This window comes from Bordetella genomosp. 13, assembly GCF_002119665.1.
In the GTDB taxonomy this organism is placed as follows: Bacteria; Pseudomonadota; Gammaproteobacteria; order Burkholderiales; family Burkholderiaceae_B; genus Bordetella.
This window is the reverse complement of sequence record NZ_CP021111.1, coordinates 1,187,829-1,300,551: the sequence shown is the minus strand read 5'-3', so window position 1 is coordinate 1,300,551 and position 112,723 is coordinate 1,187,829. Positions and strand designations below refer to the sequence as shown.

The following is a 112,723-nucleotide window of genomic DNA, read 5'->3' as shown; positions in this document are numbered from 1 at the left end:
CCAGGAAGCACTGCTGGCCATCGATGTCGAAGACCGGCATCAGGTCTTGCGGCATGCGCAGGTCCGGGAAGCGGTCGAGCAGGCGCAGCGGAACCACGACGCGGGTATTCAACGGCGCCAGGTGCTCACTTTGCACGTCGAGCAGGAAAGGCGTGGTGGCGGCATGCGCGCCCGGATTGCGGTAGACGTCGAAGCGCGCCATGGCGGTCAGAAGCTGCGCCACTGGTCGAGAGGCAGGCCCTCGCTTTCGGACAAGCGGTTGTAAGCGTCGATGAACTCGGCGTTTTCCTGGGCCCAGCGTTGCGCCTTCTGTTTGCGAATCAACTCGCGCAGCAACTGATCGCAGGTCTGCGATAAATTGATGCCGAGCGCCTTCGCATCCTCGTATACATCCACGGACAGCGAAATATTGGTGGCACGCTTGGGGGCGGCCTTGGCCGGGGCGTCGATCATGTGGCGGCTGCGTCCGTAGGGTGGTTTGTGGCGTGGCATGCGCATTCAGCATGCGCAGTCATTATACGCAGCATGGTCCCACCCCCCGGCGTCGGCGATGCCGCGCGCCGGCGGGGCAACCTCGCTACAATAGCCGGCTTGCCCTGTTCAATGGCTCGCGCGGGAACAGGGCGCCAAAAATGTGGAACGGACCCCGGGGAAACTTCCGGGACCGGCCGGTAGATCAATCGACCATAGCCGCAGATCCATCACCACGCCATTCAAAACAAACTGATTTTGCAGGAGTACACCATGTCCGCAATCGACACCGCCGGCCTCGTCCTGGCCCAGGCCGCCGCTCCGGAAGGCAACGCGCTGATGGGTATGCTGCCCATCGTGCTGATGTTCGTGATCCTCTATTTCCTGATGATCCGTCCGCAGATGAAGCGCCAGAAGGAACATCGCAACATGGTGGCCGCGCTGGCCAAGGGCGACGAAGTCGTCACCGCCGGCGGCATGCTGGGCAGGGTGTCCAAGGTGACCGACAGCTACGTCACCGTCGAAGTCGGCGAACTGGCCGACAAGCCCGTCGAAGTCATCATGCAGAAGACCTCGGTGACGACCGTGCTGCCCAAGGGAACCATCAAGGCCCTCTAAGCATCACATCAGGCCCCGCATGCGGGGCCTTTCGTCTTCATCACGCTCGAATCGCCGGCAATGAACCGCTATCCCCTCTGGAAATACATCACGGTCCTGGTTGCGGTCGTGATCGGCCTGCTCTATACGCTGCCCAACTTCTACGGCGAGTCTCCCGCCGTGCAGGTATCCAGCGCCAAGGCGACCGTCAAGGTCGAACCGGCCATGCTGGAACAGATCAACCAGATCCTGGCCGATGCCAAGATCGAGTCCACCAGCGTCTATTACGAACTGAACGGCACGCTGGGCACCATCCGCGCGCGTTTTCCGTCGACCGACGTGCAGCTGCACGCCCGCGACGTGCTGGATCGCGCGCTGAACACCGACCCCGCCGATCCGCGCTACACCGTCGCGCTGAACCTGCTGCCCGCCTCGCCCACCTGGATGCGCGCGCTGGGCTGGTTCGAGCCGCGGCCCATGTACCTGGGCCTGGACCTGCGCGGCGGCGTGCACTTCCTGCTGCAGGTCGACATGCAGGGCGCCCTGACGGCCCGCTACGACTCACTGGCGACCGAAGTGCGCAGCGTGCTGCGCGACCAGAAGGTCAACGTCGCGGGCGTCGAACGATCGGGCATGTCGGTGGTGGCCAACTTCGCCAATGAAGACGATCGCGGCCGCGCGCTGGATGCGCTGCGCGGCCGCCTCACCGAACTGACCCTTGCCAACGCCGACGAGGGCGGGCGTCCGCAGCTGGTGGGGCAGCTCAGCCCCGCCGCCATCACCCGCGTGCAGGACAACGCGCTCAAGCAGAACATCAACACCCTGCACAACCGCATCAACGAACTCGGCGTGGCCGAACCGGTCATCCAGCAGCAGGGCGCCGACCGCATCATCGTGCAGCTGCCCGGCGTGCAGGACGTGGCCAAGGCCAAGGAACTGCTGGGCCGCACCGCCACGCTCGAGATCCGCATGGTCGACGACTCGCCCGCCGCGATGAGCGCGCTCGCGGGCGGCACCGTGCCCTTCGGCCTGGAACGCTACACCGACCGCGACGGCTCGCCCGTGCTGGTGCGCCGCCAGGTCGTGCTGACCGGCGAGAACCTGCAGGACGCCCAGCCGGGCCGCGACCAGCAGACCCAGCAGGCCGCCGTGCACCTCACGCTGGACAGCAAGGGCGCGCGCATCTTCCGCGACGTCACGCGCGACAACATCGGCAAGCGCATGGCCATCCTGCTGTTCGAGAACGGCAAGGGGGAAGTGGTCACCGCGCCCGTCATCCGCAGCGAAATCGGCGGCGGCCAGGTGCAGATCTCGGGCAGCATGACCGCCGAGGAAGCCGCCGACACCGCGCTGCTGCTGCGCGCCGGCTCGCTGGCCGCGCCCATGTCGATCATCGAGGAACGCACCATCGGCCCCAGCCTGGGCGCCGACAACATCGCCAAGGGCTTCGACTCCACGCTGTACGGCTTCCTGGCCATCGCGGTGTTCATCATCGTCTACTACCACCTGTTCGGGGTGTTCTCGGCCATCGGCCTGACGATGAACGTGTTGTTCCTGCTGGCGCTGCTGTCCATGCTGCAGGCCACGCTGACGCTGCCCGGCATCGCGGCCATCGCGCTCACCCTGGGCATGGCCATCGACTCGAACGTGCTGATCAACGAGCGCATCCGCGAGGAACTGCGCAGCGGGGCCACTCCGCAACAGGCCATCCACCACGGCTTCGAACGCGCCTGGGGCACGATTCTCGACTCGAACCTCACCACGCTCATCGTCGGCCTGGCGCTGCTGGCCTTCGGGTCGGGCCCGATCCGCGGCTTCGCGGTAGTGCACTGCCTGGGCATTCTCACCTCGATGTTCTCGTCGGTGGTGGGCGTGCGCGCCCTGGCCAACCTCTGGTATGGCCGCAAGCGCAAGCTGACCAGCATCTCGATCGGCACCGTATGGCGGCCGAATACGGAAAAAACCGCTGGAAACGGCTCGGGCAAGGGTGCAGTCAAGAAAGACGCCGGCGGCAACGCGCCGGCCGTCAAGTGAGGTAGGACCTAGACATGGAATTCTTCCGGATTCACCGCACCATCCCGTTCATGCGCAACGCGCTGGTGCTGAACATCATCAGCCTGGTCACGTTCCTGGCGGCGGTGTTCTTCATCGTCACGCGCGGCTTTCACCTGTCCATCGAGTTCACCGGCGGCACGGTCATGGAAGTCACGTATGCGCAGACCGTGCAGCTGGACAGCGTGCGCACCGCCGTTTCCAAGCTGGGCTACAGCGACTTCCAGGTGGCCAACTTCGGCACCTCGCGCGACGTCATGATCCGCCTGCCGCTGACCGAGGGCCAGACCTCGGCCACGCAAAGCGAGACCGTGATGCAGGGGCTGAAGGCGGCCGATCCGTCGGTCGAGCTGCGCCGCGTCGAGTTCGTGGGACCGCAGGTCGGCCAGGAACTGCTGCACAACGGGCTGATGGCGCTGCTGGTGGTGGTGCTGGGCATCGTGGTGTACCTGGGACTGCGCTTCGAATGGAAGTTCGCCCTGGCCGGCGTGGTCGCCAACCTGCACGACGTGGTCATCATCCTGGGCTTCTTCGCCTTCTTCCAGTGGGAGTTCTCGCTGGCCGTGCTGGCGGGCGTGCTGGCGGTGCTGGGCTACTCGGTGAACGAGTCCGTGGTCATCATGGACCGGATCCGCGAGAACTTCCGCAAGTACCGCAAGGCGAGCGTGGTCGAAGTCATCGACAGCGCCATCACGCAGACCATCTCGCGCACCATCATCACCCACGGCTCCACGCAGATCATGGTGCTGGCCATGCTGTTCTTCGGCGGCCCGTCTCTGCACTACTTCGCCCTGGCGCTCACCATCGGCATCTGGTTCGGCATCTACTCGTCGGTGTTCGTGGCCGCCGCGCTGGCCATGTGGATGGGCGTCAAGCGCGAAGACCTGGTCAAGCCGGTCAAGAAGGAAGGCGAAGCCGAGATCGTCTGATCCGGCGGCAGGCGGGAAGCGGCAGGCCTGGCCGTACAGGCTAAAATGCCCGTTTCCCCTCCAGCCTGGACGCCCCCGGGATCTACACCCGTCACGGCGAACTTCGATGCAAGAAACCACGCTCAAGCGCGCGGCGGCCCAAGCCGACGCGCCCGCCGCCGCCGCGGCCCCGCAAGCATCCCTGCAGGACGGCGCCCCCCGCAAGCTGTACATCCGCACCTTCGGCTGCCAGATGAACGAGTACGACTCGGACAAGATGGCCGACGTGCTGCGCGCCGACCAGGGCCTCGAACTCACCGACACGCCCGAAGACGCGGACGTCATCCTGTTCAATACCTGTTCGGTGCGCGAGAAGGCGCAGGAAAAGGTGTTCTCCGACCTGGGCCGCGTGCAGCACCTCAAGAAGCTCAACCCGCGCCTGGTCATCGGCGTGGGCGGCTGCGTGGCCAGCCAGGAAGGCGAGGCCATCGTCAAGCGCGCGCCCTACGTCGACGTGGTGTTCGGCCCGCAGACCCTGCACCGCCTGCCCGACCTCATTCGCCAGCGCCGCGCGCAGGGCCGCTCGCAGGTGGACATCAGCTTTCCCGAGATCGAGAAGTTCGACGCCATGCCGCCGCCGCGCGTCGATGGCGCCACGGCTTTCGTCTCCATCATGGAAGGCTGCAGCAAATACTGCAGCTTCTGCGTGGTGCCCTATACGCGCGGCGAAGAGGTTTCGCGCCCGTTCGACGACGTGCTGGTCGAGGTGGCCGACCTGGCCGACCAGGGCGTGAAGGAAGTCACGCTGCTGGGCCAGAACGTCAATGCCTATCGCGGCGCCATGGGAGACAGCGGCGAGATCGCCGACTTCGCCACGCTACTGGAGTACGTGCACGAGATCCCGGGCATCGAGCGCATCCGCTACACCACCTCGCACCCCAAGGAGATGACCCAGCGCATGGTCGACGCCTACGCGCGCCTGCCCAAGCTGGTGTCCTTCCTGCACCTGCCTGTGCAGTCCGGCAGCGACCGCGTGCTGGCCGCCATGAAGCGCGGCTACACCGCGCTCGAATTCAAGTCGGTGGTGCGCAAGCTGCGCGCCGCCCGGCCCGGCCTCACGCTGTCGTCCGACTTCATCGTGGGCTTCCCCGGCGAAACCGAGGAAGACTTCGGCAAGACCATGAAGCTCATCGAAGACGTGGGCTTCGACACGTCGTTCTCGTTCGTCTATTCGCGCCGCCCCGGCACGCCGGCGGCCGACCTGTCCGACGACACGCCGCAGGACGTGAAGCTCAAGCGCCTGCAGCGGCTGCAGGCGCTGATCAACCAGCAGGCCGCCGCCATCGCGCAGGGCATGGTGGGCACTCGCCAGCGCGTGCTGGTCGAGGGCGAGTCGCGCCGCGACGCGGCCGAGCTGATGGCCCGCACCGAGAACAACCGCATCGTCAACTTCGCCGCGCCGCCGCGGCTGATCGGCCACATGATCGACGTGGAAATCACGCACGCTCACACCAACTCGCTGCGCGGCCGGGTCGCCACCGCCGGCGGAGCCGCCGAATGACCGCGCCCGTCCGGCCCGGCATCGAGTCCCGCGCGACCGCGCACCGTACCCAGGAGGCTCGATGAGTCCTGCCCCGCGCACCCGCGCCAAGCGCCACATGCCCGTCATCGTCAACCTGGAGGGCGACAACACCCACCTGGCCAACCTGTGCGGCCCGCTGGACGAGAACCTGCGCCAGCTGGCCGACGGCATGGGCGTGCGCCTGTCGCGCCGCGGCGCCCGCATCACCATCGAGGGCGAACAGGCCGAACTGGCCGGCCGCGCGCTGCGCCGCTTCCATGAGCAGGCCACCCACCGCGCGCTGTCGGTCGACGACATACAGCTCGGCCTGGTCGAGATCGGGGTCGGCCGTTCCGCCGACACGCAGAGCGATCCGCGCGTGCTCGACACCCCCGCCCTACCCTCGGTGGACGAGGACGGCGGACCGCTGCTGCGCACGCGCCGCACCGATCTGCGCCCCCGCACCCCGCGCCAGCGCGACTATCTCGACAACATCCTCAAGCACGACATCACCTTCGGCATCGGCCCGGCCGGCACCGGCAAGACCTGGCTGGCGGTGGCCTGCGCCATCGACGCGATGGAGCGCGAAACCGTGCAGCGCCTGGTGCTGACCCGCCCCGCGGTCGAGGCCGGCGAGCGCCTGGGCTTCCTGCCCGGCGACCTGGCGCAGAAGGTCGACCCCTATCTGCGCCCGCTGTACGACGCGCTGTACGACCTGATGGGCTTCGAGCGCGTGCAGCGCCTGTTCGAGAAGCAGACCATCGAGATCGCGCCGCTGGCCTACATGCGCGGGCGCACGCTGAATCACGCCTTCGTCATCCTGGACGAGGCGCAGAACACCACGCCCGAGCAGATGAAGATGTTCCTGACCCGCATCGGCTTCGGCAGCAAGGCCGTCATCACGGGCGATCCCTCGCAGGTCGACCTGCCGCGCGGCCAGCAAAGCGGCCTGTCGCATGCGGTGGGCGTGCTCGAAGAAGTACAGGGCATCGCCACCACCCGCTTCACCAGCCGCGACGTGGTGCGCCATCCGCTGGTGGCGCGCATCGTGGACGCCTACGATCGCGCCGCCGCCGATGAATAGTCCCGGCCTCGCCCTGGCCGTGCAGTACGGCGTGGCCGAGCCGCGCCTGCCGCGCTGGCGGCTGCGCCGCTGGGCGCAGTACGCCCTGTCGGCCGCGGCCGCGGACGGCCTGGCCGACTTCAGCGCGGCCGAACTGAGTCTGAGACTGGTCGGGCAGGCCGAGGGACGGCGCCTGAACCGCGAGTTCCGCGGCCGCGACTATGCCACCAATGTGCTGACCTTCGAGTACGGCGTCGACCCCGCGGGCGTGGCGCGCGGCGACATCATCGTCTGCGTGCCCGTGCTGGTGCGCGAGGCGCGCGAGCAGCGCAAGACGCTGCAGCACCATGCCGCCCACCTGACGGTGCACGGCGTGCTGCACGCGCTGGGCTACGACCACCTCCGCGCGCGCGATGCGCGCCGCATGGAGACCCTGGAAACCGCCGTGCTCGCGCGCATGGGCATCGCCGACCCGTACATCGAGCCGGCCTGACCCGAGACGTAACAAACCTGCAGCCGGGATTCGGTTATGCTGGGTCTTCCTCAACTTGTCCGCTAGGACGATGTCCGACCCAAACCCTACCACCGACGCGTCCGCGCGTCCCGCCAAATCCTCCAAGTCCCTGCTCGATCGCGTCATGGGCCTCGTACGCCGTGAGCCCGAAGACCGCGAAGGCATCAAGGCCGTTCTCGAAGCCGCGCACGACCGCGAGCTGATCGACGCCGAATCCTATTCCATGATCAAGGGCGCGCTGGCCGTGTCCGAGCGCACCGTGGCCGACATCATGGTGCCGCGCGCGCGCATGGACCTGCTGGACATCGCCCAGCCGCTGCCTCAGCTGCTGGCCATCGTGATCGAGACGGCGCACTCGCGCTTCCCGGTCTACGAAGACGACCGCGACAACATCATCGGCATCCTGCTGGCCAAGGATCTGCTGCGCTGCATGCTCGAGCCGGGCATCGAAATCCGCTCGCTGGTGCGGCCGGCCGTATTCATCCCCGAGGCCAAGCGCCTGAACGTGCTGCTGCGCGACTTCCGCGCCAGCCGCAATCACCAGGCCATCGTCATCGACGAGCATGGCGGCATCTCGGGCCTGGTCACCATGGAAGATGTGCTGGAAGAGATCGTCGGCGACATCGAGGACGAATACGACGAGGACGACGAAGTCTCCATCGTCCCCGAAGGCGAGAACCAGTGGCGCCTGATGGCATCCACCGACATCAGCCACTTCAACGACACCTTCCAGACCGACCTGTCCGACGAGGAGTACGACAGCGTGGGCGGCTGGCTGGGCGGAGAGCTGGGCCGCATTCCCAAGCGCGGCGACAGCGCCGTGCACGGCGACCTGCGCCTCGAGGTGATCCGCGCGGACGCGCGCCGCGCGCTGTGGCTGCGCGCGCGCCGCCTGCCGCAGCGTCCGCTGGCCGGATCCGCTACCGACGCGCAGGAATGAAGGCAACATCGGGCGTACCCGCGTGGCTGCGCGGCGCGGGGCTGCTGGCGCTGGCCGGCGCAGTCCACGCGCTGACCTTCGCGCCCGGCCCCTTGCCCCCCTGGTCGCTGGCCATCGTGCAGGTGCTCGCGCTGGCCGTGCTGGCGCGCGCCACCCGCGACGCCGCACGAGCCTGGCATGCGTTCGCGCGCGGCTGCTGGTTCGGGCTGTTCAGCTTCAGCATCGGGCTATATTGGCTGTACATCAGCATGAACCACTACGGCGGCCTGGCGGCTCCGTTGGCCGTGGCCGGCGTGGTGGCACTGTCCGCCTTTCTCGCGCTGTTCGGCGGCCTGGCGGGCGCGCTCTCCGTATGGCTGCGGCCCGTCGGCCGCGACGCCTCGCCACTGGCCCAGGCGCTGACCTGGGCCGCGGCCTGGGCGGGCGCCGAATGGCTGCGCAGCGTCCTGTTCACGGGCTTCCCGTGGCTGAACATCGGCTACGCCCACGTCGACAGCCCGCTTGCCGGATGGGCCCCTTTGCTGGGCGTGCACGGTATGGCGCTGTTCGCGGCCCTGGCCGCGGCCGCGCTGGCCGGCGTGCCCCTGTTTTCCGGGACGCGGCTGCGGCCTGCCGCCGCCACGCTGGCCACCGCCGCGGTGCTGGCACTGGCGGGCTGGCCCCTGGCCCGCATCGCGTGGTCGTCGGCCGACGGCTCCCCGCTGAACGTGCGGCTGGTGCAAGGCAACATCGGACAGTCGCAGAAGTTCGATCCCGCCCTGCTCGAGCACGGCATCGTCACCCACCTGCGCCTGGCGGCACAGCCGCCGGCGCCCGGCGAGCCCGCTCCGGATCTCATCGTGCTGCCCGAGACGGTGCTGCCGCTGTTCCAGGACCAGCTCGACCTGCGCGTCTGGGAGACCTGGCGCGCCGTGGCCGAACGCCAGGGCAGCGCCATCGCCATGGGCGCCCCCCTGCATACCGTCGAACCCGACGGCCGCGAGCGCTATACCAACAGCGCCATCGGCTTCGATGCCAATACGCCTGCCGAACAGATCGCCGCCGGCACCATGGCGCAGCGCTACGACAAGCGCCATCTGGTGCCATGGGGCGAGTACGTGCCGTTCGGCTTCGGCTGGTTCGTGCAGATGCTGAACATCCCGCTGGGCGAGTTCGATCGCGGCCCGGTGCGCCAGGATCCGTTCCTGGTGAAGGGGCAGCACCTGGCGTTCAACATCTGCTATGAAGACCTGTTCGGCCCCGAGCTGCTACCCGCGATACTGCCGGGCCCCAACGGCGAGCCCGGCGCGACCATCCTGGTGAACCTGAGCAACCTGGGATGGTTCGGCGACAGCTGGGCGCTGCGCCAGCATCTGCAGATCGGCCGCCTGCGCAGCATCGAGACGGCGCGTCCCATGCTGACGGTCACCAACACCGGCATCACGGCCTCCATCGATCCGCACGGCCGCGTGGTCGCCGAGATGGCGCCGCACCAGGCGGGCGTCCTGCCCGTCACGGTGCAGGGCATGACCGGCCTGACGCCGTATGCCCGCTACGGCGATGCGCCGCTGCTGGTGCTGGCCGGCGCGCTGTTGATCGCCGCCGCCGCGCGGCGCGGGCGCCGGAACGCCTGACCGCCGTAACAGACGGAACCGCGGAAGACGCGGTTCCGCACTCTGTGGTGCTGGCCTTCAGCGCCGCAGATGGTCCGTCAGCGCCACGTCCTCTTCCAGCGGCCAGGCCGGTCCCGTTCCCACGCCCAATCGATCGATCGCGCGGGCGATCTCGCGCAGGTCTTCGGCGTCCAGTTCCAGCGTGGCGGCCGCCAGCCAGCCATCGACCTGCGCGGCACTGCGCGCGCCCACGATCGCCCCCGTGACCGCCGGCCAGGCGAGGGTCCAGGCGATGGCCACGGCGCCCACGGTGGTGCCATGGCTTTCGGCGATGGGCTTGAAGGCATCGGCCAGCGCCAGGTTGCGCGCCAATTGCGGCGGGGCGAACTCGGCATCGCGCGAGCGCCAGTCGTCCGCGGGCAGCGCGGCGGCGCGCTCCTCGGAGAAGCCGCCCGACAACAGGCCCGATTGCATGGGGCTGTAGATGATCACGCCCACGTCGTGGTCGGCGCACCAGGGCAGCAGATCTGACGCGGCGTCTCGCCGGATGGCCGAGAACGGCGGCTGCAGCGTGTCGACGCGAGCCGCGTTGTGGGCGGCCTGCAACTGCGCAAGGTTGTGGTTGGACAGCCCGATCGCGCGCAGCTTGCCGGCCTTCCTCAGGTCCTGCAAGGTGCCCCAGTACTCGTCCAGCGGCGTGCCGTCTCCGGCCGGCCAATGCATCTGATACAGGTCGATGCGTTCGACGCCCAGCCTGCGCAGCGAGGCATCCACCTCGCGCCGCAGGCTATCGGGCGCGCCGGTGCGCCGCGGCATTGCGCGCGGGTCTTCCTTCGACCACGTCAACCCGCCCTTGGTGAACACGTAGGGCCGCTGCGAAGGCGGTATGGGCGCCAGCGCCCGCCGCACGATCTCTTCCGAATGCCCCAGTCCATATACGGCCGCGGTGTCGATCCAGTTGATGCCGCGGTCCACCGCGTGGCGCACGGCCGCGATCGAATCCGCATCGTCCTGCGCGCCCCAGCCCACGGCCCAGTCGCCGCCGCCGACGGCCCAGGCGCCGAAGCCCACGCGTGTGATGTGCATGTCGGTGAGGCCCAACCGACGTGTCGGAAAGGAAGTCATGACCATGGTGTCTCGTTGTCTCCTGCGTGCGCGACATGGCAAGTCGCTGGTCGTCAACAATGCTCCGAAACCGACCGGCACGCAAGTCATTGATTTGACTGGAAGTGGCGTTGGATCAAGTTCAGGGCCGCCATGCCGGGGCGCCCCCGCCACCAAAAAAAATGCGGATTTTTTTGCCGTGGACTTGCACACACCCAAAAAAGTATGCATAATCTCGTTTCTTCGCCAACGGCACGAAGCAAACAGCAAAAAGCAAGACGCTGATTGAGTCGTAAAGCAGTACACCGGGGGTATAGCTCAGCTGGGAGAGCGCTTGCATGGCATGCAAGAGGTCAGCGGTTCGATCCCGCTTACCTCCACCAGTCGAAAGCGAAGAAATGTGCAGTCCAAGTCCCCTTCGTCTAGAGGCCTAGGACATCACCCTTTCACGGTGAGTACAGGGGTTCGAATCCCCTAGGGGACGCCAGCTTGCTGGCTCTGCACAAGCAGTACAGTGACGCAATACCGCTGCGGAGCGGTAGTTCAGTTGGTTAGAATACCGGCCTGTCACGCCGGGGGTCGCGGGTTCGAGCCCCGTCCGCTCCGCCAAAAGATTCAAGCGAAAGGGTTAGCGCGATTACGCCGCTAGCCCTTTTTGCTTTGTGGCGCGAATTCGTCGTTGCCGTCTCTCCTCACGCACGCTTCGTGCAGCCAGCATCATCCTCGATCCTGTCGACGGGCTCGGTGTCGCGCCCCCTCCCGGCAGCCATTGCCGCATGACGCCACCATGACACCGCGGCACTGCCATTGCGCTGTGCCACCGAAGCGACACTTTCAGCGGTTCGTCAGCCCGTCACGCTGACGTCATTCGCCCCTCAGAACATTGCGGCTCATTTGTACTGAGGAGAAAGCGACATGAATCTCGAACCGTCCATCGGGAAGCACGTCAGCGCCGGTTCCGCCGCCCGCTGGCCGCATCGCCTGAAAGTCATCGCCGCGTCCCTGATGGCCGCCGGCCTGGTTGCCGCGTGCGGCGGCAGCGACGACGACGACGATGACCGCGACACCACTCCGCCGGCCGAACCGCCGGTCGCCTCGCAGCCGATGGACCTCACCATCCTGCACACCAACGACCATCACTCGAACCTGGACAGCCGTTCGCGCAAGATCAAGCTGTTGAGCGCCGCGGGCACCCGCGTCGAAGTCAACGTCGAGGTCGGCGGCTTCCCGCGCATGACCACGGCTTTCCGCGAACTGGCGGAGAACGAACCCAACGTACTGAAGCTGCATGCCGGCGATGCCCTGACCGGCACGCTGTATTTCAATCGCGCGGGCGCGATCGGCGAAGCCGACGCCGCGCTGATGAACACCGTCTGCTTCGACGCCTTCACGCTGGGCAACCACGAGTTCGACAAGGGCGACACCGAACTCAAGGGCTTCATCGACAAGCTGCATGCCGGCGAATGCAAGACGCCGGTCATCAGCGCCAACGTCCACTTCGGCGAGAGCTCCGCGCTACATCCCTCGCGCGCGCCCGGCTACGTCAATCCCTGGACCATCGTGGAGCGCAGCGGCCAGAAGATCGGCCTGGTGGGCCTGACGATCGCCGGCAAGACCAAGGAATCGTCCAGCCCCGACGCCAGCACCACCTTCGAAGACGAGGTGGTCGCGGCGCAGCGCGCCATCGACGAGCTGAAGGCGCAAGGCATCAACAAGATCGTCGTCATGAGCCACATCGGCTACAGCTACGACAAGCAGGTGCTGGCTCAACTGAGCGGCGTCGATGTCGTGGTGGGCGGCGACTCGCACACCCTGCTCGGTCCCGACTCGATGGGCGCATCCGCGTACAACCTCGGCACGCCCGCGGGAGAGTACGCAGAGACGCTGGCCGACAAGGACGGCAGCCCCGTGTGCATCGCGACGGCCTGGGAGTACTCGCAAGTGGTTGGCAAGCTGAAGGTGTCGTTCGACGCCGACGGCAAGGTCACTCAGTGCAGCGGCCAGCCGAACGTGCTTGTCAGTGACGAGGGCCTGACCACGGGCACCTCCACGCCGGTCACCGCCGACGACTTGAGCGCCATGCGCGCCGACATGGCCGCCTCCGGCTTCCTGCGCGTCACGCAGCCCGATGCCGAGGCAGTCGCCGTGCTGGCCCCGTACAAGGCGTTCGTGGACGACTTCCGCGCCACCGAGGTGGCTCGCGTGGGCGCCCAGGAAATGTGCCGCCGCCGCGTGCCCGGCGTGCCGGGATCGCCCCAGGCCGACGCCTCCAACTCCTCGGCCGACTGCAATCTCGAGTCGCCGGGCGTGTCCACCCGCGGCGGAGACATCCAGCAGTACGTCGCCCAGGCGTTCCTCGAGATCGGCCACAGCACCTATGGCGGCGCCGACATGTCGCTGCAGAGCGGCGGCGGCGTGCGCGTGGCGCTGCCCGCCAACACCACCGTGACGGCCGCAGACATCATCAGCGTGCTGCCCTTCGGCAACATGCTGTGGCGCCTGGACCTGACGGCCGATGAGGTCAAGGGCATGGTCGAGGATGGTCTGCACGCGGTCTTCCGTACGGGCGGCTCCACCGGCCCCTACCCGTACACCGGCGGCCTGCGTTTCGACGTGAACTATGCCCAGGCCCGCGGCAGCCGCGCAAGCAACCTGGAGTTCTTCGACCGCGCCACGAACGCCTGGCAACCCCTGGATCCGAACCGGACCTACCGCCTGTTCGTGCTGAGCTTCAACGCCACCGGTGGCGACGGCTATGACACGCTGCGCGACGTCCCGGCGGAACGCCGCCGCGACATCGGCGTGCTGGATGCCGACGTGTTCCAGGCCTACATCGACTCGCAGGACGTCGATCCGGTGACGGGATATCCGCTGATCGAGCGCCTGCCCGCAGACCTGTACAGCACGAAGTCCTTCGCTCCGTGATCGGCATGCCGGCCTGAGAGCCGGCGTCAGCATGCCGCATAGCGCCCAGCCCGTCCGTCGGCCAGACATGGCCGACGGACGGGCGGGCGACGTCTTATCGGTCGGCAGCAAACTTCGTCCCATTCCCGTGATGGGCTGTGGCGGCTTCATCGCCGAAAGCCACTGCCCCGTTTACCTTTAGAAACAAGAATTAAGCCCTCTTCGTGCCCGGCATAATGCCAGCACGTTTAAGACACAGCGCCGGCGTTCGCATCCGATCGTCTGGGAACGTACGCTAATTTCACGGCAACCAGCACCGTCTATCTGGCATTGCGTCCAGCGGCCTCGCCTTCTTACGATCGGTTCCCGTCGCGGCTTACGCCCGTGCCCTGAAAGGAATCCGCATGCCATCCATGCCTCTCGCAAAGTCCAGCGACGCGGCGCCGGACGCTCCGGCCACCGAGTCCGTCTGGCAGACGGACCATCTGCTGGCGCTCTACGAGCTGCCGCTGCCCGAGCTGCTATACCGCGCCCAGTCGGTCCATCGCCAGCACTTCCCGCCGGATACGGTGCAACTGTCCACGTTGCTGTCCATCAAGACCGGCGGCTGCCCCGAGGACTGCGGCTACTGTCCGCAATCGGCCCGCCACGACACGGGCCTGCCGGCACAGGCGCTGCTGCCGCTTGACGAGGTGCTGCGGGCTGCCCAGGCCGCGCGCGACAGCGGCGCAACGCGGTTCTGCATGGGCGCCGCGTGGCGCAGCCCCAAGCCTCATCAGGTCGAGGCGGTGGCCGAGATGGTGAAACAGGTGAAGGCCCTCGGCCTGGAAACCTGCGTCACGCTGGGCATGCTGCGCGACGGGCAAGCCGAGCAACTGAAAGAGGCAGGCCTGGACTACTACAACCACAATCTCGATACGTCGCCCGAGTTCTACGGCAGCATCGTCTCCACGCGCACGTATCGGGACCGGCTGGATACCCTGCAGCGCGTGCGCGAGGCCGGCATATCGGTATGCTGCGGAGGAATCGTGGGCATGGGAGAATCGCGCCGCGTACGCGCCGCCCTGATCGCCCAGCTGGCCGGCCTGCGGCCCTACCCCGAGTCGGTGCCGATCAACGGCCTGGTGGCCATACCCGGCACGCCGCTGGCACAGGCCGAACCGCTGGACCCGTTCGAGCTGGTGCGCACCGTGGCGGTGGCCCGCATCGCCATGCCGCGCGCCATGGTCCGCCTGTCTGCCGGGCGCGAGGCCCTGGCAGACGCCGGGCAGGCGCTGTGCTTCCTGGCGGGCGCCAATTCCATTTTCTATGGCGACGTGCTGCTGACCGCCGCCAACCCGCAGGCCGAATCCGATCGCCGCCTGCTAGCCAGGCTGGGGATGCGCGCCGGCGATACCCAGCCTTCCACGGAGGCCGTATGCCGTTGACCCCCGGTCTGCTTTACCTGATGGCCAGCGTGACGTGCAGCGTCACTGTGGCCGTGCTGCTGAAACTGGCGCGACGCCATGGCGTGGACGTGCGCCAGGCCTTCGCGGCCAACTATGCCATCGCCTCCCTGCTGGCGTGGCTGACGCTGGTGCCCCAGCCCGTCCAGGCGTTGGGCGCCATCACCGCGTGGCCCCTGCTGATGGCGCTGGCCGTGCTGTTGCCCACCGTCTTCATGGCCATGGCGCAGTCCGTGCGCCATGCGGGCATCGTGCGCAGCGACGCGGCGCAGCGCCTGTCGCTGTTCATCCCGCTGCTGGCCGCCTTTGCCTTGTTCGGCGAGGAACTGACCGGCCGCAAGCTGGGCGCGATCGCGCTCGCCTTCGCTGCGCTGGCCCTGGTGCTGCGCCGCCCGCGCGCGGACGCCACCGATCCCGACGCGACGCGCGGCGCCTGGCTGTGGCCATTGGGCGTGTGGCTGGGCTATGGCGTGATCGACGTGCTGTTCAAACAGCTGGCGCGCACGGGCACGGCCTTCGCGGGCGCGCTGCTGGCCGTGTTCATCATGGCGGGCGTGCTCACCGCCCTTTATCTGGTGGCGCGCCGCGTCCAATGGCAGGGGCGCAGCCTGGCCGCCGGCCTGCTGCTGGGGCTGTTCAACTTCGGCAACATCCTTACCTACATCAAGGCGCACCAGAGCCTGCCGGGCAATCCGGCGCTGGTGTTCGCGTCGATGAACATGGGCGTGATCGCGCTGGGCACCGTGGTCGGGGCGCTGATCTTCAAGGAAAGGTTGAGCGCGCTGAACCTGTTCGGACTGCTGCTCGCGTTCGGCGCGATCTTCGCGATGATGCCCTAGGCCCTGCGGAAAGGCCGCCGGCCCGTGCGCAGGCCGGCTAGGCGACCGCCTGCCCCGACAGCCGGAAATACTTCTCCATCACCAGCAGCGCCACCAGCAGTTCGCGCCTCGGATTGCGAAACCGCTCGACGTGGCGCTGGGCGTTGCGGATGATCGCCTCGGCTTGCGCGGGCCGGGCGGCGTAGTGATGCATCTTCTCTTCCATGTCGCTGCAGTCGTCCTCCAGCGGCACGTAGTGCACATAGGGCTCGAGGGTGCCTTCCATGAACCACGTCTCGTAGCGCGGCTGCGGCATGAAGCACAGCGAGTTCGACGAGAAGATCCACTTGAGATTGGTGGCGACGTCGTTGCCTTCCAGGCTCAGGACGAACTTGTATCGCAGCTGGTCGGCGATGGACATGAAAGGCCGATAGCCCGGCCAATCCAGGCGCTTCGCATCGGTATGGCCGATGTCGAAATGAGGATTGTCCAGCAGCCCGCTCAAAGCGTTGCGGCGCCGCTCCTTGTAGCACTTGCCACGCCACACCACGCCGGTGATTTTTTCCGAGAACGGCGTCGGGTCGTTCACGAAGCGGAAGTGCCGCACCTGGTTCAGCTTGAGCAGCACGCTGTTGGCATTGTCGGCGGGCGCATCGCGGCTGATGGGGCGACTCTTGATGATGGTGGGCGTATCCGGAACGACCCGGAAATCGCCGAAGCGGAAGGAGAACCGCAGATCCGGGTCGAAGTGACGCACGATCCGCCTGGCGTCCAGGAAATAGGCGCTCTGCCCCGCATAGCGCATGTCCCGGATGCGCACCGCGGACGGGTCCAATTCGAACGGATCCACCAGCCGGTTGCAGTAGCTCGCACGCGCGACGATCTCGTCGATTTCGTCCGGCGCCATGTCCTCCATCGTGGCCAGCAACTGCTTGCGACGGCGGCGATAGAACGCCGCGGGCAACACCTGGCTGGCGATGCCGCCGGCGTAGTAGCGGAACTTCTGCGCTTTGGGAAGAACGCCCATGGGAAAGATGCAAGGATGGCTTGATGCGGGACACGCCCGGGGTACAGGAACCGGCAGGGGCGGCAGCTAGGGTCGGGCGAAGGCGCTCAACGGCGACGCCGGCATGAGCGCGGGCGATGTTAGTCCAGTTCCCTCTGCGCGACAAGGCGGCGTCGCCACCTGGAAAGGGGCTTTGCTAGGTGCCCGTGCGGCGGCCCTCCGGGTTGCCTTCCGGCTCGAGCGGCGCGCCGGCGACGGGCTCGGCCGGCGGGACGGGCAGGGGTTCCGCGGCATGCTCGGCCGCCGACGCGGGCGGCGTCACCACGTCGGGCTGCGGTTCGGCCATTTCCATGGTGACGTCCACGTCGGGATCGACCCGCGGGTCCAGCGCCGCGGCGGCCGGGGAACTCTGCAGCGAGTCCGGCATGGGCACGAAGTGCACGGGCGCTTCGTCGACCTGATGCGCGCCCGTGACGCGCGCCGGCTGCACGCGCCACACCAGGATCAGCGCGCACGCCGAAATGAACACGTAGTACATGGCCGGTCCGGCCACCGACATCAGGGCCCCGGCCACCAGCGGCCCCAGGCAGGCCCCTACCCCGTACGTCATCAGCAGGATCGCGCTGAGACTCACGCGGCGCTGCGGCTCGACGTGGTCATTGGCGAATGCCGCGCCCAGCGGATACAGGGTGAACTGCAGCACGCCGAACACGCAGGACAGCGCGATCAGCGCCCAATACGGCAGCGTGATCCAGCCCCACATCGCCACCGGCAGCAGCACCAGCAGCGCGGCGTTGAAGCGGATCAGGCCGGCGCGGTTGATGCGGTCGGACAGCCAGCCCATGGGCCATTGCGACAGCAGGCCGCACGTGACGGCGGCCGCCACGAACACGGCCACCTGCGACGTGGTCAGGCCGTACTTCACTGCGTACACGGGCGCCAGCCCATAGAAGGCGCCGGAAAGATTGCCCGCCACGAACAGCACGGTCAGCGACAGCGGCACGCGCTGCACGTAGAAGCGCAGGTCGAGCGGCGCGGGCAACGGAGTGGGCGGGTGCGAGCGCGCCGACACTGCGATGGGCACCAGGCATAGCACCATGCACATGGCCACCAGCGTCAGCGGGCCTTCGTCCATGGTGGTGTAGAAAGTCAGCGCCAGCTGACCCAGCACGGTGCCCAGGCCCGACACCGCCATGTATACCGAGAACACGCGCCCGCGCTGGTGATTCTCGGTCTGCTCGTTCAGCCAGCTCTCGATGACCATCAGCTCGGTCACCATCACCACGCCGGCGATGATGCGCAGCACCAGCCAGACCGCCATGTGATCGATGACGATCTGCCCCAGGATCATGCTGGTGGCCACGGCCGCACAGGCCGAGAAGGCGCGTATGTGGCCGACCCGGATGATCATCAGGTGGCCCAGCCGGGCGCCGCACACCAGGCCGAAGTAATAGGCGGCCATCAGCAGGCCGATCCACAGCTCGCTGACGGCCTCCTGCGACAGCCTCAGGCCCATGTAGGTGTTGAACAGGCCCGTGCCGATCAGCATCAGCAGCGTGGCGGTATACAGGGGGGAGAACGACGACAGGGTGGAAAGCATCACTACACGACCGGCTGCGGCGAAAGCCCGCCGGCACGGCGGCCAGCGGGCGGTACGACCAATGGATCAAGCCTGCGACAGCAGCGTATCGGCGTCGCTGACTTCGAATTTGCCGGGAGCCTCGACGTTCAGCGTCTTCACCACGCCATCGTCGATGATGGCGGAATAACGCTGCGAGCGAACGCCCATGCCGCGCTGCGTCAGGTCGAGCTCGAGGCCGAGGGCGCGCGTCCAGGCGGCCGCTCCGTCGGCCAGCATGCGCACCTTGCTGCCGGTCTGCTGTTCGCGCCCCCAGGCGCCCATCACGAAGGCGTCGTTGACCGACACGCACCAGACCTCGTCGATGCCCTTGGCGCGCAGCGCGTCGGCCTTGGCGACGAAACCGGGCAGGTGCTTGGCCGAGCAGGTCGGCGTGAAGGCGCCGGGCACCGCGAACAGCGCGATCTTCTTGCCCTTGACCAGGTCGGCGACCTGGAACGCGTTGGGACCGAGCTGGCAGCCCTCGGTCTCGGTTTCGATGAATTCGGTCAGGGTGCCGTCGGGCACGCGATCGCCGACTTTGATGGTCATGGACCTCTCCGTGATTGGGGAATGGGGCCGCGGCAGCGCGCCGCGCCCGCACCCTCAATCATAGATCGACTCGCCGGCCCGGCGAGCGGGCCGCTGCAACCGCAGGCAACCGGCCACTACCGGAACCCTCCGTGCCGCCGGTCCGTGCGATCCGGCTACGCCATCAGGCGCCCAGGCCGTGCCCGGCGAACCAGTCCATCATGCGCTTCCAGGCCTGCTCCGCCTCGGTCTTGCGGTAGCTGGGCCGGTAGTCGGCGTGGAAGGCGTGAGGCGCCTCGGGATACACATCGATGCGCGAGGCGCGCGCGGCCGGGGGGCCTTCGGCCAGGGCGGCCCGCATCTTGTCCACGTCTTCCATGGGGATGCCGGCGTCCTTGCCGCCGTACGCGCCCAGCACGGGCGCCCGCAGCTTGTCGACCAGGCCGAGCGCCGAGGCTGGCTTGAGCTGGCTGGGCTGTCCGCCCAATTGCCCATACCAGGCCGCGCCGGCCTTCAGCCCGGGATTGTGCGCGGCGTACAGCCACACGACGCGGCCGCCCCAGCAGAAACCCATGATGCCCAGCTTGTCGGCCGCGCCGCCCTGCGTGGCGGCCCACTTGGCGGCGGCATCGAGGTCGGCCATCACTTGCGCGTCGCCCGCCTTGTCCACCACCTCGGCGCGCAGCGTGGGGATGTCGGTGTACTTGGACGGGTCGCCATGGCGCGCGAAGAGTTCGGGCGCAATGGCCAGGTAGCCCGCATGCGCCAGGCGGCGGCAGGTGTCCTGGATGTACTCGTGCACCCCGAAGATCTCGGACACCACCAGGATGGTGGGCAGGTTCTTCCTGCCCGCGGGCGCGGCCCGATAGCCCGGCATGTTGCCGTCGGTGGTGGGAATCTGCACGCTGCCGGCCGTGAGGCCGGCGGCATCGGTGCGGATGGCCGTCTGCGCGACGGCCTGGCCGGCCGCCACCGAGAAGCCCGCCGCCACGCCGGTGGCGATGAAGCCGCGGCGCGACAGGCGCAGCGGGGGAAGCAAGCTGTCGAATTCTGGATCCTGGACTTCCATCTGCGAGACCTCCGGTGGTTGTGGGAGACGGCCGCTGCGACCGGCAGGGATTATCGCGTCCCCTTTCCGGCTCGTCTATCATAGGCGCCAAGGCGCACGCCGTTCGCGACCGCGCCGCAGACCCACGAACCATACCGATACGTTTCTCCATATGTCGTCGCTTCCCACGCTCAGCCACCTGGACGATGCCGGCCAGGTACGCATGGTCGACGTAGGCGCCAAGGCCGACAGCGATCGCGTGGCCATCGCCTACGGGCGCGTGCGCATGAACGCGCATGCCTACGGCCTGCTGACCGCCCCCGGCCAGGGCAAGGGCGAAGTGCTCAACACCGCTCGCGTCGCGGCCGTTCTGGCCGCCAAGCGCTGCGCCGAGCTCATTCCCCTGTGCCACAGCCTGCCCCTGTCCTTCGTCGGCATCGACTTCGGCCTGCTGGACGACAGCCACACCGTCGAGGTGCGCGCCACCTGCCGCACGCAGTACAAGACCGGCGTCGAGATGGAAGCCATGACCGCGTGCAGCGTCGCCGCGCTCACCATCTACGACATGTGCAAGGCCGCCGACAAGGGCATCGTCATCGAACAGATACGCCTCGAGTACAAGGCGGGAGGAAAAAGCGGTGAATGGCGCAACAATTAACCTGCTCTACTTCGCCCGCGTCGCCGAGCTGGTAGGCAAGCGCTCCGAGACCTGGCCTCTGGCCGACGAAACCACCGGGGCCCAGCTGCTGGCCTCGCTGCAGCAGCGCTATCCGCAGCTGGGGCACGCCGCGCGGCTGAGGCTGGCGGTCAACCACGAACATGCCAAGGGCACCGCGCCGGTGCGCCCGGGCGACGAAGTGGCCATCTTCGAGCCGGTCACCGGAGGCTGACGCCATGGTCATCGTGCAGGAAGCCGATTTCGACAGCGCCGCGTTGACGGCGGAACTGCGCGCGCGGGTGGCCGGACAGGCCGGCGCCGTGGTCACGTTCACCGGCTACGTGCGCGACTTCGCGCCCGACCGGCCCACGGAAACGCTGTTTCTCGAACACTATCCCGGCATGTGCGAGCGCGAGCTCGAGGACATCGCGGCCGCCGCGAGGCAGCGCTGGAACCTGGCGGGCACCGTGATCGCGCACCGCGTCGGCGCCCTGCATCGCGAAGAGCAGATCGTGTTCGTCGCCGCGGCCAGCGCGCACCGCGGCGATGCGTTCCGCGGCTGCGAATTCATCATCGACGCGCTCAAGACGTGCGCGCCGTTCTGGAAGCGCGAGACCCTCGCCTCGGGCGAACAGTTCTGGGTCGAGCAGCGCCAGGCCGACCACGATCGCACCCAGGCCTGGGATGCCGGCACTCCCTCGAAGGAACAACCATGACCGATCCCATCTCGCTGGGCTGCGCCATTCTCACCGTCAGCGACACCCGCACGGCGGGCGACGATACCTCGGGCAACCTGCTGGCGGAAAGTGTCGCGCACGCGGGCCACGTGTGCCTGAAGCGCGACATCGTTCCCTGCAATCTCTATCAGATCCGCCGCGTGATGAGCGACTGGATCGCCGACCCGGACGTGCACGTCATCCTGACCACCGGCGCCACGGGTTTTGCGCCCGAGGACTGCATGCCCGAAGCCGTCGCTCCGCTGTTCGACAAAGAGATCGCGGGCTTCGGCGAGCTGTTCCGGCATCTGTCGCATGGCGAGATCGGCACCTCCACCCTGCAGTCGCGGGCCGTAGCGGGCTATGCCAACGACACGGCCATCTTCTGCATGCCCGGCTCGACGCATGCCTGCCGCACCGCCTGGACGCAAATCATCCGCGACCAGCTCGACAGCGAGTGCAAGCCCTGCAATTTCGCCACCCTTCTGCATCGCCGCCCGACCGCGGCCTAGTCTTCATGCTCGAATTCGACCAGGCGCAGGCCCAGTTGGCCGACGCCGCGCCCGCCCCCTCTTCCTCCCGAACCGAAACCGTCGCGCTGGCCGAGCTGCCCGGCCGCGTGCTGGCCGTCGACCTGCAAGCTACGCTCGACCTTCCTCCCGCAGACAACAGCGCCATGGACGGCTATGCCATCCGCCATGCCGACTTCCGTCCCGGCGTGCGGCTGCCGATCCAGCAACGGGTCTATGCCGGCGACATGCCGCAGCCACTGGCGCCGGGCCAGGCCACTCGCCTGTTCACCGGCAGCCTGGTTCCCGACGGCGCCGACACCATCGTCATTCAGGAGGACACGCGCGAAGCCGACGGACACGTCGAGATCCTGCGCGAGCCGACCCGGGGCGAGTTCGTGCGCAAGCGCGGCGAGGACACACATGCCGGCCGGCCGCTGCTGCCCGCCGGCACACTGCTGCAGGCGGCCCACGTGGCGCTGCTGGCCTCGCAAGGGCTGGCGCAGGCGCCGGTCTATCCGCGGCTGAAGATCGGCGTGCTGACCACCGGCGACGAGCTGGTGCCGCCCGGCGCCGAACGCCAGCCCCAGCAGATCTACAACTCGAACGCCGGCATGCTGGGCGCGCTGGTGCAGGGCATGGGCGCCGAACTGCGGCACGCCCTGCACGCGCGCGACAACGAGGCCGACCTGATCGATGCCTTGCGCACGCTGGCCACCGACTGCGACCTGGTGATAAGCGTGGGCGGCGTGTCGGTGGGCGAACGCGATCTCGTCAAGCCGGCCATCGCGGCGCTGGGCGGCGACCTGGCGCTGTGGAAGGTGCGGATGAAGCCGGGCAAGCCGGTGGCGCTGGCCAACATCCTGGGCAAACCGCTGGTGTGCCTGCCCGGCAATCCGGTGTCCTCGTATGCGGTGTTCCTGCTGCTGGTCACGCCGATGCTGCGCCGCATGCAGGGCCGGAGCGAGATCTATCCCCCCGTGGGCCGCGCCATCCTGCGCACCGACCGGCCGCTGCAGGACAGCCGCGAGGAATTCGTGCGCGTGCAGGCCCGCCCGCTGCCCGACGGCGGCGCCGAGCTGGTGCCCTACGGCAACCAGGGATCGCACGTGGTGAGTTCGCTGCCGTGGGCCACCGGACTGGCGCGGCTGCCGGCCGGCGTGCCCGTGCATGACGGCGCCGTGGTGCCGTATTACGACCTGCGCCACTGGCTGGCGTAGGCGTTTTCGGAGCGGCATCAAGGCGGCATCAGCCGCCGATGTAGCTCATTTCGATCTTGCGCGCCGTATTGCCGGCCGGTCCCGAGCCCGGGGGCGCGGCGGCGCGCCTTTCCGAATAATTGTCGGCGCGGCCGCCCCAGATGGCCGCCAGGCGCGCGGCCAGTTGATCGTCGGAGGCGCCGCCGCGCAGCGGTTCGCGCAGGTCATGGCCCTCGGCCGCGAACAGGCACAGGAACAGCCTGCCCTCGGGCGACAGACGCGCGCGCGTACAGCCCTCGCAGAAGGCATGCGAGACGCTGGAGATGACGCCGATCTCGCCACCGCCATCCAGGTAGCGCCAGCGCTCGGCCACGCGGCCCATGGGATCGGATTCGAGCGGCGCCAGCGGCCACACCTCGCCGATGCGGGCCAGCACGTCGGCGCTGGGCAGCACTTCTTCCATGTTCCAGCCGTTGGTGTTGCCCACGTCCATGTATTCGATGAAGCGCAGGACGTGGCCGCTGCCGCGGAAGCGCCGCGCCATGGGCACGATCTGGTCGTCGTTGACGCCGCGCCGCACCACCATGTTGATCTTCACCGGCGCCAGGCCCGCCTCGGCCGCGGTATCGATGCTGCGCATCACGTCGTCCGGCGTGAACTGGCTGTCGCTCATGCGCGCGAACAGCGCGGGATCCAGCGCGTCCAGGCTGACCGTCACGCGGTTCAGCCCGGCCTCTCTCAGCGCGCGCGCCTTGCGCCCCAGCAGGACGCCGTTGGTGGTCAGCGTAAGGTCGAGCGGCCGGCCCTGCGGCGTGCGCAATTCACTCAACATCGCGATGAGGGCCTCGATGTTCTTGCGCAGCAGCGGCTCGCCGCCGGTCAGCCGGATTTTCTCGACGCCCTGCCGGACGAACACGCCGGCCAGCCGCGTGATCTCTTCGAACGACAGCAACGCGGAATGCGGCATGAACGCATAGTTGCCGTCGAACACCTCCCGCGGCATGCAGTACGTACATCGAAAATTGCAGCGGTCGGTGACCGAGATCCGCAGATCGCGCAACGGCCGCGCACGGCGATCGAGCAAGTCCTGCCCCGGCGCGGGCACGGGGGCGACGAACGAGTCCGAGGGACCGGCGGGAAGGCGGCGATCGGCCAGGAAGATCACTTTGGTCATGGAATGATCATATCGCGGGAGCGGAATGGTCGCCGGGGCGACCCTACCCATGGGCGGGGAATGCCGGCCGGGAGGCGTTGGCGGGGGAGATGTCTGAATGGTTCTTCGATCCAGGCGTCTGGGGGTATGGAAATGTGGTGCCCGGGTTGTTTGGGATTGAGGCGTCTGGGTCCTTGAGCGCCTGGGCCATGACTGCGGATTCTCGTCCTCGCGCTCCGCGCTGCGGGCGCGAACCCTCCGCCATGTCCCAGGCTCAAGGCGTCTCGATGCCTGCAGGTCCCTTCCATGCCTGGTCCGTCGATCCCATCATTCCGGGTCGCAGTCGTTTCCCGTCCATACCGGGTCGCAGTCTTCCAGTCCATACCGGGTCGCAGCCGTTCCGGGCATGCGAAGTCGGGAGTCGTTTCCGTGCATGCGAAGCGGCTTTGGGTGCCCGTTGCACTGCATTGTCCTGAGCCGCGGCTGTGCCGGAGAAGTCGCGCCCGCAGCGCTTCAGCGCGAGGACGAGACTTCGCAGGTGCTGCCGCGGCGCCAGAAGAACGCAATCAACGCCCCAAAGCCCATCTCAACGACAGAAAAACAGAAGAACAGAAGAACGCGAACCGCCCAACACACTTCACCCCTTTGCCTGCGCCTTGGCCGCCCGATCGTCAGGAAACGCTTCCTTCAAGGTCTGCAGGCTTCCGGTCTGCGTCGCGTCGTACCCGACGAGCTGTCCTACGTAGTTCACGTATTCGGGGCTGCGCATGATGGCCAGCAGGTCTCGCATGGCTGGGGATTCCAGCGACGATCTGCGTATGGCGAAGAAGTAGCGTTCGCGCACCAGCGGGATGAAGTCCAGTCCGAAGCGCCGCGCCGCGGTTTCCACGCCCACGCCCGTGTCCGCCATGCCGCTGGCGATGTGCGCGGCGATGGCCATGTGAGTGAACTCGTTGGTTTCGTAGCCCTGCACCCAGCTGATCGACACGCCGGCGCGCTCGAGCATCACGCTGATCAGGTGGCGCGTGCTGGAGCCGATCTGGCGGTTGACGAAGCGCACGTCGGGCCGCGCCAGATCTGCCATGCCGTCGATCCGCTTCGGATTGCCCGGCTGCACGAAGAGGCCGGTGTTGCGCACCGCCAGGTGAATCAGCAGGTATTCGTCGGGATGCAGCCAGGCGGCGTAGCGCGCCATGATGGGCGCTTCGAACTCGCCGCTGGGCACCTGGAACCCGGCCAGGTCGCATTCGCGCCGCTCCAGCGACGCCAGCGCCTCGATGGCGGTGCGATAGCGCAGTTCCATGCCCGAACCGCGGTCGCTCATGTGCTGCATCAGCGCTTCGACGGCGAAGCCGTGGCTGGCGTGCAGTCGCAGGTGCGGGGCGCTTTGCGGCAGCAGGCGTTCGAGTTCTTCCTGCAGTTCGGACGCCATGCTGTCCAGCGTAGGCATCAGGCGCGCCTCGATGCGGCGGTTGGCCCACAGCAGGCGCTGCGCGAACTCGGACAACTGCGTGCCCTGGCGCCGCCGCGTGATCAGCAGGGACGTGCCGAAGATGCCTTCGAAGCGGCGCAGGATGCCCCAGGCATGCCGATACGACAGCTTGCAGGCGCGACACGCGCCGGCGATGTTGCCGGTGGCGTCGATGGCGGCCAGCAGCGCCAATACGTCCTGCAGCGGCAGGTCGCCGGTGTCGGGCGTGCCCGACAGGAGCCATTGCGGCCGCAGGCCGAGCTGGAATTTATATGTCATTTATTTCTTATTGAGACGCCGGAAAAGCGGGATTAAAGTTGTCGCCAGCAAAGCATTCGCTACATATATATGCTTTTTCAAGCATATTAAAGGCAGCCTGGGCTGCCCGGCAACCAACAACGAACCCGCTACAGCGGGACCTACAGGAGACGAGCCCATGCGTCCGCGCGAGGCCAAATCCGACCTGTCGTCCAACGGCGGCGCCCGTGGCGGCCCGCAGGCCCTGGCGGATGCCCGATCCTCGGCATCCGCTTCCATCGCGGCGGCCGCGCGCGTCGTGGCGCGCCTGAAAGACCAGCCCGGCGCCCTGCTGCCCATCCTGCATGCCGTGCAGGACGAACTGGGCTGTATCCCGCCCGAGGTCGTGCCCCTCATCGCCGAGGGCCTGAACCTGTCGCGGGCAGAGGTGCACGGCGTCATCACGTTCTATCCGCATTTCCGCGGCGAGCCCGCCGGCCGGCACACGCTGGAAGTGTGCCGCGCCGAGTCCTGTCAGGCGCTGGGCGCCGAGCGCTTGGCCGAGCATGCGCGCCAGCGCCTGGGCTGCGACTTCCATGCCACCAGCGAGGACGGCGCCTTCACGCTCGAGCCGGTCTATTGCCTGGGCCTGTGCGCCCAGTCGCCGGCCGTCATGCTGGACGGCAAGCCGCATGCGCGCGTCACACCCGCCAGGCTCGACCGCCTGCTGGCCGTCGCGCGGGACGCCGAGGTGGTCGAATGAACGACGCCGTCACGCTCTACATACCTCGCGATGCCGCCGCGCTCGCCATGGACGCCGATGCCGTCGCGCACGCCATCGAGCACGAGGCAAAGCGCCGCGGCCTGTCCGTCAAACTGGTGCGCAATGGCTCGCGCGGACTGCTGTGGCTCGAACCGCTGGTCGAGGTCGCCACCTCCGATGGCCGCATCGCGTACGGCCCCGTCCAGCCGGAAGACGTGCCGGGGCTGTTCGAGGCCGGCTGGCTGCAGGGCGGCGCCCATGCCCTGTGTCATGGCCCCACCGAAGACATCCCCTACCTGAAGCGCCAGGAACGCCTGACCTTCGCGCGGGTCGGCATCACCGATCCCCTGTGCACGCACGACTACGCCGCGCACGGCGGACTCGAAGGCGTGCGCCGCGCCGCGCGGCTCAGCCCGCAGCAGATCGTCGATGAAGTCACGGCCTCGGGCCTGCGCGGCCGCGGCGGCGCGGCGTTTCCCACGGGCATCAAGTGGAAGACGGTGCTGACGTCGCCGGCCGACCAGAAGTACATCGTCTGCAATGCCGACGAAGGCGATTCGGGCACATTCGCCGATCGCCTGCTGATGGAAGGCGATCCCTACGTGCTGATCGAGGGCATGACCATCGCCGGGCTGGCGGTGGGCGCCACGATGGGCTACATCTACGTGCGCTCCGAATATCCGCACGCCATCGCCACCCTGCAGGCGGCCATCGAACGGGCGCGCGACGCCGGCTGGCTGGGCGCGGACGTGCACCGCAGCGGCCGGGCCTTCGACCTAGAGGTGCGCAAGGGCGCCGGCGCCTATATCTGCGGCGAAGAGACCTCGCTGCTGGAAAGTCTGGAAGGCAAGCGCGGCGTGGTCCGCGCCAAGCCGCCCCTGCCGGCCATCCGCGGCCTGTTCGGCAAGCCCACGGTCATCAACAACGTGATCTCGCTGGCCTCGGCGCCCGCCATCCTGGCGCGCGGCGCGGCCTGGTACCGCGACTACGGTGTGGGCCGTTCGCATGGCACGCTGCCCTTTCAACTGGCCGGCAACCTCAAGCAGGGCGGCCTGGTCGAGAAGGCCTTCGGCCTCACGCTGCGCGAACTGCTGTACGACTTCGGCGGCGGCAGCGCCACGGGCCGGCCCTTACGCGCCGTGCAGGTGGGCGGCCCGCTGGGCGCGTACCTGCCTGAGTCGCAATGGGACATCCCGCTCGACTACGAGGCCTATGCCGCGGTCTCGGCCATGATCGGCCACGGCGGGCTGGTGGCGTTCGACGACAGCGTGGACATGCTGCGCATGGCCCGCTATGCCATGGAGTTCTGCGCCATCGAGTCCTGCGGCAAGTGCACGCCCTGCCGCATCGGTTCCACCCGCGGCGTCGAGACCCTGGACAGGATCGCGGCCGGCGGACCGGCGCGCGAACAACAAGTGCATCTGCTGCGCGACCTGTGCGACACCATGCTGGGCGGCTCGCTGTGCGCGCTGGGCGGCATGGCGCCCTACCCTGTGCTGTCCGCGCTCAATCACTTTCCCGAAGACTTCGGCGTATCCGCCGACCATGCCGCCGCGCCGGCCTAGGAACCCACGCCATGCTCGAAACCGTCATCAAGCGCGACCGCGACCTGGGCACCCCGGCGCGCGTCTCCGAGCGGCTCGTCACCCTGACCATCGACGGCCAGGAGATCTCGGTGCCCGAGGGCACGTCGGTGATGCGCGCGGCCGCCGAGGCCGGCATCAACATTCCCAAGCTGTGTGCCACCGACAGCCTGGAAGCCTTCGGCTCGTGCCGGCTGTGCCTGGTGCAGATCGACGGCCGCCGCGGCTACCCGGCCTCGTGCACCACGCCGGCCGAGGACGGCATGGTGGTCTACACCGAGACGCCCAAGCTGCATGAACTGCGCCGCGGCGTGATGGAGCTGTACATCTCGGATCACCCGCTGGACTGCCTGACCTGCCCCGCCAACGGCGACTGCGAACTGCAGGACATGGCCGGCGTGGTGGGACTGCGCAACGTGCGCTATGGCTACGAAGGCGCCAACCACCTGCGCGACGTCAAGGACGAGTCCAATCCGTACTTCACCTACGATCCGTCCAAGTGCATCGTGTGCAACCGCTGCGTGCGGGCCTGCGAGGAAACGCAGGGCACTTTCGCGCTGACCATCTCGGGCAAGGGATTCGAGTCGCGCGTGGCGGCCGGCCAGGGCGAATCTTTCCTGGAGAGCGAATGCGTGTCGTGCGGCGCCTGCGTGCAGGCCTGTCCCACCTCCACGCTGCAGGAAAAGACTGTCATCATGATGGGCCAGGCCGAGCATTCCGTGGTGACCACCTGCGCCTATTGCGGCGTGGGCTGCGGCTTCAAGGCCGAGATGAAGGGCCAGGAAGTGGTGCGCATGGTGCCCTGGAAAGACGGCCAGGCCAATCGTGGCCACTCGTGCGTCAAGGGCCGCTTCGCCTGGGGCTATGCCACGCACAAAGAGCGCGTGCTCAAGCCCATGATCCGCAAGCGCATCTCCGACCCTTGGCAAGAGGTGTCGTGGGAAGAGGCCATCGACTACGCGGCCTCCGAGTTCCGCCGCATCCAGGCCGCGCATGGGCGCGACGCCATTGGCGGCATCACCTCTTCGCGCTGCACGAATGAAGAGACCTGGCTGGTGCAGAAGCTGGTGCGCGCGGCCTTCGGCACCAACAACGTCGACACCTGCGCGCGCGTGTGCCATTCGCCCACGGGGTATGGCCTGAAGCAGACCCTGGGCGAATCCGCCGGCACGCAGACCTTCGACTCGGTGATGCACACCGACGTGGTCATCGTGATGGGCGCCAATCCCAGCAGCGGCCACCCCGTTTTCGCCTCGCGCCTGAAGCGCCGGCTGCGCGAGGGCGCGCGCCTCATCGTCATCGACCCGCGGCGCATCGAGCTGGTCAGTTCGCCCCACATCAAGGCCGACTACCACCTGCAGGTGCGGCCCGGCACCAACGTGGCGCTGCTGTCCTCGCTGGCCCACGTGATCGCCACCGAGGGCCTCATCGACGAAGCCTTCGTGTCCGAGCGCTGCGAAGCCAAGGCCTTCAACGAATGGCGCGAGTCCGTATCTCGTCCCGAGAACTCGCCCGAAGCCATGCAGGCCATCACCGGCGTGCCGGCCGACGTGGTGCGCGGCGCGGCGCGGCTGTACGCCACCGGCGGCAACGGGTCCATCTACTACGGCCTGGGCGTCACGGAACACAGCCAGGGTTCGACCACGGTGATGGCCATCGCCAACCTCGCCATGGCCACCGGCAACATCGGCCGCGAGGGCGTGGGCGTGAACCCGCTGCGCGGCCAGAACAACGTGCAGGGTTCGTGCGACATGGGCTCGTTTCCGCACGAACTGCCGGGCTATCGCCACATCTCCGACGACGCCGCGCGCGCGCAGTTCGAGGCGGCCTGGGGCGTGACCCTGCAGCCCGAGCCCGGCCTGCGCATCCCCAACATGTTCGAGGCCGCGCTGGGGGGCAGCTTCAAGGGGCTGTACTGCCAGGGCGAGGACATCGTGCAGTCCGATCCCAACACGCAGCACGTGGCCGCGGCGCTGGCCTCGATGGAATGCATCGTGGTGCAGGACCTCTTCCTGAACGAGACCGCCAAGTACGCGCACGTGTTCCTGCCCGGCTCGTCGTTCCTCGAAAAGGACGGCACCTTCACCAACGCCGAGCGCCGCATCTCGCGCGTACGCAAGGTGATGGAGCCCAAGAACGGCAAGTCCGACTGGGAAGTGACCGTGGCGCTGTCCAACGCGCTGGGCTATCGCATGGACTACACCCATCCGCGCCAGATCATGGAAGAGATCGCAAGCCTGACGCCCACCTTCGCCGGCGTCACGTACGAGAAGCTCGACCGCCTGGGCAGCCTGCAGTGGCCGTGCAACGACGACGCGCCCGAGGGCACGCCCATCATGCACATCGACCAGTTCGTGCGCGGCAGGGGCAGATTCATGATCACGCAGTACGTGCCCACCGACGAGCGCAGCACGCGCAAGTTCCCGCTGCTGCTGACCACCGGGCGCATCCTGTCGCAGTACAACGTCGGCGCGCAGACGCGCCGCACGCCCAACGTGGCATGGCACAGCGAAGACCTGCTCGAGATCCATCCGCAGGACGCCGAAGAGCGCGGCGTGGCCGACGGCGACTGGGTCGGCGTGCAGAGCCGGGCGGGCCAGACGGTGCTGCGCGCCATCATCACCGACCGGGTGCAGCCGGGCGTGGTATACACCACCTTCCACTTTCCCGAATCCGGCGCCAACGTGGTCACCACCGACAACTCCGACTGGGCCACCAACTGCCCCGAGTACAAGGTGACCGCCGTGCAGGTGACCCGCGTGTCGCAGCCCTCCGAATGGCAGCGCCAATGGACGCGCTTCTCCGACATCCAGGAGAAGCTCCTGCGCGAGCGGGCCCGCGAGAACGAAGCGGCGCTCAGTGGGAAATGACCTGAGCTTGCCATGGATCACATGCCCGAAGACATCGCCCCACGCGCCGACAGCGCGCGCATTCGCGTCACACGTGTCCGCGCGGGCGCCATCACCGGCCCCGCGCAGGACGATCACGTCGCCGAGGAAACCCCGGTGGCGCTCGAATACAACGGCATCAGCCATGCCACCATGCTGGCCACGCCGGCCGACCTGGAAGACTTCGCCCTGGGCTTCTCGCTGACCGAGGGCATCGTCGACAGCGCATCCGACGTGCGAGGCATCGATCTGCGGCCCGAGTGCGACGGCATCGTGGTCGAACTGGAGATCTCCAGCGCCTGCGCGGTGCGCCTGCGCGAGCGGCGCCGCGCCATGGCCGGCCGCACGGGCTGCGGGCTGTGCGGCGTCGAGACCCTGCCCGAGGTGCTGCGCGACGTGGCGCCCGTCACGGCCGATGCGCCCATCGCGGTGGGCGCGATTCTGCAAGCCATGCGCGACATGCGCGGCCGTCAATCGCTGCACGACGTCACCGGCGCCACCCACGCGGCCGGCTGGGCGCGGCCCGACGGGTCCATCGAACTGGTGCGCGAGGACGTGGGCCGCCACAACGCGCTGGACAAGCTGATCGGCGCGCTGGTGCGCTCGGGCCGCGACGCCTCGCAAGGCATGATCCTGGTATCCAGCCGGGCCAGCTTCGAGATGGTGCAGAAGGCCGCCTCGGCCGGCACTGGCGTGCTGGCCGCGGTCTCCGCGCCGACGGCCCTGGCCATCCGCACGGCGCAGCGCGCCAACCTGACGCTGCTGGGCTTCATGCGCCAGGCCGACGCCACCATCTATACCCATCCCGAACGCATCGTTCCCTGACGTCGGAGCCCGCATGGAAATCGGCAACCTGATCCGCATGGCCAACCGCATCGGCGATTTCTTCGCCGCCATGCCCGATCGCGACGAGGCCGCCGAAGGCGTGGCCAACCACATCCAGAAATTCTGGGAGCCGCGCATGCGCATCGAGCTGCTCGATTTCCTGGCCGAGCACCCCGATGGCGACGCCGGCACGCATCAGCTGCATCCGCTGGTGCTGGCCACGGTGACGGCACAGCGCGAGCGCCTGACGCCCGCGGCGCGGCGCGCTGCCTGACAGGCGGGCCGGCGGGCCGCTGCGGGCAGTACGCAACACGCGGCATCGATGGACGGTACGCATGGCACGGTGCGCCTCATGCCGAAGCGATGCGAGATCGACGACAATGCGGGAAGACTCCACGGGCTTCGCCGCCACGGCGACGCCAGAATCCGCCATCTGATCACTACGTGACTGCACCCACCAACGACCCCACCACCCTCGTCTGGATGGAAGACGACGCCCAGCGGCAACTGCGCTGGCGTTCGGAACGCGGCCTGCCCGCCCCCAAGCGCGTCGTGCTTGCGGACGACACCATGACGGCGGACGTCGCGTTCCGGCTCGCCAGCGAAGGCACCGCGCTGCTGTGGCAGGGCGATTTCCAGAACGCGCGCCAGTTGCTGCAGGCGATCGCGCGGCGCATCGACAAGCGCGCGCGCCCGGCCGAGGGCGAACCGCGCGAGCGCTTCAACCGGTATCGCATGGCGCAGGCTCAGCGTGCGCGCACGCTGGGCATGCTGCTGGTGCCGGTGCAGGCCGACCACAGCATTCCGCTGCGGCGCGCGCCGGACGTGCGGCAGGCCTTTCTCGAGGTCTATGGCCAGCTGGACGAGCCCTACGCCTTGTCGCTGCGCGAGCTGCAAGGGCTGGTGGGCGCGCATGAGTGGCGCAGCAAGGGCGTGGAGATCGGCGCGCTGGGCGCGCGCATCCATCCCCACTATGGCGTGTTCTCGCCGGTGCGCGGCGAGTACCTGGACCTGGTCGCGCGGGCGCCCCTGCCCGCGCAGGACCTGGCCTTCGACATCGGCACGGGTACCGGCGTGCTGGCGGCGCTGCTGGCGCGGCGCGGCGTGCAGCGCGTCGTGGCCACCGACCAGGATCCGCGCGCGCTGGCCTGCGCCAGCGAGAACATCGCGCGGCTGGGGCTGGCGACGCGCGTGTCGGTGACGAAAGCCGACCTGTTTCCCGAGGGCCAGGCTTCATTGATCGTGTGCAACCCGCCGTGGCTGCCGGCCAAGCCTGGTTCGCCGCTGGAGCACGCGGTATACGACCCGGACAGCCGCATGCTGCGCGGCTTCCTGCAAGGGCTGCGGGCGCACCTGGCGCCCGGCGGCGAGGGCTGGCTGATCATGTCCGATCTGGCCGAACGGTTGCAGCTGCGCGGGCCGGGCGAACTGGCGGGTTGGATAGAGGGAGCCGGGCTAAAGGTGGCCGGGCGCCTGGACGCCAGGCCGCGCCATGGCCGCCCCGCCGATGCGGACGACCCGCTGCATGCCGAGCGGGCCGCGGAAGTGACGACGTTGTGGCGGTTGATCGCGGCCTGAGCGCCCGAAACCGGGCTAGCACGGTGCCGTGCCATCATGAAGGGGCCAGGCGCAGGCCGCATAGCGATGCGCGGTCAGGCTCCGTGTCGGGCCCAGAACTGCGCTGGCGCGACGATCGGATACCTGTCCGCCAAGGCGAGCAGGTCTTTATCGCCCGTGATGAGGTAGTTGGCCTGCGCCGCGCGCAATGTGGCAAGCACCGGTTGATCGGCGGGATCGCGCAACGCTGCGTCGCTGCTGGCGTCCGGATCCACGACGTCCGCCAGGAACATGAAACCATCGGCAAGATCGCGTATCTCGGCTGCGTCGAGTGGCCGCCTGGAAAGGCGCGGCAGCACGCGCACCATCTCATCCAGGATATAGCGCGACAGCACCAACTCGAAGCTGCCCAGGCGCCATGCCGTCACGATGCGTCCCGGCACGCTGCCGGGGTAGACCAGCCCCGATACCAGGACGTTGGTATCCAGCACCACTCGCAATGCTGGCATCAGCGCGCTTTCCGTTCCTCGGCCACCAACGCGTCGATCTCGGCCAACCCGTCCTCGACGGGCAAGGTGACATAGCTTTCCGCCAACCGAGCGCTGAGCGCGTCGAAACGCTCGCGCATGCGTCGGATACGCGCGAACAGTTCGGCATCCACCAGGGCGGCAACCGGCTTGCCGTCTTTGTTGATGACGATGCTGTCGTTACGGTATTGCACCTGATTGAGCATTTCGCCTAGGTTCTGTCGAAAGGTGACTGCACTGACTTCGGTAATCATGACGCACTCCGACCATAACGATCAATATGATCATTATGTCACGCCAGCCATTTCGATAAGACGCCTGGCGTCCGACGCCCGGCCTTCAGAAGCCTCCGGCCAATCCCAGCAAGCCGCCCGCCAGCAGCATCCACAGCGGATGCACGCGCGTCAGCACCGAGGCCGCCGCCGTGCCCACGGCGACTGCGCCCAGCAGCCAGTCATGCACCGAGGTCTCGAGGATCAGCCAGGCGCTGGCGGCCACCATGCCGGCCGTCACCGGCACCAGTCCCGCCTGCACGCGCGCGCGCCACGGCTTGTGGCGGAAGCGCTCCCACAGCCCCATCACCACGATGGTGATCAACGACGATGGCAGGAACTTGGCGATGGAGGTGACGAGCATGCCGGCCCATCCCGCCACGTGCCAGCCGACCAGCGGCACGATCATCAGGTTCGGCCCCGGAGCCGCCTGGCTGAGTGCGAACAACGCGCTGAAATCGGCGGCCGACATCCAGGCGTGCACCTCCACCACCTGCCGCTGCATCTCGGGCAGGATGGTGTTGCCGCCGCCGAAGGCCAGCAGCGACAACTGCGTGAAGATCAAAGCCAGTGCGATCAGGGTGGCGGTCATCGCGCGCCTCGCATCAACAGAATGCTGATCGGCGTCAGCACGAGCATGGTGGGCAGCAGCGGCGTGCGGAACACGGCGATGGCCAGGCAGCCCGCCAGCGCCACCAGCATGCCCGTCACGCTGCGGCGCAGCGGCATGGCGATCTTGATGGCCATCGCCACCAGCAGCCCTGCCGCCGCCGCGGCCAGGCCCGCGAACACGTGCTGCACGTGTGGATCGGCGCTGTAGCGGTCGTACACCACGCCCAGCATGATCACCACCGCCGTGGGCGCGGCGATCAGGCCCATCATCGCGGCGAAGGCCCCGGACGGTCCGTGGAACTTCATGCCGATGGCCACTGACATGTTGATGATGTTGCCGCCCGGCAGGAATTGGCACAGCCCCAGCAGTTCGGTGAACTCCGGGCCCGTGATCCAGCGCCGGCGCTCGACCACCATGCGGCGCGCCAAGGGCAGCACGCCGCCGAAGGCCGTCATCCCCAGCATCAGGAAGCCCATGAACAGTTCGGATCGCGTCGGGGCGGGCGCGGTTTCCGGCGCAGAAGGAGGATGGCTCGAAGTTTCCATGGCGGCTGCCGGAACCGGCCGGCGATGCGAGAGTGGGCGGGAAACCGGAAAGCCTACTGCGGCCCGGCGGACCTGTCCAATACGCGGCCGGCCGGGCGCACGGGCTGCCGTAGAATGTCCGGCGCCGCACCTGGCGGCCGCATCATGACGCCCTCCACTGCCCCCGCCACCCGCTCATCTTCCCTGCCGCCGCTGGCCGCGCTGCTGCTGGCCATGGCCTCCACGCCGGCCGGCGCCTCATTGGCCAAGAGCCTGTTCCCGGCCGTGGGCGCCGCCGGCACCGCCGCGCTGCGCCTGGCATTCTCGGCCGTGATCCTGACGCTGATCCTGCGGCCCTGGCGGCTGCGGCTGGATCGCGCGGGGTGGCGCGCGGTGGTGTCGTACGGACTGTCGCTCGGGTTGATGAACCTGCTGTTCTATCTATCGCTGGATCGCATCCCGCTGGGCATCGCGGTGGCGCTGGAGTTCACCGGCCCGCTGGCGGTGGCCGTGGCGGCCTCGCGCCGGCCGGTGGACTTCCTGTGGGTCGTGCTTGCCGCGGCGGGCCTGTGGCTGCTGCTGCCCACGGCGGGCGCAGCCGAGCCGCTGGACCCGCTGGGCGTGGCATGTGCGCTGGGCGCCGGCGCCTGCTGGGCGGCCTATATCGTGTTCGGCCGGCGCGCCAGCCTGAAGGGCGGCATGCCCACCGTGGCGCTCGCCTCGCTGATCGCCGCCGCGGCGGTACTGCCGATCGGCCTCGCACAGGCCGGCGCCGCGCTGATCGCGCCGTCGCTGCTGCCCTATGCGCTCGGCGTGGCGCTGCTGTCCAGCGCCCTGCCCTATGCGATCGAGGTATGGGTACTGGCGCGCATGCCGGCCCGCGTGTTCGGCACGCTGCTCAGCGTGGAGCCGGCGTTCGCCGCGTTGTCCGGCCTGCTGTTCCTGGGCGAGGCGCTGAGCCTGCCGCAGTGGCTGGGCGTCGCCGCCGTGGCGGCCGCCTCGGCCGGCGTCACGGCCACGCGGGCGCGCGGCTGAGTTGCTTCGCGACATCGGCGCTGATCAAATAGGCGGCTCCATCCAAAGTAAAGGAACAGCCATGCCGAACGCCGCATCAGCCGATCAGGAAAAAGTCGCCATCGTCACCGCGGGCGGCAGCGGCATGGGCGCCGCGGCCGCCCGCCGCCTGGCCGCCGAAGGCTACCGCGTGGCCATCCTGTCGTCTTCGGGCAAGGGCGAGGCGCTGGCCAACGAACTCGGCGGGCTGGGCGTCACCGGTTCCAACCTAGAGCCCGCCGACCTGCAGAAGCTGGTGCGGGCCACGCTCGACCGCTGGGGGCGCATCGACGCCGTGGTCAACAGCGCGGGCCATGGTCCCAAGGGCAAGCTGCTGGACATCAGCGACGACGACTGGCGCCTGGGCATGGACTATTACCTGCTCAACGTGGTGCGCATCGCACGGCTGGTGGCGCCGGTGATGCGGGCCCAGCGCGGCGGCGCCATCGTCAACATCTCGACCTACGCCACCTTCGAACCCGAAGCGGCCTTCCCCACCTCGGGCGTCTTCCGCGCCGGCCTGGCGGCCTTCACCAAGCTGTTCGCCGATGAGTACGCCGCCGACAACGTGCGCATGAACAACGTGCTGCCCGGCTACATCGACAGCCTGCCCGAGAAGGACGAGCGGCGCAGCCGCATCCCCATGGGCCGCTACGGCACCTCCGAGGAAGTGGCCGACCTGATCGCCTTCCTGGCCACGGATCGTTCTTCCTACATCACCGGCCAGAACATCCGCATCGACGGCGGCATCACGCGTTCGGTGTGATGGCGTGATCGCGGGCGACGTTCAGCTCAGCTGGCGGTACACCTCGTCGGCCACGCGCTGCAGGGTGTCGCGTTCGACTTCACCCGACAGCGCATAGCCCAGGCTGCCCTCGACCCAATAGAACACGCGCACGGGACCGTCCTGTGTGAAACGGAAGGCGGTCTGGTTGCCCGTGGCCTCGCGCGTGACGTACAGCGTCAGACGCTGGCCGTTGGCGGCGGCATACATGAACTGCGCCACCGGCCCGCGCCCGCCGGGCAGCAGGCGGCCGCCCACCAGCTCATAGCCCACCGCGCCCAGCGCAGGAGCCTTCACCGACGCGCCCAGCCGCCTGGTCAGCCACGTGACCAGGGCCTGCTCCTGGTCGGCGCCGACCTCGACCGGACGCCGCACTTCGACCGCGTAGACGGCATGTGCCACGGCCGCACGGCGCGCGAAGCTGGTGTCGTCGGCCGCGGCGGGAACCGCGGCAGGCGCCTCCAGCGCGCCGCGCGCGTACCAGGCCGCGCCGGCGCTAACTATCGCCACCGCCACGCCCGCGGCCAGGGCGCGCCACCGCGGCATGGAAGGCGGCGTGCGCCGCGACGGCGGGGCCAGCGGCAGGCGCAGCGGCAAGGGCTCGTCCATGACCGGATCGAGCAACTGGCGCAATGCGTGGTTCTGGCTGCGCCACGCCTCCACGCGCTGCCGCGCCTGCGGCTGCTGCGCCAGGAATGCGTCGACCTCGGCGATGCGCGCCTCGGACAGTTGACCATCGGCAAACGCATGCAGGTCCGCCTCGGTGATGGGCGCCCCGGTGCCCGGGACGGCGCGCAGGAGTTCTTCGCTCATGTCACTTCACACAGTGCAGCCTGCCGGCCGGCTGGCTGTCTTCGGGCCGCTCCAGCAGCGCGGCCAGGCGTTCGCGCGCCCGCGACAGGCGCGACATGACGGTGCCCACGGGTACGTCCAGCACCTGCGCGGCCTCGCGATAGCTGAACTCCTCGACGGCGACCAGCAGCAGCACCGCCCGCAGGTCGGCCGGCAGGCGCTGCAGGCTGCGGTCCAGGTCGCGCAGCTCGAGGCCGTCCGCCTGCGCAGCGCGCACGGGGATATCGGGCACGTTGGGCTGAGCGTCGTACTCGGGCTGGCGCCGCCGCGCCCGCAAGCCGTCGATGAAATGGTTGTGCATGATGCCGAACATCCATGCCCGCAGTTCACCGCGCCGCTGCCAGCGGGAATAGCGGCTCCATGCGCGCTCCAGCGTGTCCTGCACCAGATCGTCGGCCTGTTCGCGGTCCCCGGTCAGCCCGCGCGCATAGCGTCGCAGGCTGGGAATGCAGGCCACGATCCGGGCCGTGTCGTCGGGGCGCATGACGCGTCGGCTATGCGGCCATCAGGGCTTGATGACGTGCCACACGTTGTTGACCCCGTCGCCGCTCTTGTCGCCCGCCTTGGTGTCCTTGACGAACAGGTACACGGGCTTGCCCTTGTAGGCCCACTGCTTGGTGCCGTCGTCGCGGTTGATGATGGACCAGTCGCCCTGCGCCTTCTCGTTGGCGGCGGCCATCAGGGGAGGCCAGTTGACGGCGCACTGGCCGTTGCAGACGCTTTTGCCGCTCTTGGCCTGGTCCTTGTCGAACGTGTAGAGCGTCATGCCCTTGGCGTCGGTGAGGATGCCGTCATGGGTGGCGACGGGCGCCTGGGCGTGGGCGCCGGCGGCGTACAGGGCGGAGACGGCGACGAGCGCTGCGGCTGCTTGACGGATGTACATGGTCTGGCTCCTTTGGGATAGGGCGCGCCGGGGTCGGCAGGCACCTAGCGTACAGACGATGGCGCGCCGCGGTTTATTCCCTTTGAATGTAGTCGATCCGCTGCCGGCCGGGCCGGCTCGCCGATCAAGAATGTCCCGCGCGCGCCTGGTGCAGCATGTGCAGCGTGATCTTGCGCACCTCGGCCTTGCTGATCTCGATGTGAGACTTCAGCATGATGCGCGCCGGCTCGGCATTGCGCGCCAGGATCGCGCGCAGCACCGCCGCGTGCTCGTCGTAGGTGGCGTCCACGCGGAACTCCTTGGTGAAGTCCAGGCGGCGCACGATGCGGATCTTCTCGGTGACGTCGCGATGGATCTGCGCCATCTCGGGGTTGCCGGCGGCGGCGACCAGCGCGCAATGAAAAGCCTCGTCCAGCTGGGCCACCAGCCTGCCGTCCCGGATGCGCTGGGGCGGCGGCACCAGCCACACGTCCTGCAGCGCGCCCAGGATGCCGGAAGGGTCCATCTCGTTGCGGCCGCACAGCCGGTCCACCGCCGCCAATTCCAGCACGATGCGCACGTCGTACAGGGCCTCGAAGCGCTCGAAGTCGAAGGGCCGCACCTGCCAGCCGCTGCGCTGGCGCAGGATGAGAAAGCCCTCGCGCTCCAGCCGCGCAAGCCCCAGCCGCACCGGCGTGCGGCTGACCCCCAGGCGCGCCACCACGTCCGCCTCGCTGAACATGTCGCCCGGCAGCAGGCGAAACTCGAACAGATCCTCTTTCAGCTGCTCGTACACCGCGTCGGCAAGCGAGCCGGGGCTGGCGGTCACCTGGCGCAGCGCCGGCCCCATCTGTACCGCGGATCGCATGTCAGTCCCCGGCCTCTGCCTCGGTCTCGGGCACGTCTTCGTTCAACACCACGAGCGGATCGCCCATGTCGACCTGCCTGCCGCGCGCGCAGCGTATGGCGCCGACCACGCCGGCGCGCGGCGCGGCCACGGTCAGCTCCATCTTCATCGCCTCGATCACCACCAGCGGATCGCCGGCTTCCACCCGCTGGCCGATCTCCACCGGTATCTTCCACACGCTGCCCGACATGTCCGCGGCGACCAGGCTCTGGCCGGGCGCCAGCGGCACCTCGTCATCATCGCCGGACGGCGGCGCCTCCTGCGCCACGGTCTCCTCGGCCTGCCACAACGCCACCTCGGCGTCGAAGGCGGCGCGCTGGCGGGCGCGGAAGGCCTCGATGTCCTTCGCATGCTCGGCCAGGAAGGACTCATGCTGCGCGAAGTCGAACACTTCTTCCTCGATGCGCAGGCCGATGCGGCCCGCACGGAAATCGGCACGCAGCACGTCCAGCTCGGCCTCGGTCACCGGATAGAAGCGCACCTGGTCGAAGAAGCGCAGCAGCCACGGCTTGCCGTCCTGGAACACCGGGTTCTTCAGGAACTTGTTCCAGATCGGCAGCGTGCGGCCCACCAGCTGGTAACCGCCGGGCGAGTCCATGCCATAGATGCACATGTACACGCCGCCGATGCCCACCGTGCCCTCGGCGGTGAAAGTGCGAGCGGGGTTGTACTTGGACGTGAGCAGGCGATGGCGCGGGTCGATCGGCACCGCGCAGGGCGCGCCCAGGTACACGTCGCCCAGGCCCATCACCAGGTAGCTGGCGTCGAAGACGATGCGCCGCACGTCCTCGCGCGATTCCAGGCCGTTGATGCGTTGGATGAAGTCCACGTTGTTCGGCAGCCAGGGCGCGCTGGCGCGCACGGTCTCGCGATAGCGCTCCACGGCGCCCAGCGTGGCGCTGTCCTCGAACGCCATCGGCAGGTACACCACGCGGGTCGGCACCTTGACCCGGGACGCATCGGGCAGCTGCTGCTCGATGCGCAGCAGGCAATCGACCAGCTCGCCCTGCGAGATGCGCCGGCCCTCGTAGCGGATCTGCAGCGAACGCACGCCGGGCGACAGTTCTTCGACGCCCGGAAGCGGATCGGACTGCAAGGCCTGCATCAGCAGGTGCACGCGAAGGCGCAGCGCCAGGTCCAGCACGTTGTCGCCGTATTCCAGCAGCAGGTAGCCGTCGCCGGCCTGGCGGTACGTGACCGAAGGCCGGCCCGGCACCGGAGGCAGGCTGGCCACGATGGTCGCGGCCGTGCCTTGCGGCGCTTCGATGGCGGCGCCGGAAGCGGCGGACAGGGTCTCGATGCACGCATCCTGCGCCCGCTCCAGCGCCACCGCCTGCGCGTAGTCAATGCGCTTGAAGCGGATGCGGTCGCCCGGCTTCACCTGCCCCACTTTCCACAGCTCCGCGCGCGCGATGGTCACCGGGCACACGAAACCGCCCAGGCTGGGGCCGTCGCGCGTCAGGATCACCGGGCTGTCCCCCGTGAAGTTGATGCTGCCGACGGCGTACTCGCAATCGTGGATGTTGGAAGGATGCAGTCCGGCCTCGCCGCCGTCCTGGCGCGCCCACGTAGGCTTGGGTCCCGACAGCCGCACGCCCAGCCGGTTCGAGTTGTAGTGCACCTCCCAATCGGCGGCGAAGAAGGCGTCGATGGCCTCCTGCGTGAAAAAGTCCGGCGCGCCATGCGGACCGTACAGCACGCCGATTTCCCACTGGCTTGCGTAGGCGGGCACCAGATCGGGCGCCGGAGCCTGCGGCTCGCGGACCGCGGCCGGCGCCTCCGAGAGCCGCGCGTCGCCGCGACCCAGCGCCAGCATGTCGCCCATGCGCAGGATGCGGCCCGCGTGGCCGCCGAACTGGCCCAGGGCAAAGGTGGAACGGCTGCCCAGATACACGGGCACATCGAAGCCCTGGCGCACGGCCAGGTACACGCGGCAGCCGCTGGACACGCGGCCCGTGGCCAGCACCTGGCCCGAGCGCACGGCGACGGGCTGCCACATCGCCACGGGCTCGCCGTCCAGCGTGGCGGCGCACGTGCCGCCGGTCAGCGCGATGACGGCGTCGCCATGGAAGCGCAGCGTGGGACCGACCAGCGTCGCCTCCAGCCCCGCCGCCTCGGGCGCGTTGCCCACGATGCGGTTGGCCAGGCGGAACGCATAGTCGTCCATGGGGCCCGAAGGCGGCACGCCGATGTCCCAATAGCCCGTGCGGCCGGGATAGTCCTGGATGCTGGTGTAGGTGCCGGCCTCGAGCACCTCGACCGCCGCGGGCCGGTACGTGAACGAATCCAGGAAGCGCGTCGACACCTTGCCCGCACGGAAAGCGGGATCGTCCACGATCTGCCGCAGGTAGTCCAGGTTGGTGGCGATGCCGTGCAGGCGGGTGCGCGCCAGCGCATCGGACAGGCGGTCCAGCGCCTCGGCACGGTCCTTGCCATGCACGATCAGCTTGGCCAGCAGCGGATCGTAGAACGCCGGCACGTCGGTGCCCGTCTCGACCCAGCCGTCCACCCGCGCGTCATCGGGAAAACGCACCTCGGTCAGCACGCCGGGCGAAGGCTGGAACTGGCGCAGCGGGTCCTCGGCATACAGGCGTACCTCTATCGAAGCGCCCGCGGGTTGCACGTCCAGGTCCTTCCACTGAAGCTCGCCGGCCGCCACGCGCAGCATGCAGGCGATCAGATCGAGCCCCGTGACCGCCTCCGTGACCGGATGCTCGACCTGCAGGCGCGTGTTGACCTCGAGAAAATAGAAGCTGTCGCGCGTGCTGTCGTAGATGAACTCCACCGTGCCGGCCGAGCGGTACGACACCGACTCACCCAGCCGCACGGCTGCCTGCAGCAGCGCCTGGCGCGTGGCCGGCGGCAACAGCGGCGCGGGCGTCTCTTCGATCACCTTCTGGTTGCGCCGCTGTACCGAGCAATCGCGCTCGCCCAGCGCCGCGACGCGGCCCTGGCCGTCGCCGAAGATCTGCACTTCCACGTGGCGCGCGCCGTCGACATAGCGTTCGATGAACACGCCGCCGTCGCGGAAGAAATGCGCGCCCATGCGCTGCACGCCTTCGAAGGCCGCGCGCAGTTCGCCGGCATCCGCGCAGCGCGACAGGCCGATGCCGCCGCCGCCCGCCGTGCTTTTCAGCATCACGGGATAACCGATGCGTTCGGCATGGTCCAGCGCCTGGTCCAGGCTATCCAGCAGGCCGGTGCCTGGCGTCATGGGTACGCCCGCCGCCGCGGCCAGCTCGCGCGCGCGGTGCTTCAGGCCGAACTCGCGGATCTGCTGCGCGGTGGGGCCCACGAACGCGATACCCGCCGCCTCGCACGCCTCGGCGAATTCGGCGCTTTCCGAAAGAAAGCCATAACCGGGGAAGATGGCCTGGGCGCCCGTCTGGCGCGCCGCCTCGAGCAGCGCGTCGATACGCAGATAGCTGTCGGCCGCCTTCTCGCCGCCCAGCGCCACGGCCACGTCGGCGGCGCGCACGTGCGGCGCGTCGCGGTCCGGGTCGGAGTACACCGCCACGCTGCGTATGCCCAGCGCCTTCAGCGTGCGGATCGCGCGCACGGCGATCTCGCCGCGATTGGCGATCAGTACGGTATCGAACATGTCTTCTTCCCCTGTCGGTTGATCAGCGTGCGGCGGTCTTGGCAAGGCTGGCGATATAGGCACGCCAGCCGCCGAACTCGGTGATGTCGCGCGCGTCCTGCAGCGCGCGCGGCTCGCAGATGAAGCCCTTCACCTGGCGGCCATCGGCCAGTTCCAGCGTGCCGATGCCCAGCGGCCCCGGCACTTCGGCCACGAAGCTGCCGAAGGCGGCGGCCGGCACGTCCCACAGCTCGACGACGATGGAGGCGCCCTCGCCCATGTGCACCAGGCCGGGCTTGGGCGGCGTGGTGTTGGCCAGCGCATACAGGCGATAGTGGGGCGCGGTGGCGGTCTGTTCGGCCAGCACCGCGCCGCGCGAGGTCAGCTGGTGGTTCAGCGGCATGCCGGTCAGATGCGCGCCCACCACGGCCACGCGTATCGTGCCGGCCTGGGCCGCGGCAGAGTGCTTCTTGGATACCGGAAGAGGCGCGCCGGTCGCGCCCAACGGCAGGCCGCGGCTGGCCTGCCACACGCGCCCGAATGCGGCCAGCGCCGCGTCCTGCCAGGCCAGTCCGATCAGCGTGATGCCCACGGGCAGTCCGTCTTCGCGCATGCCGGCCGGCAGGGCCAGCGCGCTCAGGTCTGCCAGGTTGGCGAAGTTGGTGTAGTAGCCCAGCCGCGTGTTCAACGTGATGGGGTCGGCCTGCAACTGCTCGATGGTGTAGATCGACGGCGAGGTCGGCACCACCAGCGCGTCATAGCCCGCCAGTACCTGGTTGATGGCGGCGGCCAATTCGGCTCGGCGGTACTCGGCGCGGAACGTGTCGGTGGCCGAATATCGCGAAGCCTGCTCGACGATGGATCGCACCACGGGATGAATGGCATCCGGCTTCTCGCGCCACAGGCTTTCGACGGCGCAGAAGCGCTCGGCCACCCAGGGGCCCTGGTACAGCAGCCCGGCCAGTTCGGTGAAGGCGGTGAAGTCGATGGGCTCGACCTCGGCGCCCAGGGCACGCAGGTCGCGCACCGATTGCTCGAAGGCGCGGCGCGCCTGCTCGTCGCCGTAGAACTCAGGCTGGGCGGGCACGGCCACGCGCGGCGCGCGCGGCCAGGGCCGCGCCGAAGCGGGACGCTGGCGCGAATAAGGATCGGCCGCGTCATGGCCTCCCGCGATCTCGGCGACCAGGCTGGCATCGTCCACGGTCAGCGCGAACACCGACACGCAGTCCAGCGTGCGGCACGCCGGCACCACGCCTGCATTGCTGAGCCACCCGCGCGTGGGCTTCAGCCCGACCAGGTTGTTGAAGCCCGCCGGCACGCGGCCGGATCCGGCGGTATCCGTGCCCAGCGAGAACACCGCCAGGCCGCGCGCCACCACCGACGCCGAGCCCGAGCTGGAACCGCCGCTGACATAGGCCGGATCGAAGCTGTTGGCCACCGCGCCGTAGGGCGAACGCGTGCCTACCAGGCCCGTCGCGAACTGGTCGAGGTTGGTCTTGCCTACCAGGATGGCCCCCGCGGCGCGCAGCCTTGCCACCACCGTGGCATCGCGCTCGGGATGGAACGCGAACTCGGGGCAGCCCGCGGTGGTGGGCCAGCCGGCCGCGTCGATGTTGTCCTTGATGGCGAACGGCACGCCGTACAGCGGCAGGCGGGCCAGGTCGCCGCCGGCCTCGTCCAGGCGCCGCGCCAGATCGGCCAGCTGCGCGTCCAGGCGCGCCGCGTCCAGTCTCGCGATCCAGGCGTTGTCCTTGGCGTCGAGTTCGAGAAAAGACGCCAGCAGCTCGCGCGGCGCGGCGCCGGCCGCATAGGCCTGCTGCCATTGAGCAATGGTCCAGCCGGACCGGGACTGCATGAGGGTACTGGCGTTCATCAGGGATTCCGTCTTGTATGCAAGTACGGATTCCTCAAGCAATGAGCATGCCATGTCGAGCCGCGACTGGCGCAAGACGCTTGTATATAGGGCTCGCCAAGAGGGAAGCACCCAATCCACGGCGCCTTGACAGGCGGAACGACGCGATGTGACCCGGCGCCGGAGGCACAGCCGTGGTGCATTCCACGCACCGATAGCAAGCGCTGCGCACCATGGCGAGACCGCACGCGGCGCCCGGGTTTACCCCCGTCCGCGCATGCAGTTCTCAATGGCGCATACGGCTTTCAACGTATTGGCATGGGTCTTGCTTTTGTCCCCATGTCCGCGCTTGCCGGGCTGCCGGCATCGAACCGGCGCCGGCCGGCGGATTGTCGGGTAGTCATTCCAACTTCGGAAAAACGCATGCCGGCACGACCGGCCTCTATCACAGGAGTCACCATGCAACGCAGACTAGTCCTCAAACAACTCACCGCGGCCAGCCTGCTGGCCATGACGGGAGGATGGGTGTCGAACGCCGCGGCCGCCGACACCATCAAGGTCGGCATTCTGCATTCGCTGTCGGGCACCATGGCCATCTCCGAGACCTCGCTGAAAGACGTGGCGTTGATGACCATCGACGAGATCAACGCCAAGGGCGGGGTCATGGGCAGGAAGCTCGAGCCCGTCATCGTGGACCCGGCTTCGAACTGGCCGCTGTTCGCCGAGAAGGCGCGCCAGCTGCTGAGCCAGGACAAGGTGGCCGTGGTGTTCGGCTGCTGGACCTCGGTGTCGCGCAAGTCGGTGCTGCCGGTCTTCAAGGAACTCAACGGCCTCCTGTTCTACCCGGTGCAATACGAGGGCGAGGAACTGGAGAAGAACGTGTTCTACACCGGCGCCGCGCCCAACCAGCAGGCCATCCCCGCGGTGGAATACCTGATGAGCGAGGACGGCGGCGGCGCGAAGCGCTTCGTGCTGCTGGGCACCGACTACGTCTATCCGCGCACCACCAACAAGATCCTGCGCGCCTTCCTGCATTCCAAGGGCGTGAAGGACAGCGACATCGATGAGGTCTACACGCCCTTCGGCCACTCCGACTACCAGACCATCGTGGCCAACATCAAGAAGTTCGCGGCGGGCGGCAAGACCGCGGTCGTCTCCACCATCAACGGCGACTCGAACGTGCCCTTCTACAAGGAACTGGGCAACGCCGGACTGAAGGCCACCGACGTGCCCGTGGTCGCGTTCTCGGTGGGCGAAGAGGAACTGCGCGGCGTGGACACCAAGCCGCTGGTGGGCCACCTGGCCGCATGGAACTATTTCCAGTCGATCAAGAATCCGGTCAACGCCGAGTTCGTGAAGAAGTGGAAGGACTACGCCCGCGCGAAGAACCTGCCGAATGCCGCGACCGCCGTCACCAACGACCCGATGGAAGCCACCTACGTCGGCATCCACATGTGGAAGCAGGCCGTCGAGCAGGCCAAGACCACCGACGTCGACAAGGTGATCGCCGCCATGGGCGGGCAGAAATTCAGCGCGCCCGACGGCTACACCATCGAGATGGACAAGACCAACCATCATCTGCACAAGCCGGTGTACATCGGCGAAGTGCAGGCCGACGGGCAGTTCAACGTGGTGTGGAAGAGCAAGGGTCCCATCCGCGCGCAGCCGTGGAGCCCGTTCATCCCCGGCAACGAGACCAAACAGGGCCTGTGACGGCGAAGGGCGCAGCCATGCGACTTGCGGCAATCTCCGGCCGTCTGGGCCGGTTCGTACTGGGCTGCGCGCTCGGCCTGGCGGCCCTGTCCGCCGGGGCCGGCGCAGAGGGCCTGGATCCGGCCATGCTGGCCCCACTGGCCGGCGACGACACCGACGCCAAGCTGCAGGCCATCAATGGCCTGGGGCGGCTGCCGGAGCCTCGCGCCGCCGAGGTGCTGCAGGCGCTGGGCGCGGGCCAACTGCTGGCCACGCCCGCGGGCCGCGTGCTGATCGAGCGCGAGGGCGGACAGGCGCTGGACCCGGCAACGGGCGAGGCGCTTGCCCAGCCCGACGACGCCGACGCCGTCATGATCAACAACCGCCTGCGGCGCGCCATCAGTGCCGCGCTGGCCACCTCGCAGCTCTATTCGAAGCAGTCTGCCGAACGCCTGGCGGCGGCGCAGCGGCTGCAGCAGAGCAGCGACGCCAGCCGCCTGCCGCTGCTTGCCCAGGCGCTGAAGCGCGAGAACGATCCGCAGGTGCGCTCGGCGCTGGAAGTCGCGCAGGCCCGTCTGCAACTGGCTTCGGACGATCCGGCGGTACGCCGCGCCGCCGCGCAGGCGCTGGGCGAGACGCGCAACGCGGCGTTCCGGCCGCTGCTGGCGGCACTGATCCAGCGCAATACCGACGGCTCGCACGCCGAGCCCGATGCCGGCGTGCGCGAGGCCGCCGAAGCGGCGCTGCGAGCCATCGACCGCCACATGGCCACGCTGGAGTGGACCGGCAATCTCTTCTACGGCATCAGCCTGGGCAGCGTGCTGCTGCTGGCCGCGCTGGGCCTGGCCATCACCTTCGGGCTGATGGGCGTGATCAACATGGCCCATGGCGAGCTGCTGATGATCGGCGCCTATGCCACCTACGTCGTGCAGACCGTGTTCCGGCAGTGGCTGCCCGGCTGGGTGGACTGGTACGTGCTGGCCGCGCTGCCCGTGGCCTTCGTGGTGACGGCCGCAGTGGGCATGGCGCTCGAGCGCACGGTGATCCGCTGGCTGTACGGCCGGCCGCTGGAAACGCTGCTGGCCACCTGGGGCATCAGCCTGATGCTGATGCAGGGCGTGCGCACGCTGTTCGGAGCGCAGAACGTCGAGGTGGGCAACCCCAGCTGGATGTCGGGCGGCGTCACGGTGCTGGGCGGCCTGGTGCTGGCCTACAACCGCATCGCCATCATCGTCTTCGCGCTGCTGGTGGTGTTCTTCGTGTGGCTGCTGCTGAACCACACGCGCCTGGGCCTGTTCGTACGGGCCATCACGCAGAACCGCCGCATGGCCGACTGCGTGGGCGTGCCCACCGGGCGCATCGACATGCTGGCCTTCGGCCTGGGCTCGGGCATCGCCGGCCTGGCCGGCGTGGCACTGTCGCAGCTGGGCAATGTGGGCCCCGACCTGGGCCGCGGCTACATCGTCGACTCGTTCATGGTGGTGGTGCTGGGCGGCGTGGGCCAACTGGCCGGCACCGTCATCGCGGCGTTGGGCCTGGGCGGCGTCAACAAGTTCCTCGAACCCTATGCCGGCGCGGTCATGGCCAAGATCACCATCCTGATTCTCATCGTCCTGTTCGTCCAGAAACGCCCGCAGGGCCTGTTCGCGCCGCGCGGCCGGAGCGTCGAATGAATACCGCCACCTTACCTGCCGACCTCGCCGCCTGCGCGCGCCGCCCGCTGTTCCCGCCGCGCGCGTGGCAGGCCCTGCTGGTCGTGGTCGCGCTGCTGGCGCTGCTGCCCGCGCTCAATCTGTTCTTCGCCGCCGACCATCCGCTGCACGTGTCCTCGTACATCGTCGCGCTGGCCGGCAAGTTCATGTGCTATGCGCTGGCCGCGCTGGCGCTGGACCTGGTGTGGGGCTATGCCGGCATCCTGTCGCTGGGCCACGGCCTGTTCTTCGCGCTGGGCGGATACGCGCACGGCATGTACCTGATGCGCGCCATCGGCCGCGACGGCGTCTACCAGAGCGACCTGCCCGACTTCATGGTGTTCCTGAACTGGAAGGAGTATCCCTGGTACTGGGCCTTCACCGAGCACTTCGCCTACGCGATGCTGCTGGTGGCGCTGGTGCCGGGCGTGCTGGCCTTCGTGTTCGGCTACTTCGCCTTCCGCTCGCGCATCAAGGGCGTGTACTTCTCCATCATCACGCAGGCTCTGACGTACGCGGCCATGCTGCTGTTCTTCCGCAACGACACCGGCTTCGGCGGCAACAACGGCTTCACCGACTTCAAGCGCATCCTCGGCTTCGACATCACGGCGCCGTCCACGCGCGCCGCGCTGTACTGGATCACGCTGGGCGCGCTGGCCGGTTCGCTGGTGCTGGCGCGCATGGTCACGCAGTCCAAGCTGGGCCGCGTGCTGACCGCGGTGCGCGACTCGGAAAGCCGGCTGCGCTTCATCGGCTACGAGCCGCTGGGCTTCAAGCTGTTCGTGTGGACGCTGTCGGCCGTGATGTGCGGCGTCGCCGGCGCGCTGTACGTGCCGCAGGTTGGCATCATCAATCCCGGCGAGATGTCCACCGAGAACTCCATCGAGATGGTGATATGGGTGGCCACCGGCGGACGCGGCACACTGGTCGGGCCCATCATCGGCGCGGGCGCGGTCAATGGGCTGAAGACCTGGTTCACCAGCGTGGCGCCGGAGTTCTGGCTGTATGCGCTGGGCCTGATCTTCGTGCTGGTCACGCTGTTCCTGCCGCAGGGCATCGTGGGCCTGGCTCGGCGCTGCGCCGAGCGCCTGCGCGAGCGGCGCCGGCCCATGCACATCGAGGAGCAGAAGGCATGACCCGCCCTGATGACCAACAGCCCGAGGTGCGGGCGGCGGACCCGGCCAAGCCGGCAAAGCACAGCCACATGAACACCGCCATCATGGCGTCGCCCGACGATGCCGCGCTGCAGGGCGGCGCCGGCGGCAATGCCGCCTATGGCCGCGTCAGCGCGGGCGGACTGGACACCACGCACGGCGCCATCCTGTACCTGGAAGACATCACCGTCAGCTTCGACGGCTTCAAGGCGCTGAACAATCTGACGCTGGACATCGGCGTGGGCGAGCTGCGCTGCATCATCGGTCCCAACGGCGCGGGCAAGACGACCATGATGGACGTCATCACGGGCAAGACGCGCCCCACCTCGGGCACCGCCTACTTCGGCCAGACCATAGACCTGACCACGCTGTCCGAGGCCGAGATCGCGCATGCGGGCATCGGGCGCAAGTTCCAGCGCCCCACGGTGTTCGAGCAGCACAGCGTGTTCGAGAACCTGGAGCTGGCCATGAAGACCGACAAGCGCGTGCGGCCCACGCTGTTCTCGCGCCTGACCAGCGAACAGGGCGACCGCATCGCCCAGACGCTGGACCTGATCCGCCTGCGCCCGCATGCCGCGCGGCCGGCCGGACTGCTGTCGCACGGCCAGAAGCAATGGCTGGAGATCGGCATGCTGCTGATGCAGGAGCCGCGCCTGCTGCTGCTGGACGAGCCGGTGGCCGGCATGACCGACGCCGAGACCGAGCGCACCGGCGAGCTGCTGAACGAATTGCGCGGCAGGCATTCGCTGATGGTGGTCGAGCACGACATGGATTTCGTCACGCAGATCGCAGGCGCCGGCAAGGTGACCGTGCTGCACGAAGGCTCGGTGCTGGCCGAAGGCGCCATGGCCGCCGTGCAGGCCGACCCGCGCGTCATCGAAGTCTATCTCGGAAGATGATGCCCACCCCAACGCTCACTACGTTCGCTGCCTCTCGAGGAGCTGAGGAGCCTTCATGCTCGAAGTAACGGCTGTCAATCAGTACTACGGCGGCAGCCACACGCTGCGTGGCGTGACGCTGTCGTTGAAGCGCGGCGAATGCCTGGCGCTGCTGGGTCGCAACGGCGTGGGCAAGACCACGCTGCTCAAGTGCCTGATGGGCGTGCTGCCCGTGGCCAGCGGCCGCGTGACGCTGGACGGCGCCGACGTCACGCGGCTGGCCCCGCACCAGCGCGCCGCGCGCGGCATGGCCTATGTGCCGCAGGGCCGCGACATCTTCGCGCGCCTCACCGTGGAAGAGAACATCGTGATGGGCATGGCCGCCAAGCCAGCGGCCCGCGCGCGGCAGATCAAGGACGAAGTCTTCGAACTGTTTCCCGTGCTGCGCAGCATGCTGCGGCGCCGCGGCGGCGACCTGTCGGGCGGACAGCAGCAGCAACTGGCCATCGCCCGGGCGCTGGTGGCCGAACCCAGCTTCATCATCCTGGACGAACCGACCGAAGGCATACAGCCGTCCATCATCAAGGACATTGGCCGCGTCATCCACATGCTGCGCCAGCGCGGCGACATCGGCATCCTGCTGTGCGAGCAGTACTTCGACTTCGCGCGCGAACTGGCCGACCAGTTCGTGGTGATGTCCCGCGGAGAGGTCGTGGCCAGCGGGGACCGCGGCAACATCGACGGCGAGGACGTCAGGAAACTCCTGTCGGTGTAGTCCGATCGGACGATAGCGGCGCTGTGCATGCGCGCCAGAGGGAAAACGCCAGTGTCGACACCAGGCCCGCTGTGCGAGGATGCAATTCGCCCCGTGGGACAGTCAGCCTGCGTCGATACAAGGGGAAGCCGTCGGCGGCGGTGGGTCACCCATATGGCGCCCAAGCCAGGCCTGCCCGTGTGCGCACGCAGGTCACCGCTCCGTTATCGACCACGAGGTGCTGCATGCTGAACAAGAAACGCCTGTCGTTGCTGATACTGATGGCGCTGTCGCTGCCGCTGGCAGGATGCGGCGGCGACTCGGACGACGATTCGCCTCCTACCGCCGGCACGCCGCCGCCCGAACCTCCGCCGTCCATCGTGGTCGACGCCGATCCCAGCAGCTGCTCGCACGTGGCCGGCGACGGCACTGCCGTCGTGGTGGGTTCGGGCCAGGGCGGCGACCCCGCCGCGCCCGAGCCTCCGTCGGGATATCGCCTGGGCTACACGGCGAAGTACGCCAGCAAATACATGGTGGTCGCCAATACGCCGCTGGCCACCAAGGCAGGCTGCGACGTCCTGAAGGCGGGCGGCAGCGCTGCCGACGCGGCCATCGCCGTGCAGGCCGTGCTGGGCCTGGTCGAGCCGCAATCCACCACCATCGCCGGCAGCGCGTTCATGATGTACTACGACGCGGCCACCAAGACCGTCACGGCCTACGACGGCCGCGAGACCGCGCCCGCGGCGGCCACCGGCTATTACCTGCGCCGCCAGGACCAGGCCGATGCGGCTTCGCCCGAGCCGGTGCCCAACGCCCGCCGCAGCGGTCGCTCGATCGGCGTGCCAGGCGTCATGCGCATGCTCGAGATGGCGCATGAAGAGCACGGCAAGCTGGCCTGGAACTCGTTGTTCGACGAGGGCATCCGCCTGGCCGACGAGGGCTTCCGCATTCCCTCGCGCATGGGCAGCGCCCTGGCCGGCGCCGCCAACTCGCTCAGGCTGGACGCCGACGCGGTCGCGCTCTATTTCGACGTGAACGGCAACGTCAAGGAAGCGGGCGACACCCTGATCAACGCCCCCTATGCCCGCACGCTGCGGGCCCTGGCGGCGCAAGGCGCCGACGCCCTGCACACCGGCCGCATCGCGCAGGACATCGTGGACAAGGCAGGCCAGACGGTGGGCGCCGATCCGGCGCGCACGCCCATCACGCCCAGCCTGATGACCGTCGATGACCTGGCCGCATACCAGCCCAAGAAGCGCACGCCGGTCTGCGCGACCTATCGCGATGCCTATTACGTGTGCTCGATGTCTCCGCCGTCCTCAGGCGGGATCGCCGTCGCGCAGACGCTGGGCATTCTCGAGAACTTCGACCTGTCCGGCTACGGACCGACCGGTCCGCTGGACGAGGGCGGCATTCCTTCGGTCATGGGCGTGCACCTGGTGTCAGAGGCCGAACGACTGGCCTATGCCGACCGCGACAAATACGTTGCCGACACCGACTTCGTCGCGCTGCCGGGCCTCGGCGTGGCCAGCATGCTGGACAAGAGCTATCTGCGGTCGCGCTCGATGCTGATCAACACCGCCAGCAGCATGGGCACCGCGATGCCAGGCGTGTTCGATTCGGCGACGGCCCGTCTCGCCGTCGACAGGACGGTCGAGTACGGCACCACGCATTTCTCCATCGTCGACACCTACGGCAACGTCGCTTCCGTGACCAGCACGGTCGAGTCCAGCTTGGGTTCGTATCACATGGTCAACGGCTTCCTGCTCAGCAACCAGCTGACGGATTTCAGCGCCGACCCCGTGGACGGCAGCGGCAACACCATTGCCAACCGCGTCGAACCCGGCAAGCGACCGCGCAGCACCATGGCGCCCACGCTGGTGTTCAGGGGCACGGATGCCGGCGACTTCCTGATGGCCACGGGCTCGCCCGGCGGCGGCGCCATCATCCAGTACGTGGTCAAGACCGTGGTCGGCGCAGTGGACTGGAAGCTGAACGCCCAGCAGGCGACTTCATTGGTGAACTTCGGGGCGGCCAACAGCGTCAACACCAACATCGATACTTCCAACACCACGCTGGACACGAGCGGACTGATCAGCGGGCTGCAAGCCCTGAACCACGGCATCAACGCGAGCGCCCAGTCCAGCGGCATCTCGACCATCATACGCGTGTCCAAGGACGGCGCGCCAACGCTCGAGGGCGGAGTCGACCCGCGCCGCGAAGGCCTGGTGCTGGGCAACGGCGCGCTGTAAGGCGCGCCCCGCGATGCGAAGCGGCGCCCTCGCTCCGCATCGCGCCCGGGTCTCATTGTTAACCCAGGGTAAATGCTGTTTTGACCTGCCCGCGCGCCACCGTGCGCGCGGGCGCGTAGAGTCCCGGCACATGACCCGCGCACCGCGGGCGCTGGAGACCACGCAATGAAGACGTATCGCATCGCCACCATTCCGGGCGACGGCATCGGCAAGGAAGTCGTTCCCGCCGGCCGCCGCGTGATGCAGGCCCTGGCCGAATCGCAGGGCGAGTTCCGTATCGAGTTCGAAGACTTCGACTGGGGCGGCGACTACTACCGCAAGCATGGGGCGATGATGCCCGAGGATGGCCTGGATGCGCTGCGCGACAAGGACGCCATCCTGTTCGGTTCCGCGGGCGACCCGCACATACCGGATCACATCACCCTGTGGGGCCTGCGCCTGAAGATCTGCCAGGGCCTGGACCAATACGCCAACGTGCGCCCCACGCGCATTCTGCCCGGCATCGACGCCCCGTTGAAGCGCTGCGGCCCGCAAGACCTGGACTGGGTGATCGTGCGCGAGAACTCGGAAGGCGAGTATGCCGGCGTGGGCGGCCGCGTGCATCAGGGCCAGCCCATCGAGGCCGCCACCGACGTCTCGATGATGACCCGCGCCGGCGTGGAACGCATCATGCGCTTCGCGTTCCAGCTGGCGCAGTCGCGGCCGCGCAGGCAGCTTACCGTCGTCACCAAGTCCAACGCGCAGCGCCACGCCATGGTGATGTGGGACGAGATCGCCGTGCAGATCGCCCGCGAATTTCCCGACGTGAAGTGGGACAAGGAACTGGTGGATGCCGCCACGGCGCGCATGGTCAACCGGCCGGCCTCGCTGGACACCATCGTCGCCACCAACCTGCACGCCGACATCCTCAGCGACCTGGCCGCGGCGCTGGCCGGCAGTCTGGGCATCGCGCCCACCGGCAACATCGATCCCGAGCGCCGCGGCCCCTCCATGTTCGAGCCCATCCATGGTTCGGCCTTCGACATCATGGGCAAGGGCCTGGCCAATCCTGTCGGCACGTTCTGGTCGGTCGTGATGCTGCTGGAACACCTGGGCGAAGACGTGGCCGCGCGGCGCGTGATGGCGGCGGTGGAAAGCGTCACCGCCGATCGCGCGCTGCACACGCGCGACCTGGGCGGCACGGCGGGCACCGAACAGGTCACCGAAGCGGTCTGCCGGCATATCCGGCAGGCGGCCGGCACGCAGAAAGCGGCATAGCGGTTCTGCGCGCCCGAAGATCCGGGCACGCAGGGACGACATGTCCAGGCCCGTCCCCGGGCCGCCCCGCCCGCCTTACAACACAACAGCGGCGCGGGTTCCATATTGGAGGAGACACGCATGAACAAGACGCTGCGGTATGCGCGCGGCCTGCTGGCCGCAGGCATCGCCAACCTGTTGCTGGCCGGCGCCGCGCCGGCCCAGACCTATCCGGCCCGGCCCGTCACCCTCATCGTTCCCTTTCCCGCGGGCGGCACCACCGACGTCCTGGCGCGCACGCTGGGACAGGACCTGGCCAAGCGGCTGGGCCAGCCGGTGATCGTCGAGAACCGTCCGGGCGCGGGCGCCACGCTGGGCGCCGACTACGTCGCGCGCGCCGCGCCGGACGGCTACACGCTGCTGATGGGCGCGGTGCATCACACTATCGCCACCAGCGTCTACCGCAAGCTCAACTACGACTTCCAGAAGAGTTTCGCGCCCGTCACCACGGTGGCGCTCGTGCCCAACGTGCTGGTGGTCAATCCGGGCGTGCAGGCGAAGTCCGTGCAGGAGCTGCTGCAACTGGCGCGCGCCCAACCGGGCAAACTCAGCTTCGGCTCGAACGGCGTGGGCACCGGCCAGCACCTGATCGGCGCCCAGTTCGAGGCACAGGGCGGGGTGAAGCTGCTGCACGTGCCCTACAAGGGCAGCGGCCCGCTGACGACCGACCTGCTGGGCGGCCAGATCGACATGTCGTTCGACACCATTACCCCCGTGCTGCCCCACATCCAGCAGGGCAAGTTGAGGGCGCTGGCGGTGACCACGGCGCAGCGTTCCCGGGCCCTGCCCGACGTGCCGACCATGGAAGAAGCCGGGCTCAAGGGCTTCGACATGGGCACGTGGTTCGGCGTGCTGGCCCCGGCCGGCACGCCGGAGGCCGTCGTGCAGAAGCTCAATACCGAGATGGTGGCGATCATCCGCTCGGACGACTTCGGCAAGCGCATGGCCGAAATAGGCGCGGTGCCGATAGGCAACAGCAGCGCCGAGATGGCGAAGCAGATCCGGGACGATACGTCGAAGTACGGGAAGCTGGTGAAGGACGCGGGGATCACTACGCTGGATTGATCGCGGCCGCGCGGCGCCTAGGGCGTCGCCGCTTGCGGGTGCAGCTTTATGCCAAGCGCCCGGGTGACCTTGAGGATCGTGGCAAAGCTAGGGTTTCCTTCGCCTGAGAGTGCCTTGTAGAGGCTCTCCCGGCCCAGACCGGTTTCTTTGGCCAGCTGCGTCATCCCCTTCGCCCGGGCGATGTTGCCAAGCGCCTTGGCAATAAAGGCTGCGTCGTCGCCGGCCTCTTCCATGCAGGCCTCAAGATACAGCACCATATCCTCATCGGTCTTGAGATACTCGGCGCTATCCCACTCGCGTAGTGTCGTGGCGTTCATTTCGTGGGTCCTAGAATCCTAGAATGCTCTTGCGAGGTTCAAGGCGGTTCTTATGTCCTTCGACTGAGTGGCCTTGTCGCCCCCTGCCAGCAAAATCACAATATCCACGCCGCGTGAGACGAAATACACACGGTAGCCGGGACCATAGTGGATCCGCATCTCGAATACACCCGCCCCGATGGACTCGCAGTCGCCAAAATTTCCGTCTTCGGCACGATCGATACGCACCTGGATTCGGCGCACCGCTCGCTTGTCCTTCAGACCGGCAAACCACTTGTCAAAGACTGACGTTGTATGAATGGTCCTGTTAGCCATTATTGTATAAAACAGGATACACCCACACAAGCGGGAATTGATCCCGCCGAACCGGACCGACTTACGTACGTCGCATTGTCTCTAGTGCCTCTTCACGAGCGGTGGTCCCATTCCCCATACCGCCGAAGGGCCGCGTTCAAGCCGGCCCCAACGGCCCCAGCGCGCCGCCGTCCACCGCGCCATCGCTTGCCCTTTCCGTCCCACGCGTCCCGCGGCCATCGTTGGCCTGGTCGTCCGCGTCCGCGTCCTCGCCGTGCAGGCGCAGGCGCGGCAGGCAGTCCGGCTGGTGCTCCTGCACCCAGGCGATCAAGCCTTCGCGGATCTTGCAGCGCAGGTCCCAGGCTTCTCCAGAGCCGCGGGCGCTGACCAGCGCCCGCACCTGGATGGCGCGGTCATTGGTGTCGGTGACCTGCAGCACGCAGACGCGGCCGTCCCATTCCTGCGCCGCCTCGCACAGCCGCTTCAATTCTTCGCGCAAAGGGTCCAGCGGGATGCGGTAGTCCAGCCACAGGAACACCGTGCCGATCAGCTGCGACGTGGTGCGGGTCCAGTTCTCGAAGGGGTTCTCGATGAACCATTGCAGCGGCACCACCAGGCGCCGCTCGTCCCAGATGCGGATGACCACATAGGCGCCGGTGATCTCTTCCACGCGCCCCCATTCGCCCTTGACGATCAGCACGTCGTCCAGCCGTATGGGCTGCGTCAGCGCGATCTGCAATCCCGCGATCACGTTGCCCAGCACGGGCTTGGCCGCGAAACCGGCGACCAGGCCCATCAGGCCGGCCGAGGCCATCAGGCTGGCGCCGATCTGGCGCGCTCCCGGCAGCGTCAACAGCATGGCGGCGACGCCTATCACCAGCACCAGCAGGTTCACGCAGCGGCCCAGCACGCGGGTCTGCGTCTGGATGCGGCGCGCGCCGAGATTGTCGGCGACGTCCGCGGGATTGAGCATGATGATGGCGTCGGCCACGGCGTCGCAGCAGCGGATGGCCAGCCAGGTGACCACGCCGATCAGCACCAGCCGCAACACCATCTCGGCCGCGGCAAGTCCCGGCAGGACCTCGGGCGCGCCTTGCAGCACGACATTGAGCGCGACGGCGATCAGCAGCCAGCGGCTGGGCACATACGCCCGGCTGACGACCAGCGAAGCCACGGGGCGCCTGCGCGCGATCCTGCGCAACAGCGCGGCACCGATACGATGAACGAGCCATGCCACCACGACGGCGACTAGCACGGCGACGGCGAATACGGCCAGGGGATGGCGCGACACGAATTCGGGTTCCATCCAACTCCCGATGGCAATGGCGCGAGACAGCCTCTACCGTACCGAATATCGTGGCGGCATAAAACCCGGAGGGCGGGTTTTTTACAACCCGATCATTTTCGTCAATCCCCTGAAAGCATGATGACCATTTTGTGGATCCGCGGCCCCACGCGCCGCTGTGCCTGCGCGCGATGGCCGCCGCCTTACTTGGCCCGGCTGCCGTTCGTCAGCTCGGCGAACGCGGCCTGGCCTTCGACGATCTCCTGCACGAACTCGTCCAGCGAGTAGCCCGCCGCCGCCTTGGGCTCGGGCAGGATGCAAGGGGACAATCCTGCCTTCAGCAGCAGCCCGTTCATGGCGGAAAACACGCTGGTGCGCGTATTGCCATCCATGAATACGTGCGAACGATAGAGGCTCTGCGTCGTGCGCGCCACGATCCTCAGCTTTTCTTCGTCGGTCCGCGCCCGCGCCATGTCGTGTTCATGGCTGTGCAGAATGGCCCGCGCCCGCTCGCGGCATTCCTGCGGCGTCTTGGGCGCCAGTTCGATGCCGAACGCCGTGTCGGTCTCCTTGACGCCCGCGAACCATGGATCCGTGCTGGCCAACTCGCGCAGCGCTTCGCGGCCGGCGGGCGTGGTCTCGCTGTCGAGCCTGAGCGTGAGATCGGTGCCCTCGCCGCGGTAACCCGTGGGCACGCGCGCCACATCGCGCAGTTCACGCGCCATGTCTCGCGTCGACTCGTCCAGTTCCAGGCTGGGCTTGTAGCTGACGCGCAGGTCGAAGTTGCGATAGGTGTCTTTCGAGCCCATGGCCTGGATGCGCTCGAGCCATTGGTCGTCCAGCGCGCCGCCCTGGTCCACCTCGTTCAGCATGCCCAGGAAGGCTCGCTGCATGGCCGCCAGCGAACCCTCGCCGTTCTGCTCCAGTTCCCACTTGGTATCGGGCGTGTGCAGCGGATTGCCCGGCGCGAACAGACGCCAGTAGTCCTGCGGCGCCAGGTCCTTCAGCACGGGATGGTCGTGCAGCGCCATCTCGAGCTCGAAACCGGCCTCGATGGCGTTCAGCGCCGCGCCGATGCGCTCCTTCAGCCCGGGCGGGAAACGCTCCATGCCGTCCAGCGCCACGTGCATGTCGCGCAACGCGTCCAGCGGCGAGACCCCGCGCTGCTCGGCGTGCGCCAGCACGCGCTGTTCAAGCCGCACCAGCGCCTCGGTGTTGAACCACGGCGGCGTCTCCTCGTCGGTATAGAACTCGCCATACTCCTTCATGTAGTTCTCGAGCACATCGCGCTGCGCGTCGAACTGCCGCATCCGCGCCTGCTGGAAGGCCTCGGCTCCGGCGCGGCGCAGCGGTTCGGACAGCGTGTTCCGCTCGAGGCTGTCCATGTCGTTGTCGACCGTGCCGTGCGTGGCGCCCAGCGCGCTGCCCAGCAGCTTGACCATGGTGCCGATGTCGTGGTGCAGGCGGCCGGCAAACTGCAGATTCGTCTGCGACGCGTGGCCATCCACCGAGTACAGGCTGTCGTGGGCCGCCAGGAACAGCGACTTGATCGCGCCCTGGTCATCCAGCACCTGGGCAGACAGACCGCTCACCAAATCGCGATTCTCGCTGCGCAGTTCGCGCAGCGCGCCGATCAGCGCGGTACCGGCGCACTCCTCGAAGAAATCCGAGCCCACGTCATCGCCCGGCGCGCTTTCGAACTGCACCAGCAGACCGGTGCGCTGCTGGATGATCTCCAGGCGCTGCATCACCTCGTGCGGGCCAGCCCCCGCGCCGACGGCCGCGAGCAGATCCTTCCAGCCCTGCTTCAGGCTGTCGCGCACGGCGCGCGCGTCGTCCAGCTGGCCGCGCTGCTCGAGCCGCAGCACGTGCTTGAGCGTGCCGCGCGCCAGTTCATGGATCTGCTCGTCGTCAAGCGGCTTGGTGGCGATATTGCTGACCGCTGTGCAGGCGTCGGACAGGCGCTGGGCATACTCCGTACGGACCTGGTCGCTGAGGTGGGAAGCGTCGAGGGGCGGATCGAAAGAGGCGAGCACCCGCTCGAACGCCTCGGAGGGCGCATCGCCCGCGATGGGCGGATCGAATTTATCCATTCGGGCGCGCTGCTCGACGAACAGCGCGTTGTGCTGCCGGGTGGCCTGCAAGATGACCCGGTCCACGTCGGCGCCGGTCAGCCTGGTGGCCTTGTCCAGGCCGGTGTCGCTCAGGGCGCGTTGCGCGGCGACCTCGCCGAAACGCTCGGTCAGCAGGCCCTTGAAGACATCGAAGGCCTCCTGCTGGCGCCGCGCGCGCGTGGCATCGCCCAAGCCCAGGGCCTCGCCCAGGTCCTTGAGGCCGCTGACGATGCTGCGGCCCAGCGTGCCCTTGTTGTTGATGATGCGGCTTTCGTCGTTCTTGTCGAGCGCGATAGTGCCGGACTCGTCCTGGCGCGCCAGGTCGCGGAAGGTCTGGAGACTGACGCCGTTCATGCGCGTGCTCCGAGAAAAGCCGCGGGCGCCTGGGCCACGGCCGAGGCCGGCGCCTGCAGGCGCGTGCGCCAGTGGCGCGCCACGCGCACCAGGCCGGCCACCACGGCGGACAGGCCGCCATTCAGGTCGTCGGCGTGGCAGCGGCGCTGCAGGACCAGGGCGCCGGTGACGGGCGTCAGCGCGAAGGTGCCTCCCTCCGTCCGCGCGCCGCCGAAGTTCGCGACCATGATCTCGGACAGCTGCGCGCCTGTGGGCATGACGTCGTCCAGGCAGATCAGCACCCGCAGGGCGCCCGCCGCGTCATGGCCCAGCGAGACGACGAGCTGATCCTCGCCCACAGTCAGCATGCACACCCCGCCCTCGTCCAGGGATAGGTCGGGGGGAAGGCCCAACTCCTGCCCTAACTGGGCAATGTGGGCGTTGGCTTGGCTGAGATCCATGGGGGGTGTCTCCGGAGACGGCGCCTCATGCGCCGATTGCCCTGAGTAACCGCCCTTGCGGATAGGTTCCGTAGAGGCGTCGGAGCTGCGCTACCAGGCGGCCCCCTCTTCGTCCGCACCCTGCCGCCTGGCCTCGAAGTGCTCGACCAGGAAGTCGACGAACAGCCGCACCTTGGCCGACAGGTGATGCTTCTCGGGAAACACCGCATAGATGTCGGCGGGCGGCAATTGATAGTCGGCCAGCACCTGCTCCAGCCGGCCGCTGCGCAGATAGCGAGCCAGATCCCATTCGGCCCGCTGGAGGATGCCCAGCCCGGCCAGCCCCCAGGTCATCGTGACCTCGCCATCGTTGCTGCTGAGTTGGCCGCGCACCTTCACCGTCTCGCTGTGCCGCCCGCTGGAGAAGCGCCACAGGTTGTAGGCCTCCTCGTTCTGCCTGAGCACGATGCATTGGTGCCGCAGCAGGTCGTGCGGCACCTGCGGACGGCCGTGCACGTCGAGATAGCGCGGCGACGCGCACACCAGCCGGCGGTTGGGCGCGATGCGGCGGGCAATCAGGCGCGTGTCGGGCAGTTCGCCGAAACGGATGGCCACGTCGAAGCCGTCGCGCATGAAATCCACCGCGTGATCGGTCAGCTCCAGCTGCACGCCCACGGCCGGATGCCGGCGGTTGAACAGGGCGATGGCGGGCGCCACGTACGTGCGGCCGAACCCCAGCGGCGCATTCACCTTCAACAGGCCGCTGGGTTCGGCCTGGCGGCTCGATATCAGCCGGTCCAGCTCTTCGAGCTCGTCCAGGATGCGGCGCGCGTTCTCCAGGTACAACTCGCCTTCGGCGGTAAGCCCGATGCGTCGCGTGCTGCGGTTCAGCAGCCGCACGCCCAGCCTTGCCTCGATCTGAGCCAGCCGCTTGCTGACGGCGGCGGGCGTCACGCCCAGTTCGCGCGCGGCGGCCGAGAAGCTGCCGGCGCGCACCAGCGCGACGACCAACTCCAGTTCTTGGGAATGGCCCATGGCCGCCGGCGCCCGCGCGGGCTAGTCGCGGAAGTTCTGGAACTGCAGCGGCAGCTCGACGTCGGTCTTGCGCAGCAGGGCGATGACTTCCTGCAGGTCGTCGCGCTTCTTGCCGGTGATGCGCAGCTTGTCGCCGTTGATCTGGCTCTCGACCTTGATCTTGCTGGCCTTGATGGCGGCCACGAGCTTCTTGGCGGTGGCCTGCTCGATGCCCTGCTTGATGGTGATCTTCTGGCGGGCGCCGCCCAGGTTCTCGAGCGGATCGGCGACGTCCATGCAGCGCACGTCGATGCCTCGCGCCGACAGGCGGCCCCGCAGGATGTCCAGCATCTGCTTCAACTGGAACGCCGAGTCGGCGACCTGGGTCACCTCGAAGCCCTCCAGCTCGAAGCTGGCCTTGGTGCCCTTGAAATCGAAACGGTTGGCCAACTCGCGGTTGGCCTGGTCGACCGCATTGGTCAGTTCGTGCTTGTCGACCTCGGAAACGACGTCGAAACTCGGCATGGCGGCAATCCTCTTTCTTGCTTGGATGTGAAAACCGAAGTGTATGCCGATTCAGGTTCTGCACGGCCGCGTGGCAAGCCTGCCTGCCGGGCCCATGCGCCAGCGTCGGAACGCGCAAAGGCCGCCCGAAGGCGGCCTCTCACATCCGGCCGGGTCGCGGCGCGCAGGGGCGCCATGCGCCCCGCCCAGGCCGCACCGGATCAATACCCCACGGCCTGCCCGTCGCGGCGCGAATCCGAGGCGGCCACGTAGCCGTACTCGCCGCGCTGGATCAACTGCGCCGCCCCGAAATCCAGGCTCAGCGGCTGCGCCACTTCGAGATTGTGGCCGCGATCGCGCAGCGCCTGCGCCACGTCGGCCGGCAGGTGCGATTCCACCGTCACCACCGGGCCGTTCTCGACGCGGAAGCGCGGCGCATCGCTGATGGCCTGCACGTTCTGGTTGTAGGCGCCCAGGCGCGCCATCACCTGCAGATGGCCCTGTGCCTGCATCGATCCGCCCATCACGCCGAAGGCCATCACCGGCTGGCCGGCGCGGGTGACGAAACCGGGGATGATGGTGTGCAGCGGCCGCTTGCCGGGCGCCACGCGATTCACATGGCCCGGGGTCAGCACGAAGCCGCAGCCGCGGTTGTGCAGCGAGATGCCCGTGTCCGGCACCACCACGCCCGAACCGAAGCCGTGGTAGTTGGACTGGATGAACGACACCATGGTGCCGTCGGCGTCCGCGGCGGCCAGGTACACCGTGCCGCCCACTGAGGGCGCGCCCGCGCCGGGGGCGCCCGCGCGTTCCATCGAGATCAGCTTGGCGCGCTCGGCCAGGTACGCCGGATCGAGCAGCTGCGCCGTGCTCACCTTCATGGTGGCCGGATCGGAAATGTGATGGTGCAGGTCGGCGAAGGCCAGCTTCATGGCCTCGAGGCTGACGTGATAGAAGTCGGCGCTGTCGCGGCCCATGGCCTCCAGGTCGAAGCGATCCAGGATGCCCAGCGCGATCAGCGCGGCGATGCCCTGCCCGCTGGGCGGGATCTCGTGCAGCGTGTAGCCGCGGAAATCTTGCGACACCGGCTCCACCCACATCGGCTGGTGCGCGGCGAGGTCGGTCGCGCGCAGCGCGCCGCCGGTGTTGCGGGCATGCGCATCGATACGCTCGGCCAGTTCGCCGCGATAGAAGCTCTCGCCGCCGGTTTCGGCGATCAAGCGCAGCGTGCGGGCCTGCTCGGGAAAGCGCCAGTGCTCGCCGGCGCGCGGGGCGCGGCCCAGGCGCAGGAAGGTTTCCTTGAAGCCGGGCTGCTCGGCCAGCTTGGGCGCCTGGTTGGCCCACTGGCGGGCCACCGTGGGCGACACCGCGTAGCCTTCCTCGGCATAGGCGATGGCCGGTTCGAACAGGGTGGCGAAAGGCAGCTTGCCATGGCGGTCGGACAGCGCCTTCCAGCCCGCCACCTGGCCCGGCACCGTGACGGTGTCCCACCCGATCGACGGCATCGCGTCGCGGCCCGCGAAGCGGTCATCGGTCCAGCCGGCGGGCGCGCAGCCGGTCGAGTTCAGGCCCTGCAGCCTGCCGTCTTTCCAGACCTGCACGAACATGTCGCCGCCGATGCCGTTCATCACAGGCTCGACCACGGTCAGGGCAATGGCGGTGGCCAGGGCCGCGTCGACCGCGTTGCCGCCCTGCAGCAGCATGCGCAGCCCCGCCTGCGCCGCCAGCGGCTGGCTGGTGCTGACCACGTTGCGCGCCATCACGGGCATTTTCTGGGAGGGATAAGGGAAGGACCAATCGCAGGACGACATGGGAGGAACTCGAGATAGGAAAAAATGGGCGGGCCCGCCAGGCGGGCCCTGTGGGCGCACGCTTACTGCAGCGTCATGCCCGATTGCTTGATCAGCTGTTCGGTGCGTGGGATCTCGGCATTGACCATGGCCTCGAAATCGGCCACCGAACCGCCGCGCGGCTCGGCGCCGGTGGTGGCCAGCTTGGCGCGGAAATCGGGATCCTTCAGCATGCGGTTGATGGAGGCATTGAGCTTGTCCACGATGGGCTTGGGCGTGCCCCCAGGCGCGACGATACCGTACCAGGGCGCCACGTCATAGCCCGCGTAGCCCTGCTCGGCCACCGTCGGGATGTTCGGCGCCATGTCGGAACGCTGCGCGGTGGAGATGGCCAGCGCATTGAGCTTGCCCGATTGCACGTGCGGCAGCGCCGTCATGATGGTGTCGAAGTACATCGAGACCTGGCCGCTGAGCAGCGCCGGGATCGCCTCGCCCGCGCCCTTGTAGGGCACGTGCACGATGTCGATGCCGGCAAGCTTTTTCAGCAGCTCGCCCGCCAGGTGCGAGGTGGTGCCGGCGCCGAACGACGCGTACGTCAGCTTGCCGGGATTCTTCTTCGCATAGGCGACCATCTCGGGCAGCGTCTTGAACGGTTCGTTCGGGTTGGACAGCAGGATGTTGGGCGTGATGGCCACGACCGCGACCTTCTCGAAGGTCGCGGGATCGTAGCTGAGGTTCTTGTACAGGAAGCGGTTGGTGACCATCGAGGCCGGGCCCGACATCAGCAGCGTGTAGCCGTCCGCAGGCGAACGGGCCACCGCCGAGCTGCCGATGGCGGCGGCGGCGCCGGGACGCGCTTCCACCACGACACTCTGGTTGTACTCCTGGCCCAGCGCCTGCGCCACCTGGCGGGTGATCAGGTCGGTGGCCGAGCCGGCCTGGAACGGCACGACGATCTTCACGGGCCGGTCGGGCCAGTTGTCGGCGGCGTTCTGAGCCGATGCCGGCACGGTGGCGGTGATGGCCAGCAGGCCCAGGCCGATCAGGTATTGCTTGATGCGCATGGCATCCCCCTTGCTTGTATGCAGAAAAGACCGCGCCCGGCGGATGCGGCCGGCCGCGAACCCGCTATTAGAATCGGTGCAATGGTTGGAAGACTGGACCACTTTGGCCGCCGTACAAGGAACCATTGAGTGCGTCCGCGCCGCTAGCGCTTGGGCAGCGCCCCCAGGGGATTGACCGGCTTGCCGTTCTGCCGCAGCTCGAAGTACAGCCCCACGGCCTTGGCGTCGGTGTTGCCCATTTCGGCGATGCGCTGCCCCTGCGATACCGACTGGCCCTGCTTCACCAGCAGCTTGCGGTTGTGGGCATAGATGCTGAGGAACCCGCCCGCGTGCCGCACGATGACCAGATTACCGTAGCCGCGCAGTCCATTGCTGGCGTATTCCACCGTGCCCGCCGCGGCCGATATTACCGGCGTGCCGGCGTCGTTGGCGATGGTGATGCCCTTGGAACTGGATCCGTTGTAGCCCGACGCCATCCTGCCTTGCGCCGGCCAGACCAGCGAGATGCCGCGCACCGGGGTGGCCGGCGCGTCCGGCGCGGTGGCCGTGCGCCGGGGCTTGGAGCTGGACTTGGCAGGACCGCTGGCGGTGCGGTCGGCGCCAGGGCCGTCGCCGGGCGGCTGCACGCGCAGCAATTGGCCTTTCTCGATGCGGTCAGGACTGCTCAGGCCATTCCACCGCACGATCTCGTCCACGGTCTGGCCGGCCTCTCGCGCGATCCTGGTCAGGGTGTCGCCATCCTTGACGCGGTAATAGCCGGGGCCGGCCGGCGGCGCGGAAGCGCAGGCGGCCAGCAGCGCCATCGCGATCGAGCAGGCGGCCATGCGCAGCCATCGCGCCGGGCCGGACCGCGCACGCGCGCGGCGCGGGCGGATGAGAGTCGATGGCGAAAGCGTAGGAAGCGGCTGCAACACGGTCCGGACGTGGTGAATAGGGTCAGGGCCCGCCAAGGGTACCAAGAAATGCGGATCTTATCCGCCCCCGATACGCTGGACGTCCTGCGCCGTCAGGTCTTGCGTGACTTCGCCCAGCTTGGCGGACTGCGCCAGCGAGACATCCACCACCTCGGCCATGATCTCGGTGACGCGGTGCGACGAGGCCACGATCTCTTCCATCGTGGCGCCCGCCTGTCGCACCTGTTCGGCGCCGCGGTCGACCTGCCCGCGCGACGCGTGGATGAGGTCCTTGATCTCCTTGGCGGCCGCCGCGCTGCTTTGCGCCAGGCTGCGCACCTCGGAGGCGACCACGGCGAAGCCCTTGCCGTTGGCGCCCGCGCGCGCAGCCTCGACCGCGGCATTCAGCGCGAGGATGTTCGTCTGGAAAGCGATGCCGTCCATCACGCCGATGATGTCGGAGATCTTGCGCGAACTGGCGGTGATGGCGTCCATCGCGCCGATCACCCGCTGCACCGTGTGCCCCCCGTCCTCGGCGATGCGACTGGCGTCCACGGCAAGCTGGTTGGCCTGTTCGGCGCGCTCGGCGTTCTCGGTGAGGCCCTGCACCGCCACGCGCAGCGTCTGCGCCGCGGTGAAGCGCCGCGTGATGTCGGTGGCGTACTTCACCACCTTGAAAGGCCGGCCATCCGCGTCGAAGATGGGGTTGTAGCTGGCCTCGATCCACACTTCGCGTCCGCCCTTGCCGACGCGCAGGTATTGGCCAGAGTCGTGCGCGCCGCTGGCCAGCTTGCGCCAGAACTCGCCATAGGCCGCGCTGCGGCGCTCGTCGGGCCGCACGAACATGCTGTGGTGCTGTCCCACGATCTCGTCCAACCGGTATCCCAAGGCGCGCAGGAACAGGTCATTCGCTTTCAGGATCGTGCCGTCTACCGCGAATTCGATCACGGCCTGCACCTTCGCGATGGCCGCCAGCTGCCCTTCCGCGTCGGCGTTGCGGCGCTGCTGTTCCGTGATGTCCGTGGCGTACTTCACCACCTTCAGCGGCTTGCCGCGGCGGTCAAGAATCGGGTTGTAGGTGGCCTGCAGCCATACTTCGCGGCCGTCATGCGCCACGCGCCGGTAGCGGCCGGCATCGTATATGCCCTGCCCAAGGCGGCGCCAGAACTCGGCATAGGCTTGCGACTCGCGCGTGGCGGCGTCCACGAACATGCAATGATGCCGGCCGCGCACTTGCTCGAGCCGATAGCCCATCGTGGCGAGAAAATTCTCGTTGGCGGCCAGCACATGGCCGGCCAGGTCGAATTCGATGACCGCCTGGGAACGGTGTATGGCCGCGAGTTGCCCATACAGCTCCGCGAGCCGGCGCTGCCGGTTACGCCCGAGTAAGCCATCCAGCGAGACCCGCATTTTTCCCTTCTCCTCCCCACTGCGGGGGCTTTCATCACGTTCGCCGTGCCAACGATTTATGTATGTTCTCGCAACATATCGCGCTGATTCTCCAAGCGCGATTGAAACAATGTCCGTTTTTTGCCTCAATTCGGTCGATTGAAACGAGAGCGCATGCAACTCCATGCCCTCCAGTCCGCGCGTTCCGCCCCTGGGGAAGTGTTGCGGCAACGCTGCCGCGACTGTGTGGGAAGGTATCGAAATGCGCCCCCGGTGACCTCGCGGCCTCGAATGTGTGGCCCCAGGGAAACAGGCACTTACTCGTCGTAGCCAAACTCAAGCCCGGCGCCGCGTCCGGCCGCCAGAATGAACAGCGAGTCCTGCCTCCCGCGCATGGCGGCGCGCATTCTCGATTGCGCCGGTCGCGCAAATCGCGGCGCGCCGCCTGTGTGAGGCAGTCATCCCCAATGGGCGGCACGCGCCCGTGAAAAAAGGAGCCGACTATGTCCTCTCAACACCATGCCTACTCCAACGCCCCGACTGCCGGCGCCCATGATCCGGTGCGGTCGCTGTCGACCCGTGCCGACGACATGATCGAGGCCAATGCCGAGCACGCAACCGACGCGACGCGCGGCGTGGGAGAGCGCCTGAAGCGCCAGGCACACAGCTTGCGGCGTATGGCGCGGTCGCGCAACGTCAAGCGCGTTGCCGCGAGGACCGACCGCTACGTGCACCAGCATGCATGGAAATCCATCGGCCTGGCCGTGGTGGTCGGCGTGGTGGCCGGCGCGCTGTCCTCTGTCTCCGCCCTGCGCCGCTGAAACCCGCCCAACGGCCGCCGAGCCGCGGAGCCACTGGAAGGAGATCGCCATGTCTTTGATCGTCGCAGCACGTTTCGACACTTTCCCGGAAGCGGAAAACGCGGCGCGTAAATTGTTCGCGCGGCAGTTTTCCGAGGACTCGGTCAACATCTTCTTCGTCAACCCTCCCGGCTGGCATGATCAGCATCCCGCGGGCGGCGACCGTACGGCGGACCCTGACGCACGGGGCGCCAGCACGGGCGCCTTTCTGGGCGCGGGGCTGATGGCCATGCTGGGCGCCGCCATCGGCGCGGGCATCCTGTTCGCGCTGGGCAGCACCGGCTTCGGGCTCGTGGTGGCAGCCGCACTGGGCGCCTATGTGGGCTCGTTGATGGGCGCGATGCGCATGGCGGGCCGGCGCAGCGAGCGGAATCCCAACCGTGAGGACATACGCGTGCGGCACGCCGGCGTGCTGACCGCGGTGCACGTCTCGCCCGAGCAGGAAGAGCAGGCGGCGCAGGTGCTGCGCGAGTCGGGCGGCAAGGACGTGGAACGCGCCAACGGCCGCTGGCGTGACGGCAAGTGGGTCGACTTCGACCCGGTGCAGCCACCCCATCCCCAGTAAGCGGGCCTGGCCATCGAGCCTAGGACCGGCGCAAAAGCCCCCGCGCCGGTACAATCCGTTTCCACGACTCCGGCGCCCGGGGCCGACTATGTTCCCCGCCCCCGCGCGCCGCGCATTTCCTCTTGTGCCGGCGTTTCCTGCTTCATAGTGGAATGTCGCAACAAGACTCCTTCGACCTGAAAAAGATCGCCGTTCCGGCCTTCGGTCCCTCCCTGCTCTACGGACTCAGCAACGGCGCCATCGTGCCCGTCATCGCGCTGACTGCACGCGACCTGGGCGCGTCGGTGGCCGTGGCCGGCCTGATACCGGCGCTGATCGGCGTCGGCTCGCTGGTCAGCAACATTCCCTCGGCGCTGTTGACCGGACGGTATGGCGAGCGGCGCGCGATGGTGGGCGCGGCATTGTTCAGTGTGCTGGGCCTGGCGATGGCGCTGGCAGCGTCGCATGTCTGGGTACTGGCCGTGGCCATGCTGATGCAGGGCGTCGCGCAGTCCGTCTTCCAGCTGGCGCGGCAAAGCTACATGATGGAGGTGGTGCCGCTGCGCATGCGCGCACGCGCCCTGTCCACGCTGGGCGGCACCACCCGTATCGGCACCTTCGCGGGTCCTTTCGCGGGCGCGGCGCTCATACATTTCATGGGGCTGGATGGGGCTTATTGGGTCGCCATCGCAGGCATGCTGGGAGCCGGCCTGATCGCCATGCTGGCCCCCGACCTGCAGCCGAAGGAAGCAGCCGGCACATCGGCGCCGCGGCACGGCATCGGCGCCGTGGCGCGCAGCCATGGTCCGGTCTTCATGACGCTGGGTACCGGCGTCATGCTGGTCAGCGCGCTGCGCGCCTCCCGCCAGGTCGTCATCCCGCTTTGGGCGGACCACCTGGGCCTGGATCCCACCACCACTTCCATCATCTACGGCCTGGTGGCCGCGGTGGACATGTCCGTGTTCTACCCGGCGGGCAAGGTCATGGACCTGCGCGGCCGCATGTGGGTCGCGGTGCCATGTTCGTTGTTGATGGGACTCAGCCTCATGGCGATACCCTTCACCGGCGGCGTGATCAGCTTCGTCGCGGTGTCGCTGGTGCTGGGCTTCGGCAACGGCATCGGGTCGGGCATCGTGATGACGCTGGGCGCGGATTCGGCGCCGCCGCACGCTCGCACACAGTTCCTGGGTATCTGGCGATTCATGGCCGACCTCGGCACCAGCGGCGGTCCGGTGGCGCTATCCGCGCTGACCGCCATGATGTCGCTGGGCGCCGCCTCGTTCGGGGTCGGCGCGCTGGGCATGGCCGCCGCGGCCGTTTTCTGGCGTTGGTTGCCTCGGCGCGGCGCCCTGAGCAACTCACCATGACGGCCTGTCGACGCAATCTGTGCAAAAAACCATGTAGTTACCAATTGAAAACTCAATTGGTGGAGATATTGGAATAATCAATTTCGGATTCTAGGGTTTATCCCAGGTCCTCCGCGGCGCAGAATGCAGTCATCGGGAAACAAACACGAACCTTGACGGATCACCCGCCAGATTCGGTCCCACGACTGATGACCAAGGAGGTCTTGCCATGAAAACCCTGACTGCTGCCCTGATGATGTCCGCCACCCTGCTGACCGCCGGCGCCCAGGCCGCCGACAACTTCGAACCGAACAACACGCCCTTCCAGGGCGTATATGGCCAGGACGACTCGAGCGCCGCCAGCCGCGCGCAGGTCCAGGCCGAGCTCTCGCAGGCCCGCTCGCAAGGACTGACGTCCAACGTCGAACCCAACAATCAGCCCTACCAGGGCGTATATGCCAGCGCCGAGTCCATCGGCAAGACGCGCGCCCAGGTGAAGGCCGAGCTGGCGGACGCCAAGGCACGCGGCTTGGTGTCCAACGTCGAACCCAACGACGTGCCGTTCCAAGGCGTCTATGGCGCGCCGGCCCCGTCGCAACTGGCCAGCGGCGAGTGAGGCGCGACGGGCCCTCGGGCCTGTCGATCGCTTCCAGTAGTATCCGTGCAGGTAACATGTAGAAGCTGAAACGCCCTCCCTCCGGAGGGCGTTTTGCATGCTGCGCGGCGTGCGCCGGCGGTTCAGGCGGGAATACCGCCGAACCGGCCGCTGTTGAAGTCGCGAATGGCTTCGATGATCTCGGCCTGCGTGTTCATCACGAAAGGCCCGTGGCCGACGATGGGCTCGTCGATCGGTTCGCCGCTCAGCACCAGCAACTTGGCGTCGCTGGCCGCCTGCAATGCGACACCCTCTTCCGCGCGGTCCAGCACCGCCACCTGACCATCGCGCAGCTCGGCATCGGCCACACGCAGCACGCCGTGCAGGGCGACCACGGCGGCGGTGTGGCCCGCCGGCAAGGGCAGGTCCACCTGTCCGCCCGCGGCCAGCCGTACGTCCCAGACATTCACGGGCGTGAAGGTCTGCGCCGGCCCCTGCGCATCGCGATAGCGCCCGGCGATCACGCGCAGCGTGCCGGCGTTGGCGGGCAACTGCACCGAAGGAATGTCGCGGGCCAGCAAGGCCTGGTAGCGCGGCGCATGCTTCTTGTCTCGCGCGGGCAGGTTGACCCACAGCTGCGCCATCTCCATGCGGCCGCCGCGCGCGGCGAAGGCCTCGGAATGGAACTCTTCGTGCAGGATGCCGGCCGCGGCGGTCATCCACTGCACGTCTCCAGGGCCGATCACGCCGCCCTGTCCCGTGGAATCGCGATGCTCGACTTCACCGTCGTAGACGATGGTCACCGTTTCGAAGCCGCGGTGCGGATGCTCGCCCACGCCGCGGCGTTGACGCGTGGGCTCGAACTCGGCCGGACCGGCATGGTCCAGCAACAGGAAAGGACTGAGCTGCGCGCCCAGCCCGTGATACGAAAACATCGAGCGCACGGGAAACCCGTCGCCCACCCAATGGATTCCCGGCGCGCTGTACACACCCAGTACGTGTTTCATGCTCGGCTCCTGGCGCAATCGGCGCGCCTCATCCCGCGACGATAGAGCCATAGGCCCGGCACGCATAGCGCGATGAACGGCAAGACGTGTTCCATGAGTGGAACGGTAGCCGTCATGGCAGGCGGCCGCCGCTTCGGGGGCCGGTGGGTTCTAAAACACCGACATGCCCGTGCGCGCCACGAACAGCTCGAGCGCTCGCATGCCCAGCACCGAATTGCCGGTGGCGTCCAGAGCCGGAGACCACACACAGACGGTGAGTTCGTCGGGGACCACCGCCACGATGGCGCCGCCCACGCCGCTCTTGCACGGCAGGCCGATGCGAAACGCGAACTCGCCCGCCGCGTCATACGTGCCGCACGTCAGCATCAGCGCATTGATGCGGCGCGCCTGGCGCACGCCTAGCACCTCGGTACGCTGCAACGGGTGCACGCCATCGCGGCACAGGAACGCCGCGGCGCGCGCCAGCTGCCGGCAATCCATGCGGATCGCGCATTGGCGGAAATACACGTCCAGCACGGCGGGGATGTCGTTGTCGATCTTGCCGAAGCTCTTCATGAAATTGGCCAGCGCCACGTTGCGAAAACCCGTGGCCGCCTCGGAGGCCGCCACTTCTTCGTCTACCGTGATGGTCTCGCCCGTCAGGCTGCGCAGGAACGCCAGCAGGTCGTCCAGCCCGTCGCCCACGCTGAGCAGGCGGTCAGCCACCGCGATCGCGCCCGCATTGATGAAAGGATTGCGGGGCACGCCCTGCTCGCGCTCCAGCTGCACCAGCGAGTTGAAGGGATTGCCCGAAGGCTCGCGGCCGATGCGCTCCCACAGTTTCTCGTCCAGCGCGCGCACGCCCAGCGTCAGCGAGAACAGCTTGGAGACGCTTTGGATCGAGAACGGCGTGGCGCTGTCGCCGCTGGCGACCTCCTGGCCATCGGCCGTGCGCAGCGCGATGCCGAACTGGTCGGCAGGCACGCGTGCAAGGGCCGGAATGTAGTCGGCGACCTTGCCGCTGCGGCCCAGTTCGGGGCGCAGCGTGGCGACGATGTCGTCGAGAATGGCTTGCAGGTTCATCGGAGTATCTTGTGGTGCGGAATGCGGCAGGGGCGCTGCAGCGCCATGGATGGGGGGCGGACGTCGGAGCGACGCCGAGACAGGCATCGAGTGTTCGCGCGATTCTGGCCGACCCTAACGCGTGCGCGCAAGACGTGTCAACGCGGGCCGCCAGCCGACTTCCAAAGCCTGTTTGCCTCACCGGCCTATGCCTGGGCAGATGCAGAGCCAGCCAGCATGGACTACCTATGCCTGGGCAGATGCAGGACGGGCTGCCGTGCGCCGGCCCGTGGCAAGGCACGCGATAGCCGCCCCCTGCAGCGCCGCGGCGCATCCGAACAACAATGCGGGCGCGAACTCCGAATCCGCCAATCCTCGCAACGCTCCGAATGCCGCCGGCGCGAACGCATACCCGCCCTGCGCGATCGCCACCATCAGCGGCACCGCGCGCTGCGCATCCTCGCGCGAGAACTCGGCCTGCGCGATCGTCGGCGGCAGCGACGTGGCGTTGCCGATGCCCAATCCGAACAACGCCACGCCCAGCCAGATCGCCGTCGGCGCATCGTCGATGCCCATCCACAGCACCAGCGAACCCAGCACCTGCAGGCCATAAGACGCGCAGGCTGCCAGCCGCCGGTCCGCCCCCGAGGGCAGCAGCCATCCGACCAGGCTGCGGCCGAGGATGGCGCAGGCCGTGGCCAGCCCCATCGCCATGCCCGCCACCTGCGCGCCCAGCACGTCGACCAGCAGCGAATACAGATGCGCGATCAGCCCGATTTGCGCGAACAGACCCAGGGCCATGGCGCCGGCGAGCGTGACGAAGCGCCGGTCGCGGCGCCAGCTGCGCAGGGGCTGCAGGGCGACGGCGGCGGCCGTGCCGACAGACACAGCGGACACCACGGTCGCCTTGCCGTCGGGCGCCTGCCCCAGCTGCTCGGGCGTGTACGCGAACACCCGCGTGCACAGCAAGGCCATGCACACCACCATCGCCAACCCGACCGCGCCCACCGCGCCGGCGAAGCCCAACGTTGCGATCAACAAGACCCACAACGGCGAGAAGACCACGCCGCCCACGCTGGCGCCGTTGTACGCCATCGCCAGCGCCCACGGCCGCCGCGCCACGAACCATGGCGCGATCATGGCGTTCACCGCCGCCGCCCCCAGCGCCACCCAGCCCGCACCGCTTACCAGTGCGGCCACGAACAACTGCCACGGGGCCTGCGCCACCGCCCAACCGCAAGTGCCGACGGCCGTCAGCACCGCGCCCCCGAACGTGATGCGCGGCGTGCCCCACGCGCGATACAGCCGCGGCAGGTTGGCCACCACCAGCGCCCCAGCCACGAAGTGCACGGTGACCGCGGCCGACACCAGCGGCACGGCCCACTGCGTGCGGGCCACCACCGCATGCAGGAAGATAGGAGGACCATAGAAGCCCACGCCCCAGCCGAACACGGCCAGGACGAAGGTCGCGGCCAGGACGCGATGGCCGAAGAATCCGGATGGCGCGGTCGCTTTCATGCTTGAGAGTTCCTTGTTGAGCGTTGCGGATGGCGGCAGTATGCTCGGATCCATCACGCACACTTCGATAAGGAGCGAACCATGGACGCAGCTTCGGCCGACACCGGCCTGTCCGCTGTCGCCGCCGCGATCGGCGACCCGGCACGCGCCCGCATACTGTGCAGCCTGCTGGACGGCTGCGCCCGCACCGCCACCGAACTGGCGGCGCTGGCCGACGTCGGCGCCTCGACTGCCAGCGCGCATTTCACGCGGCTGCGTGAACAGGGATTGGTCGAAATTGCGGTGCAAGGCAAACACCGCTATTACCGCCTGGCCAACCCGCAGGTGGCCGCGGCGCTGGAAGCGCTGCTGGTGGTGGCGGGCGTGCCGCGCACGCCGTTCCAGCCGTCCACGCCGCCGCATCTGCATCACGCGCGCACCTGCTATGACCACATGGCAGGCACGCTGGCAGTACGCATGCACGACGCCATGCTGGCGCAGGGATGGCTGCGCGCGAACGGCGAGGATTATGAGTTGACCACTGCGGGGGTCGATGCACTGAAGACGCTGGGCCTGCCGGCCGAGGCCCTACGGCCGCAGCGGCGGCGCTTTGCCTATCCCTGCCTGGACTGGAGTTCGCGCAAGCCGCATCTGGCAGGAGGCTTGGCCGCCGCGTTGCTGCGGCACTGCGGCGACAAGGGCTGGCTGACGCGCGATCTGGACTCGCGGGCGTTGCGCTTCAGTGCTCGTGGAGAGCGACAGTTCGCGAAGGCGTTCGGGTTGGCGGAGTAGATTTGGTGGCGCGCCGCGTGCGCGCGCTTCGCTATGGATGGCCCGCGCGTACGCGCGCTTCGCGGGCCTTGAGTGTTCAGTGCTTTTTTCAGCCCTTCAGCGCCTTTTCCAGCAGGCTGGCCACCAGGTCGTTCAGCGCCACCTCGTCGGCCTGCGCCTTCTCGCGCAGCGCGTCTACCAGCGGCTGCGGCAGCTTCACCGCTAACGGCACCAGGCCCGCGGCCTGGTCCAGCTTGCGCTGCTCGCGCCGGTCGGGCACCGCCGCGCCGGCGAAGCGGCTGGGGGGCAGGGAGGATTTGAGCTGGCCCATGATCTTCAGGCCTTTGTTCTTTTCGAGGTCGGTTTTCTTCACGGTGGTGTCCGGTTGTGGTTGCGCGGTTCGCTAGCGCGGCATGGGCGACTTGTACCATGCCGGCCAAAATCGCCTATCCTTTGTTCCTATCCGTCCCCCGCTTCTACCCTGCCCTGCCATGCGCCTGCTCCTCGTCGAAGACGACGCCATGATTGGCGAAAGCGTGCTGGATTGCCTGCGTGCCGAAGGCTACGCGGTCGACTGGGAGCGCGACGGCCGCGCCGCGGCGTCCGCGCTGCAGGCAGGCGTCTACGACCTCGTGCTGCTCGATCTGGGCCTGCCGCAGAAGGACGGCCTGTCCGTGCTGCGGGATCTGCGCGCCCGCCGCGACCGCACGCCGGTATTGGTGGCCACCGCGCGGGATGCCGTCAGCGACCGCATCGCGGGCCTGGACGCCGGCGCGGACGACTATGTGGTCAAACCCTACGATCCCGACGAACTACTGGCGCGCATCCGCGCGCTCCTGCGCCGCAGCGCTGGCCTTGCCGAACCGGTGTTCGAGCATCGCGGCGTGACGGTGAATCCGCAGACGCGCGAGGCCACGGTCGACGGCAAGCCCGTCTCGCTGACCGCGCGCGAGTGGGCGGTGCTGCAGCCGCTGATCGCCCGCCCCGGCATGATCTATTCGCGGGCGCAGTTGGAGGAGAAGCTGTACAGCTGGCGCGACGAGATCGCCAGCAACGCCGTCGAGGTCTACGTGCATGGGCTGCGCAAGAAGCTGGGGCACGACTTCATCCAGACGGTGCGCGGCGTGGGGTACGTGGTGCCGAAGCAATGAGAATTCCGCTGGGCCATTCGCTGCGCGCGCGGCTGCTGCTGTTCCTGCTGGCCTCGATCTTCGTCGCCGCGCTGGTCCAGGCCGTGGTGGCGTATCGGGGCACCCTGGCGCAGACCGACGCCATCTTCGACGCCCAGTTGCGCAACACCGCACTGTCGCTGAGCGCGGGCAGCGGCCGCCTGGGCGCGCCGCCGATGCCGGTGCCCGGCGAACCGGTGGCCCGGGTGGAAGACCTGATCATCCAGATCTGGACGGCCGACGGCACACAGCTGTACCGCTCGGCCTCGGGCCGCCTGCTGCCGGATCCGGTGGTATTGGGGTTCTCGGACGTGCGATCCCGGGAAGCGACGTACCGCGTGTACGCCATGGCCACGCCGCTGCAGGTGACGCAGGTGGCCCAGGACACGCGGGTGCGCAGCGCCACGGCGCGGGCGCTGGCGCTGCGGTCGGTGGGCCCTATCGTGGCGGCCGCGCCGCTGTTGATGCTGGTAGTGTGGTGGGTGGTGGGCCTGTCGCTCGAGCCGGTGGCGCGCACGCGGGCGCAGTTGGCCGCGCGCCAGCCCGACGACCTGTCGCCGGTGTCCGACGCGGATCTGCCCGATGAGGTCCGGCCGCTGGTGCAGGAGCTGAACCTGCTGCTGGAGCGCGTGCGGCAAGCCTTCGCGTCGCAGCAGCAATTCGTCGGCGATGCCGCGCATGAGCTGCGCACGCCGCTGGCGGCGCTGGCGCTGCAATTGCAGGGACTGCGCCGCGCCGGCGACGACGCGGCGACGCGCGAGCAGGCCATCGCGCGCTTGTCCGACGGCGTGGCCCGCGCGACGCGGCTGATCGAGCAACTGCTGTCGATGGCCCGCTACGACGGCGGCAGTCCTGCCCCCGAGCTGGTGCCCACCGATCTGGCGCAAGCCGTGCGCGAGGCCGTGGCGCAAGTGCTGCCTGGCGCCAACGCCCGCCGCATCGAACTGGCGCTGGAAGGACCGGACCAGGCGTGGGTGGCGGGCCAGTCCGACGCGCTGGTGCTGCTGGCGCGCAATCTGCTGGACAACGCCGTCAAGTACACGCCTGAAGGCGGCCGCGTGGACATCGGCATCGCGGCGGCGCCGCAAGGCATGGCGACGCTGACCATCGACGACACGGGCCCCGGCATACCGCCCGCGGAACGGGAGCGCGTGTTCGACCGCTTCTATCGCATCGACCCGGGGCAGGCGCAGGGCAGCGGACTGGGCCTGTCGCTGGTGCGGACGCTGGCCCGGCGCCACGGCGCCGAGGTGGAGTTGGCGGACGCGCCCGGCGGCGGCCTGCGCGTCACCGTGGTCTTTCACGCCTCGTCCGGATCCGCCGCGACAGTCTCTTCCGCCCCGCCCGGCGGACCTTAAGATTCGCCTAAGCCGGCGGCGGCACCATGGCGCCATGTTCAAAACATGCTCCAAGGAGCCGACATGACCCCGACTCGTCTCACCCCCTCTCGCCTGCTCGTCGCCCTGCTCGCCGCCGGCGTCGTCGGCGGCGCCGGAGCCACCGCGGTCGTGGCCACCACCCGCGCCGACGCCGCGCCCGCGGCCACGCAGGCCGCCGCTCCGGTCAATACCGTCGCGCCGCCGAATTTCGCGCAGATCACGCGCGAGTACGGGCCGGCGGTGGTCAACATCAGCATCACCGGCAGCACCAAGGTGGCCGCCGAGGACGATCCGTTCGCGCAGTTCTTCGGCCAGTTCCCCGGCTTTCCCGGCCGGATGATGCCGTATGGCCAGCGGGAAGTACCCGTGCGCGGCGAGGGCTCCGGCTTCATCATCAGCGCCGACGGCACCATCCTGACCAACGCGCACGTGGTCAAGGACGCCAAGGAAGTGACGGTGAAGCTCACCGACCGCCGTGAGTACCGCGCCAAGGTGCTGGGCTCCGATCCGCAGACCGACGTGGCGGTGCTGAAGATCAACGCCTCCGACCTGCCGGTGGTGAAGATCGGCGACCTCGACAGTCTGGAAGTGGGCGAGTGGGTGCTGGCCATCGGCTCGCCGTTCGGACTGGAAAACACCGCCACGGCCGGCATCGTCAGCGCCAAGGGCCGATCGCTGCCGGACGACACCTCGGTCCCGTTCATCCAGACCGACGTGGCGGTGAACCCGGGCAACTCGGGCGGCCCGCTGTTCAACTCGCGCGGCGAGGTGGTGGGCATCAACTCGCAGATCTACAGCCGCACCGGCGGTTATCAGGGCCTGTCGTTCGCCATCCCGATCGACGTGGCCTACAAGATCAAGGACCAGATCCTGCAGCACGGCAAGGCGCAGCACGCGCGGCTGGGCGTGACGGCGCAAGAGGTGAACCAGGACCTGGCGGATTCGTTCAAGCTGGATTCGCCGTCCGGCGCGCTGGTGGCCAGCGTCGAACCGGGCAGCGCCGCCGAGAAGGCGGGCCTGCAGCCGGGCGACGTGATCCGCAAGGTGGACGGACGCGAGATCGTGTCCTCGGGCGACCTGTCGTCGACGATCAGCCTGTCCTCGCCCGGACAGCGCGTGAAGCTGGAAGTATGGCGTGCCGGAACCCGCAAGGAACTGAGCGCCACGCTGGGCAGCGCGGACAAGGATGGCATCGCGGCCGCGGACGAGGAAGGCGGCCAGCCCGGACAGGGCCGGCTGGGGCTGGCGCTGCGCCCGCTCAGTCCGCAGGAGCAGCAGGCGGTCGGCGCGCCCGGACTCGTGGTGCAGCAGGCTGCCGGCGCAGCCGCCCGCGCGGGCATCGAGCCCGGCGACGTGATCCTGTCGTTGAACGGCGTGCCGGCCAGCAGCGTGGAGCAGGTGCGCGCCGAAGTGGCGCGCGCCAAGGGCACCGTGGCCCTGCTGGTGCAGCGCGGTCGCGACAAGCTTTTCGTGCCGGTGCGCGTCGGATGATGGACTGATTGGTCGATGGGCTGGTACGCCAGCCTTTGACGGGCGCAATGCCGCTGGCGTTGCGCCCTTTTTTTGCCGCCGGGCCGCCCCAAGGCAAAAGCCCCCCTCGGGGGGCAGCAAGCCGCAGGCGAGGCGTGGGGGCTTTTTTTGTCGGCACTTAGAAGGACGCTATGCCTGCCGCTTGAAGCGGTCGACGAACGCCGGCGACGCGATCGCATCCAGGACGAGGCGCAACTGCGCCGCCTCGTCGGCCCCGAATGCCTCTTCGAAGCGGCGGTGCGCATCGCTCCACAGCACGCGCGCCTTGACGAGCTTGCTCTTGCCGGCGCGGGTCAGTCGCACGCGGCGGCTGCGGCGGTCTTCCTGGTCTGGCAGCACCTCGACCAGCCCGTCCCTGGCCAGCGATCGCAAGGTGTGGCCCAGCGCGGACAGGTCCATCACCAGCACCTCGGCCATCCACCCCACCAACGGCGAGCCGCCGGCCCGGTCGATCTGCGCCAGGATCGAGTACTGCGTCGCGCGCAGGCCGATGGGCGCCAGCGCATCGTCGTACAGCTGGCCGACGCGCCGGGTGGCACGGCGCAGGGCGGAGTTTGTGCAAACGCTGACGCGCAGGTCTGCGGTGGCATCCATGAGACCTCCTGGGTAATGCGGATCGGCCGCGCAAGCGCGGCCGTGCGGGCCATTCTAGCCGTACGGCGCGCGATACCCCGGCGCCGGTTGACGCCGCAGCGAACAGCGCCAGATAATACTGGCATATACCAGTATTACTTTCAACATTATCAGCCGACCCGGGCCATTCGTGACTACCTCCACCGTCGCGGCGCCGCCAGCCGCCAAGCCGTCCAACGCGCGGATGCATGCGATGCTGCAGGGTCCCATCCTGCCGACGCTGCTGCGCATGTCGTGGCCGAACATGCTGATGCTGCTGGCCCAATCCGGCGCGGCGTTGGTCGAGACCTGGTTCGTGGCCCGGCTGGGCACCGACGCGCTGGCTGGCGTGGCGCTGGTTACGCCGCTGCTGATGCTGATGCAGAACATGTCGCAGGGCGCCATGGGCGGCGGCATCTCGTCCGCGGTGGCGCGCGCGCTGGGCGCGGGCCGTCACGAGACGGCCGACAGCCTGGTGCTGCATGCGCTGGTCATCAACCTGTGCCTGGGCGTGGCGTTCACCGCCGTGTTCCTGCTGCTGGGCCCGCAGATCTATCGGGCCCTGGGCGCGCATGGCGCCGCGCTGGACGCCGCCCTCACCTACTCCAACGTCATCTTCGGCGGGCTGGTGTTGATGTGGGTGATGAACGCGCTGGCCAGCGCGGTGCGCGGCACGGGCAACATGATGGTGCCGGGCGCGGTCATCTGCGGCGGCGCGCTGCTGGTGGTGCCGCTGTCTCCCTGCCTGATCTTCGGGGTGGGCCCGCTGCCGGGCTTGGGCATCGCTGGCGGCGCCTGGGCGCTGCTGTGCTACTACGCCGTGGGCACGGTCATCCTGGCCTGGTACTGCATCAGCGGCCGCAACGCCGCGCGGCTGCGCCGAGGCGCCCTTCGCCCGGCGCTGCTGGGCGACATCCTGTCGGTGGGCGGGCTGGCCACGCTCAATCCGCTGCTCACCAACGGCCTGATCGCGGCCGTCACCGCGCTGACGGGCGCCTATGCCGGCACGGCCGCGCTGGCGGGCTACGGCACGGCGGCACGGCTCGAGTATCTGCTGATGCCCATCGCCTTCGGCCTGGGCGCGCCCATGGTGGCCATCGTGGGCGCCAACATCGGCGCCGGGCAGCCGCAGCGCGCCGTGCGCGTGGCGCTGACCGGCGGCGCCGTGGCCTTCGCGCTGGGCGAATGCCTGGGCATCCTGGCCGCGATATGGCCCGAGGCCTGGTTGCGCCTGTTCGGCGACGACCCGGGCATGCTGGCCGCCGGCAGCACCTATCTGCACATCGTCGGGCCGTTCTATGGCTTTTTCGCCCTGGGCTTCTCGATGTATTTCGCGTCGCAAGGCGCCGGCCGGCTGAAATGGCCGCTGCTGGCGGGACTGGCGCGGCTTGTCGTGGCGGTGGGCGGCGGCTGGCTGGTGCTGCGCGCCACCGGTTCCCTGCACGGCCTGTTCGCCGTAACCGCGCTGGCCATGGTGCTGTACGGGTGCCTGATCCTGCGGGCCGTGGCGTCGCCGGGTTGGGTACGTCCAGCCAGGCCGCGGTGATGCCGACGGCCTGGCAGTAAAGTACAGGCCTTGCGCCATGATGCGCGCCGACATCATGCAGTCCCTACAGGCGTACGCGAATGAACCATCCCCACGTGCACACCACGCATCCCGCCATCGTCAAGCGGTTGAAGCGCGCCAACGGGCACCTGCTCGGCATCGTCGAGATGATCGAGGCCGGGCGTCCGTGCCTGGACATCGCGCAACAGCTGCACGCGGTGGAAAAGGCGATCCAGCAGGCCAAGAAGACGCTGATCCAGGACCACATCGACCACTGCCTGGATGAATTGGTCGAAAAGCTTCCCGCCACGAATCGCGAGCCGATCGACGAGTTCAAGGAAATCGCCAAGTATCTTTGAGGACTGGGGATCAACCCAATAGCGTGATGGCCAGCCCTGCCATGGCGCAGACCGCTATCACTTCGATGACGCCGCGCTTGAACCTGAACAGCGCCACCGCGGCGCCGAGCGCGATGCATGCGGCCTTCCAGTCGAAGTCGCCGGCCAGCCCCTGCGGCCACAGCACGTGATATCCGAAGAACACGGCCAGGTTCAGGATGACGCCGACCACGGCGGCGGTGATGGCGGTAAGCGGAGCGGTGAACTTCAGGTCTTCCTTCGTGGCCTCCACCAGCGGACCGCCGGCCAGGATGAACAGGAATGACGGCAGGAAGGTGAACCAGGTGACGATGAGCGCGGCCAGGGCGCCCGCCATGAACGGCAGGTCCGGGCCTAGCAGGGCGTGCGTGTAGCCCCCGACGAAACCGACGAACGCCACCACCATGATCAGCGGGCCGGGCGTGGTCTCGCCAAGCGCGAGCCCGTCGATCATCTGCGCCGCGCTAAGCCAGCCGTAGTGGTCCACCGCGCCCTGATAGAGATAGGGCAGCACGGCGTAGGCGCCCCCGAACGTCAGGTATGCCGCCTTCGTGAAGAACCAGCCCATCTGCGTGTAGGCGCCCTGCCAGCCATACAGGGCCGTGAGCGCCGCCATGGGCGCCGCCCACAGCACGGCGCCGACCGCCGCGATCGCGCCCAGGCGACTCCATCGAAAGCGCGCATGCGGGGGGATGGGCGTGTCGTCGTCGATGAGCGCGGGTCCGTGACCCTGCATGCCGGCCCCGCGGCGGGCGTCCGCGTGAAAGTACTGCGGCCACCACCTTCCGCCCGCGAAGCCGGCCAGCGCCGCCAAGGCGACGATGAGCGGAAAAGGCGCCCGCAACGCGAAGATGGCTACAAAGGCGGCCGCCGCGATGCCCCACAGCATGGGATTCTTCAGCGCGCGCGAGCCGATACGATGCGCGGCATGCAGCACGATGGCGGTGACCGCCGGCTTGATCCCGTAGAAGAGGCCGGCGACGACGGGCACGTCGCCCCATGCGACATATACCCACGACAGGCCGATCAGGATGAACAGCGAAGGCAGTACGAACAGGCCGCCCGCCACGAGGCCGCCCCATGTCCGGTGCAGCAGCCAACCCAGATAGGTGGCGAGCTGCTGGGCCTCGGGTCCGGGCAGCAGCATGCAGTAATTGAGGGCATGCAGGAAGCGGCGCTCGCTGATCCACCGGCGGCGTTCCACCAGTTCGGTATGCATGATCGCCACCTGCCCGGCAGGCCCTCCGAAGCTGATGAAGCCCAGCTTCAGCCAGAACCACAAGGCCTGGCCGAGCGTCACCGCACCGGGGCGCCCCGGTGCCGGTTCCGGTTCGACGCCGACGGGTGGCGTTCCGAAGTCTTCCCTGCTTGCTGTCATGACATCATCCAATCCATGCTGGCCAGGCGCGGCACCCCGCTGTGCGGGTCTCGGACTGCACGGGCGCCGCGATGGGTCGAGCATAGCAATCAAACATGTCGTTTCCCCCATCCAGGCCGAAACGCAAAAAGCCCGGAGCCGCGTAGGCTTATTGTGCGGATATCCCCCACGGGGGGATATGATCGGGCCAAGTCCGTAGTCGTGCTGCTTCCTGGAAGGTGTCCATGTTTTCTTTCTCCGACCTGATCGCGCAGGGTGCGTCGCAGGCCTGGCTGTTCATTCCCAGCGCCATATTGCTGGGCGCCTTGCACGGGTTGGAACCCGGCCACTCGAAGACAATGATGGCGGCGTTCATCGTGGCCATACGCGGCACGGTGTGGCAGGCGGCATTATTGGGCCTGACGGCAACCGTGTCCCACACATTGGTCGTATGGGGGATCGGGCTGGGCGGCATGTATCTTTGGCAAGGCGTCGCGGCGGAAGAACTGGAACCCTATTTCCAGCTGGCGTCGGGCGTGTTGATCGTATCGATCGCCACGTGGATGTTCTGGCGGACGTGGAGGGAACAGCACGCCGCCGCGCATGGGCATTCCCATCATTCCCCTGACCATGGTCATCACGGCCACGACCACCATGACCACGATCATCACGATCACGGACGCGACAAGTTCGAAGACGCACACCAGCGCGCACACGCGGCCGACATCCGACGCCGCTTCTCGGACCGCCGCGTCACCCACTGGCAGATCGCGCTGTTCGGCCTGACCGGCGGCCTCATCCCCTGCCCGGCCGCGATCACCGTGCTGCTGCTGTGCCTGCAGCTGAAGGAATTCACGCTGGGCGCCGTGCTCGTCCTGTGCTTTTCCGTGGGCCTGGCCATCACCCTCGTCACCGTCGGCGTCGTGGCCGCGCTGGGCGTGCGCCAGGCCGGCAAGCGCGCGCCGTGGTTCGGCGCGGTGGCCCGGCGGGCTCCGTACCTTTCCAGCCTGCTCATCATCGCCGTGGGCATCTATGTCGCCATCTATGGCTGGCTGGGCCTGCCTGCACGGTGAGTCCCGATGCCGCAGGCTGACCGCCCGGCCAGCGCAGCGCCATGCGCGAGCCGCCGTCGTCCAAGCCGCGCTAGCGCCCCACCGCGTAAGCCTGCATCAACCGCGGCGTGGCGGCCGCGTGCAGGATGCCGTCCTCATCCCGCGCGGCCGCGGTCAGGCGGCCCACCGACCACTCGGCCACCTCTTCCACGTCATGTCCGCGCGAGCGCAGGTCCGCCAGCACGTCGGCGCCGAACGACACCTCGGCCGCCAGATGTCCCGGCTTGCGATCCCGCGGATAGAAGGAACTGGGGAAATGCATGGTGTGCGACATCGGCTGGTCGATGGCCTCCTGCAGGTCGAGGCCATGATGCACGTGCCGCAGGAACAGCAGCAGCTGCCATTGCTCCTGCTGGTCGCCGCCCGGCGTGCCGAACACCATGTAGGGCTTGCCCTCGCGCAGCGCCAGCGAGGGCGTCAGCGTGGTGCGCGGCCGCTTGCCCGGCGCCAGCGTGCCGGGCAGGTCCGGCTCCAGCCAGAACATCTGCGCGCGCGTGTTCAGCGCAAAGCCCAGTTCGGGCACAACGGGCGACGACTGGAACCAGCCGCCCGAGGGTGTGGCGGACACCATGTTGCCCCAGCGGTCGATGACGTCGACGTGAGTGGTGTCGCCGCGCTTGGCCGAGGCGCGCATGTCGGCCATGGTGGGCTCGCCCGCGCCCGCGCTGCCCTGCGCCACCTTCGACAGGCGGCCCACGGTGTCCATCACGCGCGCCAGCTGCGCCTCGAAGCCAGGCACGCTGCCGGGCCGCAATTCGTGCGAGGCCCGTTCGCCGATCAGCGCGCGGCGGGCGTCGTTGTAGGCGTCCGACAGCAAGTGCGGCAGCGGCACGTCGGCGAAGGCCGGATCTCCGTAATACGCTTCGCGATCGGCGAAAGCCAGCTTCATGGCCTCGGTGACGCGATGGATGAATTCCGCGCTGGACGAGCCCGTGCCCTGCAGGTCCATTTCCTTCAGCAGCGCCAGCGTCTGCAGGAACACCGGGCCCTGGCTCCAGGCGCCGGCCTTGGCCACGGTGTAGCCGTGATAGTCGTACGTCAGCGGGGTTTCGTAGCTGGCCGACCAGCCCGCCATGTCGCCGGCGGTCAGCACGCCGCGATGGGGCCTGCCGCTTTCGTCCATGAATTCGCGGCGCATGTGGCCGTCGATGGCCTCGGCCACGAAGCCGCGGTAGAACGCGTTGCGCGCCGCCTCGATCTGGCGTTCGCGGTCGGGGCCGGCCGATTCGGCCTCGCGCAGCAGGCGCTGCCACGTGCGCGCCAGCGCGGGATTGCGGAACAGCTTGCGCGCCCGCGGCAATGCGCCGCCCGGCACATAGACTTCGGCGGTACTGGGCCAGTGCTGCTGGAAGAAATCCTGCAGCCCGGCGATGGTGTTGGCGATACGCGGCATCAGCGCATGGCCGTGCTCGGCGTAATGGATGGCCGGTTCCAGCACGTCGCGAACGCGCATCGTGCCGTGGTCGCGCAGCAGCAGCATCCAGGCGTCGAACGCGCCCGGGATGACCGCGGGCAGCAGGCCGTTGCCGGGGATCAGGTCGAGTCCCAGCGCGCGGTAGCCCTCGAGCGTGGCGCTGGCGGGCGTGGCGCCCTGCCCGCACAGCACCTCGGTCAGGCCGGTGCGCGCGGAATGGAACACGATGGGCACTTCGCCGGCCGGCCCCACCAGGTGCGGCTCGACGACGTGCAGCACAAAGCCCGCCGCCACGGCGGCATCGAAGGCGTTGCCGCCGCGCTCCAGCAGCGCCATGCCCGCCGAACTGGCCAGCCAGTGCGTGGACGTGACGACGCCGAACGTGCCCAGTATCTCCGGGCGAGTGGTGAACATGCGATGTCCCGAGTCCATGATCATTTCCCGGCGATGGTGACGCCCTTCAGGCGGATCAACCCGTCGGGATAGGCAACGAAGCCCTTGACGGTTTTCTGCACGCCGAACACCCACGGCAGGTAATACAGGTACACGGCGGGACGATCGTCCTGCAGCTTCTTGAGCACCTGCGAGTACAGTTCGCGGCGCTTGCCTTCATCGGCCACCGACTGCGCCTCGGCCAGCCATTTGTCGACGTCGGGATCGCAGTAGCGGCCGTCGTTCAGATTGCCCTTGCAGCCGAAGTACTGGGCGATGTTGCCGCCCGGGTCTACGCGGCCGGACCAGCCCGTCTGGCCGACCTCGAAGTCGCCGCGCGGCAGCGCCGACTGCAGCGCCGCGAATTCCACGGGCCGCAGCGAGATGTCGAAACCGGCCTCGGCGCCCATGGCCTGCACCAGTTCGTAGACCTGCTGCATCGTGGTGTTGTTGCCGTAGGTCAGCTCGAACTTCACGCGGTCGTAGCCGGCTTCTTTCAACAGTTTGCGCGCCTTCTCGGGATCGCGGCCGCCATGCTCGAAGCTCTTGTCGTAGGCAAAGCTGGCCGGTGGGAACGGCTGGTGCGCGGGCTGGAACATGCCCTCGCCCACTACCTGGTTGATCACGTCGCGGTCGATGGCAAGCTCGAGGGCCTGGCGCACGCGCTTGTCCTTGGCCAGCGGATTGTCGGCGCGCTTGCCGTTGGCCAGGTTGACGGCGAACGACTGGAAGCCCAGGCCCGTGACGGCATCCAGCACCAGCTTGGGATCGTCCTTCACGGTCTTGGCATCGCTGGGCGCGATGCGCTCGACGATGTCCAGTCCGCCCGAGCGCAGATTGTTCAGGCGCACGGTGGAATCGGGCATGGGCGTGTAGATCACGCGGTCGAAGTGATAGTTGGCCGCGTCCCAATGTTTGGCAAACTTCTCGAGCACGATGCGGTCGTTCTGCACGCGCTCCTTGAACTGGTAGGGGCCCGAGCACACGGGCCGCGCGCCGGGATCCTTGTCGAAGCTGGCGGGCGACTGCATCATGCCGGCGCGGTCGGACAGCTGCGACAGCAGGCCGGCATCGGGCTGCTTCAGCCGCAGCACCACCGTCTGCGCATCGGGCGCCTCGACGCTGGCCACGCTGACCAACTCGCTCTTGCGGTTGCTGTCGGGCAGCGAGATGGCGCGTTCCAGGTTGGCCTTGACCGACGCCGCGTCGATCGGCGTGTCGTCATGGTAGAACGCGCCCTTGCGCAGCTTGAAGGTCAGCGACTTGCCGTCCTCGCTGGTCTGCCAGGACTCGGCCAGCTGCGGCACGAACTTCAGGTCGGGCGTGATGTCGACCAGCCGGTCGCACAGCGACGCGAACACGATGCGGCCGACGAAGGTACGCGCGCGGGCGGGATCCAGCACGTCCGGGTCGTCCTGCAGGCCGATACGCAAGGTCGATTGGGCCGCGGCGGCGCCGCTGGCGAGTAGGCCGGCCGCAGCCAGGGCGAGGCAGAGTTTGCGCATGGTACGTTCCCGTGACGTGAAGGTCGGCCTCCCGACGAGTACGCCGGAAGGCAAAGGGTTTTATAGGAACATACTGCTGCGCACGGCGCAAAACCACTGCGCAGCGGCCGACAAAACCGCGGCGGCCCGCTGGCCATTCAGAACGTGCGACGTCGTCGCCGAGGCAGCCGCGCCCGCGAATTCGTACCGGTGCCCTCGATCCGAGGGGTGGCCCGATGGCTCCCGCCCGGACACTGCGGCGATGATTAGTTATGTTATAACATACTATAATTATCGAAACATCGCCGTGCACGTCCACGTGCCGACCCACCGACAGTGCCCGCCGCTTTTCCCGCCCACACACTCCCCGACCCCTGCGTCGTGTTCGACGAACTGGCCGTGTCCTATCGAAAACAGCCTGCGCTCCATGGATTGTCGGGCGCGGTCCGGCGCGGCTCATTGACTGCCGTAGTCGGACCTAATGGTTCCGGCAAGACCACGTTGATGAGAAGCATCGCCGGGCTGCTCGAGCCGTCCTCGGGCAGGTGCGCCGTCGCGCCGGGTGTGCGCGTGGCATATCAGCCTCAGCAGGCCGGCCTGGACCGCGGCTTTCCCGCCCGCGTCATCGACGTGGTGGCCATGGGCCTGTGGCCGCGCCGCGGGCTGCTGGGACGGCATACGCGGCAGGACCACCACGCCATGCAGGCCGCGCTGGACGCTGTGGGCCTGGCCGGCCATGGCCATCGGCCCATCGACACGCTGTCCGGCGGAGAGCTGCAGCGTGCGCTATTCGCCAGGACAATGGTGCAGGAGGCCGACCTGATCCTGCTGGACGAGCCGTTCAGCGCCGTCGACGAGCGCACCGTACAGGATCTGGTCGCCATTATCCTGCGCTGGCATGCCGCAGGACGCACCATCATGGTGGTGATGCACGACCTCGACCTGGTGCGGCAATGCATGCCGGAAACGCTGCTGATGTCGTGCCATCCCATCGCGTGGGGCAGCACCGCGGCCACATTGACGCCCGACAACCTGAGGCGCGCTCGGCACGGCCATGCGGCCGACGCCTCCTTCGACAAACTGCGCCAGGCTGCCGCATGACCAGCATGCTTTACGAATGGCTCGTCGGCCCCTTCGCGGATTACGCGTTCATGCGGCGCGCATTGTGGGGCGCATTGATGCTGGCGCTGGGCGCATGCCCGGTCGGCGTATTCCTGATGCTGCGGCGCATGAGTCTGGCCGGCGATGCCATGTCGCACGCCGTGCTGCCCGGCGCGGCCGTGGGCTATCTGCTGTATGGCCTGCAGATCATTCCGATGACTGTCGGCGGACTGGCAGCCGGCATGCTGGTGGCGGCCGGCGCGGGAGCGGTGTCGCGCCTGACCGTGCAGAAAGAGGACGCTTCCATGGCCGCGTTCTACCTGATCTCGCTGGCGGTGGGCGTACTGATCGTATCGCTGCGCGGCTCCAGCGTGGACCTGATGCATGTGCTGTTCGGCGCCGTGCTGGCGCTGGACGACGAGGCGCTATGGCTGATCCGCGGCATCGCGGCCGTCACCGTACTGGGCCTGGCGATCCTGTGGCGGGGCCTGGTGGCCGAATGCCTGGATCCGCTGTTCCTGCGCAGCGTGTCACGAGTGGGGCCCGCCGTCCACTTCCTGTTCGTGGGCCTGGTGGTGCTCAACCTGGTGGGCGGCTTCCAGGCGCTGGGCACGCTGCTGTCGGTGGGGCTCATGATGGTGCCCGCGGCCGCCGCGCGCTTCTGGACCACCCGGGTCGAAACGATGTGCCTGCTTGCCGTCGCGATCGGCATGGGCTCGTGCATCGCCGGACTGCTGCTGTCGTATCACGCTTCCCTGCCCTCCGGCCCGGCCATCGTGCTGTCGGCCGGCGTCATCTACCTGCTGTCGGTCGTTGCCGGCACGCGCGGCGCGCTCGTTGCGCAGCTGCGTCGTGTCCCGCGCGCGGCCATCTGATCGGAGCCACTGCATGAACATCAGGAAATCCGCCACCGCCCTGAGTCTGGCGGCCGCATCATTGCTGGCCGCCGCGCCGGCGGCGGCCGAGGCGCTCAAGGTTGTCGCGACCTTCTCCATCATCGCGGACTATGCCAGACAGGTGGGCGGCGAACGCATCGCGCTGACCACCCTGGTCGGGCCGGGCAGCGATGCGCACGTGTACGAACCGAAGCCCGCCGACGCCGCCGCCGTCGGCCACGCCGACCTGGTGCTGGCCAACGGCTTGAACTTCGAGGGCTTTCTGCAGCGGCTGGTGCAGGCCAGCGGCAGCAAGGCGCAGGTGGTGACGTTGACGCGGGGCGTGAAGCCTATGCGCAGCGCCGAAGAAGAGCGCGGCCATGGGCATGGCCACGATCATGCCCATGACCACGATCATGCACATAACCACGATCATGCCCATGACCACGAGCATGGACACGACCACAAGCATGACCACGGGCACGACGGCGGGCACTCGCACGGAGGCCACCATCACGGCCCGGACGATCCGCACGCATGGCAGTCCGTGGCCAATGCGCAGATCTACGTGAAGAACATCGCCGACGCCTTCTGCAAGGCGGACGCGGCGGGCTGCGGCGCGTATCGCGCCAATGCCCAGGCCTATACGCAGCGGCTGCAGGCGCTCGACGCGGAGCTGAAGGCCGTGGTCGCGCAGATCCCGAAGGACCGGCGCACCATCATCACCTCTCATGACGCCTTCGGCTATTACGGGCAGGCGTATGGATTCCGCTTCCTGGCGCCCCAGGGCCTCAGCACCGACGCCGAAGCCTCGGCATCCGACGTCGCCGCGCTGGTGACGCAGATCAGGCAGCAGAAGGCCGCCGCGCTGTTTACCGAGAGCATCAGCAATCCGCGGCTGATCCGCCAGATCTCGGAAGAAACCGGCCTGGCGCAAGGAGGCCAGTTGTATTCCGATTCGCTGTCGGATGCGAACGGCCCGGCGTCGACCTACATCGACATGATGCGCCACAACACCGAAACCATACGCAAGGCCATCCTGGGAAGGTGACATCGCGCCGGCCCCAGGATCCGCCGGCGCCCCTCCCCAGCACACGGGACGGTCCGCGTCCACGAGCCGCTTGCGGTCGGCCGCATGGCGGCCAACCCGCGCTTCAATGCCCGATCATCCACGGACGTGCGCCGGCGAACGTCTTGCTGCCGTCCGCCGCGATGCGGGTACGGCCCGCCCGCTTTCCGCCAGAGCAGCAACCACAGTTCATGCCGTGACCCGCGCGCGTGCTGCGCGGCTCGTGAGCGCTGCGCTCGTTGGCGGCCAATGCGCGGCGCATGGCGCCGCCGATCACACCCAGCGCCGGCGCAGCGCCCAGGGTGCGCCCTGACTGCGCCCCGCACGCCGGGCAGGCCGCCGGCTCGTTGCGCCGCGCCAGCGGGCGCAGCGCCGAGAACTCGCCGCATTGCTCGCAGCAATAGTCATAGGTCGGCATGCCGGCCTCCCGTCACAGGTCCGGCGACAGCGGCATGTCCACGCCGCCGGTGATCGCCTTCACCGGTCCGTTGGCCGACGGCTGGATGTCGAACTCGAAGATCTCCGTGGGCAGCCACAGCGTGGCGCAGGCGTTGGGAATGTCGACCACGCCGCTGATGTGGCCCTGCACCGGCGCCGTGCCCAGGATCGAATACGCCTGCGCGCCCGAGTAGCCGAACTTCTTCAGGTATTCGATGGCGTTCAGGCAGGCCTGACGGTAGGCGATGTGCACGTCCAGGTAGTGCTGGCCGCCGCCCTCGTCCACCGAGATGCCTTCGAAAATCAGGTAGTCCTTGTAGTTGGGAGTGATAGGACTGGGTTTGAAGATGGGGTTGCGGATGCCGTACTTGGCCATGCCGCCTTTGATCAGCGACACGCGCATGTGGATCCAGCCGGCCATCTCGATGGCGCCGCAGAAGGTGATTTCGCCGTCGCCCTGAGAGAAGTGCAGATCGCCCACCGACAGCCCGCCGCCTTTCACGTACACGGGGAAGAAGACCCGCGATCCGCGCGACAGGTCCTTGATGTCGCAGTTGCCGCCGTGCTCGCGCGGCGGCACGGTGCGCGCGCCTTCCGAGGCGGCTTTGTCGCGCGCCGCGCCCTGCAGCCTGCCCATGTGGGCGGTGGCGGGCGCGGGCGGGTTGGCCAGCGGCGGCACGCGGGTCGGATTGGTGTCGATCAGGGCCTGTTCGCGCTTGTTCCAGGTGTCCAGCATGGCCTGGTCGGGCAGGCAGCCGATCAGGCCCGGATGGATCAGGCCCGCGAAGCCGACGCCGGGCACGTGGCGCGACTTGGTGAACATGCCATGGAAATCCCAGATGGACTTCTGCGCCTGCGGGAAATGCTCGGTGAGAAAGCCGCCGCCGTTCTTCTTGCTGAAGAAGCCATTGAAGCCCCACAGGCTGTCGGGCTTGGCGCCTATGTCCAGGAAGTCCACCACCAGCAGGTCGCCGGGCTCTGCGCCCTCCACGCCCACGGGCCCCGAGAGAAAGTGCACGGTGGACAGGTCCACGTCGCGCACGTCGTCGGCGCTGTCGTCGTTCTTGATGGCCCCGCCCGTCCAGTCGTAGGTCTCCAGCACGAAGTCGTCGCCGGGCTTGACCCAGGCGGCGATCGGAATGTCGGGATGCCAGCGGTTGTGGATGTTCTCGTTCTCGTACGGGGATTGCGACAGGTCGACCTTGATCAGGGTTTCGGGCATGGCTTGCTCCTTCGGGGTGGAATGAATGCGGCGGCCGTCCGCGCTAGACGGACAGGTAGCGGCTGATGGTCTGTTCGTCGACGGCGTCGCGCCTGTCTTCGTGCACGAAGCGGCCCTTGTCGATGACGATGAGGCGGTCGGCGATCTGCAGCGTGAAGCTCAGCACCTGCTCGGACACCACGATGGCCAGGTTCTTCAGCTTGCGGATCTCGAGCAGGCTGCGCGCGATGTCCTTGATGATGGAGGGCTGAATGCCCTCGGTGGGCTCGTCCAGCATCAGCACCTTCGGACCGGTGACCAGCGCGCGCGCGATCGCCAGCTGCTGCTGCTGTCCGCCGGACAGGTCGCCGCCGCGGCGCCGGCGCATGTCGTGCAGCACGGGAAACAGCGCATAGATGTCGTCCGGCACCGGATCGCGCAGGGCGCGTCCCGGCAGGCCGGTGCGGATATTCTCTTCCACCGTCAGCGTGGGAAAGATCATGCGGCCCTGCGGCACGTAGGCCACGCCCGACCGCACGCGCTGGAAGGTCTCCATGCCCGTCAGGTCGGCGCCGTCGACATGCACCTTGCCCTGCATGGCGGGCAGCACGCCCATCATGGTCTTGAACAGCGTGGTCTTGCCCATGCCGTTGCGGCCCATCACGGCGACGATCTCGCCGCGCGCCACCTGCAGGTCCACGCCGTGGATCACGCGGCTCTGCCCATATCCCGATACCAATCCCGTCACGCTGAACATGTGGGCCTCTAGCGGTTGGCGGGTCAGTGACCCAGGTAGACTTCGATGACGCGCGGGTCGGACTGCACGTGCTCCATGGAGCCTTCGGCCAGCACCTTGCCCTGGTGCAGCACCGTGACCTTGTGCGCGATGTTCTTGACGAACTCCATGTCGTGCTCGATGACGATCATCGAGCGGTCCCGGCTGATGCGGTTGAGCAGTTCGGCGGTCTTCTCGCGCTCCGACACGCTCATGCCGGCCACCGGCTCGTCCAGCATCATCAGCTCGGGCTCCTGCATCAGCAGCATGCCGATCTCCAGCCACTGTTTCTGGCCGTGCGACAACAGCTCGGCCGGCCTGTCCAACATGTCGGCCAGGAAAATCTGCTCGGCCGTGTGCTCCACGCGCTCGACCACGTCGGGCGTCAGGCGGAAGGTCATGGCGCCGAACACACTGCGGCCGCGCGGGAACGACACCTCGAGGTTCTCGCGCACGCTGAGCGTCTCGTAGATGGACGGGGTCTGGAACTTGCGGCCCACGCCGGCCCGCACGATCTCGTGCTCGGCCATGCGGGTCAGCTCGGCGTCCTTGAACCGTATCGACCCGGCAGTGGCCTTGGTGCGGCCGCAGATCAGGTCCAGCACGGTCGTCTTGCCGGCGCCGTTGGGACCGATCACCACGCGCAGTTCCCCGCGGTCCACGTACAGGTTGAGGTTGTCCACGGCGGTGAAGCCGTTGAAGGACACCGTCAGGCCCTCGACGTACAGCGCGAACTCCTGGGCCGGGGACACCGGCTGATTCATCAGGTTGCGACTCATGCGGCCTCCGTCGAGCGGGCGCCGGCCGGCACGGCGGCACCGCGCCGCCAGCGGCCCAGGCGCGGCCTGACGTACTGCGCGTACAGCCCGGCCAGGCCATTGGGAAACGCCATCACCACCGCGATGAACAGGCCGCCCATCAGGAACAGCCACAGCTGCGGAAAGCTCTCCGAGAAGTAGCTCTTGCCGAAGTTGACCAGCAAGGTGCCGTACACCGCGCCCAGCAGGGAGAGCCGTCCGCCCACCGCGGCGAAGATCACCATCTCGATGGACGGCACGATGCCCACGAAGGAAGGCGACATGAATCCGACCTGCAGCGTGAACATGGCGCCGCCGATGGCGGAGAACATCGCCGCCACGCAGAACACGAAGACCTTGAAGCTGGCGACGTCATAGCCCGAGAAACGCACGCGTTCTTCCTTGTCGCGCATGGCCACCAGCAGCTTGCCCAGCTTCGAGGCCAGCAGGAACCGCCCGAACAGGATGCAGGCGAACAACAGCACGGCATTGACGAAGTACAGGATGACGCGCGCGGAGTCGGTGCGGATGTCCCAGCCCAGCAGCGTCTTCAGGTCGGTGATGCCGTTGACGCCGCCCGTCATGCCCTGCTGGCCGATGATGAGCACCGACAGGATCAGCGCCACCGCCTGCGTGACGATGGCGAAATACGTGTCGCCCACCCGCCGCTTGAACATGGCGATGCCCAGCACCAGCGCCAGCAGCATCGGCACCACGGGCACGGCCAGCACGGTGAACAGGAAGCTCTTGAACGGCACCCAGAACCACGGCAGTTCGGTCAGCTGGTTCCAGTCCATGAAGTCGGGGATGCCGGGCGTGGACTGGATCCTGGTGGCCTCGACGGTGGAAGCCTCCAGCTTCAGGAACATGGCCATGCAGTATCCGCCCAGCCCGAAGAACACGCCTTGTCCGAGACTGAGGATGCCGCCGTAGCCCCAGCACAGCACCAGGCCGACGGCCACGAAGGCATAGGCCAGGTACTTGCCCACCAGGTTCAGCCGGAAGCCGTCCAGCGCCAGCGGGAACACCACGAACACCACCGCCGCCAGCACGGCCAGTCCGATCAGGCCTTCGCGGCCACCCAATACGTTCCTGTAGAAAATCTGCATCTGGATCTCCGGACGGCTATTTGCGGACCTTGATGGTGAACAGCCCCTGCGGGCGCAGCATCAGGATGACGACCACCGCGGACAAGGTGAGCACCTTGGCCATGGAACCGGTCATGAAGAATTCGGAGACCGACTGGGTCTGCGCGATGGCGAAGGCGGACGCGATGGTGCCCAGCAGACTGGCCGCTCCGCCGAAGACCACCGTGAGGAAGGTATCGACGATGTACAGCGAGCCGCTGGTGGGGCCGGTGGAGCCTATGGTGGTGAACGCCGCTCCCGCGATGCCCGCGATGCCGCACCCCAGCGCGAAGGTCACGCGGTCGACCCGTTTGGTGTCGATGCCGACCGCGCCGCTCATCACACGGTTCTGCATGGTGGCGCGCACGTGCAGGCCCCAGGTCGAACGGAACAGCGCCAGCATCAGCCCGCCGGTCAGGACGAGCGTGATGCTCATCACGAACAGTCCGTTGATGGGGATGTCCACGCCGTCCAGCGGCTGCACCGAACCCATCAGCCAATCGGGCAGCGTGGGGCTGACTTCGCGCGGGCCGAAGATGGAACGCAGCGCCTGCTGGATCACCAGAGACAGCCCCCACGTGGCCAGCAGCGTGTCCAGCGGCCGCCGGTACAGATGGCGGATCATCAGCCATTCGACCAGCCAGCCCAGCGCGAACGTGACCGTGAAGGCCGCCGCAATGGCGATGAAGAAGTACACCGGCATCAGCTGCGGCGCATACTGCTGCGTCAGTTCCGAGAACAGATAGGTGGTATAGGCGCCCACCGCCAGGAACTCGCCATGGGCCATGTTGATCACGCCCATCTGGCCGAAGATGATGGCCAGCCCCAGCGCCATCAGCAGCAGCACGCTGAAGACGGAAAGGCCGTTGAAGCCCTGCATCAGCAGGATCGCGCCCAGGTCGGAGAAGGATTCCATGTGCTGTCTCGTGCGGCGTTGCGGCGCGCGGGCGCCGGTCGCGGAGCCGCCGTGGCGACGCCCCGCGCTGCTTCGTGCTTACTGGTAGCCCTTGGGAAATGGATCCGGCCTGATGAGCTCGGCCGTCTCGTAGATGACGTTGAACTGGCCGTCCTTGCGGATCTGCCCGATGCGGGTCTTGCTCCACAAATGGTGGTTGGGATCGACCTTGACGTAGCCTTCGGGCGCTTCCTTGAACTCGAGATTCGCCGACGCCGCCACCACCTTGTCCACGTCGAAGCTGCCGGCCTTCTCCACGGCCATCTTCCACAGCCACGGGCCCAGGTAGGCGGCCTGCGTCACGTCGCCGATAACCGCGTTGGCGCCATACCTGGCCTTGAAGGCCTCGACGAATTTCTTGTTGTTGGCGTTGTCCAGCGACTGGAAGTACTTCATGCAAGACCAGAAGCCTTCGCAGTTCTCGCCGCCGATGCCGAGCAGCTCGTCCTCGGTCACGGAGATGGTGAGCAGTTTCTGCTTGTCGCTGGTGACGCCGGCCGCCTTCAGCTGCTTGTAGAACGACACATTGCTGCCGCCCACCACCACGGCGAACACCACGTCCGGCTTTCTCAGCTTGATCTTGTTGATCAGCGAGCCGAACTGGGTATGGCCCAGCGGGTAGTATTCCTCGCCCACCACCTCGCCCTTCAGCACGTTCTCGATGTGCTTGCGGGCGATCTTGTTCGAGGTGCGGGGCCAGATGTAGTCGGAGCCGATCAGGTAGTAGCTCTTGGCTTTCTTCTCCCTGGCCAGCCAGTCCAGGCTGGCCAGGATCTGCTGCGTCGCCTCCTGGCCCGTATAGAACACGTTCTTGGATTCTTCCAGGCCTTCGTAGAAGGTCGGGTAGTACAGCAGGCCGTTCTCTTTCTCGAACACCGGCAGCACCGCCTTGCGCGAGGCCGAGGTCCAGCAGCCGAACACGGTGGCGACCTTGTCGCTCACCAGCAGCTTGCGCGCCTTCTCGGCGAAGGTCGGCCAGTCGGACGCGCCGTCTTCCTGGATGATCTTGATCTTGCGGCCCAGAATGCCGCCCATGGCGTTGATCTGTTCGATGGCCAGCCGTTCGGACTGGATGGATCCCGTTTCGCTGATCGCCATGGTGCCGGTGGCGGAGTGCAGTTGACCTACCGTCACTTCGGTGTCGGTGATCGCCAATCCCGTGGTGTTGATGGCGGCCGTGGCCGGCGCGGCGGCGCGGCCCAGTGCAGGCACGCCAAGCAGCGGCAGCGAGGCCAGCGCCAGCGCCGCACGCCGGCGCGACGGCGAGGCGAGTTCTTGTTCTGGATACGGGTTGCTAGGCATCGAACGCTCCTTGGATGAAACCGCTAGGGAAAACCCCGTGCCGTCGCAGCCGATGGGCCGCACGTCATTCGGACGGGTTCATTGCATACTAGGAACCGATGACGCAGCGCAACATACGTTGATTGACGTAGTGGCCGCGGCACCTCTAGGCGGTACAAACAGGGCATACGTCGTTCGACGCATACGGAGGCTCCGCGTGGAGGCCAGCGCCACACAACGCATCGTCAAGATCCGCCGCGACTACAACACCTGGGTCGCCAACGAGACCCTCGAGGACTACGCGCTGCGCTTCACGCCGGTGTCCTTCCGCAAGTGGTCCGAGTTCCGCGTGGCCAACACGGCCCTGGGCGCGGTGTCCTTTCTGGCGCTCGAGGCCATCGGTGGCGCGCTGGCGCTGAACTACGGTTTCGTCAACGCGTTCTGGGCGATTCTGGCGGTGGCCGTGGTGGTGTTTCTCACCGGGCTGCCCATCGCCTACTACGCCGCGCGCCACGGTCTGGACATGGACCTGCTGACGCGGGGCGCGGGCTTCGGCTACATCGGCTCGACCATCACTTCACTGATCTACGCGTCGTTCACGTTCATCTTCTTCGCGCTGGAAGCCGCCATCATGGCGCTGGCCATCGAGCGCTGCACGGGGCTGCCACTGTCTTTGGGGTACCTGGCGTGCGCCGTGGTGATCATCCCGTTCGTCACCTACGGCATCACGCTGGTGAACCGCCTGCAGTCCTGGACGCAGCCCCTGTGGATACTGATGCTGGTGGCGCCCTATGTGTTCATCCTGCATGCCGACCCGGCGGCGTTGGCCGACCTGGCCGGCTTCGCGGGCCGCAGCGGCGAATCGGGCTTCAACCTGCTGATGTTCGGCGCGGGCGCGGCAGTGGCCTCGGCACTGGTCACGCAGATCGGCGAACAGGTGGACTTCCTGCGCTTCCTGCCCGAAAAGACCGCCGCCAACCGGCGCCGCTGGTGGGCGGCGCTGCTGTGCGCCGGCCCGGGCTGGATCGTGCCCGGCATGCTGAAGATGCTGGCCGGCGCCTTCCTGGCCAGCCTGGTGGTGGGCCACGGCATTCCGGCTGCGCAGGCGGCCGATCCCACGCAGATGTACCTGGTCGCGTATGGCTATGTGTTCTCCAGCCCCGGCTGGGCGCTGGCCGCGATGACGCTGTTCGTCATCGTGTCGCAGGTGAAGATCAACGTCACCAATGCCTACGCCGGCTCGCTGGCATGGTCGAACTTCTTCGCGCGGGTCACGCACAGCCATCCTGGCCGCGTGGTGTGGCTGATCTTCAATGTGCTGATCGCCATCGGCCTGATGGAAATGGGCGTGTTCGATGCGCTGGAGCACGTGCTGGCGATCTTCTCGCACGTGGCGCTCGCATGGATCGGCGCGCTGGTCGCCGACCTGGTCGTCAACAAGCCGCTGGGCCTGAGCCCGCGCGGCATCGAGTTCCGGCGCGCGTACCTGTACGACATCAACCCGGTGGGCGTGGGAGCCACGCTGATATCGCTCGCGGTGTCGATGGCAGCCGACGGCGGCCTGTTCGGGCAGACCCTGCGCGCGCTGTCGCCCTTCGTGGCGCTGCTGGCCGCGTTCGCCGCGGCGCCGGTCATCGCCTGGGCCACCAAGGGCCGCTATTATCTGGCGCGCCAGCCGCACGACCTGGGCGGCGCGGCCCATGCCGCCTGCGTGATCTGCGACCATACCTTCGAGGCCGGCGACATGGCGCATTGCCCCGCCTATAGCGGCCCGATCTGCTCACTGTGCTGCACGCTGGACGCCCGCTGCCAGGACCGCTGCAAGACCGGATCGCGGCTGCAGGACCAGATGGGCGCGGCGCTGCAGCGCGTGCTGCCTGCGCCCGTCACGCCGCTCTTCCACACGCGGCTGGCGCATTACCTGGTGGCCATCGCGCTAATCGCCGGCCTGCTGGCGGCCGTGCTGTCGCTGATCTACTACCAGGAGGCCGTGTCCATGGCGCAGGCGGGCGCCGACGCCGGACCGCTGCGCGCGACCTTCCTGAAGTTGTACGCCGCGCTGCTGCTGATCGGCGGCGTGGCGGCCTGGTGGCTGGTGCTGACCAACGAGAGCCGGCAGGTGGCGCAGGAAGAGTCCGACCGCCAGACCAATCTGCTGCTGCGGGAGATCGAGGCGCACCGCGAAACCGACGCGCAGCTGCAGAAGGCGAAGGAAGCGGCCGAGGCCGCCAACCTGGCCAAGAGCCGCTTCATGGGCGGGCTGAGCCATGAGCTGCGCGCGCCGCTGAACAGCATCCTGGGCTACGCGCAGATACTGCAGCGCGACCCTGGCCTGCCGCCGGCGCGGCGCGAGGCGCTGGAGGTCATTCACCGCAGCGGCAAGCACCTGACCGGCCTGATCGACGGCCTGCTCGACATCGCGCGCATCGAGGCCGGCAAGCTGCGGCTGGACACCACGGAACTGAACCTGCCGGACTTCCTGGACCAGATCGTGAAGATGTTCCGGCCGCAGACCGCGCTGAAAGGCCTGCGCTTCGATTACCAGCCCGCGCCGGGCTTGCCGCAGATCGTGCATATCGACGAAAAGCGGCTGCGCCAGATTCTGATCAACCTGCTCAGCAACGCCGTGAAGTTCACGCCCGAGGGACACGTGGCGCTGCGCGTGCGCCAGGCGGCCGACATGGTGCAGATGGAGGTGGAAGACAGCGGCGCCGGGATACCGGCCGAGGACCTCGACCGCATCTTCATGCCCTTCGAGCGCAGCTGGGCGGCGGCCAGCCAGGGCGACACCGGCACGGGCCTGGGCCTGACCATCTGCCGCATGCTGACCAACATCATGGGCGGCGAGCTGACGGTGCGCAGCAAGGTGGGCCAGGGCAGCGTCTTCACGCTGAAGCTGTTCCTGCCCGAGGTGCGATCGCCGCGCGGCGGGCTGCCGCGGCCCGGCATGGTGACGGGCTATTCGGGCGCGCGTCGCAGCGTGCTGGTGGTGGACGACCAGGCTTCGCAGCGCCGCGTGCTGCGCGAGATGCTCGAGCCGCTGGGCTTCGAGGTGCACGAGGCCGACAGCGGCCATGCCTGCCTCACGCGCGCCGCCGCGCTGCAGCCGGCGCTGATCCTGATGGACTTGTCCATGCCAGGCCTGACCGGCAGCGAAGTGTCGCGCCTGCTGCGCGAACAGGGCGTGGCCACGCCCATCATCATCGTCTCGGCCAATGCCCACACGCTGGAACCGCGCGAAGCCGGAACCTGGAGCAACGACTGGCTGCTCAAGCCGGTGGCGCTCGACGAGCTGTTGGCCAAGGTGGGTACGCATCTGGGCCTGCAATGGATCGAGCCGCCGCCCATGCCGCGTCAGGCCGACGCCGGGGCGCTGGCCGGCATCGCGCTGGGCCGCGAGGACGCCGAAGCGCTGCTGGAGCTGGGCGCGATGGGCTACATCAAGGGCATCCAGGCACGCCTGCAGGACATCCGCCTGCGCGAACCGCACACCGCCGCGCTGCTGGACCACCTGGCCGCCCTGGCACGCGATTTCCGGTTGTCCGACTACGACACCCTGCTGAAAGACCATGTACGACGCCATGCCGATGCCCGTTCATAACAAGCTCGTCATGCTGGTGGACGACGCGCCCGACAATCTGAAGATGCTGTCGGAGGCGCTGGACCAGGCCGGCTACATGGTGGTGGTGGCCACGGACGGGCCCTCGGCCATCGCGCGCATGGACTTCGTGCTGCCGGATATCGTCCTGATGGACGCGCTGATGCCCGGCATGGACGGCTTCGAGACGTGCCGGCGCCTGAAGGCGCACCGCCGCGCGAGCCACGTTCCGGTGGTGTTCATGACGGGCCTGTCCGAACCCGAGGACGTGGTGCGCGGTTTCCAGGCGGGCGGCGCCGATTACGTCACCAAGCCGATCGACGCTTCGGTGGTGCTGGCGCGCCTGGACGCGCACCTGCGCACGGCCAGCGTGATGTCGGCCGCGCTGTCGGCGATGGATGCCAGCGCCAACGCCGTGGTGGTGCTGGGTGCGGACGGACGCATCGCATGGAAGACGGCCAAGGCGCGCCTGTGGCTGACGCAGTATCTGAACGTGGACGGCGAGACGGGCGAACTGCCCGAAGCGCTGGCGCAATGGCTGGCCGCACAACAGGCCGGCGGCGACGACGGGCAGACCTATGTGGTCGCGCGCGACGGCCGCGAGCTGCGCGTGCGGGTGTCCAGCGAGCGACGGGGCGGAGAGCCCGTGCTGCTGCTGGAGGAAGGCGTGGCGCAGCGCCCGCCGCTGGCCTCGCTGGCCGGGGCCTATCGCCTGACCGCGCGCGAGGCCGAGGTGCTGTCGTGGCTGGCAAAAGGCAAGACCAATCGCGACATCAGCGAGATACTGGGCATGAGCCCGCGCACGGTCAACAAGCACCTGGAACACGTGTATGTGAAGCTGGGCGTGGAGACGCGCGCAGCGGCCACGGCACTGGCATTGACGCACCTGCATCGCGCAGGGACGTGAGTCATTGCGGCGGTACGTCGCCTCAGCCGGCCCGCACCAGCCGCAGCCTGGTGATCTCGGACGGCGCGCCCAGTCGCTTGGGCGGCCCCCAGTAGCCGGTGCCGCGGCTGATGTACACCCACATGCCTTCGTGACGATGCAGCCCGGCCGTGAAGGGTTGCTGGAAACGCACGAAGAATCCCCAGGGAAAGAACTGTCCGCCGTGCGTGTGCCCGGACAGCTGCAGCGTGTATCCCAGCGGAGCGGCCGCCGCCGCGCTGCGCGGCTGGTGGGCCAGCAGCAGTCGCAGCGCGGCGCCGGACGGCGCGCCAGCCAGCGCCCGCGCCGGGCTGCTGCGATGGGTAGGGTCGAAGGCCCCGGCGCCGAAGTCGGTGACGCCGGCGACCACCACGCACTGCCCGGCGGGATGGATGACCGCATGCTCGTTCATCAACACGCGCAGGCCAAGCCGGCGGAATTCTTCTACCCAGGCCGACGCGCCGGAGTAGTACTCATGGTTGCCGGTGACGAGATAGACGCCATGCGGCGCGCGCAGCGCGCCCAGCGGCCGCGTGTGGTCGGCCAGGCGCTCGACGCTGCCGTCCACCACGTCGCCGGTGATCGCCACCATGTCGGGGCCGGCGGCATTGACGGCGTCCACGATGGCCTGCACATAAGCCTTCTTGATGGTCGGGCCCACATGTACGTCGCTGATCTGCACCACCGTGAACCCATGCAGCGCGTCGGGCAGCCCGGCGATGGGGACCTGGACGTCGACCACGCGCGCACGTCGGCGGGCATTGAAGAAGCCCGCCGTGCTGGCGGCCAGTGCCAGCAGCGGCACCGCCAGGGCCGAATCGGCGCGCAGCGCCGGCCACGGCACCTGGACCGCGATGCTGGCCAGCAGGGCCGCCAGCAGCACGGCATCGCGCAGCACAGTGAAGACGAACAGCGACGAGAACAGCCCCATGGCCAGCAGCCCGATCCACGCCATGCGGTCGCCGCGGCGCGGATCCGCGACTGAACGGCTCAGCATGCCTAGCGGGATCAGCAGGCAGGACAGGACGAGATACAGGCTGGCGGCCCAGGCGGCCGCCGCCGGGATGGGAGCGTCGGGGATCAGGCGTACGCCCACGTAGCCGTGCGCCAGCACGCCCAGCGCCACGAAGCGGATGAAGAAAGAGGAGAGGCGTAGCGACACGATGGCGGGATGAAGGGTACCGCCGCGCGGCAACCGGCCGCACGGACTGCCGCCATTCTATGCGCTGGAGCGCGCTGGCCCGTGACATGCGCGAGTGCGCGCCGGGCGGACGAGATGGGATGCCCCGGGGGTTCAGTGGTCAGTGCTCAGTTCGGCGTTTCGTCGGCGTCGAACAACGCCTGCAGCGATTCGGCTGCGAGAATGCGGCGGCTCCAGGTACGCAGTTGGTCGGTGTCGGCTTGCTGCAGGCGTTGCCGGGCCCAGTCGGGGAGGATGCCGAACCTCTGTGCGGCCAGATCGTCCAGCAGAACCGATAGGGCGAGGTGCTGGCCGCGCTTGAGGCCGATTTCTTCGCCCTTGCGCAATCCCACAGCCTCGCCGATTTCGATGCCGCGCCTGGTGTAGACCCGTTCATGGGTGGAAACGTAGGGCATTCGGGAACTCCTTTGGATCTTGTCCACCTCATTGACGTAGCGCTGGTGCATGTCGACCGGCAGGGTCACCATCCAGTCGATCAGCTTCACCAAGATAACAACCTGGTCTGGCGGATGATCAAGATCGAGTAATTGGCGGACCAGTCCGACCTTCGGGCGCAACCGCTCGGGCCGGCGATACCGTTGGGCCACCAACTGCGCCATGACGACCACCGCGAAGGGGTTGTCTCGCGCCAATTCCTGCAGCACCTGCCAGCGCTGCAGCCACGGCTCCAGATACACGGCCTGGTAGCGCAGCGGCTGAAGGTTCTGCAGCGCCCGATGCTCGGCCGTCAGCCAGCCCGGTCCATCTCCGCGCGTGAACACGACAAGGGTATACACGGTGATCGGCGGCGTCGATTCGTCGGCCAACAGCGGCCTGAGGACATAGCGGTCATGAACGAGGTAGTCGTACTGCTGCATGCGCAGCGTGGCTCTGCGCAGCGCGGCCGCCGTTGGACGGCGGGTCTCTATCTCGACATGCAGCAGCACCCGCAGGTAGCGGCCCGGCATCAGCGCCAGCCTTACCAATTTGTCGACGTGCCGGCGGCCGTGCAGGGCGATGCCCGCGGCCATATCCTGGAATTCCTTGTCGAGGAAGACCGGCGGCTGCCTCCAGTCGACGCGCTCGTTCAGATCGGGAGCGAACAGCGCCAGCGCCTGGGGAAGGAAGCGCTCCAGCGCTTCCTTCCAGGGCGAATCGAAATCTTCGCGGGGCGGACCGGATAGCTGGCGCGGCATCGAGCGGTTTCGGGCGTGAACGCGGAAACCGGCAATGTAGACACGCGCCCCGAGCCGCGCCAGATCGGAACATACTGAAGGCTCAGTACATCACTGCCGGCCCATGTCCCGCCGACTGCCAGCAAACACCGCGAATCGCCGCCCTACCCGCGCGCCCCCGCCGCCTGCGCCTGGCGCCAGGCCAGCTCGGCCACGCGCTCGACCTTCGCCGCCATCTCGCGCGCATCGGCGCTGGCCGCGGTGCCGCGCGCCACGCGGCCGCGGATGCCGTGCAGAATGGCCGCGAAGCGGAACATGTTGAAGGCCACGTAGTAGTCCAGGTCGGGAATGCCGTCGCGGCCGGTGCGTCGGCAGTATGCCGCTACGTACTCGGCCTCGCCGGGCAGGCCCGCGGCCTTCAGGTCCACGCTGCCGATGCCTCCGAGGATGTCGGAGGGCATGCGGTACATCATCGCGTGATAGGCGAAATCGGACAGAGGATGGCCCAGCGTGGACAGTTCCCAGTCGAGCACCGCCACGACACGCGGCTCGGTGGGATGGAAGATCATGTTGTCGGCGCGGAAGTCGCCGTGCACGATGGCCGTTTCGTCCACGGGCGGAATGTGCTCGGGCAGCCACTGCACCAGCCGGTCCATGTCGGGATTGCGTCCCGCCGCGTCGTCCTGCAGATATTGACCGGACCAGCGCGCCACCTGGCGCGCCACGTACTGGCCGCTGCGTCCGTAGTCTTCCAGGCCCGCCGCCACCGGATCGATACGGTGCAGCGCGGCCAGCGTGGCGTTCATGGCGTCCAGGTGCGCGGCCCGCTCGCCGCGCGGCACCTCGGAAAAACTGGCGTCCCAGAAGATACGGCCCTCCACCATGTCCATCACGAAGAACCAGCTGCCGATGACCCCGTCGTCGGTACACAGGCCATGCACCCGCGGCACGGGAAAACCGGCGCCGGCCAGCGCCGCCATCACGCGGGCCTCGCGCTCGACCGCGTGCGCGCCCTTGAGCAGCTGTCCCGGCGGCTTGCGGCGCAGCACATAGGCGCGGGTCGGCGTGCACAATCGATAGGTGGGATTGGACTGGCCTCCGCTGAATTGCTCCACGGCAAGCGGCCCCGCATATCCGTCCACGTGGCGCGTCATCCATTCGTGCAGGCGCGCCTCGTCGAAGCGATGGGCTTCTCGCACGGGCATGGTGGCGCCGCTCATCGGCCCGTCTCCGTCAAGGTCTGCGCCAACGCCGTGCGCTTGATGTGCTTGGCGATGGACCACTTGTGCACTTCGGTCGGCCCATCGTAGATGCGGAAGGCGCGCAGCTCGCGAAAGATCTGTTCGACCACGGTATCGCCGGACACCCCCGTGCCGCCCATTACCTGCACGCAGCGGTCCACCACGCCGAACAAGCCCTCGGATACGGCGGCCTTGGCCATCGAGCTTTCCAGGCCGGCCAGCGAACCGGCGTCCAGCGCGTCGGCGCACCAGTCGATCATCAGTTCGGCCTGGCGCAGCGCGATCTGGTTCTCGGCCAGCATGAAGCCCACGCCCTCGTGGTCTATCAGCAGCTTGCCGAAGGCCTTGCGCACGGTGGCATACGCCACCGCGATCTCCTGCGCGCGCGTGGCGGCGCCATGCCAGCGCATGCAGTGCGACAGGCGCGCGGGCGACAGCCGGATCTGCGCATAGCGGAAGCCTTCGTCCACTTCGCCCAGCACCTGATCCCCGGGCACGCGCAACCCGTCGATGGCGATGACGGCATGGCCGCCCGGCATGGAGCCATCGATGGTGTCCAGCACGCGCTCGACGCGGATCGCGGGATGCGGCAGGTCGACCAGGAACATGGTGGCACCGCCGCGTTCGGCGTCCGAGGTGCGCGCCATGACGATGCCTACGGATGCGCCCTCCGCGCCCGTGATGAAAGCCTTGCGGCCATCGATGATCCAGTCGTCGCCGTCGCGGCGCGCGCGGGTGCGCAGCATGGAGGGATCGGATCCCGCTCCACCTTCGGCCGCCGGCTCGGTCATGAAGAATGCCGAACGCGCCTGGCCGGACACCAGCGGCGCCAGGAAGCGCTCGCGCTGCGCCGGCGTGCCGATGCGGCCGAGCAGGAACATGTTGCCTTCGTCGGGCGCGCCGGTATTGACGGCCACCGGCCCGAGCGGCGACAGCCCCGAGGGCTTGAGCACCGTGGCGGTCTCGCGCTGCGTGAGGTGGCTGCCGTCGTCCAGGATGTGCGGCGTCATCACGCCGGCCTCGCGGGCCTTGTCGCGCAGTTCGCGCACCAGCGAGGCGTCCGGCCCGTGATGGCCCCAGCGCGGATCCTGTTCGTACGGAATCACCACCTTGCGGACGAAGTCCTCGACGCGACGGGCGATATCGAGGCTGCGGGTCGAAGCTGCGGATGCGTGCATGGAAATTCCTTGTATGCGTTGCGGACGGCGCTACAGGCTGCTGACCAGATGGCCGCCGTCGACGACCAGGACCGAGCCCGTCATGTAGCGCGAGGCGTCGGAGGCCAGCAGCAGCAGGGGGCCGTCCAGATCGGGCAGCTGCCCCAGCCGGCGCTGGGGAATGCGCTTGACCAGGGCCTCGCCTGCCGGCGACTGCCAGAAATCGCGATTCAGTTCGGTGTCGAAGTAGCCGGGCGCCAGCGCATTGACGCGCACGCCGTGCCGCGCCCATTCGAGCGCGAGCGACTTGGTCAGCTGGATGACGCCGGCCTTGGACACCGCATAGGGCAGCACGCCGCCGCCCTGGCGCAGGCCCAGGATGGACGCCACGTTGATGATGCTGCCGCCGCCGCGCGCCTGCATGCCGGGAAGCAGCGCCTGCGCCACGAAGAACATGCCCTTCAGGTTGGTGTCGAGCACGCAGTCCCAGTCGGCCTCGGCTTGTTCCATCGCGGGGGCCTGGCGCACGATGCCGGCATTGTTGACCAGGATGTCGATGCCGCCGGCGCGCTCGGACAGGGTGTCGCGCGAAGCCGCGTCGGTGACGTCCAGCGCGATGCAGTGCGCGACGCCGCCGGCCGCCCGGACGGCATCGGCGACGTGTTGCAGCGCATCGGTGCGGCGCGCCGCCAGCACGACCTCGGCGCCGTGCGCGGCCAGCACACCGGCGAAGTGCGCGCCCAGTCCGCTGGAAGCGCCGGTGATCAGCGCCCGCCGGCCTGCCAATTGCAAGGTTGTGCCCATCTGTTGTCTCCGAACATTTTTTTGATTCGAAAATTGTAGGACAATTGTGTACCACAAACAATAAAGGGAAGTTCCCATGGCAGCGCCTGCTACGTCCGATGTCCCCATCGCCAGCGCTTCCGGCGCCGTGATCGCCGGCATCGTGCAAGGCCTCGAATCGCAGGCGTTCCTGCCCGGCCAGCGGCTGGTCGAGGCGGATCTGGCCACGCAATTCGGCGTGGGCCGCAACAGCGTCCGCGAAGCGCTGCAGAAGCTGGCGGCCGACGGCATCATCGAGCTGAGCCGCAACCGCGGCGCGGCCATCCGCGCGCTGACGCTCGCGCAGGCGCAGGATGTGCTGGAGATCGCGGAATTCATGACCGGCTTGCTGTCCGCCCGAGCGGCGGCATGCGCTTGCGGGTCGCCCCACACGCCCGCCCTGCGTGCGGCGCTGGATGAACTCGAGGCCGCCATTGCCTCGCCCCGGCGCCAGGCCTTTCTCGCCGCGCGCCGCCACTTCTACCGCGCGCTGCTCGAGATCGCCGCCAATCACGAACTGAAGCGGCTGTTTCCCGCCATCCAGATGCATGTGGTGCATGCCTGCTTCCGGTTGCCCGGATTGCGCGAACTGCGGCTCGCGGATTACCGGCGCATCGGCGCGGCCGTGCTGGCGGGGGATGTCGAAGGCGCGCGGGAGGCAGGCAGGGAACACGTGCGGCGCGTGCGGATAGCGATAGAGGCCATGGCCGTGGACTGATACGTCGCAGAGACTTCCGCGCGAAAAATCTCTAAAAAAGATTCAAAAATCTGGTTCTATCTTTTTTTGAGATTAAAAAGTATGCTGACTGGCATGCCGTAGCACCCGCGCCGGCTTCCCTGCGAGTCCGCCATGCCAGCCTCTTCCGCCACGTCCGCACGTCCCGTCGCCGCCGCGCTGGCGGCAGGGGCCATCCTCGCCGTGGCCATGGGCTTCGGCCGGTTCGCCTACACGGGCATGTATCCGCTGATGGTGCGCGACGGCTTGCTGCATCTGTCCAGCGGCTCGCTGGCTGCCTCCGCCAACTACGCCGGCTACCTGGCGGGCGCGTTGGCCCTGGCGCGCATGCGCGCGGCATCCGCCGCCCGGCTTTGCCGGATGGGTCTCGCGGGCACGGTGATCGTGCTTGCCGCCATGGCCCTGCCCCTGCCGGAACTCCTGCTGTATGCGCTGCGCTTCGCGGCCGGCGTGGCCAGCGCGATGGCCATGGTGGCCGCCGCGGCCTGGCTGTTCCAGGTGATGGGGCGGCCCGATGGCGCCGCGATCCTGTTTGCGGGAGTCGGCGTGGGCATCGTGTTGTCCGCCGAACTCATTGCGGCCGGCAATGTCGCCGGACTGGGCAGCGGCGCGCTGTGGGGCATCCAGGCCATCGCGGCCGGCCTGATCTGCCTGGCGTTGTGGCGCACGCTCGCCGCCCCGGGCATCAGGCCTGCCGCGCCACCGGCCCGGCAGGCATCGCCGAGCCAGAAACGTCGCGACCTGGGCCCGTGGCCGCTGATCCTCAGCTATGGCCTGGCGGGCTTCGGCTACATCATCACGGCAACGTATCTGCCCCTGTTCGTGCGCGATGCGCTCACGGACATCGATCCGGTCCATCTGTGGGCGGCCTTCGGGCTGGGCGCCATCCCGGCGTGTTTCTGGTGGCATGGCCTGAACCGGCGCCTGGGCAGCCGCCGCGCCATGATGCTGAACCTGCTGTTGCAGGCGCTCGGCGTCATCCTGCCCGCGCTCAGCCACAGCCTGCCGGCCTACCTGGCCAGCGCGCTGCTGGTGGGCGGCACCTTCACGGGCACGGTCACCATCGCCATGCCGGCGGCGCGACAGGTCGCGGCGCGGGTTCCCTTCAACATCCTGGCCGCGATCACGGCCGCGTACGGCGTGGGTCAGATCGCCGGGCCGCTGGCCTCGGACTGGCTGTACCGCTTCGGCTACGGCTTCGACCTGCCGTTGGCGGCAGCCTGCGCCGCCCTCCTCCTGGGAGCGGCCGTATGCCTGTGGCCTGACGGCGCCCGCATCGAGCGCGGCGCCATTGCCGGCGCGTGCGCCCCGACCATAGATTCCTGAGCCGACACCCCATGGAACTTGCAGAACTGGAAATTTTCCGCGCGGTGGCGCGCGAACAAAGCGTCACGCGCGCCGCGCAGCTGCTGGACCGTGTGCAATCCAACGTCACCACAAGGCTGAAGCAGCTCGAGGACGACCTGGGCGTGGCGCTGTTCCTGCGCGACGGCCGGCGCATGACCCTGACGCCGCAGGGCCAGCGCTTCCTCGACTACGCCGAGCGCATCCTGGCCCTGGCCGAAGAGGCCCGTCAATCCATGCAGTCCGAGCAGCCCAGCGGCCGGCTGCGGGTCGGTTCGATGGAGAGCACCGCCGCCAGCCGCCTGCCGCGTCCCCTGGCGCGCTTCCATGCCAACTGGCCCGAGGTGAACGTGGAGATCCGCACGGGCACCACGCAACTGATGGCCGACGCGGTGGCGGAGCATCGCCTGGACTGCGCGATCGTGGCCCATCCGGACGCCGGCCCGGCCAGCACCGCCGACATGGCGCTGCTGGCGCCCGGCCTGCGCGGCACGTATCTGTTCTCCGAGAAACTGATGCTCGTGCTGCCTCCCGGGCATCCCAAGGTACGCGCGCCATCCGACATACAGGTGCGCAGCCTGGCCGGATTCGCGCGGGGCTGCACGTATCGCCAGTGCGCCGAGGACTGGCTGGGCCAGGAAGGCACGGGACTGCCGCGCTGGAACGTGGTGGAGGTGAATTCGTACCACGCCATCCTGGCGTGCGTGATGGCGGGCACGGCGGTGGCGGTGCTGCCGCAATCGGTGCTCGACCTGCACCCGGACGCCGCCGCGATGCGTACCGTGTTCCTGCGCGATGCGCACATCTTCTTCGTCCAGCGCGCGGGCTACGACACCGCAGCCTGCCGAGCCCTGCTCGAAGAAGTCCGGCGGCAGGACGCACAAGTCCGCCCGCCGCCGGTGATTTGAATGCATACCCCGGTGCGACAGCACGAAGGCGCATCGGCAATCCATCCCGTCCGCCCATTACCCAGGAGCCCGTCATGACATCCCGCACTTCCTTCACCGCCAGGCTGTCGCTGTCCACGCCCATCATCCAAGGCCCCATGGCCAACATCAGTACGCCGGCCATGGTGGCCGCCGTATCCAACGCTGGCGCGTTGGGATCGCTGAGCGTGGGCGCCATGGACGCCGCCGGCGCGCGCCAGGCCATCGAACAGACGCGCGCGCTCACGGACCGGCCTTTCAATGTGAATGTGTTCTGCCATGCGCCGGCGGTGGCCGACGCGGCGCGCGAGCAGCGCTGGCTCGATTATCTGGCGCCGGAATACGCGCGGTTCGGCGCTGCGCCGCCCGCCCGGCTGCGCGAGATCTACGGCACCTTCATGACCGACGACGCCATGCTCGAAGTCGTGCTGAGCACACGGCCGGCGGTGCTGAGCCTCCATTTCGGGCTGCCGGACGCCGATCGCATCCGCGCACTGCGCGAGGCGGGCATCTATCTGCTGGCCACGGCCACCAGCGTGGAGGAGGCGCGACAGATAGCCGACGCGGGCATCGACGCCATCGTGGCGCAGGGCATCGAGGCGGGCGGCCACCGCGGCGTGTTCGATCAGGACGGCCCGGACGAGCAGCTCGGCACGCTGGCGCTGGTGCGGCTGCTGGCCACGCGCTTCGACCTGCCGGTTATCGCCGCGGGCGGCATCATGGACGGCGCCGGCATCGCGGCCGCGCTCGCCCTGGGCGCGCAGGCCGCGCAGCTGGGCACCGCGTTCGTGCCCTGCCCGGAGTCTTCCGCCGACCCGGCCTACAAGCAGGCGCTGCTGTCCGACGACATCCCGCCCACCACCTTCACGCGCGCCATTTCGGGGCGCACGGCCCGCGGCCTGTCCAATCGACTGACGGCGCTGGGCGTAGCCGCGGACGCGCCCCCCGCGCCCGACTATCCCATCGCCTACGACGCCGGCAAGAGCCTGCATGCGGCGGCCAAGGCCCAGGGCAGCACGGCCTATGCCGCGCAATGGGCCGGCCAGGCGGCCCCGTTGTCGCGCGCGCTGCCGGCGGCCGACCTGGTGCGCAAGCTGGACGACGAACTGAAGGCCACGCTGCGCGGACTGCTAGCCTGACGTCGCCATGGACGGGCAGCATGGCGTGCGGGACCGCGCGCTGCCCGTTCGAATCACAAAAACGTCATATTTCACGTCATTGCAGTCCCATACAATCCGGACCTGCCTTTAGCCGTACGCCGCGCGCATCCGGTGGATGCGCCATGCCAGCCACCCGCATCCCGGCGTAGCGCTATTGCCATACCTACAGCCGGATACGTTTCAGTGGACATCGCTGCGCCAATCTTTGCGGGACTGGGCCTGTTCTTCATCGGAATCAGGCTGATCAGCTCCAACCTCAAGCAACTGGCCGGCCGCAAAATGCGCGTGATGATCGCCAAGGCCCTGTCCGGCCACGGTTCGATCGCGGTATTCGGCCTGTCGGCGGGCGCCATCATGCAGAGCGTCAACGCCGTCACTTTCGTGCTGGTGGCCCTGGTCAGCGCGGGCGCGGTGCAGACGCGGCGCGCCTTTCCGGTCATCAACTGGGCCAATCTCGGCACCTCGATGATCGTGCTGGTGGCAGCCATCAACATGCACCTGATGGTGCTGGTGCTGGTGGGCCTGACCGGCTTCGCTTACTACCTGCACCTGGACCAGTCCGCCCGCTATCGTCATGTAGTGGGCGCGCTGCTGGGCGTGGGATTGCTGTTCCTGGGCATCGACTTCATCAAATCGGGCACGGCGCCGCTCAGGCAGCTGGAAACCCTGCGCGTGTACCTCGAGCTGTCCTCGCACTATTACGTGCTGAGCTTCGCCATGGGCACGGCCGTGGCGCTGATCGCCCAATCATCCACCACCGTCAGTGTGCTGACCATGGCGATGGCGGCGGGCGGACTGATCACCTTCGAAAGCGGCGCGCTGATCGTGCTGGGCGCCGGGCTAGGCTCGGGCCTGTCGGCGCGGATGCTTGCCGGCAAGCTGAGCGGCAGCGCGCGGCAGCTGGTTTCTTATCAGGTCATTCTGAAAGCACTGGGCGTGGCGATGACCGTGCTGCTGTTCGCGGTGGAATGGTCCACGGGCTGGCCCATGC

General features: G+C 68.2%; 104 protein-coding genes and 3 tRNA genes (2 of these 107 only partly in view). 57 read left to right on the top strand and 50 right to left on the bottom strand.

What is annotated here, in order from left to right:
- On the bottom strand, positions 1-202 hold the 5' portion of the coding sequence (locus CAL15_RS05960; RefSeq protein WP_086080952.1) for a CcdB family protein. It extends 116 nt beyond the left edge of the window; only the first 202 of its 318 coding nucleotides appear in the window; it begins with the start codon at positions 200-202; the stop codon falls past the left edge of the window.
- A gap of 5 nt (positions 203-207) precedes the next feature.
- Positions 208-453: a type II toxin-antitoxin system CcdA family antitoxin gene (locus CAL15_RS05955; RefSeq protein WP_086077738.1), complete on the bottom strand. Its 246-nt coding sequence runs from the start codon at positions 451-453 to the stop codon at positions 208-210.
- Between the two features lie 291 nt (positions 454-744).
- On the opposite strand from CAL15_RS05955, the gene yajC reads away from it, so the two are divergent.
- The 8 genes from yajC (at position 745) to lnt (ending at position 9,719) form a co-directional block, all read left to right on the top strand.
- Entirely contained in the window at positions 745-1,089 is a 345-nt protein-coding gene (gene yajC, locus CAL15_RS05950; RefSeq protein WP_086077737.1) for a preprotein translocase subunit YajC, read from the top strand.
- Between the two features lie 60 nt (positions 1,090-1,149).
- Positions 1,150-3,102: a protein translocase subunit SecD gene (gene secD / locus CAL15_RS05945; RefSeq protein WP_086077736.1), complete on the top strand. Its 1,953-nt coding sequence runs from the start codon at positions 1,150-1,152 to the stop codon at positions 3,100-3,102.
- Between the two features lie 14 nt (positions 3,103-3,116).
- The gene (gene secF / locus CAL15_RS05940; RefSeq protein ID WP_086077735.1) at positions 3,117-4,049 is read left to right on the top strand and encodes a protein translocase subunit SecF; all 933 of its coding nucleotides are present in this window, start codon (positions 3,117-3,119) and stop codon (positions 4,047-4,049) included.
- A 106-nt stretch (positions 4,050-4,155) separates the two neighbouring features.
- Positions 4,156-5,589 (top strand): tRNA (N6-isopentenyl adenosine(37)-C2)-methylthiotransferase MiaB, encoded by a 1,434-nt coding sequence (gene miaB / locus CAL15_RS05935; protein WP_086077734.1) that lies wholly within the window; start codon positions 4,156-4,158, stop codon positions 5,587-5,589.
- A 61-nt stretch (positions 5,590-5,650) separates the two neighbouring features.
- Positions 5,651-6,673: a PhoH family protein gene (locus CAL15_RS05930; RefSeq protein ID WP_086077733.1), complete on the top strand. Its 1,023-nt coding sequence runs from the start codon at positions 5,651-5,653 to the stop codon at positions 6,671-6,673.
- Positions 6,666-7,145, top strand: coding sequence for an rRNA maturation RNase YbeY (gene ybeY, locus CAL15_RS05925; RefSeq protein ID WP_086077732.1), 480 nt, complete (start codon positions 6,666-6,668; stop codon positions 7,143-7,145). The genes CAL15_RS05930 and ybeY overlap by 8 nt, the downstream gene beginning before the upstream one ends.
- Before the next feature lie 70 nt (positions 7,146-7,215).
- Positions 7,216-8,106 carry an HlyC/CorC family transporter gene (locus tag CAL15_RS05920; RefSeq protein WP_086077731.1) on the top strand — a complete coding sequence of 297 codons (891 nt, stop codon included), beginning with the start codon at positions 7,216-7,218 and terminating at the stop codon, positions 8,104-8,106.
- Positions 8,103-9,719 carry an apolipoprotein N-acyltransferase gene (gene lnt / locus CAL15_RS05915; protein WP_086077730.1) on the top strand — a complete coding sequence of 539 codons (1,617 nt, stop codon included), beginning with the start codon at positions 8,103-8,105 and terminating at the stop codon, positions 9,717-9,719. The genes CAL15_RS05920 and lnt overlap by 4 nt, the downstream gene beginning before the upstream one ends.
- Before the next feature lie 57 nt (positions 9,720-9,776).
- Here the strand turns inward: lnt and CAL15_RS05910 are convergent, their stop codons facing one another.
- A complete protein-coding gene (locus CAL15_RS05910; RefSeq protein ID WP_086080951.1) occupies positions 9,777-10,784 on the bottom strand; it encodes an aldo/keto reductase in 1,008 nt (335 codons plus the stop codon).
- A gap of 37 nt (positions 10,785-10,821) precedes the next feature.
- Here CAL15_RS05910 and CAL15_RS24350 point away from each other — a divergent pair, with 37 nt between their 5' ends.
- The 7 genes from CAL15_RS24350 to CAL15_RS05880 all read left to right on the top strand — a co-directional run bounded on the left by CAL15_RS24350 (position 10,822) and on the right by CAL15_RS05880 (position 15,990).
- The gene (locus CAL15_RS24350; RefSeq protein ID WP_157666606.1) at positions 10,822-11,091 is read left to right on the top strand and encodes a hypothetical protein; all 270 of its coding nucleotides are present in this window, start codon (positions 10,822-10,824) and stop codon (positions 11,089-11,091) included.
- Between the two features lie 18 nt (positions 11,092-11,109).
- Positions 11,110-11,185, top strand: a tRNA-Ala gene (locus CAL15_RS05905).
- 28 nt (positions 11,186-11,213) lie between these two features.
- Positions 11,214-11,289, top strand: a tRNA-Glu gene (locus CAL15_RS05900).
- Positions 11,290-11,334: 45 nt separating this feature from the next.
- Positions 11,335-11,411, top strand: a tRNA-Asp gene (locus tag CAL15_RS05895).
- 396 nt (positions 11,412-11,807) lie between these two features.
- Positions 11,808-13,727: a bifunctional metallophosphatase/5'-nucleotidase gene (locus tag CAL15_RS05890; RefSeq protein ID WP_232468206.1), complete on the top strand. Its 1,920-nt coding sequence runs from the start codon at positions 11,808-11,810 to the stop codon at positions 13,725-13,727.
- Positions 13,728-14,119: 392 nt separating this feature from the next.
- A complete protein-coding gene (gene bioB, locus CAL15_RS05885; protein WP_086080950.1) occupies positions 14,120-15,133 on the top strand; it encodes a biotin synthase BioB in 1,014 nt (337 codons plus the stop codon).
- On the top strand, positions 15,130-15,990 hold the full coding sequence (locus CAL15_RS05880; RefSeq protein ID WP_086080949.1) for a hypothetical protein: 861 nt from the start codon (positions 15,130-15,132) through the stop codon (positions 15,988-15,990). Before bioB ends, CAL15_RS05880 begins: the two co-directional genes overlap by 4 nt.
- A 37-nt stretch (positions 15,991-16,027) precedes the next feature.
- Here the strand turns inward: CAL15_RS05880 and CAL15_RS05875 are convergent, their stop codons facing one another.
- The 4 genes from CAL15_RS05875 to CAL15_RS05860 form a co-directional block, all read right to left on the bottom strand.
- Complete coding sequence (locus CAL15_RS05875) at positions 16,028-16,996, bottom strand: glycosyl transferase family 90 (protein ID WP_086077728.1); 969 nt, start codon at positions 16,994-16,996, stop codon at positions 16,028-16,030.
- A gap of 175 nt (positions 16,997-17,171) precedes the next feature.
- A complete protein-coding gene (locus CAL15_RS05870; protein WP_086077727.1) occupies positions 17,172-18,575 on the bottom strand; it encodes an MFS transporter in 1,404 nt (467 codons plus the stop codon).
- 66 nt (positions 18,576-18,641) lie between these two features.
- Complete coding sequence (locus CAL15_RS05865) at positions 18,642-19,145, bottom strand: peroxiredoxin (RefSeq protein ID WP_086077726.1); 504 nt, start codon at positions 19,143-19,145, stop codon at positions 18,642-18,644.
- Positions 19,146-19,308: 163 nt separating this feature from the next.
- On the bottom strand, positions 19,309-20,193 hold the full coding sequence (locus tag CAL15_RS05860; protein ID WP_086077725.1) for a dienelactone hydrolase family protein: 885 nt from the start codon (positions 20,191-20,193) through the stop codon (positions 19,309-19,311).
- Positions 20,194-20,344: 151 nt separating this feature from the next.
- On the opposite strand from CAL15_RS05860, the gene moaC reads away from it, so the two are divergent.
- From moaC to CAL15_RS05835, 5 genes are read left to right on the top strand one after another with little or no spacing between them, the layout of a single operon-like run.
- Positions 20,345-20,830 carry a cyclic pyranopterin monophosphate synthase MoaC gene (gene moaC, locus CAL15_RS05855; RefSeq protein ID WP_086077724.1) on the top strand — a complete coding sequence of 162 codons (486 nt, stop codon included), beginning with the start codon at positions 20,345-20,347 and terminating at the stop codon, positions 20,828-20,830.
- Positions 20,811-21,062, top strand: a complete 252-nt coding sequence (gene moaD, locus CAL15_RS05850) for a molybdopterin converting factor subunit 1 (RefSeq protein ID WP_086077723.1) — start codon at positions 20,811-20,813, stop codon at positions 21,060-21,062. Before moaC ends, moaD begins: the two co-directional genes overlap by 20 nt.
- A gap of 4 nt (positions 21,063-21,066) precedes the next feature.
- Positions 21,067-21,546, top strand: a complete 480-nt coding sequence (locus CAL15_RS05845) for a molybdenum cofactor biosynthesis protein MoaE (RefSeq protein WP_086077722.1) — start codon at positions 21,067-21,069, stop codon at positions 21,544-21,546.
- A complete protein-coding gene (gene moaB / locus CAL15_RS05840; protein WP_086077721.1) occupies positions 21,543-22,058 on the top strand; it encodes a molybdenum cofactor biosynthesis protein B in 516 nt (171 codons plus the stop codon). The genes CAL15_RS05845 and moaB overlap by 4 nt, the downstream gene beginning before the upstream one ends.
- A 5-nt stretch (positions 22,059-22,063) precedes the next feature.
- Positions 22,064-23,275, top strand: coding sequence for a molybdopterin molybdotransferase MoeA (locus CAL15_RS05835; RefSeq protein WP_086077720.1), 1,212 nt, complete (start codon positions 22,064-22,066; stop codon positions 23,273-23,275).
- A 28-nt stretch (positions 23,276-23,303) separates the two neighbouring features.
- Here the strand turns inward: CAL15_RS05835 and moaA are convergent, their stop codons facing one another.
- Positions 23,304-24,428 (bottom strand): GTP 3',8-cyclase MoaA, encoded by a 1,125-nt coding sequence (moaA, locus tag CAL15_RS05830; RefSeq protein ID WP_086077719.1) that lies wholly within the window; start codon positions 24,426-24,428, stop codon positions 23,304-23,306.
- A 616-nt stretch (positions 24,429-25,044) separates the two neighbouring features.
- Positions 25,045-26,157, bottom strand: a complete 1,113-nt coding sequence (locus CAL15_RS05825) for a substrate-binding domain-containing protein (RefSeq protein WP_086077718.1) — start codon at positions 26,155-26,157, stop codon at positions 25,045-25,047.
- Positions 26,158-26,314: 157 nt separating this feature from the next.
- On the opposite strand from CAL15_RS05825, the gene CAL15_RS05820 reads away from it, so the two are divergent.
- The 6 genes from CAL15_RS05820 (at position 26,315) to CAL15_RS05795 (ending at position 33,752) form a co-directional block, all read left to right on the top strand.
- Positions 26,315-26,878, top strand: a complete 564-nt coding sequence (locus CAL15_RS05820) for a formate dehydrogenase subunit gamma (RefSeq protein ID WP_086077717.1) — start codon at positions 26,315-26,317, stop codon at positions 26,876-26,878.
- Positions 26,875-28,443, top strand: a complete 1,569-nt coding sequence (locus CAL15_RS05815; RefSeq protein WP_086077716.1) for a formate dehydrogenase beta subunit — start codon at positions 26,875-26,877, stop codon at positions 28,441-28,443. Before CAL15_RS05820 ends, CAL15_RS05815 begins: the two co-directional genes overlap by 4 nt.
- A gap of 11 nt (positions 28,444-28,454) precedes the next feature.
- Entirely contained in the window at positions 28,455-31,331 is a 2,877-nt protein-coding gene (gene fdhF / locus CAL15_RS05810) for a formate dehydrogenase subunit alpha (protein ID WP_086077715.1), read from the top strand.
- 12 nt (positions 31,332-31,343) lie between these two features.
- Complete coding sequence (fdhD, locus tag CAL15_RS05805) at positions 31,344-32,174, top strand: formate dehydrogenase accessory sulfurtransferase FdhD (RefSeq protein WP_232468127.1); 831 nt, start codon at positions 31,344-31,346, stop codon at positions 32,172-32,174.
- Between the two features lie 13 nt (positions 32,175-32,187).
- Complete coding sequence (locus CAL15_RS05800) at positions 32,188-32,448, top strand: formate dehydrogenase subunit delta (RefSeq protein WP_086077714.1); 261 nt, start codon at positions 32,188-32,190, stop codon at positions 32,446-32,448.
- A 209-nt stretch (positions 32,449-32,657) separates the two neighbouring features.
- The gene (locus tag CAL15_RS05795; RefSeq protein ID WP_086077713.1) at positions 32,658-33,752 is read left to right on the top strand and encodes a methyltransferase; all 1,095 of its coding nucleotides are present in this window, start codon (positions 32,658-32,660) and stop codon (positions 33,750-33,752) included.
- Between the two features lie 74 nt (positions 33,753-33,826).
- Here the strand turns inward: CAL15_RS05795 and CAL15_RS05790 are convergent, their stop codons facing one another.
- From CAL15_RS05790 to CAL15_RS05775, 4 genes are all read right to left on the bottom strand, one after another.
- Positions 33,827-34,240 carry a putative toxin-antitoxin system toxin component, PIN family gene (locus CAL15_RS05790; protein ID WP_086077712.1) on the bottom strand — a complete coding sequence of 138 codons (414 nt, stop codon included), beginning with the start codon at positions 34,238-34,240 and terminating at the stop codon, positions 33,827-33,829.
- A complete protein-coding gene (locus tag CAL15_RS05785; protein ID WP_086077711.1) occupies positions 34,240-34,512 on the bottom strand; it encodes a type II toxin-antitoxin system prevent-host-death family antitoxin in 273 nt (90 codons plus the stop codon). Before CAL15_RS05785 ends, CAL15_RS05790 begins: the two co-directional genes overlap by 1 nt.
- An 85-nt stretch (positions 34,513-34,597) precedes the next feature.
- Positions 34,598-35,122 (bottom strand): chromate transporter, encoded by a 525-nt coding sequence (locus CAL15_RS05780; RefSeq protein WP_086077710.1) that lies wholly within the window; start codon positions 35,120-35,122, stop codon positions 34,598-34,600.
- Complete coding sequence (locus CAL15_RS05775; protein WP_086077709.1) at positions 35,119-35,688, bottom strand: chromate transporter; 570 nt, start codon at positions 35,686-35,688, stop codon at positions 35,119-35,121. The genes CAL15_RS05780 and CAL15_RS05775 overlap by 4 nt, the downstream gene beginning before the upstream one ends.
- Positions 35,689-35,901: 213 nt before the next feature.
- On the opposite strand from CAL15_RS05775, the gene CAL15_RS05770 reads away from it, so the two are divergent.
- On the top strand, positions 35,902-36,702 hold the full coding sequence (locus tag CAL15_RS05770; RefSeq protein WP_086080947.1) for an EamA family transporter: 801 nt from the start codon (positions 35,902-35,904) through the stop codon (positions 36,700-36,702).
- 61 nt (positions 36,703-36,763) lie between these two features.
- Positions 36,764-37,486, top strand: coding sequence for an SDR family oxidoreductase (locus CAL15_RS05765; protein ID WP_086077708.1), 723 nt, complete (start codon positions 36,764-36,766; stop codon positions 37,484-37,486).
- A gap of 21 nt (positions 37,487-37,507) precedes the next feature.
- Here the strand turns inward: CAL15_RS05765 and CAL15_RS05760 are convergent, their stop codons facing one another.
- The 6 genes from CAL15_RS05760 to atzF all read right to left on the bottom strand — a co-directional run bounded on the left by CAL15_RS05760 (position 37,508) and on the right by atzF (position 45,578).
- Positions 37,508-38,317 (bottom strand): anti-sigma factor family protein, encoded by an 810-nt coding sequence (locus tag CAL15_RS05760; protein WP_086077707.1) that lies wholly within the window; start codon positions 38,315-38,317, stop codon positions 37,508-37,510.
- 1 nt (position 38,318) lies between these two features.
- The gene (locus tag CAL15_RS05755) at positions 38,319-38,840 is read right to left on the bottom strand and encodes an RNA polymerase sigma factor (protein WP_086077706.1); all 522 of its coding nucleotides are present in this window, start codon (positions 38,838-38,840) and stop codon (positions 38,319-38,321) included.
- A gap of 21 nt (positions 38,841-38,861) precedes the next feature.
- A complete protein-coding gene (locus CAL15_RS05750) occupies positions 38,862-39,239 on the bottom strand; it encodes a COG4315 family predicted lipoprotein (protein WP_086077705.1) in 378 nt (125 codons plus the stop codon).
- A 124-nt stretch (positions 39,240-39,363) separates the two neighbouring features.
- Positions 39,364-40,086, bottom strand: a complete 723-nt coding sequence (locus tag CAL15_RS05745; protein WP_086077704.1) for a GntR family transcriptional regulator — start codon at positions 40,084-40,086, stop codon at positions 39,364-39,366.
- A 1-nt stretch (position 40,087) separates the two neighbouring features.
- Positions 40,088-43,726: an urea carboxylase gene (uca, locus tag CAL15_RS05740; protein WP_086077703.1), complete on the bottom strand. Its 3,639-nt coding sequence runs from the start codon at positions 43,724-43,726 to the stop codon at positions 40,088-40,090.
- Positions 43,727-43,748: 22 nt separating this feature from the next.
- Positions 43,749-45,578, bottom strand: a complete 1,830-nt coding sequence (atzF, locus tag CAL15_RS05735; RefSeq protein WP_086077702.1) for an allophanate hydrolase — start codon at positions 45,576-45,578, stop codon at positions 43,749-43,751.
- Between the two features lie 438 nt (positions 45,579-46,016).
- On the opposite strand from atzF, the gene urtA (CAL15_RS05730) reads away from it, so the two are divergent.
- The 8 genes from urtA (CAL15_RS05730) (at position 46,017) to CAL15_RS05695 (ending at position 56,339) form a co-directional block, all read left to right on the top strand.
- The gene (gene urtA / locus CAL15_RS05730; protein ID WP_157666605.1) at positions 46,017-47,270 is read left to right on the top strand and encodes an urea ABC transporter substrate-binding protein; all 1,254 of its coding nucleotides are present in this window, start codon (positions 46,017-46,019) and stop codon (positions 47,268-47,270) included.
- Between the two features lie 17 nt (positions 47,271-47,287).
- A complete protein-coding gene (urtB, locus tag CAL15_RS05725) occupies positions 47,288-48,922 on the top strand; it encodes an urea ABC transporter permease subunit UrtB (protein WP_086077701.1) in 1,635 nt (544 codons plus the stop codon).
- Positions 48,919-50,076 carry an urea ABC transporter permease subunit UrtC gene (gene urtC, locus CAL15_RS05720; RefSeq protein WP_086077700.1) on the top strand — a complete coding sequence of 386 codons (1,158 nt, stop codon included), beginning with the start codon at positions 48,919-48,921 and terminating at the stop codon, positions 50,074-50,076. The genes urtB (CAL15_RS05725) and urtC (CAL15_RS05720) overlap by 4 nt, the downstream gene beginning before the upstream one ends.
- An 83-nt stretch (positions 50,077-50,159) precedes the next feature.
- A complete protein-coding gene (gene urtD / locus CAL15_RS05715) occupies positions 50,160-50,993 on the top strand; it encodes an urea ABC transporter ATP-binding protein UrtD (RefSeq protein WP_086080945.1) in 834 nt (277 codons plus the stop codon).
- A 55-nt stretch (positions 50,994-51,048) separates the two neighbouring features.
- Positions 51,049-51,747, top strand: a complete 699-nt coding sequence (gene urtE / locus CAL15_RS05710) for an urea ABC transporter ATP-binding subunit UrtE (RefSeq protein WP_086077699.1) — start codon at positions 51,049-51,051, stop codon at positions 51,745-51,747.
- Between the two features lie 224 nt (positions 51,748-51,971).
- Positions 51,972-53,978: a gamma-glutamyltransferase family protein gene (locus CAL15_RS05705; protein ID WP_086077698.1), complete on the top strand. Its 2,007-nt coding sequence runs from the start codon at positions 51,972-51,974 to the stop codon at positions 53,976-53,978.
- Positions 53,979-54,143: 165 nt separating this feature from the next.
- Positions 54,144-55,235 (top strand): tartrate dehydrogenase, encoded by a 1,092-nt coding sequence (locus CAL15_RS05700; RefSeq protein WP_086077697.1) that lies wholly within the window; start codon positions 54,144-54,146, stop codon positions 55,233-55,235.
- 120 nt (positions 55,236-55,355) lie between these two features.
- A complete protein-coding gene (locus CAL15_RS05695) occupies positions 55,356-56,339 on the top strand; it encodes a Bug family tripartite tricarboxylate transporter substrate binding protein (protein ID WP_086077696.1) in 984 nt (327 codons plus the stop codon).
- A 17-nt stretch (positions 56,340-56,356) separates the two neighbouring features.
- On the opposite strand, the gene CAL15_RS05690 is transcribed toward CAL15_RS05695, so the two are convergent.
- The 11 genes from CAL15_RS05690 to CAL15_RS24815 all read right to left on the bottom strand — a co-directional run bounded on the left by CAL15_RS05690 (position 56,357) and on the right by CAL15_RS24815 (position 67,797).
- Complete coding sequence (locus CAL15_RS05690) at positions 56,357-56,656, bottom strand: addiction module antidote protein (protein ID WP_086077695.1); 300 nt, start codon at positions 56,654-56,656, stop codon at positions 56,357-56,359.
- Positions 56,657-56,674: 18 nt separating this feature from the next.
- On the bottom strand, positions 56,675-56,971 hold the full coding sequence (locus tag CAL15_RS05685) for a type II toxin-antitoxin system RelE/ParE family toxin (RefSeq protein WP_086077694.1): 297 nt from the start codon (positions 56,969-56,971) through the stop codon (positions 56,675-56,677).
- Positions 56,972-57,107: 136 nt separating this feature from the next.
- Positions 57,108-58,256, bottom strand: coding sequence for a mechanosensitive ion channel family protein (locus tag CAL15_RS05680; protein ID WP_086077693.1), 1,149 nt, complete (start codon positions 58,254-58,256; stop codon positions 57,108-57,110).
- A 182-nt stretch (positions 58,257-58,438) separates the two neighbouring features.
- The gene (locus CAL15_RS05675) at positions 58,439-60,703 is read right to left on the bottom strand and encodes a hypothetical protein (RefSeq protein WP_086077692.1); all 2,265 of its coding nucleotides are present in this window, start codon (positions 60,701-60,703) and stop codon (positions 58,439-58,441) included.
- Positions 60,700-61,143 carry a type III secretion system chaperone gene (locus CAL15_RS05670; protein ID WP_086077691.1) on the bottom strand — a complete coding sequence of 148 codons (444 nt, stop codon included), beginning with the start codon at positions 61,141-61,143 and terminating at the stop codon, positions 60,700-60,702. The genes CAL15_RS05675 and CAL15_RS05670 overlap by 4 nt, the downstream gene beginning before the upstream one ends.
- Positions 61,144-61,233: 90 nt before the next feature.
- Positions 61,234-62,157 (bottom strand): LysR family transcriptional regulator, encoded by a 924-nt coding sequence (locus tag CAL15_RS05665; RefSeq protein WP_086077690.1) that lies wholly within the window; start codon positions 62,155-62,157, stop codon positions 61,234-61,236.
- Between the two features lie 21 nt (positions 62,158-62,178).
- Positions 62,179-62,661 carry a YajQ family cyclic di-GMP-binding protein gene (locus CAL15_RS05660; RefSeq protein ID WP_086077689.1) on the bottom strand — a complete coding sequence of 161 codons (483 nt, stop codon included), beginning with the start codon at positions 62,659-62,661 and terminating at the stop codon, positions 62,179-62,181.
- A gap of 200 nt (positions 62,662-62,861) precedes the next feature.
- Positions 62,862-64,451 carry a gamma-glutamyltransferase gene (gene ggt, locus CAL15_RS05655; protein ID WP_198299155.1) on the bottom strand — a complete coding sequence of 530 codons (1,590 nt, stop codon included), beginning with the start codon at positions 64,449-64,451 and terminating at the stop codon, positions 62,862-62,864.
- A 62-nt stretch (positions 64,452-64,513) separates the two neighbouring features.
- The gene (locus CAL15_RS05650) at positions 64,514-65,494 is read right to left on the bottom strand and encodes a Bug family tripartite tricarboxylate transporter substrate binding protein (protein WP_086077688.1); all 981 of its coding nucleotides are present in this window, start codon (positions 65,492-65,494) and stop codon (positions 64,514-64,516) included.
- A 143-nt stretch (positions 65,495-65,637) separates the two neighbouring features.
- Positions 65,638-66,318, bottom strand: a complete 681-nt coding sequence (locus CAL15_RS05645) for a M23 family metallopeptidase (RefSeq protein ID WP_086077687.1) — start codon at positions 66,316-66,318, stop codon at positions 65,638-65,640.
- 147 nt (positions 66,319-66,465) lie between these two features.
- The gene (locus tag CAL15_RS24815) at positions 66,466-67,797 is read right to left on the bottom strand and encodes a methyl-accepting chemotaxis protein (RefSeq protein WP_086077686.1); all 1,332 of its coding nucleotides are present in this window, start codon (positions 67,795-67,797) and stop codon (positions 66,466-66,468) included.
- Between the two features lie 482 nt (positions 67,798-68,279).
- Here CAL15_RS24815 and CAL15_RS05635 point away from each other — a divergent pair, with 482 nt between their 5' ends.
- The 4 genes from CAL15_RS05635 to CAL15_RS05620 all read left to right on the top strand — a co-directional run bounded on the left by CAL15_RS05635 (position 68,280) and on the right by CAL15_RS05620 (position 71,142).
- Positions 68,280-68,597, top strand: coding sequence for a glycine zipper domain-containing protein (locus tag CAL15_RS05635; RefSeq protein ID WP_086077685.1), 318 nt, complete (start codon positions 68,280-68,282; stop codon positions 68,595-68,597).
- Between the two features lie 49 nt (positions 68,598-68,646).
- On the top strand, positions 68,647-69,201 hold the full coding sequence (locus CAL15_RS05630; RefSeq protein ID WP_086077684.1) for a hypothetical protein: 555 nt from the start codon (positions 68,647-68,649) through the stop codon (positions 69,199-69,201).
- Between the two features lie 152 nt (positions 69,202-69,353).
- Positions 69,354-70,547 carry an MFS transporter gene (locus tag CAL15_RS05625; protein ID WP_086077683.1) on the top strand — a complete coding sequence of 398 codons (1,194 nt, stop codon included), beginning with the start codon at positions 69,354-69,356 and terminating at the stop codon, positions 70,545-70,547.
- Positions 70,548-70,755: 208 nt separating this feature from the next.
- On the top strand, positions 70,756-71,142 hold the full coding sequence (locus tag CAL15_RS05620; RefSeq protein WP_086077682.1) for a DUF4148 domain-containing protein: 387 nt from the start codon (positions 70,756-70,758) through the stop codon (positions 71,140-71,142).
- 122 nt (positions 71,143-71,264) lie between these two features.
- On the opposite strand, the gene CAL15_RS05615 is transcribed toward CAL15_RS05620, so the two are convergent.
- The 3 genes from CAL15_RS05615 to CAL15_RS05605 all read right to left on the bottom strand — a co-directional run bounded on the left by CAL15_RS05615 (position 71,265) and on the right by CAL15_RS05605 (position 74,687).
- A complete protein-coding gene (locus CAL15_RS05615; protein WP_086077681.1) occupies positions 71,265-72,128 on the bottom strand; it encodes a pirin family protein in 864 nt (287 codons plus the stop codon).
- Between the two features lie 150 nt (positions 72,129-72,278).
- Positions 72,279-73,190 (bottom strand): glutaminase, encoded by a 912-nt coding sequence (locus CAL15_RS05610; RefSeq protein ID WP_086077680.1) that lies wholly within the window; start codon positions 73,188-73,190, stop codon positions 72,279-72,281.
- Positions 73,191-73,415: 225 nt separating this feature from the next.
- Positions 73,416-74,687, bottom strand: a complete 1,272-nt coding sequence (locus CAL15_RS05605) for an MFS transporter (protein WP_086077679.1) — start codon at positions 74,685-74,687, stop codon at positions 73,416-73,418.
- Positions 74,688-74,768: 81 nt separating this feature from the next.
- Between CAL15_RS05605 and CAL15_RS05600 the strand changes: the two genes are divergently transcribed.
- A complete protein-coding gene (locus CAL15_RS05600; RefSeq protein WP_086077678.1) occupies positions 74,769-75,458 on the top strand; it encodes an ArsR/SmtB family transcription factor in 690 nt (229 codons plus the stop codon).
- Positions 75,459-75,546: 88 nt separating this feature from the next.
- Here the strand turns inward: CAL15_RS05600 and CAL15_RS05595 are convergent, their stop codons facing one another.
- The gene (locus tag CAL15_RS05595; protein ID WP_086077677.1) at positions 75,547-75,810 is read right to left on the bottom strand and encodes a hypothetical protein; all 264 of its coding nucleotides are present in this window, start codon (positions 75,808-75,810) and stop codon (positions 75,547-75,549) included.
- A 118-nt stretch (positions 75,811-75,928) separates the two neighbouring features.
- Between CAL15_RS05595 and CAL15_RS05590 the strand changes: the two genes are divergently transcribed.
- From CAL15_RS05590 to CAL15_RS05580, 3 genes are all read left to right on the top strand, one after another.
- Positions 75,929-76,588, top strand: coding sequence for a response regulator (locus CAL15_RS05590; RefSeq protein WP_086077676.1), 660 nt, complete (start codon positions 75,929-75,931; stop codon positions 76,586-76,588).
- The gene (locus tag CAL15_RS05585) at positions 76,585-77,964 is read left to right on the top strand and encodes an ATP-binding protein (protein WP_086077675.1); all 1,380 of its coding nucleotides are present in this window, start codon (positions 76,585-76,587) and stop codon (positions 77,962-77,964) included. Before CAL15_RS05590 ends, CAL15_RS05585 begins: the two co-directional genes overlap by 4 nt.
- A 63-nt stretch (positions 77,965-78,027) precedes the next feature.
- Positions 78,028-79,476 (top strand): DegQ family serine endoprotease, encoded by a 1,449-nt coding sequence (locus tag CAL15_RS05580; RefSeq protein WP_086077674.1) that lies wholly within the window; start codon positions 78,028-78,030, stop codon positions 79,474-79,476.
- Positions 79,477-79,644: 168 nt separating this feature from the next.
- Here the strand turns inward: CAL15_RS05580 and CAL15_RS05575 are convergent, their stop codons facing one another.
- Positions 79,645-80,109 (bottom strand): MarR family winged helix-turn-helix transcriptional regulator, encoded by a 465-nt coding sequence (locus tag CAL15_RS05575; protein ID WP_086077673.1) that lies wholly within the window; start codon positions 80,107-80,109, stop codon positions 79,645-79,647.
- Positions 80,110-80,341: 232 nt separating this feature from the next.
- Between CAL15_RS05575 and CAL15_RS05570 the strand changes: the two genes are divergently transcribed.
- Both CAL15_RS05570 and CAL15_RS05565 read left to right on the top strand, forming a co-directional pair.
- Positions 80,342-81,673 carry an MATE family efflux transporter gene (locus CAL15_RS05570; protein WP_086080943.1) on the top strand — a complete coding sequence of 444 codons (1,332 nt, stop codon included), beginning with the start codon at positions 80,342-80,344 and terminating at the stop codon, positions 81,671-81,673.
- An 80-nt stretch (positions 81,674-81,753) separates the two neighbouring features.
- Positions 81,754-82,032 (top strand): metal-sensing transcriptional repressor, encoded by a 279-nt coding sequence (locus CAL15_RS05565; protein WP_086077672.1) that lies wholly within the window; start codon positions 81,754-81,756, stop codon positions 82,030-82,032.
- 10 nt (positions 82,033-82,042) lie between these two features.
- On the opposite strand, the gene chrA is transcribed toward CAL15_RS05565, so the two are convergent.
- Entirely contained in the window at positions 82,043-83,428 is a 1,386-nt protein-coding gene (gene chrA, locus CAL15_RS05560) for a chromate efflux transporter (RefSeq protein ID WP_086077671.1), read from the bottom strand.
- A gap of 224 nt (positions 83,429-83,652) precedes the next feature.
- On the opposite strand from chrA, the gene CAL15_RS05555 reads away from it, so the two are divergent.
- Positions 83,653-84,480 (top strand): nickel/cobalt efflux transporter, encoded by an 828-nt coding sequence (locus tag CAL15_RS05555; protein ID WP_086077670.1) that lies wholly within the window; start codon positions 83,653-83,655, stop codon positions 84,478-84,480.
- 70 nt (positions 84,481-84,550) lie between these two features.
- Here CAL15_RS05555 and CAL15_RS05550 read toward each other — a convergent pair whose 3' ends face one another.
- Positions 84,551-86,347, bottom strand: a complete 1,797-nt coding sequence (locus tag CAL15_RS05550; RefSeq protein WP_198299154.1) for a gamma-glutamyltransferase family protein — start codon at positions 86,345-86,347, stop codon at positions 84,551-84,553.
- Between the two features lie 20 nt (positions 86,348-86,367).
- Positions 86,368-87,870 carry an ABC transporter substrate-binding protein gene (locus tag CAL15_RS05545; RefSeq protein ID WP_086077668.1) on the bottom strand — a complete coding sequence of 501 codons (1,503 nt, stop codon included), beginning with the start codon at positions 87,868-87,870 and terminating at the stop codon, positions 86,368-86,370.
- Positions 87,871-88,185: 315 nt separating this feature from the next.
- Between CAL15_RS05545 and aztA the strand changes: the two genes are divergently transcribed.
- Genes aztA through CAL15_RS05530 form a run of 3 tightly spaced genes read left to right on the top strand, consistent with a single transcriptional unit; the run spans position 88,186 to position 90,876 of the window.
- Positions 88,186-88,950 (top strand): zinc ABC transporter ATP-binding protein AztA, encoded by a 765-nt coding sequence (gene aztA / locus CAL15_RS05540; protein WP_086077667.1) that lies wholly within the window; start codon positions 88,186-88,188, stop codon positions 88,948-88,950.
- Positions 88,947-89,825, top strand: coding sequence for a zinc ABC transporter permease AztB (gene aztB / locus CAL15_RS05535; protein WP_086077666.1), 879 nt, complete (start codon positions 88,947-88,949; stop codon positions 89,823-89,825). The genes aztA and aztB overlap by 4 nt, the downstream gene beginning before the upstream one ends.
- Positions 89,826-89,838: 13 nt before the next feature.
- Positions 89,839-90,876, top strand: a complete 1,038-nt coding sequence (locus CAL15_RS05530; RefSeq protein ID WP_086077665.1) for a metal ABC transporter solute-binding protein, Zn/Mn family — start codon at positions 89,839-89,841, stop codon at positions 90,874-90,876.
- Positions 90,877-90,979: 103 nt separating this feature from the next.
- Here CAL15_RS05530 and CAL15_RS05525 read toward each other — a convergent pair whose 3' ends face one another.
- From CAL15_RS05525 to urtA (CAL15_RS05495), 7 genes are all read right to left on the bottom strand, one after another.
- Positions 90,980-91,312 carry an FmdB family zinc ribbon protein gene (locus CAL15_RS05525; protein ID WP_086077664.1) on the bottom strand — a complete coding sequence of 111 codons (333 nt, stop codon included), beginning with the start codon at positions 91,310-91,312 and terminating at the stop codon, positions 90,980-90,982.
- Between the two features lie 12 nt (positions 91,313-91,324).
- Positions 91,325-92,554: a formamidase gene (fmdA, locus tag CAL15_RS05520; protein ID WP_086077663.1), complete on the bottom strand. Its 1,230-nt coding sequence runs from the start codon at positions 92,552-92,554 to the stop codon at positions 91,325-91,327.
- Positions 92,555-92,597: 43 nt separating this feature from the next.
- Positions 92,598-93,290: an urea ABC transporter ATP-binding subunit UrtE gene (gene urtE / locus CAL15_RS05515; RefSeq protein WP_086077662.1), complete on the bottom strand. Its 693-nt coding sequence runs from the start codon at positions 93,288-93,290 to the stop codon at positions 92,598-92,600.
- 23 nt (positions 93,291-93,313) lie between these two features.
- Entirely contained in the window at positions 93,314-94,087 is a 774-nt protein-coding gene (gene urtD, locus CAL15_RS05510) for an urea ABC transporter ATP-binding protein UrtD (protein WP_232468126.1), read from the bottom strand.
- Positions 94,084-95,214: an urea ABC transporter permease subunit UrtC gene (urtC, locus tag CAL15_RS05505; protein ID WP_086077661.1), complete on the bottom strand. Its 1,131-nt coding sequence runs from the start codon at positions 95,212-95,214 to the stop codon at positions 94,084-94,086. Before urtC (CAL15_RS05505) ends, urtD (CAL15_RS05510) begins: the two co-directional genes overlap by 4 nt.
- Before the next feature lie 16 nt (positions 95,215-95,230).
- Positions 95,231-96,148 (bottom strand): urea ABC transporter permease subunit UrtB, encoded by a 918-nt coding sequence (gene urtB / locus CAL15_RS05500; protein ID WP_086077660.1) that lies wholly within the window; start codon positions 96,146-96,148, stop codon positions 95,231-95,233.
- 78 nt (positions 96,149-96,226) lie between these two features.
- Entirely contained in the window at positions 96,227-97,489 is a 1,263-nt protein-coding gene (gene urtA, locus CAL15_RS05495) for an urea ABC transporter substrate-binding protein (RefSeq protein ID WP_086077659.1), read from the bottom strand.
- 196 nt (positions 97,490-97,685) lie between these two features.
- On the opposite strand from urtA (CAL15_RS05495), the gene CAL15_RS05490 reads away from it, so the two are divergent.
- A complete protein-coding gene (locus CAL15_RS05490; RefSeq protein WP_086077658.1) occupies positions 97,686-101,069 on the top strand; it encodes an ATP-binding protein in 3,384 nt (1,127 codons plus the stop codon).
- Complete coding sequence (locus tag CAL15_RS05485) at positions 101,038-101,973, top strand: response regulator transcription factor (RefSeq protein ID WP_232468125.1); 936 nt, start codon at positions 101,038-101,040, stop codon at positions 101,971-101,973. The genes CAL15_RS05490 and CAL15_RS05485 overlap by 32 nt, the downstream gene beginning before the upstream one ends.
- A gap of 22 nt (positions 101,974-101,995) precedes the next feature.
- On the opposite strand, the gene CAL15_RS05480 is transcribed toward CAL15_RS05485, so the two are convergent.
- The 5 genes from CAL15_RS05480 to CAL15_RS05460 form a co-directional block, all read right to left on the bottom strand.
- Positions 101,996-103,153, bottom strand: a complete 1,158-nt coding sequence (locus CAL15_RS05480; RefSeq protein ID WP_086080940.1) for a metallophosphoesterase — start codon at positions 103,151-103,153, stop codon at positions 101,996-101,998.
- Between the two features lie 146 nt (positions 103,154-103,299).
- Entirely contained in the window at positions 103,300-104,367 is a 1,068-nt protein-coding gene (locus CAL15_RS05475; protein ID WP_086077657.1) for a hypothetical protein, read from the bottom strand.
- Between the two features lie 143 nt (positions 104,368-104,510).
- On the bottom strand, positions 104,511-105,566 hold the full coding sequence (locus CAL15_RS05470) for a phosphotransferase (protein ID WP_086077656.1): 1,056 nt from the start codon (positions 105,564-105,566) through the stop codon (positions 104,511-104,513).
- Positions 105,563-106,765 (bottom strand): acyl-CoA dehydrogenase family protein, encoded by a 1,203-nt coding sequence (locus CAL15_RS05465; protein ID WP_086077655.1) that lies wholly within the window; start codon positions 106,763-106,765, stop codon positions 105,563-105,565. The genes CAL15_RS05470 and CAL15_RS05465 overlap by 4 nt, the downstream gene beginning before the upstream one ends.
- Positions 106,766-106,795: 30 nt before the next feature.
- Complete coding sequence (locus tag CAL15_RS05460) at positions 106,796-107,548, bottom strand: SDR family NAD(P)-dependent oxidoreductase (RefSeq protein ID WP_086077654.1); 753 nt, start codon at positions 107,546-107,548, stop codon at positions 106,796-106,798.
- 76 nt (positions 107,549-107,624) lie between these two features.
- Here CAL15_RS05460 and CAL15_RS05455 point away from each other — a divergent pair, with 76 nt between their 5' ends.
- The 5 genes from CAL15_RS05455 to CAL15_RS05435 form a co-directional block, all read left to right on the top strand.
- Positions 107,625-108,284 carry a GntR family transcriptional regulator gene (locus tag CAL15_RS05455; protein ID WP_086077653.1) on the top strand — a complete coding sequence of 220 codons (660 nt, stop codon included), beginning with the start codon at positions 107,625-107,627 and terminating at the stop codon, positions 108,282-108,284.
- Between the two features lie 132 nt (positions 108,285-108,416).
- Entirely contained in the window at positions 108,417-109,628 is a 1,212-nt protein-coding gene (locus CAL15_RS05450) for a YbfB/YjiJ family MFS transporter (RefSeq protein ID WP_086077652.1), read from the top strand.
- An 11-nt stretch (positions 109,629-109,639) separates the two neighbouring features.
- Positions 109,640-110,554, top strand: coding sequence for a LysR family transcriptional regulator (locus CAL15_RS05445; protein WP_086077651.1), 915 nt, complete (start codon positions 109,640-109,642; stop codon positions 110,552-110,554).
- Positions 110,555-110,628: 74 nt separating this feature from the next.
- A complete protein-coding gene (locus CAL15_RS05440; protein ID WP_086077650.1) occupies positions 110,629-111,711 on the top strand; it encodes an NAD(P)H-dependent flavin oxidoreductase in 1,083 nt (360 codons plus the stop codon).
- A 204-nt stretch (positions 111,712-111,915) separates the two neighbouring features.
- On the top strand, positions 111,916-112,723 hold the beginning of the coding sequence (locus CAL15_RS05435; RefSeq protein ID WP_157666604.1) for a Na/Pi symporter. It continues 815 nt past the right edge of the window; 808 of the gene's 1,623 nt are visible here — the first part of the coding sequence; its start codon is at positions 111,916-111,918; the stop codon falls past the right edge of the window.

Bases quoted from the DNA above. Each gene is read 5' to 3' on its own strand.
- CAL15_RS05585 (WP_086077675.1), top strand. From the start codon at position 76,585: ATGAGAATTCCGCTGGGCCATTCGCTGCGCGCGCGGCTGCTGCTGTTC.
- CAL15_RS05790 (WP_086077712.1), bottom strand. From the start codon at position 34,240: ATGCCAGCATTGCGAGTGGTGCTGGATACCAACGTCCTGGTATCGGGG.
- CAL15_RS05590 (WP_086077676.1), top strand. From the start codon at position 75,929: ATGCGCCTGCTCCTCGTCGAAGACGACGCCATGATTGGCGAAAGCGTG.
- uca (WP_086077703.1), bottom strand. From the start codon at position 43,726: ATGTTCGATACCGTACTGATCGCCAATCGCGGCGAGATCGCCGTGCGC.
- ybeY (WP_086077732.1), top strand. From the start codon at position 6,666: ATGAATAGTCCCGGCCTCGCCCTGGCCGTGCAGTACGGCGTGGCCGAG.
- CAL15_RS05775 (WP_086077709.1), bottom strand. From the start codon at position 35,688: ATGGAAACTTCGAGCCATCCTCCTTCTGCGCCGGAAACCGCGCCCGCC.
- CAL15_RS05455 (WP_086077653.1), top strand. From the start codon at position 107,625: ATGGCAGCGCCTGCTACGTCCGATGTCCCCATCGCCAGCGCTTCCGGC.
- CAL15_RS05630 (WP_086077684.1), top strand. From the start codon at position 68,647: ATGTCTTTGATCGTCGCAGCACGTTTCGACACTTTCCCGGAAGCGGAA.
- CAL15_RS05745 (WP_086077704.1), bottom strand. From the start codon at position 40,086: ATGCGATCCGCGGTACAGATGGGGCCGGCGCTGCGCCAGGTGACCGCC.
- CAL15_RS05670 (WP_086077691.1), bottom strand. From the start codon at position 61,143: ATGGATCTCAGCCAAGCCAACGCCCACATTGCCCAGTTAGGGCAGGAG.
- CAL15_RS05450 (WP_086077652.1), top strand. From the start codon at position 108,417: ATGCCAGCCTCTTCCGCCACGTCCGCACGTCCCGTCGCCGCCGCGCTG.
- CAL15_RS05920 (WP_086077731.1), top strand. From the start codon at position 7,216: ATGTCCGACCCAAACCCTACCACCGACGCGTCCGCGCGTCCCGCCAAA.
- moaA (WP_086077719.1), bottom strand. From the start codon at position 24,428: ATGACCAAAGTGATCTTCCTGGCCGATCGCCGCCTTCCCGCCGGTCCC.
- CAL15_RS05625 (WP_086077683.1), top strand. From the start codon at position 69,354: ATGTCGCAACAAGACTCCTTCGACCTGAAAAAGATCGCCGTTCCGGCC.
- moaC (WP_086077724.1), top strand. From the start codon at position 20,345: ATGTCGTCGCTTCCCACGCTCAGCCACCTGGACGATGCCGGCCAGGTA.
- miaB (WP_086077734.1), top strand. From the start codon at position 4,156: ATGCAAGAAACCACGCTCAAGCGCGCGGCGGCCCAAGCCGACGCGCCC.
- CAL15_RS05550 (WP_198299154.1), bottom strand. From the start codon at position 86,347: ATGTTCACCACTCGCCCGGAGATACTGGGCACGTTCGGCGTCGTCACG.
- fmdA (WP_086077663.1), bottom strand. From the start codon at position 92,554: ATGCCCGAAACCCTGATCAAGGTCGACCTGTCGCAATCCCCGTACGAG.
- CAL15_RS05660 (WP_086077689.1), bottom strand. From the start codon at position 62,661: ATGCCGAGTTTCGACGTCGTTTCCGAGGTCGACAAGCACGAACTGACC.
- CAL15_RS05955 (WP_086077738.1), bottom strand. From the start codon at position 453: ATGATCGACGCCCCGGCCAAGGCCGCCCCCAAGCGTGCCACCAATATT.
- atzF (WP_086077702.1), bottom strand. From the start codon at position 45,578: ATGAACGCCAGTACCCTCATGCAGTCCCGGTCCGGCTGGACCATTGCT.
- CAL15_RS24350 (WP_157666606.1), top strand. From the start codon at position 10,822: ATGACCATGGTGTCTCGTTGTCTCCTGCGTGCGCGACATGGCAAGTCG.
- CAL15_RS05530 (WP_086077665.1), top strand. From the start codon at position 89,839: ATGAACATCAGGAAATCCGCCACCGCCCTGAGTCTGGCGGCCGCATCA.
- CAL15_RS05800 (WP_086077714.1), top strand. From the start codon at position 32,188: ATGGAAATCGGCAACCTGATCCGCATGGCCAACCGCATCGGCGATTTC.
- urtE (WP_086077699.1), top strand. From the start codon at position 51,049: ATGCTCGAAGTAACGGCTGTCAATCAGTACTACGGCGGCAGCCACACG.
- CAL15_RS05875 (WP_086077728.1), bottom strand. From the start codon at position 16,996: ATGGGCGTTCTTCCCAAAGCGCAGAAGTTCCGCTACTACGCCGGCGGC.
- CAL15_RS05575 (WP_086077673.1), bottom strand. From the start codon at position 80,109: ATGGATGCCACCGCAGACCTGCGCGTCAGCGTTTGCACAAACTCCGCC.
- CAL15_RS05760 (WP_086077707.1), bottom strand. From the start codon at position 38,317: ATGAGCGAAGAACTCCTGCGCGCCGTCCCGGGCACCGGGGCGCCCATC.
- CAL15_RS05785 (WP_086077711.1), bottom strand. From the start codon at position 34,512: ATGATTACCGAAGTCAGTGCAGTCACCTTTCGACAGAACCTAGGCGAA.
- CAL15_RS05545 (WP_086077668.1), bottom strand. From the start codon at position 87,870: ATGCGCAAACTCTGCCTCGCCCTGGCTGCGGCCGGCCTACTCGCCAGC.
- CAL15_RS05765 (WP_086077708.1), top strand. From the start codon at position 36,764: ATGCCGAACGCCGCATCAGCCGATCAGGAAAAAGTCGCCATCGTCACC.
- fdhF (WP_086077715.1), top strand. From the start codon at position 28,455: ATGCTCGAAACCGTCATCAAGCGCGACCGCGACCTGGGCACCCCGGCG.
- CAL15_RS05865 (WP_086077726.1), bottom strand. From the start codon at position 19,145: ATGACCATCAAAGTCGGCGATCGCGTGCCCGACGGCACCCTGACCGAA.
- CAL15_RS05610 (WP_086077680.1), bottom strand. From the start codon at position 73,190: ATGAACCTGCAAGCCATTCTCGACGACATCGTCGCCACGCTGCGCCCC.
- CAL15_RS05780 (WP_086077710.1), bottom strand. From the start codon at position 35,122: ATGACCGCCACCCTGATCGCACTGGCTTTGATCTTCACGCAGTTGTCG.
- fdhD (WP_232468127.1), top strand. From the start codon at position 31,344: ATGGATCACATGCCCGAAGACATCGCCCCACGCGCCGACAGCGCGCGC.
- urtC (WP_086077700.1), top strand. From the start codon at position 48,919: ATGAATACCGCCACCTTACCTGCCGACCTCGCCGCCTGCGCGCGCCGC.
- CAL15_RS05605 (WP_086077679.1), bottom strand. From the start codon at position 74,687: ATGAAAGCGACCGCGCCATCCGGATTCTTCGGCCATCGCGTCCTGGCC.
- CAL15_RS05675 (WP_086077692.1), bottom strand. From the start codon at position 60,703: ATGAACGGCGTCAGTCTCCAGACCTTCCGCGACCTGGCGCGCCAGGAC.
- CAL15_RS05930 (WP_086077733.1), top strand. From the start codon at position 5,651: ATGAGTCCTGCCCCGCGCACCCGCGCCAAGCGCCACATGCCCGTCATC.
- CAL15_RS05815 (WP_086077716.1), top strand. From the start codon at position 26,875: ATGAACGACGCCGTCACGCTCTACATACCTCGCGATGCCGCCGCGCTC.
- CAL15_RS05835 (WP_086077720.1), top strand. From the start codon at position 22,064: ATGCTCGAATTCGACCAGGCGCAGGCCCAGTTGGCCGACGCCGCGCCC.
- CAL15_RS05750 (WP_086077705.1), bottom strand. From the start codon at position 39,239: ATGTACATCCGTCAAGCAGCCGCAGCGCTCGTCGCCGTCTCCGCCCTG.
- urtC (WP_086077661.1), bottom strand. From the start codon at position 95,214: ATGCAGATTTTCTACAGGAACGTATTGGGTGGCCGCGAAGGCCTGATC.
- bioB (WP_086080950.1), top strand. From the start codon at position 14,120: ATGCCTCTCGCAAAGTCCAGCGACGCGGCGCCGGACGCTCCGGCCACC.
- CAL15_RS05615 (WP_086077681.1), bottom strand. From the start codon at position 72,128: ATGAAACACGTACTGGGTGTGTACAGCGCGCCGGGAATCCATTGGGTG.
- CAL15_RS05445 (WP_086077651.1), top strand. From the start codon at position 109,640: ATGGAACTTGCAGAACTGGAAATTTTCCGCGCGGTGGCGCGCGAACAA.
- CAL15_RS05695 (WP_086077696.1), top strand. From the start codon at position 55,356: ATGAACAAGACGCTGCGGTATGCGCGCGGCCTGCTGGCCGCAGGCATC.
- CAL15_RS05755 (WP_086077706.1), bottom strand. From the start codon at position 38,840: ATGCGCCCCGACGACACGGCCCGGATCGTGGCCTGCATTCCCAGCCTG.
- CAL15_RS05440 (WP_086077650.1), top strand. From the start codon at position 110,629: ATGACATCCCGCACTTCCTTCACCGCCAGGCTGTCGCTGTCCACGCCC.
- CAL15_RS05475 (WP_086077657.1), bottom strand. From the start codon at position 104,367: ATGCCGCGCCAGCTATCCGGTCCGCCCCGCGAAGATTTCGATTCGCCC.
- secD (WP_086077736.1), top strand. From the start codon at position 1,150: ATGAACCGCTATCCCCTCTGGAAATACATCACGGTCCTGGTTGCGGTC.
- urtE (WP_086077662.1), bottom strand. From the start codon at position 93,290: ATGTTCAGCGTGACGGGATTGGTATCGGGATATGGGCAGAGCCGCGTG.
- CAL15_RS05650 (WP_086077688.1), bottom strand. From the start codon at position 65,494: ATGCGCATCAAGCAATACCTGATCGGCCTGGGCCTGCTGGCCATCACC.
- CAL15_RS05680 (WP_086077693.1), bottom strand. From the start codon at position 58,256: ATGGAACCCGAATTCGTGTCGCGCCATCCCCTGGCCGTATTCGCCGTC.
- CAL15_RS05705 (WP_086077698.1), top strand. From the start codon at position 51,972: ATGCTGAACAAGAAACGCCTGTCGTTGCTGATACTGATGGCGCTGTCG.
- moaB (WP_086077721.1), top strand. From the start codon at position 21,543: ATGACCGATCCCATCTCGCTGGGCTGCGCCATTCTCACCGTCAGCGAC.
- CAL15_RS05860 (WP_086077725.1), bottom strand. From the start codon at position 20,193: ATGGAAGTCCAGGATCCAGAATTCGACAGCTTGCTTCCCCCGCTGCGC.
- chrA (WP_086077671.1), bottom strand. From the start codon at position 83,428: ATGACAGCAAGCAGGGAAGACTTCGGAACGCCACCCGTCGGCGTCGAA.
- CAL15_RS05555 (WP_086077670.1), top strand. From the start codon at position 83,653: ATGTTTTCTTTCTCCGACCTGATCGCGCAGGGTGCGTCGCAGGCCTGG.
- CAL15_RS05700 (WP_086077697.1), top strand. From the start codon at position 54,144: ATGAAGACGTATCGCATCGCCACCATTCCGGGCGACGGCATCGGCAAG.
- CAL15_RS05825 (WP_086077718.1), bottom strand. From the start codon at position 26,157: ATGACATATAAATTCCAGCTCGGCCTGCGGCCGCAATGGCTCCTGTCG.
- CAL15_RS05910 (WP_086080951.1), bottom strand. From the start codon at position 10,784: ATGCACATCACACGCGTGGGCTTCGGCGCCTGGGCCGTCGGCGGCGGC.
- urtD (WP_232468126.1), bottom strand. From the start codon at position 94,087: ATGAGTCGCAACCTGATGAATCAGCCGGTGTCCCCGGCCCAGGAGTTC.
- CAL15_RS05570 (WP_086080943.1), top strand. From the start codon at position 80,342: ATGCTGCAGGGTCCCATCCTGCCGACGCTGCTGCGCATGTCGTGGCCG.
- CAL15_RS05580 (WP_086077674.1), top strand. From the start codon at position 78,028: ATGACCCCGACTCGTCTCACCCCCTCTCGCCTGCTCGTCGCCCTGCTC.
- secF (WP_086077735.1), top strand. From the start codon at position 3,117: ATGGAATTCTTCCGGATTCACCGCACCATCCCGTTCATGCGCAACGCG.
- CAL15_RS05870 (WP_086077727.1), bottom strand. From the start codon at position 18,575: ATGCTTTCCACCCTGTCGTCGTTCTCCCCCCTGTATACCGCCACGCTG.
- urtB (WP_086077660.1), bottom strand. From the start codon at position 96,148: ATGGAATCCTTCTCCGACCTGGGCGCGATCCTGCTGATGCAGGGCTTC.
- CAL15_RS05460 (WP_086077654.1), bottom strand. From the start codon at position 107,548: ATGGGCACAACCTTGCAATTGGCAGGCCGGCGGGCGCTGATCACCGGC.
- CAL15_RS05770 (WP_086080947.1), top strand. From the start codon at position 35,902: ATGGCCTCCACGCCGGCCGGCGCCTCATTGGCCAAGAGCCTGTTCCCG.
- CAL15_RS05470 (WP_086077656.1), bottom strand. From the start codon at position 105,566: ATGAGCGGCGCCACCATGCCCGTGCGAGAAGCCCATCGCTTCGACGAG.
- lnt (WP_086077730.1), top strand. From the start codon at position 8,103: ATGAAGGCAACATCGGGCGTACCCGCGTGGCTGCGCGGCGCGGGGCTG.
- urtB (WP_086077701.1), top strand. From the start codon at position 47,288: ATGCGACTTGCGGCAATCTCCGGCCGTCTGGGCCGGTTCGTACTGGGC.
- ggt (WP_198299155.1), bottom strand. From the start codon at position 64,451: ATGTCGTCCTGCGATTGGTCCTTCCCTTATCCCTCCCAGAAAATGCCC.
- CAL15_RS05645 (WP_086077687.1), bottom strand. From the start codon at position 66,318: ATGGCCGCCTGCTCGATCGCGATGGCGCTGCTGGCCGCCTGCGCTTCC.
- CAL15_RS05635 (WP_086077685.1), top strand. From the start codon at position 68,280: ATGTCCTCTCAACACCATGCCTACTCCAACGCCCCGACTGCCGGCGCC.
- CAL15_RS05690 (WP_086077695.1), bottom strand. From the start codon at position 56,656: ATGAACGCCACGACACTACGCGAGTGGGATAGCGCCGAGTATCTCAAG.
- CAL15_RS05665 (WP_086077690.1), bottom strand. From the start codon at position 62,157: ATGGGCCATTCCCAAGAACTGGAGTTGGTCGTCGCGCTGGTGCGCGCC.
- yajC (WP_086077737.1), top strand. From the start codon at position 745: ATGTCCGCAATCGACACCGCCGGCCTCGTCCTGGCCCAGGCCGCCGCT.
- urtA (WP_157666605.1), top strand. From the start codon at position 46,017: ATGCAACGCAGACTAGTCCTCAAACAACTCACCGCGGCCAGCCTGCTG.
- CAL15_RS05890 (WP_232468206.1), top strand. From the start codon at position 11,808: ATGGCCGCCGGCCTGGTTGCCGCGTGCGGCGGCAGCGACGACGACGAC.
- CAL15_RS05820 (WP_086077717.1), top strand. From the start codon at position 26,315: ATGCGTCCGCGCGAGGCCAAATCCGACCTGTCGTCCAACGGCGGCGCC.
- urtD (WP_086080945.1), top strand. From the start codon at position 50,160: ATGGCGTCGCCCGACGATGCCGCGCTGCAGGGCGGCGCCGGCGGCAAT.
- CAL15_RS05485 (WP_232468125.1), top strand. From the start codon at position 101,038: ATGTACGACGCCATGCCGATGCCCGTTCATAACAAGCTCGTCATGCTG.
- aztB (WP_086077666.1), top strand. From the start codon at position 88,947: ATGACCAGCATGCTTTACGAATGGCTCGTCGGCCCCTTCGCGGATTAC.
- CAL15_RS05685 (WP_086077694.1), bottom strand. From the start codon at position 56,971: ATGGCTAACAGGACCATTCATACAACGTCAGTCTTTGACAAGTGGTTT.
- CAL15_RS05565 (WP_086077672.1), top strand. From the start codon at position 81,754: ATGAACCATCCCCACGTGCACACCACGCATCCCGCCATCGTCAAGCGG.
- CAL15_RS05600 (WP_086077678.1), top strand. From the start codon at position 74,769: ATGGACGCAGCTTCGGCCGACACCGGCCTGTCCGCTGTCGCCGCCGCG.
- CAL15_RS05525 (WP_086077664.1), bottom strand. From the start codon at position 91,312: ATGCCGACCTATGACTATTGCTGCGAGCAATGCGGCGAGTTCTCGGCG.
- CAL15_RS24815 (WP_086077686.1), bottom strand. From the start codon at position 67,797: ATGCGGGTCTCGCTGGATGGCTTACTCGGGCGTAACCGGCAGCGCCGG.
- CAL15_RS05465 (WP_086077655.1), bottom strand. From the start codon at position 106,765: ATGCACGCATCCGCAGCTTCGACCCGCAGCCTCGATATCGCCCGTCGC.
- CAL15_RS05620 (WP_086077682.1), top strand. From the start codon at position 70,756: ATGAAAACCCTGACTGCTGCCCTGATGATGTCCGCCACCCTGCTGACC.
- CAL15_RS05845 (WP_086077722.1), top strand. From the start codon at position 21,067: ATGGTCATCGTGCAGGAAGCCGATTTCGACAGCGCCGCGTTGACGGCG.
- urtA (WP_086077659.1), bottom strand. From the start codon at position 97,489: ATGCCTAGCAACCCGTATCCAGAACAAGAACTCGCCTCGCCGTCGCGC.
- CAL15_RS05795 (WP_086077713.1), top strand. From the start codon at position 32,658: ATGGAAGACGACGCCCAGCGGCAACTGCGCTGGCGTTCGGAACGCGGC.